Origin of the sequence: Lacticaseibacillus camelliae DSM 22697 = JCM 13995, assembly GCF_001436615.1 — a bacterium.
GTDB classification, from domain to species: domain Bacteria; phylum Bacillota; class Bacilli; order Lactobacillales; family Lactobacillaceae; genus Lacticaseibacillus; species Lacticaseibacillus camelliae.
In genome coordinates, this window is sequence record NZ_AYZJ01000023.1 from 1 (window position 1) to 99,352 (window position 99,352).

Genomic DNA, 99,352 nt, shown 5'->3' on the forward strand with positions numbered 1-99,352 from the left:
AGACCACTATCAAGGATTCGTTATCATCGTTGCACTTGACTTGAAAATTGAGGAAGCGAAATACCATTCGGTTGATCCGTTTGTGCCTAGTTGCTGTGATGACTTTGGGTAATTTTGCTTATTTGCCTGCCGTGACGACTCGCGGTGATGGAATCGCCCCCCAGGCCGCGGGCGATTATTATCAGGATAATCAGGCGGGACGAGATGACGTGCTTGGGGCTGCTCAACGGTTCCATATTTTTACGCTGAATGCCGACCTGGGGGCCTCGGAAGATGGCAACGTCGCCGCCCAAAGTTTTAACGGGACGCACGATTTTGGCACTTCTCAGGGCCTAAAAGGGATCGAGCCTGACGGCGAGGAAATCAATTACCTGCAAACCATCGAGGGCATTCAAAGCGCGGCCCTAGACTCTGGCCGGTCGCAAAAGTTCGTGACCGGGCCGACCACCTCATTGACATCTGCGGATAACGGTCATGCGGTGGCCATTGCGGGGGTCAAGAACAACACGCTCAAGGCCAATGAGGTTTACCAGGACACTGACGCGGCTCCCTATATTGACTTTAAGACAGAGTTTGATCGGCTGCGGGCAGTGTCGGCACTGTTTGCCAACAAGGGCAAAACGTATCAAAAAACCAATGATAACCTCCTAAGCATCGATCTTAGCGATGATAGTTTACAAAGTGTGCCCTACCCACTGCGGCTCACGAAACAGGCTGAGGATGGCGCCCTTCTTCCTGGCGCGGTTTACCGGCTGGTTGATTCGGCGGGCAAGCCGTTAGATTCAAGTCAGGACGATCTTTGGGTCAATGACGCGAATAAGACGAGTGACCCCACTAAATTCCTGACCGATAAGCAAGGCCAGATCAATGTGTCTGTTTCTAAAGCCGGGACTTATTCCTTTGTAGAGACCACTGCACCCGCTGGGTATCGCGTGGATTCTGAGCCGAAAAAGGTCGAGACGGGGTCAATTCCCGATGCGACGTATGTCAACCTAAGTTGGAAGCAGCTTTATGCGGTTGGCGGCGAGGCGGCGAGCCATATCGATTTTACTGGGCGTGACTTCCACGCCGCCGACGCCACGCCGCTGATCATCGACGTTGATTTCACCGGTTACGATCCAAGCCAGATCGATTCTGGCCGGGCGGGGAACATTTCGCTTCAGGGCCTCACGGGGGATGATCTCAAGGACTCCAGTAAAGCCAAAGTCTTGTGGAACTTTTATGGCTATCCGAAAGACGCCACGATTCCAATCGGCAATGATGATTTTCTGGGTACGATATTGGCGCCAGACGCCAATATTACGGTCAACACTGGCGGTCACGTGTACGGCTCAATCATTGCTAAAAGTGTGAAGACTGGTGACACCAGTCATCGCTGGGATCTGAATTTTCAGTCTACTCCAGGAAGTAATGTCGTTGCGACGGACACGAAAATCCCGACGACCAGCCTCACCATTCAGAAGAAGTGGAAGTCGCTCACCGATGCGGATGCCGCGGGTGAAGCCGGTTTTCAGCTCTATCAGCATCAAGATGGGCACGAAGGCAAGGCCTATGGGGATGTGGTGACGCTTACCGGCAAACTGCAGGATCCGGCCAGTTGGAAGCACACGATTGGTGATCTCCCGATGGAAGACGCAGTCGGGCACAAACTGACATACACCGTTCAGGAAACCGGCGCGAAGGTCGCCGACCACGCTGCCGACACTTATCAGCAGTCGACTGACGGGACGACCGTCACGAACACTCAATACGGCTTGGTGGTGAAGAAGGTTGACGCCGATTCTGGCCAGGAGCTGACTGATGGTGTCACGTTTACCGTCACCGGTCCCGCTGGTTTCGAAAAGACAATCAAACCCGGTGCGACGGCGCCGCTTGCGCCAGGCACGTACCAGATCACTGAGACGACGCCGCCAACCGGGTATCAACTTGATCCCACGCCGCAGACTGTGACATTGACCAAGGACGGTAAGTGGCTGACCGGTGCCGGCAAGGCCCTGGGCACCACCGCGCCAACTGAAGATGGGAAACCAGTCGATGGCCTGTACGTCGATGCGTCTGATCAATATCGCGGTCAGCTCCTGCACGTGGTGAAGACTGACCACAAGTACTTGAGTTTAAAAATCATCAAGCACGACAAGGCCACTCACACCGCGCTTAAGGGTGCGGTGTTCACCCTGACCCCAACTACCGGTGCACCGAAGACGTTGACCACCGGTGATGATGGCACTGCGGTTGATGAGCAGCTTCAGTCAACGGCAAATCAACAGTACACCTTGGAGGAAACGACCCCACCTGGTGGATATGATGCGTTGACTGGGAGTGCCACGATTCAGGGTGATGCAGTGAGTTTGAATGGTGACTTCAAAGGCAATGTTGACATCTCGACTCAAGGCAATCAGATCACCCTCACAGTGACCGATACGCCGCGCGGTCGGCTGCCCGCGACTGGCGGGACCGGGCCGCTGCAGGCCGTTTTGCTTAGCGGTTTGGCAGCGTTGATTGCTGTGCTTCTTTTCGCCTGGTCCTGGGTGCAAAAGCGAAGGGAGGAAGCATGATGAAAAAAATCAACTCACTGATTGTGCTCCTTCTCGGCATACTGATGCTGGCCTTTGGCCGCGGACATCCGGTGGCTGCCGCCACGGATGTCCAAGTGACGATTCAGCACGTGGTGAACCAGCAAAGCGCTAGAGGACAGCCGACCCGGCCCGGCGCGTTTGCCCACTTCACCGTTTACGATATGACGGCTACGGCGCATGAGCGGAGTGTCCGCGGCGAGCCGGTTTCAAGGCTGGCAGAAGCGCTGGGCCAAAAGGATGATCAGGCAATCGGTGCCTTTATCAAGCAGCAACATCTGCGACCGGTGGCCAACGTTGAAACTGATGCCGGCGGATCAGCCCACTTTGCCGTTTCTGGTGCCTGGGGTAACGCTTATTTGATTGTTCAGACCACGCCGGGCTTTGACCCAACCAATGCCCTGAACGTGAATGAGAAGGCGCTGCCGATCGTCCTGAGTTTTCCGCAGGAGAATCAGGCGCAAGGCGTCACGATCGTCACGAAAGCGGTGCGCGTCCAGCGGGCGGTGTACTTTTACAAGTACGGGCGGTCCGGCCGGGAAACGGCGCCGCTAAAAGGGGCAATCTTTGCCGTTCGCCGAGCGGGCGCGTATCTGACCACCGCACAGCGGTGGCTTCAGACCAAGTCACCCTTGGCCGATCACCGGGTGCTGAAGATGCACTCGCAGGCAGACGGGTTGGTCATGTTGAAAGGGGTTCCGCTGGCGCCTGGCAGTTATGTGGTTCAGGAGCTGAAGGCACCCAAGGGCTATGCACTGACTCGGCAAGCACAGCAAATCAGGCTCAGCATTCCGCGTGCGGACACCATGGCTCAGATCACGGTCAACGGCGTTGCACTGAGGCCGCTGCTTGCCGATCGGGTTCAACGTGGTGAGGCAAGCCGTACTGAGCTGCGCATTTACAACCCAATTAAAGCTGTCCCGCCGAAGACCCCAGGTGGTAATGGCCCGGGGCCCCGTTTGACACATTATTGGGGACATCTCCCACAGACAGGGGAAGCGAAAGCAAGCTTGGCATTGTTAGGATCACTGATTATCGGCTTTACTGTTTACTACTGGAAACGACATTTAAGACAAGGTAGGGAGTGTAACAAATGAAAAAAGGGACGTTAAAGCACTTTTTAGCGAGTGCGTTACTGATTTTACCGTTGGTGTTGCAGGCGGCCGTGGGGGTCCAGACCGTTGCCGCAGCTGACACACCGGACACCGTGAACATCACGTTGCATAAGCTGGCGTTTGATCATGCGGTTTCGCCAGAGGTTCAAAACGATGGCGAGACCGAACCAGATGCGTTAAAGGCCGGGAAGCCGCTCGAAGGGGCGACCTTTGCCGTTTACGATGTGACCGATCAGTATCAGCAATTATTGCAAAATGGCAAATCCACGACCGATGCGCAGGCGGCGATCCAAAAGGATGCCGCAGCCGGCGCCCCGGCATACGCTAAGCCGGTCAATGCGGCTGCTGCCAGCGATACTGACGCTGATGCCAAGGGTGACACGGATACACCGACTAAGGCGGAAGCGGAGACTAAAACGACCGATCAGGACGGGTTAGCAACGTTCTCTGATCTGCCTGCGACCATCGATGGTCACCATGCAGTTTACCTGTTTGTCGAAACCAGTTCCGTGGTGACCGGTCAGACCACCATTCAGCAGGCCACGCCGCTCGTTGTGGCACTGCCGCTGTACAAGTCTGATAAGACGACGGTTAACAAGGATATCCAGCTGTATCCCAAGAACGTTGAACAAGAGACAGCAACAAAGGATATCACCAATGCTGGCGCGCCAGACAAGGACGGTACCTTTAGCTCACAAATCGGTGCGGTTCTGAACTACTCGATCAAAGCGGCCATCCCAGCAGATCTTTCAGTGGCGAAATACGACAAGTTTGATATTAAGGATACGCCAGATAAAGGGCTAGCAATCGATACTGATTCGATTAAGGTGACCCTAGGTGATACGGAATTAAAGGCAGACACGGACTATAAGCTCACTGCCTCAGCGACAGGATTTTCGATTTCTTTACTGATGGACAAGGATTACTCGCCAGCTGTTCTGGCTGGTGCCGGCAAAACTCTTAATGTGACTTACAATGCAACTATTACTAAGGACGCCGCGGCTGGCCAGCCATTGGACAACCAGCTGACCGTGACTCCTGGCAACAATCCCGGGACGGACATTCACAGTCATCAAAAGCCTGAAATCGGTGAAGCTGACTTTAAGAAGCAAGACGTTAACAGTAAAAAGGGTCTGACAGGCGCGGAGTTTGAAGTCAAAAACAGCGATGGGAAATTTGCTGTGCAAGACCCCGACACCCTTGCAGTGACCTTTACGGATGACAAGGATCAGGCAACCAAGTTCATCTCGGGCGAGGATGGCCTGCTAAAGATTCAAGGCCTGCCATTCGGTGATTACACGCTGACAGAAACCAAAGCGCCAGAGGGTTACGTCTTGAGTGACACACCAGTGACGAAGTTTACGGTCAGCGCTGATAGTGATTATTCTGACGTAGGCAGCATTCCTACCGATCAGCAGATCAACAACACACCAAAGGGCATCTTGCCGCACACCGGTGGGATGGGGATCTACATCCTGATTGTCATTGGGCTTGCAGTCATGGGTGGTGCCTTCTTCTTCCTGAAGAAGGGCAGCCGTCACGAAGAAGTCTGATTGATACTAAAACGTCAAGAATGACGAAAAAGCGCTGCTTAGGCGGCGTTTTTTCGCATTAAACAGGAAGGAAGGCCCCGATGTCAAAGCGAAAACAGCGTCCACGCGCCTATCTTGCCACCCAAATCATCGCATTCCTGTTCCTGATTTTTGGTGCGGCGGTTGCCTTATACCCGTTTTACGTGGGCGGGCTGAACGACCTGCTGGATAACTATCGCGCGGCTCAGACTCAGCGAGCAAACCAGAAGAATGCCGATGACCAGCTTGCGGCGATGAGGCGGCGCAACGCAGCACTGAAAAAAAGTGGGATTCATGCGAACGCCGATCCATTCTCGGGTTTGAGTCGAAAGCAAACGGTGGACCTTAAGCATGACATGATTGGGGATGTCATTGTTCCCAAGCTGAAACTGACGGTGCCACTGTTTAAAACCCTGACGGAAGCCACGCTGCAAGTCGGCGCCGCCGTTGTGCCTGGCACATCGATGCCGGTTGGCGGCCCCAACACACATACGGTCATCGCCGGACACCGGGGCTTGGTCGACCGGCGACTGTTCTCCGACCTGAATAGGGTAAAAAAAGGCGATCTCTTTGTCCTGAAGGTGTTCGATAAACACTTAGCCTACAAGGTCTTCCGCATCCAAGTTGTGAAGCCGGATGATACAGATGTCCTCAGGATTGAAGCAGGTAAGGACCTGGCGACGCTACTCACGTGCACACCGTACATGATTAACAGCCATCGGCTTTTGATCACCGGGCATCGGGTGCCATACACGCCCGCGGTGGCACATGATGTCGCCGGGTCGCAGCAGCGCGAGCGTTGGCAGCAGCTCGCTATTTTACTTGCGGCTATTGGGGCACTCTTTGTGCTGGCGTGGGCGATGGGCCGCCGCATTCATACGCTGCTGCTCAGACGGCATGTTTTCAATCTCTTGTTTTATCGCGTTGATCTTGAAGGACATCCGGTTTCAGGCGCGGTTTACCAGCTCTGCAAGAAAAACGGCAAGCCACTGTACAGGCAAGGCAAAGTCCTCGAAGTCAAGTCGGATGAAACCGGTCAGGTGTTTATCGAACATTTGCCAGGCGGGGTTTACCTCCTCAAGGAACTTGCGCCTACCCGGTGGCGGGTGAAAGTCGGTAAGAAAAAACTGCGCCAACAGAAGCTGCGGTTTTACCCGAAAAAAGGTCAGGCTGAAGCAGTGACTGTTTCAAATGATCGCTGGGAAATTAAACGATAGAACTGCCGGCAACTGGCCAATTGGGTAGGCTGGCAGGTGTGGGCGCATGCCCGAAAAGTTAAATAATGTAAATTATTATTGATCAGAACGTCAGTGGCGTGATGATTTGAAGTGACGGTGGCGGCTGCCCGTTATCGAATCAGGCGGCTTCCTACAGCAACTGGCCATTGATAGGGAATCAGTTAAGCTCAAAGCGAAAGACAATACGGAAAAAAGAAGAGAATGTTATTATAATGGCTTGATAAATGGGGTAAACATTATCAAAACCGGCAAATAATCATTCTTCGTGTTTTTCTTGATATATTTTTCAGAATAGATATAATGATTACGTTACAGGCATTAGTCTTGGGGGAGACTTTTGCAGGAGTGTTGGTTCACATCGGGTGCGAGAACTTTGTTCGCGTGCTTGGATCGAAAATCAATTTGGCGATCCCCAGGAAGCTGAGGATCGTTTTTTATTACCATGGTACTCTGATCGACTCAAACCGGCTTGTTCGTCTGAGTTGACTGAGGCTGGATTGGCATGTTCTCTTCCCCTCCCTATAGTAAAGCCCACCTAGTGAATCACTCACCAGGTGGGCTTTTTTTGCCGAAATGACGCTCATGGCCGCAGCGTTCATCGATAGAGAAGCGGTAGTGGCCGTGACAAACAACAGGAATGCGGCCTACAAGTTAGCAATGATCATGCCGCCAAGGGCCATCAGCAGTGTACCTACAGCGATGTGCCGCATCTGCTGGTGACTCTTGCGCTCATGCAGCAGGAAGATGCCGCAGAAAGTGCCGACAATGACGCACATTTGGGAAAGGGTGGTCGCCACGGTTTGGCCGACCTGGGGGTTGCCCGCCGAAATCAGCATGCACAAGTTGCCGACGGCCCAAGTGAGGCCGGTCAGGATGTTGGTGAACGAGTGCTTTTCGAGGATCAAGTGTTTCTCGTGGAACACTGCGCTGATCAGCACTAGGGCGCCAATGAGTTGGCCGATCGCCTGGGGCAAAATCACGGCGGTCATGTAGGTCAGACCGTGGTCTGCGGCGTGAAAACTGGCAGAGACGATGCCCAGCTTTGCCATCAGGTTCGGGAACACGAAGTAGAGCATAAAGCCTAACGTGGACCAGGCCAGCACGATCAGGCCGTGCCGCATTTTGCTAGGCGCAATTTGACTTGCGCCGGTTTTGCTGCGGCCGGAGATTTGGGTGGCCCCAAAGACGATGATCAAAATCGCTAGGGTGCCAAAGCCCCACATTTTGCCGGTGGTCCAGCCGCCGAGGACGACGGCAGCCATCACCGCGTTGGCTACGATTTGGCCCGCGGTCGACAGCGGTAGGCCAACGGACACACCGAGGTCCTTGTAGGCCAGGTACTGCCCGGTGTTGCCCAGCGACCAGCACATGCCGGAAAGCAGCCCGGTCAACCAGACGCTGGCGGGGATGGTTACGCCGTGCGGCAGGACGTACAGCAGGTACACGCCCAGGCCGAGAACGAGCGCGCCCAGGCTGGTGCCGAGGGTTTGCTGCCCGGCGGTGCCGCCGAGCTTGGTGGTAATGGTGGCCATGAGTCCCCAGGTGAGGGCCGGGACCAGTGCGATCAGCAGTGCCATGCCTTAACGCCTCCTAGAGCTTTTGGCAAAATTCGATGGTTTCGTGATTCGGGCCAAGAATGTTGAAGAAGCGGATGCCGTGGTCCCAGAAGCTGGGGATGCTTTGAATCTCGTTTTCGACAATGTTCAAGCCCTGCGCTTTCGCGGCGGCGTAAGTGGCGTCGACGTCGGTGGTGTTCAGTGAGACGTGGTTGATCGCGCCGGCCTGCAGCGCAGGTTGATCGCCTTCCCAGGTCTCGATCATGAGGTCCTGGTAAGCGACAAAACCGCAGCGGTTTGGGCCATTGTGAAAAATGCCGAGGCACTTGAAGCCGATGCTTTCATAGAAACGGATGGTTTCGTCCAGGTTCTTTGCCGGGATCCCAATGTGCGAGATCCCGGTCACATGATCCATGATCATGAGGTGGTGCTCCTTTCTCAAATTACCGGTTGTATTCCTTCAGCGCCAAGGCGTAGTTGCCAATTGTCGCCGAGCCGTTGTCTTTGGCCTGCGGCATGGTGAGGTACTGATCCAGTGGGCCGACTGCCACGTAATCATGGAGCAGCTGCTTGAACTGGGCGCGCACCTTGACCAGCAGTGGTTCGGAAATCACCCCGCCGCCGAAGACGATTTTGTTCGGCCGGATCGTCAGGGTACTTTGGATCGCGGCCTGAGCGATGTAGTACGCCAGAATGTCGAAGACGTGGTCGGTCAGTGGCACATCCTTGCCGGGTTTTCCCAGCCGGGCTTCAAAGGTGGGTCCCGAGATGAGGCCTTCCAAGCAGTCGCCGTGGAACGGGCAGATGCCCTTGAAGTTCAGGTCGTCCGGGTGACGCTTGACATAGACGTGGCCCATTTCGGGGTGGCCCAGGGTGCCGAGAAACTGGCCATTTTCCACGACGCCGGCGCCGACCCCGGTGCCCACGGTGTAGTAAACCAGCGAGGCGATTTTTTCGTTGAACAGCGAGGCGAGTACGTATTCGCCGTATGCCGAGCCGTTGACGTCGGTGGTCCAGGCGATGGGGCCCTTGAACTGCTGACGAATGGCGCCGACAAAATCGGTGTTCGACCAGCCAGGCTTGGGCGTGTTGGTGATGTAACCGTACTTGGGCGAGTGGCGGCGGATCTCAATGGGCCCAAATGAGGCGATGCCCATGGCCTTGAGAGCGGGGAACTGCGCGAAATAGGCGTTCACCGCGGCCAGCGTTTCCCGCGGCGTGGTGGTCGGGATGACCTGCCGCGACTGGGTGTGATAATTTTCATCGCCGACCGCACAAACGAACTTGGTGCCGCCGGCTTCGATACTGCCTAATTGCATGGTGAGACTCCTTTCCAAAAACGCAGAAGAGCCGCCTGAGCGACTCTGCGTGATCTGACCGGTTTAGCCGACTTTAACGACGGCCTTGGAGACGCCGGCGACCTTGCCTTGCAGCACGGGTTCGACCTGGTTGAGTTCCAGTTCGTGGCTGATCAGGGGATCGACGTTGACCTTGCCGCTGGCCAGCAGCGCGATGGAATCTTCAAACGCGTGCGGGTTGATGAAGGAGCCTTGGATGGTCAGCTGCTTTTGGTAAATCTCATATGTGTTCATCTGGAAGTGGGCGTCTGGGTGGCCGACGCCGAACATCAGGACCTGGGCCCCTTTGCGGGTGGCGTTGACCGCTTGTTCCTGGGTCTCCGGCTTGCCGACCGCTTCAACGACGATATCGTAGTCGCTTGGCAGGGTGTCGCGGGTGGTGTTATAGGTGTTCTTAACGTTGAACAGCTTCTTGTTGAGCGCCAGTTTGTCATCGATAATGCCGGCAAAATCGACCTGGTGCACGCCGTATGCCTGCAGGATCTGAACGAACAGCTGGCCCATGAAGCCGTCGCCGATGACCAGTGCCTTAGCGTAAGGCGTCAGGTGCAGCAGCTGCACCCCGTGAACCGCGCAGGAAATCGGCTCGATGGTCGCGCCGGCCTTGAAGGAGATGCTGTCTGGCAGTTCGTAAACAACGGAAGCCGGCGCGGTGAAGTACTCCGCCAGGCCGCCGTTGCGAGTCACGCCGACCGCGGACAGGTGGTCGCAGAGTTCTGGACGACCGGTGCGGCAGTAGTAGCACTGACCGCAGTAGATGTTGGGGTCCACCGTGACGCGGTCGCCGACTTTGACATTGGTGACGTTTGCGCCGACCGCGGCGACAACGCCGGAGTTTTCATGGCCGAGGACAATTGGTGGGACGGCCTTGGCGGAACCGGGCAGGCCGTTGTACAGCGCGTGATCCGTGCCGCAGATGCCGGCGTACTTGGTTTGCACCAGGACCTCGTTCGGTAAGACGCTCGGCTTGGGCAGATCCTGAATTTCCATCTTCTTAACAGCAGTGAGTACTAAACCTTTCATGTTAATGACCTCCGATTTAAAATGCGTTGGCGGGAAAAGTCCCAATTTTTTGAGTAAACGTTTACTCAAAAGCCAGAAAATGACAGCCCTGTTCTGACCAGGCAGCCAGAGCTAAGGCCTAAATGCGTAAGCGCTTACCCAACGCTCAATTCATATTCTAAACGCTTTCATGAGTTTGTAAAGCCCTAATGAGCGAGAATCTGAATTTATAAAATCTCATAACTATTTTGCGGATGCGTTTGCGCAATTTTTTCTAAGCCAACCGAAGCCGTCACACCAACGCTTCTCTTTATTCGTCAAGACAGCTAAAATGAAGCTGTTGCGTATGCGCTTACGCGAAGACTCGACGTTGAGGAGGACCATTACCATGCGTGTGACCATCGAAGATATTGCGAAAAAGGCCGGCTTATCCGCCGCTTCCGTGTCGCGAATTTTAAACAACACGGGGCGCTTTTCCGAAGCCACAGCGAAAAAAGTGCGGGCCATTGCGGATGAGCTTGGTTACTACAAGAATCGCTCCGCGTCAGACCTAGCGAGTCACACGCAGACGACGCTGGGGGTCATTAACTACCCGGCGGAAACCGACTCCAACTTTCACGTTATTCGCGGCATTACCGAGCAGGCGCGGCAAAGTGACGTCGACGTGCTGATCATGATCGCCGAGCGGGATGATCAAACCGCCATTCGCAAAGTCGTGGAGGACTTGATCGAGCGGCGCGTTTTCAGCATTCTTTTCCTCTCTGTGCACCCCGACCAGGCCATCATCGACCTGATCAAGCGCGCCGGCATCTACCCGCAGGAAGTCGCCAGCGCTTACGCGCTCGATTTGTCTTACGTATCGTCCAACGACTACCAGATGGGCCAATTGGCCACGCGCACGCTGATTGACAAAGGGTACAGCCGCATCGGTTTTGTCGGCGCCGACCCGGAAAAGGACATCGTCGGCACCCAGCGGTTTGCCGGCTACCAGGCAGCGCTGAAAGCGGCGGGGATCACGTACCGGCCTGAGTGGCTGTTCGTTGGCGATGGCAAGTACAGCTATCAGTCCGGTCTCGATGCGGTGCCATACTACACCGATAACGCCGACGTCGACTCCGTGTTTGCGACCTCCGACGATGGCGCGCTGGGTATTATTAACGGTTTGATCGACCGCGACGGCGCCTTCACTCACCAGTGGGGCATTATCAGTACCGACGGCTCCCAAATCTGTGAGCAAACCCGGCCGAAGATCTCCAGTGTCACCCAGGACTTTAACCTGATCGGCCGGATGGCTGTCGATGAGGCAGTTCGCGCCATTACAGACTTGCCCAAGGAGAAGCGTCAAATTGATGTGCCGTTCAGGCTGGAGCTGCGCGAAACCACGCCCGCAAAATAGAAGAATCGATAGATGGCGATGAAATTCTGTGAGGGTTAGTGATCACGCTGCCTATTGTGCGACTGCCTTTTTCGCAGTATATTATTCGTTGTATACGCACGCATAACTTCAAAAAATGGTTGGCCAACCTAGCAAAGAGAATCTTGAAATCAAGCATTTGCATATTAGTAACAAATGCGTTGATTGTCAGGGTTATTTCTTGGATAGGTTGGCCATTTTTGCGCACTTTTTACCATATGGGTCGCGTGTGTCGGGGGAATGTTTTTGGGCGTGTGTTCAGCAGTTCAGCATCAGCTCAATTTTGATTTTTATCTTTGGAGGAGGATCTTTTATGACCACAAACAGTAAACGTCTTATTTATACGTCGATGGCTGCCATCGCCTTGATGGCAGTCAAGGCGGCACCAGTTCATGCCGATACCAGCGATACAGCCAGCGCTGCAACCGATGCCCAAGCAACAACAGCCGCCGCGCCAACGAATAAGGCTAATAAAGCCATGGCGACAACTAAGCCAAAGTCACAAGCGGAGTATGATGCAAATGTGGCGGCTGGGCAAGCCGACGTTAATGCCGCGCAGAAGACGGTCAACCAGGACCATCAGACAGCTGATCCGGCAAACGCAGCAGTGACTAAAGCCCAAGCCGCCGTCAAAGAGGCAACCAAGGCTCAGCAGGCCGCCCAGGCGAATGCTGATGGCACGGCTATCAAGAGTGCAGCGTCAGCCCAGGCTGCAGCGCAAAAGGCGCTCGATGGTGTTCCTGCCGATCCGACTCAGGATGACCAAGATGCTGCCAACAAAGCAGTGACCAATGCCGCAGCCGATGCGGCTGCGGCAAAGACCGTCCAAACGGCCGCTGGCAAGGCCGTTGAAACTGCTCAGGGGAACGTTGACGCAGCACAAACTGCCGTCACCCAAGCTAAGGCAGCCCAGGCGGCGAAGGGAACGGCCATTGACATTTCCGGAGACCCTGCAGTAGTCAAAGCAACTAGCGAGGTGACCGCCGCTCAGAAGGCTGTCGATTCTGCCAAAGCGAACGTGACATCTGCCACCAAGGCCGCCAATGCTGCGAAGACAGCCAGCACTAAGGCCGCTGCGGCTGTTACCGCTGCCCAGGCAGCATTAGACAAAGCAAACGCTGAGTCTGCTACGATCCCTGGTAAAACGATTGCGGAGCACGACTATAATACTGCTAATTGGCCCGACTCTAAGCCTGCCAGCAAGACGACTACCGTGGTGACCGTTAATGGAGATCCATCAAAGTACACTGTAAACTGGTCAAATGTTGTCAAATACTTCTACCAGTATTTAAACGAGTTGCGAGCGGCGAACGGGGTCACTGGTAGTCTTGCACCTACTGATCGAGGCATGGCGTATGCGAATAAACAGGCCGCGGCGCAGACTGGGGTTCTGGAACACAAAAACGTACAACCCAATTCCGGTGAGAACTTGGCCGGTACATACCCTAGTTCTTGGTACGGCAGTGATCAGGAGTTTGCGTACAGTCTCTTGATGGGATGGTTTGACGAGTCGGAGAATGTCTTTCCTGCTGGCAGCAGTCTTCATTATGGACATCGTACAAACTTACTGTTTAGTGAAATAGCGGATAGCGGACTAGGATACAATCCAAAAGTTAATGCTGTTGCATTCGACTACTATATGAAGGACGAATCACCTGAGGATTACCCATCATATGAAGACTATATGGCCGCATACGACGCTATAAATGCAGAAATAAATCCATCACTTGCCGTTTCTCAAAGTCGTGTCGGTCTGGTTAACTACAAGTTTGTCTACGTTTCTGGTACGAAGCCCAGTTCCAAGGCAGCGGATGTTAAAAAAGCGACGGCTGCCTTGACCAAAGCGAAGGCCAACTCGGAGACAGCAAGCCAGGCTTTGACTGCGGCTAATGCAAAAGTAACATCGGCTAACACTGCTTTAGCAGCGGCGCAGAGTCAGCTGACGACGGCTAAGGATAACTTAGATACTGTCAAAACAACCGCGACGCGCAGTGCTGAAGCCGCGCAATCCGAATCAGACACTCAGCTTCAGCAGGCAGTGGACGCCGCGCAGGCCAAATTGGAGTCAGCTCAAGTTGCACTAACTGAAGCTAAAGGCGCTAAGACCACCTCTGACGCAGCGGTCAAAACTGCAGAAGCAGCACTGGCTACTGCTCAGCAGCACGTTAAGGATTTAACTGATGCTGCTAATACGCGGGCAAAGTTGCAAAAAGCACTTGACGATGCCAATGCTGCGTTAAAAGCAGCTCAAGACGCTCAGCCTGCTGCAAAGCAAAGCCTCGATGCGGCCAACCAAGCATTAGCTCAGGCACAGGCTGACCTTGAGACGGCAATGGCATCTGCAAAGCAACCGAACGCACAACTTGCTGCAGACACTGCCATCCTCACACAGGCTAAGAGCCTTCTCGCACAGATCAAGGCCAACGTCTTCATCGTGAAAACCGCAACGAAGACACCAACCAAGCTTGCTGATGGCACCAGTGGTAACCGTGCTCAGAACGGCGCCGAGGCTGGTCACCCGAATGGGACGCCAGCTGCCATCCAACTGGCGGCCGCAATTGGGACTCAAATCAATCGCCCGGCTGGTAAGAGTGCGAGTCAAAACGGCAACCAATTACCCAAGACTGGTGATGAAACGAATGCCGCTTTCGCCGCTGCTGGGCTGGGTATTCTGGCCGCACTTGGGAGCCTCGTTGGCTTCAAGCGCCGGCGTGCCTGAGCGCTCAGTGTTTCAGCTAGGTACCTTGACATAAATTTGCGTGATGTCCCCACAATTCACTCTGAGTTGTGGGGATTTTTGTCGGTTCAGCCCTTAAAAACAGTCAGTATTGCGAGATAAGTAATCAAAACGGCGTGGCCGCTTCATCACGAAGCAGTCGCGCCGTTATTGCGCTACTTGTCGAAGACGCACTCACCGTTGCTGGCGATGATCTGCTTGTAAGTCTCAAAGCTGTCTTTTTTGCTGCGGGCGAGGGTGCCGTGGCCCTCGTCGTCGCGGTCAACGTAGACGAAGCCGTAACGCTTGCTCATCTGGCCGGTGCCGGCGGAGACGATGTCGATCGGGCCCCACCAGGTGTAGCCTATGATGTTGCAACCGTCCTTGATGGCCTCGCCGATGGCCTGCACGTGCTGCTTCAGGTAGTCCGCGCGCTCCGGGTCGTGAATGTTGCCGTCCGCGTTCACGGTGTCCTTCATGCCGAGGCCGTTTTCGACGATGAACATTGGGCAGTTGTAACGGTCCTGAACCAGGTTGCAGATCCAGCGCAGGCCGAGCGGGTCGATTTGCCAGCCCCAGTCGGTGGACTTCAGGTATGGGTTCGGCCGGCCGACCACGCCGCCGGTGTCGCCGTAAATCGGCGTGCCATCGGCGTAAGTCGAGGACCGGTAGTAAGAGAAACCGAGGTACTCAGATGGGTAGTCGTGGATCAGCTGCAGGTCGTCTGGGCCCATTTCGAGCTCAAAATGGTGCTCCTTGAAAATGCGTTTGGCATAGCCGGGGTACTCACCGCGCAGCTGAACGTCGGCGGAGATAAACGTGCGCCGCTGGAGCTGCATGGCGCCGAACACGTCCTTGGGTGCCGGGGTCGCTGGGTACACGGCGGCCTGGCTCAGCGACAGCATGATGCCCATGTGTGCGTCTGGCATCAGCTGTTTGGCTAGCCGCACCGCCTTGGCGTTGGCCACGTACATGTTGTGCTCGGCCTGGTACATCTGCTGCGTCTTGTGGTCGACGTCGCCGGTGACGTCGATCGCGGCGGCTGCGAAGGGGATGGTGTGGGTATTGTTCATCTCGTTGAATGTCATCCAGTAATGCACGGTTTTGCCGTAACGCGTGAACAAAACGCGGCAGTACTTTTCGTACAGGTCAATCAGGTGGCGGTCGGTCCAGCCGCCGTACTTATCGTGCAGCGCCAGCGGGGTCTCGTAGTGGCTGATGGTGACGACGGGTTCCATGCCCAGTTTGTGCATAGTAGTAAACAGGTCGTCGTAATATTTCAGGCCGGCCTCGTTAGGTTCTGCCTCTTCGCCATCGGGAAAAATCCGGCTCCAGGCGATCGACGTCCGGAAGCAGTTGAAGCCCATTTCCTGCATGTACTGCAGGTCGCCTTGGTAGCGGTGGTAAAAATCAATGGCTTCGTGGTTCGGGTAGTATTTGCCGGGGATGGGCTTTTTGTCAATTTCGCCGCCCAGGCCGTGTGGGGTCACATCGCTGATCGACGGGCCCTTGCCATCCGTCTGCCAGGCGCCTTCCGCTTGGTTCGCGGCAATGGCGCCGCCCCACAGAAATCCTTTAGGAAAAACACTCATAAGTTCTGCCTCCAAGAATAGTTAATGCGCCGAATACACGCTAAGTTCATTTAACCACTGATGGAAGCCGCTTTCAAAACAGGTTGCGAAGGGCAGCGCACGAAGCCCTTATGCGACTGGCCTCAGTCTGCAATGATTCTACCTAAGAGTTGACTCACCGGCCGCGCGTAGCTGCTGCCGAACTTATCCAGGTGCACCATGAGCAGGTACAGCCGGTAAAAGTCGAGCCGCTTGCCCGCGCCGGGTTCGAGCGGTAGATCCGCCGCGTAGGCCTGGTAAAAGCGGTCGTTGAAGCCGCCGAACACGGTGGTGATGCCGATGTCGAATTCGCGGTCACCGTATAGCGCCGCCGGGTCGATCAGCGCCGGCTGGCCATTTGCTGTGAACATGAAATTGCCGGACCACAGATCGCCGTGCAGCAAGACAGGCTGACTGGCGCGTTTGGCCAGCGCGGCGACAATTTTGGCCCGGGCGGCCAGGTAGCGGGTGTGGTCGGCGGCAGTCCACAGGCCCTTGTGCGTGAGCGCGCGGTCCAGCACGTCCAGACGGCGGTCAACGAACAGCTCGGTCCAGGTGTCGGTCCACGCGTTGTCGAAGCTGACCGAGGTGCCGGCGTAAGGTTGATCAAAGCCGAAGCGGCCATTGGGACTTTTAACCTGGTGGAGTTTCGCGACTAGATGGCCGAGGGCGGCCTGGTCGCCGGTGCCGCTGGTCATGTAGCTGAGCAAGAGGTAGCCGGCACCATCGATTGCGCCATTGCCCAGCACGCGCGGGGCGTTAATGTCGTTTTCCTGGAATGCTTTCAGACCGGCGATCTCACCGGCATAAAAACTGGCAGGCTGGCCGGGCTGGACTAACAGGAACAACTCGCGCTTGGCAGTGTTCAGGTGATACGCCTCGTTCACGTCGCCGCCGTGAACGCCTTGATACGAAGTTACCGGTTCGATGGGGAGCTGGTCAAGCCAATTTTGATCCATATGATCACCTCGCCTCAATTCTAACGCCAATGGCCAAAAAAGTGCTGGGCTCGCCGGCCCAGCACTTTGCGATCATCTAGTTCAGTCGGCGTGACGCCAGCTCTTGTCGGTGAGGATGCGCGCGCAGGCGAGGCCCAGGGGCAAGGCGACGACGATCATCGCGGCCTGGATCAACCAGGTGCCGCCAACGTCGAGGTTGGACAGTCCGAGGTTGAACATGGCGCGATACATGTACAGGCCAGGCACCATGATCACAATGGCGGGCACGGTGAGTGAGATGCGCGGGTAGCCATTTTTCGAATTGACCAGAGACGCCAGCAGGCCGGAAAGCAGTGCGCCAAGAAACGCGGCTGCCGCGGCCGGCACGGCAAAGCCGACCAGCGTCAGGCGCAGCGTGTTGGCGGCGGCGCCGATGAGGCCCGCCGTGGTGGCCATTTTGACTGGGCTGTTGAACATCAGAGAGAAGCCGAAGACCCCGCAGAAGCTGGCGACCAGGCGCAGGCCGAGGAGCGGCCAGAAGCTTAGCCCCAGCGGCAGGAAGTTTTGCGGCCGCAGCTGGATGATCATGGCGACGACCCAGCCGGTCAACGTCGCGACGACGATCGTTAAGATGGCGAACATCCCGCGCTCAAGACCGGAGCGCATGTCGAGCTTTGCCATGTCCAGCCCTGAGGTAATGAAGGGAAAACCGGGAATGACAAACAGCATTGCGCCAATGTAGCCGGCCTCGTGCGCGGCTGCCACATGGAAGGCCAGCTGCAGCAGGGCAAACACACCGGCGTAAGTCAGGCAGGCGGCTGCCACGCCCACTGAGACGTTGGCGAATAGGGTGATGTGACGGTCGAGCATGAGGCGGCGGACCAGGTTCCCCACACCAGCGCCGAAGAAGGCACAAAACATTTCAATGGGACCACCGCCAAGCAGAAACACGAAGGCTGCGCAGGCGAGCGCCGAGGCCAGGCCGACCTGAAACGGGGTGTAATTACCGCGCTTTTTATCAATTTTATCCAGCTCCGTGTGGAGTTGGTGGACGGTCAAATTGGTCAGCGTCTCGGCGAAGTTGTTGACGAAAATATCCATCGCGTGGAGCTTGTCGGTGTTGACGCCGCTGTTGGGCAGCGACATCGTCTGCGAGTAGTGGTGGCCGTGCTCAAAGCACGTGTACTCGATGGAGATCAGGCCGACATCGGCGGCACAGGTGAGCCCCAGCGGCCGGGCGACGCTGTTCATCGCCTCGCGGACGCGCCAAGCCCCGGTGCCGGCTCCCAGCAGCATCAACCCAACGCGGCCGACGATGCTGGCGCGCTCAGCCAGACTGGCCTCGGTCACCAGCACCTCATCGTCCTTGACGAAGTTGTGCCAGTGAATTGTCATGTGATGGTGGCCGTCCGGCACCAGGTCGGACGGGGATGCTTGATGCTGTGTCATGATGGCCTCCGCAGTGAAAAAGTTTACGATTAAGCGTACCACCGAACCGGGCAAGATGAAAGTGGGGCAAGCACTTAAGCCATTTTTCACCTCATCAAAATAGGATTGAAAGGGGGCCTTCGCCGCCGCAGGAAATTTTCATTGGCGCGCAGGGTATGCAAAAACCCCGATCAGAAATCTGATGATTTCTGATCGGGGCTCAGCTGTCAGCAGTTATTTCTTGGCATTGCCCTTCGCCTTGGCCGCGTCTTCTTTTTTAATGCGGTCGGCGAGTCTGAGAATGTAGTCGTGCAGTTCATCCTTGATTTCCGGGTGAGTCAGCCCATATTCGACGCTGGTTTCCACAAAACCGAACTTGTTGCCGACATCGTAGCGCTTGCCCTTGAACTCGTGGGCAAACACACGCTGGGTCTGGTTCAGCGTATCAATGGCGTCGGTGAGCTGGACTTCGTTGCCTTTGCCCGGCTTCTGGTGCTCCAGAATGTCAAAAATCTCCGGCGTTAGGAGGTAGCGGCCGATGATGGCCAAGTCACTTGGCGCATCGTCAACAGACGGCTTTTCAACGAATTTGCGAACGTTGTACAGGCCCTCAGACACTTCGGTTTCGGGATCGATGACCCCGTAGGCCGACACGTCCTGGTGGGGGACCCGCTTGACGGCGAGGATCGAGGCGTGGGTGCGCTCGTACTCGTTGATCAGCTGCTGGGTGAGCGGCACCTTGTCCATCATGAGGTCATCGCCCAGCATGACCACAAACGGCTCATCGTTGACGAAGGACTTTGCCAGACGCACCGCGTCGCCCAAGCCCTTGGGATGGGTCTGACGCACGTAGAAGAGGTTGACACCCATGTCAGTGGTCGAGTGGACCAGGTTCAGCATTGCTGTCTTGCCTTTTTCCTGGAGGTTCTGTTCAAGCTCGGGGTTCGAGTCAAAATGGTCTTCAATGCTGCGCTTGTTCTTACCTTCGACGATCAGAATGTCGGTGATTCCACTGGCCTTGGCCTCTTCGACAATGAACTGAATGGTCGGTTTGTCGACGATCGGAAGCATTTCCTTCGCCAGCGCCTTGGTGGCAGGCAGGAAGCGAGTGCCGAGCCCGGCTGCCGGAATAACTGCTTTTCTAACTTTCACGATGGTCCTCCTTGGTATTTTGTTCTTTAATACCTCTATTATACGCATGACTAGGCGAAAGCGGTACCTCGGACGATTATTGATGCCCGGTTTGGGCGGCACCTGATGGGCCAAAATGTGGTCGCACGGCCGCTTAAGCAATATCCGTGAGGTAAGTTTATAATGTTGACTTAATGATTATTTCAAGTAGGGGGACGGCCATTTGCAAAAAGAACAATCACGTGCCGGCCATTTGGCAGCGCTGTTCACGATTCTGCTGTGGGGGACGACTTATATCGCGACCAAGGTGCTGCTGAGGCACTTTGGCCCGCTCGAGATTTTACTCACGCGGTTTGTGATCGGTTATTTGACGCTACTCATGATGCGGCCAGGTCGCGTGAGGCTGGCGCGGCCAAAGCAGGAATGGCTGTTTGTTTTTGCCGGACTCAGCGGCATCACCTTATACTACCTGCTTGAAAACTTAGCGCTGACCCAAACCACCGCCAGCAACGTGGGCATCATCGTCACGATCTCCCCGTTTTTCATGGCGCTGCTGACGGTCGTCTTTCTGCACGCCAAGCTGCCTAACCGCTGGTTTTACATTGGGTTTGTGGTGGCGATGAGCGGCGTGATCCTGGTCAGCGACCACAGTGAAGTCGCGATGGTCGGTCACTGGCTGGGGGACGCACTGGCCGTTCTGGCCGCGCTGGTCTGGGCTGTTTATTCGCTCCTGACGGCCAAAATAGGGACGCTGGATGTGAATCTGATTCAGGCCACCCGCCATACGTTTTTTTATGGGATCTTATTCATGCTGCCGCTGACGTGGCTGTTTGGCTTCAAGCTGGACTGGCATGAGCTGGTGCAGCCGGTCAATCTGAGCAACTTCCTGTTTCTGGGCATCGGCGCCTGTGCACTGTGCTTTGTGACCTGGAGCTTCGCGGTGAAGCGGCTGGGGACGGTGCGCACCAGTGTCTACATGTACCTGGTACCGGTGATCACGCTGGCCTTTTCCGTGTGGCTCTTGCACGAGCCACTCACGCCGCTGATCATGCTGGGGGCCGCACTGACTCTGGTGGGCCTGTGGCTGTCCGGAAAAACAGCCTAGCGCTGGTTAGCAAAAGACCCATGGCAGCATTGCCATGGGCCTTGGCTTAAATTCAGGCTGTTTCACGTGAAACGGCAGGGCGGGTCAAACCTGGCCGTTGCGTTTTAAAGCCCAAACGCCGGGTCGTATTCAAGCCGGCCGGACACGTTCTCCAAGCCGCCTTGGCGAATCGGTTTGATCATGAATTCGGCGCCTGTGAAGGGACCGGTAATGTCATACTGACTAGCCGGCAGGTAACCGAAGCGGCCGTAAAATTTGGGGTCGCCAAGGATGCTGATGGCCATGCGCTCGTCTTCACCAGCCTGCATTTCCAGGTATTTGATGAGGTTGCTGCCCACGCTTTGGTGCTGGTAGGCAGGCAACACGGCCAGCGGGGCCAGGACAAATACCGGCCAAGTTTGCGCGTCGCTGATGATCTTGGCCGCGGAGAGCAGGGCGCTGCCGATCACGGCACCGTCGTCGCTGGTGGCAATGACATCGTAGTCGGGATCGTAGGTGGGACTCTTGCGCAGTTTCTCGACCAACTCCGCTTCGTGGCCGTCGGTGTGGGCGGCCCCGGCGAAAGCCTGTCTGATGACGTCAAGGCTGGCGTCAAACTTTTTCGGGGTAATGGGTTCAATTTTCATCGTTATAAACTCCTTTGGTAATCAGGCGAAAAACAACATGACGATCATGACCCCAGCGGCGAGGACGAAGCCCCAAGGAATCAGGCGCTTGTAGACTGGCTGCGGTTCGCGTCGTAAAGCCAGGTACAAGCAGAGCGCGCCGACCGGTGGGAAGACTAAGGCGAGCCAGCCGATTTGGTGCAGCCACTGCAAGCCCAGCTGAGGAATGAGGTAGCCCGCCGCAAGCACCCAGTCAGGCGATGTGGTGCGGTCAGATTTAACCATGGTGTGTGCCTTCTTTCTAGTGACAAGCGTAGCACATCAAGCCGCTTCGGCGGGTCTTGAATAAAAAAGTGGCATCGTTTTCACGATTTCTGGGTTACACTGATCATGTCCGCTGGCAGCCTTTGGCGACCAGCGGTGAGCCAGAAAGGAGTTTTTAACTTGGCATTTGATGATCACTTTTTGTGGGGCGGCGCCACTGCCGCCAACCAGTATGAGGGCGGCTACCGCGATGGTGGCAAAGGCCTGAGCACCGCCGATGTGATGACTGCTGGGGCTTACGACAAGCCGCGCCGGGTCACCTGGAAGAATCCGACCACCGGCGCAACCGGCGGCACCCCGATGCAGTTCGGCCAGGCCGGCCGGCAGGTTCCAGAAGGGGCGGAGCCGGCAGTATTACCCGGGGAATATTACCCTAGCCACATTGCCACCGACTTTTATCACCATTACCAGGAAGACATCAAGCTGATGAGCGAAATGGGCTTCAAGGTGTTCCGCCTGAGTATTAACTGGGCGCGCATTTTCCCAAATGGGGACGACGAAGAGCCTAACGAAGCGGGTCTGGCCTTCTACGATCACGTCTTCGATGAGTGCAAGAAGTACGACATTGAGCCGCTGGTGACATTGTCGCACTACGAAACCCCGCTGAACCTGGCAATCAAGTACAACGGCTGGGCGAGTCGCAAGCTGATCGATTTCTTCGTGAAGTACGCCACGACGGTCATCGAACGTTACAAGGGCAAGGTGCACTACTACCTGACCTTTAACGAAATCAACATGATCGACATGAGCGGTTTTCTCGGCGGTGGCATTATCAACGCGACCGAGCAGACGCGGGCCCAAGGGGCGCACAACCAGTTTGTCGCCAGCGCACTGACGGTGCGGGCGGCCCACAAGATCGATCCCGATGTCAAAATTGGCCAGATGCTGGCTTACAGTCCGCTGTATGCGCTGACGGCCGACCCCAACGATCAGCTCAAGGCGCAGGTCGACATGCAGGATACCTACTTCTTTGCCGATGTCCAAACCGGCGGGCACTATCCGGCCTATCGCCTGAAGAAATACGCTCGTGACGGGATCAAGCTCGACGACACGCCAGAGGATTACGAATTACTGGCGCATTATCCGGCCGATTTTCTCAGCTTTTCCTGCTATGGTTCTAACACCGTTACGACGCACAAGACGGCAGGCAGCGATGCCGGCAACTTCATGGCGGGTGTCAAGAATCCGTACCTGAAGACCAATGCCTGGGGCTGGGCGACTGACCCGCAGGTACTGCGCATTGCGCTGAACAACCTGTACGACCGCTACCACAAGCCACTGTGGGTCGTTGAAAACGGCATTGGCTGGGCCGATGAACTGACCGCTGATGGCAAGGTCCACGACAGCTATCGCATCGAGTACCTGCAGCAGAACATCGCGGCCATGCGCGATGCCGTAACGCTGGATGGCGTCGATCTGATGGGCTACACGATGTGGGGCTGCATCGACCTAGTTTCCGCCGGCACCGGCGAAATGAAGAAACGGTACGGCTTCGTGTATGTCGACCGCGACGATCAGGGTAATGGCACGCTGGCCCGCACGCCGAAGGATTCGTTCTACTGGTACAAGAAAGTCATCGCCACCAACGGCGAAGACCTCAGCAACAACTAGCCTTGGCTGGCCACTGACACGGATCGTGCTGGTGGCCTTTTTGGTGGCTTACGGCGCAAAAAAGCCCAACCGCTGAGGCGGCTGGGCTTGGTGAACCATCAGACGAGCGGCTCATAAACCAACTCGACCAGGTTTTTGTGGGACGCGATGTTGATGCCGGAAATCGGCTGGTCGAGGATCTTCTGATACTCATCCAGCACGTCGTTAGGCAGGGGCGTGAGCAAGTGTAAATCATCGATCACGTCGCTCGAGGTGTCAGTGGTGCTGAGGTCAGTAAAGAGGTCGATCTTGCTCATGCAGTCGAAAAGCAGGTCGCTCAGCTGCGATTGCGGCTTGCCGTTGCCGTCAATGATCACGACTTGCGAGTGGTTCAGCGGTTGGTGCTCAATCTGAAGCATTTTGATGGCGTGATAAACATCCACAGTTTTCACCTCACTATTGTTACCCCGATTGTAGGCATTCTGCTGGGAAAATACAACGACGAAACTGTGGGGCAGAGGATGGTCTCCGGCGGGATTCGGCTGGAACGTGGCGGATACCGCTTCGAGCCTCGCAAGCGAGTCTCTCAGTCGGATCTTGTTGTAAGCGGCAGCTGCGCATGGCTTAGAGTATGCGGCAAAGCCGCTTACTCTAAGCTCAAGCCGCTAACAACAATTTCGCCACTGAGCCGATCCCGCCTCCGACCATCCTCCTTCTGCGCCCCCGTTGGAGTGTCAATCGGCCTCTGGGATTTCGTTAGGTGAAGCGGACTGGGATTTGCCACCTTTTCCTGGACGCAGCGCCCAGTAGAGTTCCTTCAGGCCCGACAGGATGAAGGTTGGGATCGCCGGCAGGAAGATCACCGCCGCGTACAGCGGGGTCGACAGCGGCGCGGTGCCCATCACCTCGTTGAAAAACGGCATGAGGGTCACCAGCAGGGAAGCGCTGGCCGCAAAGCCCACGGCCATGAGGAGGCGAGGGTTGTTGAACGGATTGCGGCGGAACAGGGTGCGGGTACTGCGGGCGTCAAACACGTGCCACAGCTGGCCGAACACGAGGGTCAGGAAGGCCAGGGTCTGGGCCTGGCCGGCGGACATGCCGCTGGCAGCGCCCCAGACGAAGGCAACGTAGACCAACCCACCCATCACAGTGCCGCGCACGAAGATGCGGGTGAGCACGCCGGACAGGATCGACTGCTTCACGTTGCGTGGCGGCCGGTGCATGAGGTCCGCCTCCGGCACGTCGTAACCCAGTGCGAAGCTCGGTAAGGCGTCGGACACCATGTTCACCCAAAGCACCATGAGCGCGGTCAGCGTCGGTGTTGTCGCCGCAACCTGGCCGATCGGCTGAGTCATCAGCAGGACCCCAAAGAGCAGTGCGAGGACCTCGGCGACGTTGGTCGTCAGCTCGTGGCGCATGAAGTTTTTGATGTTGGCAAAAATGGTGCGGCCGGCGCGGACGCTGTTTTCAATGGTCGTGAACTGGTCGTCCAGCAGGATCAGGTCGGCGGCGTCCTTGGTCACCTCGGTGCCGTTGATGCCCATGGCGATGCCGATGTCTGCGGCGCGCAGAGCCGGGGCGTCGTTGATGCCGTCACCGGTCATCGCGACGGTTTCACCTTGGCGCTGCAAGGCGTGAACGATGCGCTGCTTGTGCTCAGGCGAAACGCGGGCGTACACACGGATGTCCGGCGCGAGGCGGAAGAGGGTGTCGTCATCCATGGCGGCCAGCTGCTTTCCTTCGATCACCCGGGCGTTCGGGTCGGTCACGATGCCAAGCTTCAGCGCAATGGCGCGCGCCGTCACAGCGTGGTCGCCGGTGATCATCACGACATTGATGCCGGCCTGGTGCAGCTCCTTCACGCTTTGCCGGACTTCCGGGCGCGGCGGGTCGATGATGCCGGCGATCCCGAGCAGGGTCAGGTGCTGCTCGAGCTGGGCTGTGGTGCCGTGCAGGGCGAGCGCCTCATCGATGTCGCGGACGGCAACGGCCAGTGTGCGCAGGGCCTGTTCGGCGAAGCGGTTCACCTGGTGTTCGACAGCGGCGCGACCCTCTGCGATGGGGATCATTTTGCCGTGGTCCTCGATCAGGTCAGTTTTTGCCAGCAGCACGTCCGGCGCACCCTTGGTCAGGACTTGGTACCGGCCGGCGTCCTTGATCACGACGCTCATCATTTTCCGTTCAGAGTCAAACGGCAGCTCGCGGATGATGTCGATGTCCAGCGCCTGGTCCTTGTTGAGCACGGTGTCGCGGTCGACCCCGCTCTTGTGGCCCATAACGATCAGGGCCACGTCGGTTGGGTTCCCGTAAGGCTGGCTGCGGCCGTCTTCGTCCGCCTGGATCGCCGCATCGTTGTTCAGGACACTGGCAAGCATGAAGCGGGTGAAGCCCGGCGTGTCGTCTTCATCATCGGGCAGAATTTCGCCGACCGGTTCGTAGCCGTCGCCTTCGACGACGTAGCTGGCACCGTTGGCGTAAAAGCGCGTGACGGTCATCTGGTTGCGCGTCAGGGTGCCGGTTTTGTCAGAGGCAATGTAGCTGGTGGCGCCGAGGGTCTCGACTGAGTTCAGTGACTTGATCAGGCCGTTGTTCTTTGCCAGCATGGTCGCACCGATCGTCAGCACGATTGACAGCACGGCCGGCAGGGCATCCGGAATGGCGGCCACCGCTAAGGCGATGGCGGTTGACAGGGATTCGGCAAGGACCTCAAAGGACAGTGTACCGGTTTGCTGCACGGCCTTGACCATTTCAAGAATCAGCGTGAAGGCGACGATGATGATCGCGACAATCATCAGCTTTTTGGAAAGCGCAGCAATGGTGCGCTCAATCGGTGTTTTCTTGGTTTCGACCTGGTTGAGCAGGGTCGCAATTTTCCCCAGCTCGGACTGCATCCCGGTGGCCACGACGACGCCCAGGCCGTTGCCGTGGGTGACCGTTGCGCCGGAGAAGCCCATATTGGTGCGGTCGCCGACTTGGGCGTCGCCGTCGAGGGCGTGGGTCTGCTTCTGGACCGGCTCGGCCTCGCCGGTCAGGTGGGCCTCGTTGGTTTGCAGCTCGGCCACATGGAGCCAGCGGACGTCGGCTTCAATGAAATCGCCGGTTTTGACGCTGACAATGTCGCCGGGTACCAGCTGGCTGGCCGGCACGGTTTCCCACTCCGAGTCGCGCAGGACCTTGGCGTGGTGGTCGGCCATGACCTTCAGGGCGTCCAGCGATTTCTGCGCACTTTTGGCCTGCCAGAAGGACAGGCCGGCATTAATGAAGATCAGTAGGAGGATCGCGATGCTTTCGTACACGGCGGCCATGCCGTGAGCCGGGTCGTCGCGCACGAAAAAATCGTAGCCGGCGCTGGCCCATGCGAGTCCGACAGCAATGAACAGGATGATGACCAGTGGCTCCTTCAGGCTGAGCAGGAACTGCTTCCAGGCCGGGGTCTGCTTGGCCTGCGCTAAGGCGTTTTCGCCGTACTCGCTGAGGCGAGCCGCCGCTTCCTGCTGGCTGAGGCCGGTACTGCGGTTGGTGTGGAGCCGGTTTAGGACGTCTGCTTTATGTTCGTTGTGGGGGTTCATTTTATTCCTCCTTGGAAGACAAAAGGGCACAGCGTGCAAGCGGCTTTCCTCCCCGAGAAAGCAAACTTGAGCGCAGCGCCCAACCGAATGTCTAGTATTGATTACCTAAAGCTTAACGGAACGATAATTATGTTGTCAAGTTTACTGCCTTAACGATTGGTAAAAGAAAGCGTTTGTATTATTGGCTGGATTCCTCTAAAATAAGCTTGTGACTGCATTCACGTAGTCAACTTAAGTAGGGCAATTAAGAGTATGGAGGACAAACATGCGCAAGACAAAAATCGTGTCGACTCTGGGGCCGGCATCCAATGACTTAGAGACCATCGTCGCCTTGATCCACGCTGGGGCCAATGTGTTCCGCTTTAACTTTTCTCACGGTGATCATCCTGAGCAGCTGGGCCGGATGAACCTGGTCAAGCAGGCAATGAAAGAAACCGGCATCAAGGTGGGGCTGATGCTCGACACCAAGGGCGCCGAGATCCGCACCGGTGAAAACGTTGACGACGCCGTGTTCCATTACGAAACCGGCGACAAGATCATCCTGACGATGAACACGGGCATCCAAAACGTCAAGGACCGCATTGACGTGACCTACGCCGGCCTCTTTGACGACGTGGAAGTCGGCGGCCAGATCCTGTTTGACGACGGTCTGCTCGGCACGACCATTTTGTCGAAGGACGCCAAGAAGCGCGAGCTGACCCTGGGCGTGCAGAACCCGGCGGAACTCGGCAGCAAGAAGGGCGTCAATGCCCCTGGCGTGTCCCTGAAACTGAAGGGGCTGACAGACAAGGACCGCGACGACATCAAGTTTGGGGTCGAGCAGGGCATTCACTTCATCGCGGCCAGCTTTGTCCGCAAGCCAAGCGATGTCCAGGACCTGCGTGACTTGCTGGAAGAAGTCGGCGGCCAGGACGTGCTGATCATCCCTAAGATCGAGTCGCAGGAAGGCATTAACAACGCCGACGAGATTATCCGGCTCGCCGATGGCGTCATGGTGGCGCGTGGCGATATGGGCGTCGAGATCCCTTACGAAGAAGTGCCAGCCGTTGAGCAGGAGCTGATTCACAAGGCCAACCTGATCGGCAAGCCGGTCATCACCGCGACCCAGATGCTGGATTCGATGCAGGAGAACCCGCGGCCGACGCGTGCCGAAGTCACCGACGTTGCGTTTGCGGTGCTGCAAGGCACCGATGCCACTATGCTCTCCGGCGAATCCGCCAACGGGGACTACCCGGTCGAATCCGTCCACACCATGGCTGTGATCGACGAGCGTGCAGATAAAATGCGGCCGCTGCACAGCCCCGTGTTGAACGAACTGAAGCAAAGTGGTTCCATCACCACGACGACGGCGATCGCTGCGGTCACTGCCGCCGAGCGCGTTTCCGCCAAGGCCATCATCACACTGACCTCCAGCGGCTACACCGCCCGTCAGATCAGCCGGTTGAAGCCGGCGGCGCCGATCATTGCGCTGACTTACACTGAGCGCACCGCGTCTCAGCTGTTGCTGTCATGGGGTGTGACCCCAATGGTGCTGCCGAAGGGCGACGCCTATGAAGACTTGATCGCACAGGCTGAAAAGCGCCTGATCAAAGAAGGGGTGGTGGCTGCAGGTGACGTGATCGTCATTGTGGTCGGGCTGCCCTTATACCAGGCAGGTTCAACTAATAACGTGCTGATCTCGCGGGTCAACGAGGACGGGGCAAAGGACTAACAAATCCGAACAAGAGAGAGAAGCCGGTGAAGGTCGGCTTCTCTTTTTGCCTAAAATCGGCTAAAACACGAACATTAAATTAGTCCAGTTGTACTATTTACAATTTTAGCCGAATATTCTATGATGGGTTGCGTGCTGAAATGAAACTTTCAGAAAGCAGGCAATTATTCATGAAACAAAAGCTTCTAGATTACTTCGAGGTCGATGAACTGGGCACCACGGTGCGCCGGGAAATCCTGGCGGGCTTCACCACGTTTATCTCGATGGCCTACATCTTGTTCGTCAACCCGTCCGTGCTCGGCGCGGCCGGAATGGACAAGGGCGCCGTCTTCACGGCGACCGCCTTAGCCAGTGCACTGGGCTGTATCCTGATGGGGGCGCTGGCCCGCTACCCGATCGCCACGGCACCGGCTTTGGGCATTAACGCCTTCTTCGCGTACTCGGTCGTCATTGGCATGAAGATCCCTTGGCAAACCGCGCTGGCCGGGGTGTTCGTCGCCAGTCTGATTTTCATTTTGATCACGATCTTCAAGCTGCGGGAAATGATCATCGATGCGATCCCTGCCGACCTGAAGTACGCGATTTCCGGCGGGATTGGGTTGTTCATCGCCTTTTTGGGGCTGAGCAACGGCAAGCTGATCACCGCCAACAAGTCGACAATTGTCGGTCTGGGTTCGCTCGAGAATCCGCTGGTGTGGCTGACCATTTTTGGGTTGATCGTGACTGCGATTCTGATGGTTAAAAAAGTCCCAGGCGGGATTTTCATCGGGATGGTGTTGACCATCATCCTTGGTCTCGTCACCGGTCAAATCAAGGCACCGAGCCGGCTGATTTCCTTGGCGCCCAGTCTTAAACCGACATTCGGCGTGGCCATCAGGCATGTCGGCGACATTAATACGTTGCAACTGGCAGTCGTGGTCCTCACCTTCCTGCTGGTCACGTTCTTTGATACAGCGGGCACCCTGGTCGGCCTGGCCAACCAGGCAGGGTTCATGAAGGACAATAAAATGCCGCGCGTCGGCAAGGCGCTGGCCTCAGACTCCACGGCCATGCTGGTCGGCTCAGTGCTCGGCACCAGTCCTGTTGGGGCCTATGTTGAATCCTCAGCCGGCATCGCGGTCGGCGGCCGCACTGGTCTCACCGCCATCACCACCGGCGTGATGTTCCTAGTCGGCATGATTTTCTCGCCACTGCTCTCAGTCGTTACTGACCAAGTCACTGCCCCGGCACTCATCATCGTCGGCGTGCTGATGGCGCAGTCACTAAAGAATATCAACTGGTCGAAACTGGAAATTGCCATTCCGTCGTTTCTGATCATGATCGGCATGCCGCTGACCTACAGCATCTCCGACGGCATTGCGCTGGGCTTTATCATGTATCCGATCACGATGATTGCGGCGCACCGCGGCAAGGAAGTATCCCCAATCATGTACGGGCTGTTCTTCGTCTTCATTGGGTTCATGTGGATCCTGAACGTCGGCTGACGAGGCGTAATTAGATAGTGATAACAAGGCGGTGCAGCCCCGAGTGGTTGCACCGCCTTTTTGACTGTGGAGAAGGGAGAATAAGCCTAAGCTTTTTTCAGAAAAGTGGTTCAAATGCTGTTAAGGCGCAAGTCAGCGGGCAAATAAGCACTAATTTTTTCGGCGGGCCATTTTACGTTCAACAGGATGAATCATTTTTACTTCCATATAAAGGGTCAACTGGCAAGTGATCAGAGTTGATGGTTAATAGTTTTGGTGGTTGTCGCTGGTCCCGGTAAGCCCAGAGTGGCCAAAACTTGGTTGAATTCGTTAACTTGTACGGGCAGGTTTGTCAGCGCCTGGTCATTGATAAGTTGGCTGATGAAACTGTACGTGAGGACGGCCAGATGCTGCGAGACCGCGAGGGAGCAGGTCAGCTTGATCCCGCGCCGACTGAGGTCCCGTTGAAATAGGCAAGTAATGTGCTGGATGGCGATCTGCTGAAAGCTGGCCTCAGCCGTGTTGATGTTGCTCAACAGCTTCGCGTGAGGCAGCAGGTCAGGATTTTCTTGGCAGGAAGAGACGACCAGGTTGATGGGACACCGGTTCAGGAACAATGCCGTGAGCTGCTCAGTTGTCTCCTCAATCAGCGCGCAGGCTAGGGCGTACTTATCCTGATAGTGATTGTAAAAAGTGCTTTGGCCAATTTCCGCGCGGCTGGCGAGCTGGCGCACGCTGATGGTTTCAAAGGACTGCTCTCTCAGCAGCGCATAAAACGCGTTGGTGATGGCGCGGTGCGTCTTGCGCACCCTTAGATCGCTGGAATTTTGCACATTATCTTCTCCTCACACAGAAAGCTCGACTCTGGCGAAGTGAATAGACTCCGACTGCATTGTAGTCGGGTCCCTTTTTGGTCTACAAGCATAAGCACCCGCGTACTGGGCAGTTCCGTTCAGGATGACCAATAATGGTCAGGACTGCTGAAGTCACCACCAACGCACAGCGGCGCGCGTTTATACTCCCCTTGTTTAGAGTAGTGATACTGGCGAAAACTCTAACGATTTGTTTTTGACGACGGATTGCATCACGTCAATCAAGGAGGGTATTAGGAATGAAAAAGACATTATTTGTGACGGCCGCGGTCGTGGCAATGACGGCGGCAGGTGCACTGACAGGAGTGCAAAGCGTATTTGCGGCAGATGCCAATGGAAATGCCCAAGGAACAACCAACGCCGAGTTCAAGGTAGAGGCCGGTAGCGGTGGTACAGATGGCGGCGACACTGGTAATGACAAGGATCTTATTCTTAACAAGATTCCGGACCTAAGATTTAATCTTGATGGTACTAGCAACGGAGCCGACCCTAAGGTTGGAAATATCATCAGCGGGGTAACTTTGAAGTATGCGGATGGAAATGTGGAGACTAAAACCAACGATAATGCTGAGAACCAAAAAGGACTCATTGAAGTCTTGGACTATCGCGGCACTAATGCCGGATGGAACTTGTCTGCTCAGGTTGGCAAACCGACAAATGGCAAGACCACCCTGGAAGGCACGCTGACGTTGCACGCACCAATCTCTATGTTTACCAATGCGGACGTGACAGCGGCAGGGAATACTGTTGCAGGCACCTTGACGGCTGGCGGTGCAAACGTTCAAATCTGGCAAGCAAAGGCCGCTGTTGCTGGAACTGATGCTCAGCATCCTGCGACTCCTGGCGAAGGGGCCGGTACTAACGATGCGACTGTAGACAATGGCACGACATTTGATATTGCATCAAATGCTAGCGCCACCACTGGTCAGTACGATGCGCTTGTCACCTGGACGCTGGCTGGCACACCTGAGATGAACTAAATCTCTACGGGTGACACCATGACGGCCAAGGAATTGTCTTGGTCGTTTTGCTTATAGATTGGGGGAACAGGCGTGAAGGTGCGGAAATGGTTGATGGGTGTGATCCTGATCGCCGGCAGTTTTTGGCTGCAAACCGGGCACGTGGTGCAGGCGGAAGGCGCGAGTTTTTCGGTGAGCCCACAAATCCCTGAGAATCAGCGCTCGGCGGTGTCGAATTACTATGATCTGGTGGTAAAGCCGGGGACAACACAGAACCTATCGCTTTCGGTTACCAACCGGACGGCGGAAGTGCGGCACGTGCGCCTGAGCGTGACTGACGCATGGTCGCAGTCGAATGGGCAGGTCAGTTACAGCCCCGGTGCGCCGGCGGACGACTCGGCCGAGCACCGGCTGACTGATCTGGGGCCGGCACCAATGACGCTGACCCTGGCACCCAAGGAAGTGAAAACCGTCACGGTCCCGCTCAAAATCCCCCCGGATGGGTTCCGGGGGGTCCTGTTGGGTGCGCTATATCTCGTGGATAATGAGCGGTCGGGCGGCGAAGAAAGTGGCGGGGTGGCCATCAAGAATCGGTTTGCCACGGTCGTCGGCGTGCAGCTGCAAACCTCGACCGGCGCGATCAATGGCATCGTCCCGCACTTGAAACTGCTGCGGGTGGGCGCCGGCGTGCACGATAACCAGCCCAGTGTGCTGGCGACCCTGCAAAACGATCGACCGACTTATTGGGGCAAAATGCGGCTGAAGGCGACCGTCACCAGGCGCGATCAAAAGACGGTCGTCATGCAGCGCGAGGCGGCTAATTACGCCGTGGCCCCTAACTCGCATTTTAATTTTGCGGTAACGAACCAGAAGGCGCTGGACCCCGGCGACTACACGCTGAATCTGGCGGTGACCGGGCCGCATGGGCATTGGCAGTTTCGCCGCAATTTTTCCATTCTGGTCGGTGAAGCGGAGAGTATCAACAAGGAGGTCGGCCTTAAGCGGCGGTTCGTCATGCCGTGGTGGGGCTGGGCGCTGATTGGCCTCGCGCTTCTGGTAGTGGTCGCGGCCTGCTGGTGGGTGCTGCACCGGCCAAGTAAGTCGCTGCTTCGTGAAAGGAGGGAGGCTTGATGCACCGAATACGAATTGGGTTGATCATGCTCGTACTGGCGGTGATTGCCGCGCCGGCCTCAATGGTGGGTGCAAGCGCCGAATCAGGGGCGACTGTTGCCGAGTTCGTGGTGACTGGCAAAACGCCGCCGCAGCAGAAACCGGCCCCTCCGTCGGTCGTGCACTATTCCCCGCGTGACCGACTGCCTGGCACCGGTGACACGCGGCAGTTGCCGCACACCGGTGATCAGACCAACCACTGGCTAGTGATTCTTGGCGGAGTTGTGATTGGCAGTTTGGGCCTGGCAGCGATGGTGAGGAGGGATGATCGTGAAGCATAAACGTTTTGCGCTTGTCTCAGCCATTGTGGCGGGAGCCCTGGCTATCGGCAGTCGGACCGCCGTGGTTCAGGCCGCGCCGGCCGCAGATTACTTGCCATGGCTGACCGGATCGTACCCGGAACCGATTGATCCTGCCACGGGGCTCCCGGCCTTTGTCCCTTTTGAAGAGGTGATGAGCCCCCTTTCTGGAACGAAGGACTCCAGCAAAGTTCTAACAAATGGAGATGGGAACCACGTCGCTGTAAAGGTGACGGATGGGCCGACCCAAAGCGGCTCGATTTGGAGCACCTATACGCTGGATCTGACCAAGAGCTTCGATGCACGAATGAACCTTTACTTTAATTCGGGCACAGATTTAGGCGACGGCATGGCGTTCGTCATGAGCGGCGCCAAACCAACCCAGGTCTATGGCATTGGCTCGGCGCTTGGTATCTGGCGGTCTCAGCTTAGAGATGGCGCGAAAATGGCCGCGCTGCCCAAGAGCTTTGCCATTGCCTTTGATACCACGGATAATCACGATCGCCAGGACCATAACGTTGTCCAAAAAGGGGCCGGTCAGTATGTCGGTTGGGGTTATCCAGCGCAACCTAACCAGTCCGCCAAAAGCTTAGGAATGCTGGGTACTGGGCTAGAAGACTTGCCGATTCAGTGGGCTTCGGGCAACAGTTATGGCGATCCGGGCTTGGGCGGCTACCAGGCGCTCGATAATGCGATGACTGACGGCACGTGGCACCCGCTGCACATTCATTGGGAGGCAGCAGGGGACGGTGGCGGCACGTTCTCGTTTCAATTCGCGGTTGGCAGCGAGGTTGTTGACCAGTCACTGACCTGGTCTCAAGATGATGTCGCGCGGTACTTTGACGGCACAACCGTTTACTGGGGCTTCACTGGGACGGCTGGGGCGTACGTTGAAGATGCAGTGGTCGCTTTTCAGAGCATTCCCGGGGTGTTGGATAACGGTATGACGGCCGAGGTGACTCAAGGCACTGTGTATCCGCGATCCGTCCTGAGCCAGGACTACACCATCACCTACGATCCAAACGCCAGCCTTCAAGCCTGGCCGCAACCGAGTGGTGGGCAGCAGAGCGCCTTGTACGCCCAGCTGCTAACCGGCAGTCATTACGGGTTTGTGGTGGCTAACGATGGTAACATTCACCTAGACCTAGGCGGCGGGAAGGAGCTGTTAGCCGATATCCCGGCCGGTGAACAGCCCGGCGATATAACTGACCGGGCAGGCAATTCGGTGAGGTATGTGAATAAGATCGCCCTAGATACTGTGCCGCCTTTTCCTAAAAACATGACGGTGCAGACGCTTAAGTTCAGCGCGCCGATCATCGCAAGAGAGGTTGGTGGCGCCGAAACCGTATCTGCCGGGACCGTGATTGGCAATAACGGCCAGGCGACGGCCAATGTTTCGCTGCCAGCTGTGGTTCCGGAGCCGCTGACCCTCGATGCGGTACCGAGCTTCAAGTTTGGTGAAGGTGATGCACCGAAAATCACCGTGGGTGAGCTGATCGATGGCCTGAACGCCAAGCCGGGCATTGCCTCGGGGAACATTTCTGCCGCGATTCCTGATGGCGCGACTAATCGCCTGACAGCCAAAATGGCGTCTTTTCAGCTAGGACCAGGCTACCAAGCCGGCAGCGCGCACCTGGCCTTTTCTTACAATGGGGCCATTCACACGCTGACAGACAATAACAGCGAGACAGAGCTTTTTAATGTGACCGGCAGTCAACTGCCCGATGGCACGGTGTCGAACCCGACTCTCACGATTGCGCCATATGCGCACGCAACCGTCGGCGTGCATAAGAGCTGTATTGAGTGGACCCTGACCTCCTCGCCGCCAATGAGGTAAGTAACACCTGCGTCAGCTAAGTCGTGGGGATAGTTCATAAGCCCAGGGCCGCCACTAAACGGGACGAAAAAGGCAACCGACGATTGGTCGATTGCCTTAATTTTGTATGAAAAGAGAGGACCTCTAAATGGGTAAAATTTAGTCTTCAACACCAGTTGACATAGAGCCGAAAAAGGGATTGCGAGCTGGCGATTCAGCGGTAGTCATTAGGAACGCAAAAGCCCCACCACCATCATCGAATGAATTCCGATTCTTCATCCGGTAACGGCGACAGGGCCTCGTATTCGCTGCGTTCGGAGACAGCCAATAGTGTGTTGTAAATTCTGTGTAATACTAGGTGATAATAAGGGTATTTCTAGAACTAAAACCTAAGACGTATGACAGCAATGATTTAATACAGTGTTTGGAAAGGTAAGTGAGTTACCGATTGGCGAGTGCGCGCAGGTGTGCCAATGCGTGCTGCGCTTGTGCATGGGTCGCTGAGGCGTCCTTAGAGGACCTTGTCGTTGGATTTTCCAATGGCAGAAGGTCGTCTTGAGTGAGTCCAAACGACTTCTTCATGGCACCGTCGAGCACCTGCGTAGTCTCCGTCTGGAGGTCAAGCTTGATGGCTGCACCTTGGTATTGGTTGCCCATCACGTCACCGTTGAAGGAATCAATCGCCTTGATGTTAACCGTCGTGCCCGGATCCAACAGAACGTAAGTTGCGCCAGACTTATCAGTGAACCAGTAAGCACCATCGTTGTCGAAGTAATCACCAGACGCTGGGCCAAAGACAAAGTTGATAGCGTTAGATGACGCAGCTTCGAACTTGCGCTGAGCGGCTGGAATCACCTTCATGTCGTTATCTGCGTAAGCAAACTTGATTTGATTGGCGTTTTTGATGCGCGTAACACTTGCCAGGGAGCCTTTGTTGGAAATCGTACCAGGCAAATCTACCTGGGTCCCCGGTTCGTAATTTTTTGAGACGTCCGGGGTGGGAATGTTAGTGGTTGTGCGCATCGTGCCAATTGAGATGTTTTGCGTAGACTCGCTACTAGCAGTGAACCAGGCGTAGGTGCCGCCGCCAACGCTCAGCAGTAATGCCGCTAGGGCTGCTGCAATTTTGCCACGGTTACTAATATGGAACTTTTTCATGATCTTTCTTCTCCTTCTGAGCTAGGATAATGATTTGGCGTAGTAGCCATAGCCCAATTAATACGCTGGCTGCGAAAGCCCAGCCAGCTGGCTGCTGGAAGAACAAGGCAACGTATCCAAGGTAGGGAATCACCAGCATTAACTTACCAAGCACATTTGCGCACGAAGTCAGTCTGGTATCTTCATAAGTATTAGCATCGCCTTTGGTTTCAAATCGTATGTCACCTGATCTTTTGGGTATAGCGACAACTCTGTGGGTTAGTACGGTGCCATCGACATTAGTGGAGATAATGTCTCCAGGGCGGATCTCGTGGGGATCAACTGATCGTGTGACGATTAAGCTGCCAACAGGCATCCGCGGGGCCATACTCCCACTTTGAACGACTCTGAAAGAAAGCGTGCCAGATGCCTGGTTGTAGAAGAGGCGATTGATACCAGTGAGTAGTAATAGCCCAAAAGCAATCAACAAAGCTAGGTTACATAGCCAACTGACGATGCGATGCTTGTTCTTTGGTTTGGATACGGACATTGCAATCCTTCCTTAACTAATTAGAAGTAACTAATTTGATACACGGACCAGCGTCTTGGCTGTGGTACCACCAGGGGCGGTCACATAGACGTAGCTCATACCGGATTTCTTGGCCGTTACCGTGCCGTCGGCGGAAACTGACAGAACATCGTCTTTCTGAACGCTCCAGATCAGGTCTTGGGCGTTGACACCTGTAGGGGTGGCGTTGAGCTTGATCTTCTGACCGCGTTTGACAATGTTCAGATTGGAATTGTTCAGCTTGACAGTCGCGTTCGTATCTTTCATGTCGCCAAGCAGTTCAATTTCGCCAATCTTACCTTCGCCGCCGTTGAACTGGATGCGATAGTGGCTGAAGGCTTTGTTCTTTTGGTCAACCAGGTAAGGCTTGGTCTGTTGATCATAGGTGAAGCCGACCTTGGTCTGGGTGCCGACCTTGGTCCACTTCTTGCCATCGTTGGAGCCGAGTACTGTGACAGACTTGAAGGTCGTATCCTTGTTGATGTTGGTCAGGGTCATCAGGCTGACAACGCGGGCCTTATCCAAGGTGACGTCGATGGTTGAACCATTCTTCACGTCAGTTGCGGTGTCACTGTTGTTATCAGTCAAGTTCTTCGCATCAGGAATTGCACTGTCAATCTTGACTGCCTTATCAAAGGCATCGGTCTTGACGTAAGGCGCCTCGGTGCCTTGGGTCAGGGAAGCAGGCTTATCTGATGGCTGGGTTCCGCGTGTCTTGTTCGGTGTTGCCGACATGTTGAAGGTCAAAGTGCCGCCCTTCATAAGGTCCTTGTAGTTCATGTACAGAGTGGAAACCGGCTTACCATTAAAGGTGACGCTGTCCACGTAGACATTTGTCTTGCTGTTGTTCGGTGCGTTGACGGTCAGCGTCTTGCCGTTTGGCAGCTGAACGGTTGCTTGATCAAACAGTGGAGAGCCCAGGACGAACTGGTTGGTCGCAAGGTTCTCTGGGTACAGCCCGAGTGCAGAGAGGATGTACCATGCAGAGGCTTCACCGTTATCTTCGTCACCTAAGTAGCCTTGACCGAAATCACTGCCAACATATAGGCGGCTCAGAATGTCGCGAACATACTTCTGAGTTTCGTAAGGCTTGTTGGAGAAAGCATACATATAAAGAATGTCGTGTCCTGGCTGGTTGCTGTGTTCGTATTCGCCCAGTTTGCCTTCGCGTTGTTCACGCGCTTCGTGAATCACAAAGTCACCTGGCTTCCAGTCGCCTGGTGTGGTGACAATTTGGTCGAGCTTTTGACCCAACCCGGCTGGACCACCGTACAGGTTGGCTAGGCCATTACCATCTTGCGGGACTGGTACTGCACCGTAGTCAAACGCATTTGTTTCTGTGTAGTCATGAGCCCATGAGCGGGGATCAAACGTGCTTGGCGTGGAGGTCCAACTGCCGTCAGTGTGCTTACCTTTGAACCAATCATCGGTCGCGGTCTTGCCACTGCCATCAAAGAGGTTGACATAGCTCAGCGCACGGTTCTTGAAGTACTCGGCTGCCCCTTTATCGCCCTTCTTAAGCGCCATCTGATAAAGGCCATAATCACTGATGTAGCCTTCGACTGACCATGAAAGGCCTTTGTCATCGGCTTCTGCTGGAACGTAGCCAATAAATTCAGACTGGTTTAAGTCAGTCCGGCCACCGTTAACCAAGTCCGTTGACTTAACTGTGGCGTTCTTCAAGGCTGCCTGATAAGCGTCATCACTGTCGAATGGAATGCCCTTGTTTAATGCATCGGCAAAGATGATGTCCTGGTTGGTGCCGACCATACTGTTGGTGCCACCCGGAGCGATCCAACGCGGAACCCAGGTGCTGTCCTTGAAGTGCTGGGTCAGGCCATTCAGGTAGCTGCTTTCCTTGTCAGGAGACAGTAGGGAGTAAGCTGACCAAGCAGTGCGGTAGGTGTCCCAGAAGCCGTTGTTGTAGTACATAACGCCATCTTTGGCGACCGGGTGCTCCATGTCGCCGCTGTACGGATCACTGTGAATCCACTGTGGCTTGTCATTTGTGCCCTTGTTTTCGCCGTAGAACGTCGGATACATGTAAAGGCGGTACAGGTTGGAGTAAAGTGTGGTCTTTTGAGCATCCGATGCGCCTTTGACTTGGATCTTGTTCAGCACAGAGTTCCAGTCGTTGGTAGTCTGGTTTTCCAGTTGACCAAAGGTGGTCTGCGCCAGCTCAAGGTCGTAGTTCTTCTTGGCTTGCTCTGCGCTGATAAACGAGGTGGCAACCTTCATGGTGACTTTGTTGCTATCGAAGCTGACGATCCCTTGTTTGCTGTTTTCAACCTTGGCCTGGGTGTAAGGCTGGTCAAAGGTCCCGTAGACGTACATCTGCTTCATGCCGTTATTACCGTTCTTTGTAATCTCGGTGAAGGAGTTGGTGGCCTTGTCAAAGGTAAGAGTACCGTCGCCCTTGGAGGAGTCAAAAATTACGTTCTTGTTTTTGGCCGAGTCGGCAAAGTTAAACTCAGTAATGGAACCGTGCATGCTTGGCGTCAAGCTGATCGAAGAACCGGCTGCGGCACCGCCGTCTGGGAACTTGATTGAGTAAAGTTGAGGCTTGGCAACTTCATCATCGTGGCTGAAGTTGGTCTCGTACTTGGTGTGGTCAATGTCAGCACCACTTTGAACCTTGCTGGCATCGATGGAAGTATTAGCCATGAATTGCCAAGTGCCGCGGTCGCCAACCCAAATGGATGGCTCGTGACTGATGGTGATGTGCTGGAATTTCCGGCCGCCATTTTGCTGGTATTGATACATCGTATCATTGCCGTATTCAGTAACTGGGGCCCAGAAGTTGAAGCCGTTTGGCACGGTCGTTGCCGGTACTGTCAAGCCGCGGGAAAAGTTTCCGTTAGAGTTGGTCCCGCGCAGCGTGTTGACGTAATCAACTGTACTGTTGATCGTTCTTTTGGCTTCATTACCAGAGAAGACCTTTACGTCATCCAGGAAGTTATCAAAGGTCTTCCCAGCGGTGGCGTTATCGTCTTCGAAGCTGACCATCATCTTGGTAATAGTCTTGCCAGCGGCGATTTCACCAATGTTTGTGGTGATCTGGTTCCACTGGTTGTAGTACAGTGACCGGGAATCACCTTGGGCTTCGGGTGTGACTTCAAACCCATCGGTACTGGTAGGTTTGAGGTCGCTCAGGTGTGTACCATCTGAGAACTCCAGGTCCACACTCATGTGCATCGGTGTGTACGAGTAATCGTAGTGGTTGTCATAGTTGTGCTGACCATCAGACGGATAGATCTTGTACTGTAGGTTTGTGTCCTTTTGTACCTTGAGATTTAGATTATCAATAATGTCATTGTGGGCATAAACCTTACCGGAATCAGTGACCTTGCCTTTAACTTCCAGAGCTTGCGCCCCTGTCCAGCCGACGTTGTTCTGTTGGTTAATGGCATCTGTCGGCCCGTTACTGAGTGTAGTTGCCATTTCTGATTTAGCGCCGGTGTCTTTGACGCCAGTCCCCAGAACTAATCCAGAGAATTGAGTCATCGGGGCACCGCCGTTTTTGCTTACGACCAGTTTAAACTGGTCGTAAGCTTTACTGGTTTTGATCTTGTAATTATTGTAAGTTTCCCGGCCGGAGAATGTCTGGTTGGTTTGCTTATCAATTGAAGTCCAGTTCTTTCCGTCGTTGCTGGCAAGTAATTCCCAGTCCGCCGGGTCACGGGTAGGCTCGTCATTGGCGGAGCTAATAGCATATTCCCCAATCTGTTCTGGCTTCGTAAGTGAAAAGCTAACCGAAATATTCTGACCGTTATTCTCGTTAGTATTGAATTTTGTTCCTACGTTCCCATCAAATAGATTCTGCTTGGTTTCCGAATCAGGGTTAAAGTCTGAACTTCCTTTAATGCTTGATTTATCGACCTCTGCACTGACATCACCGTCGACAACACTGCCGTAAGAAGCGGTAACACCTTTGGTGCCGAGCTTTGCATCAGTTTGATTGAGCTGAACTGGTGTCTTCTCATTTGCTTCAAACGACGTAAAGAACGACGAGGTGTCGTTCGTGCTACCTGCCGCGTGAGTGTACTGATTGTTGGTTGGTGCTAGGCTCATTAAAACCCCTGAGCAAACTAGTGTAACCAGCAATTCAATCTTTCTCTGCTTCTTCATGCTGAACCCCTTTTCCGCATTGCATTATAGAAAAAGTCAACTTGCTGTTTGGTCAATCCTGTCACTGTAAGCTGAAGGTACTGCCAGAAGCCCACGAATTAGAGTTTTGTACTCAGCTAAAATGACAATGACCGGTCCCAAACGGGTTATCCTGTGGACGAAAATAGTTATTAGTAAGCTGCAAGCGGTGCTGTTAATTAGATGCCACCCCTTTTCCCAAAGCTTACCGACAACTAGCGTTAGCTAATCGCTTTGACCAATCGTGCTGTTGAACAAAGACTTATTCAACCTGGGCCCAATCGATCTTATCGCCAGGATGCGCATTGAATCCTACGCCGCACCCCACGATAATTTTCGCGGTGCCGCGATCGTCCACCTGTACTAAATTGTTGTTGATCCGACGTGTAATCTTCACTTTCACCACCCCAAAGACTATATTTGTACACACGAATTTAGCGCTGTATAAAAATGACCTAATAACTTTAAGTTATTAGGTCATGCCGGAATTGTCCGTAACAAACCAACGTTAAAATCGCTTACACGTGAATGCTATCACGAACTTTGGCCTTGTCAACCTTATTTTACCTGTATAAACAAACACTATGATTAAAATCACAACGTTTTACAAGGGGTACCAATGCAGCGGAAAAATGATTCGGCTTAATGGGGCGCGTACCTGACAGTCAAGCTTGCCACAATAGCATAACAGAATTTATAAATGCAAATAACATATGGAAATTTTTGGGCCAACGGTTAAAAGTCGTCTTGCCGGGAAACTCTTTTTTATATGCGGCTTCAAGCGTCACAAGGGGGCTCGACTTGTCAGCTTTACCACCACTTTAGCTGATAGCGAAAGTGGCGAAGAATGATTCCATCGAATCATTCTTCGCCACTATGGTTAGTCTGTTTTATGCTGATGACGGATTAGATCCGGCTCAGGTAGCGCTTCAAGAAGTCCTGGGTGGCCTGTTGCTGCGGGTGACCGAAGAGTTCGTCCGGCTTGCCGGTTTCCGCGATGACGCCTTCGTGCATGAAGACGACTTTATCTGAAACGTCGCGGGCAAAAGCCATTTCGTGGGTGACGATGATCATCGTCAGCCCAGTGTGGGCCAGAGCGGTCATGGCGTTCAGGACGTCGTCGACCATTTCGGGGTCAAGGGCCGAGGTCGGCTCATCGAACAGCAGGACCTCGGGATCCATGGCCTCGGCCCGGGCGATGGCGACCCGCTGCTGCTGGCCACCGGAAAGCTGGGCCGGCTTGGCGTTGACGAACGGATCCATGCCGACACTGTTCAGCAGTTCCAGCGCATGCTTTTTCGCCTCGTCGGCGCCGCGGTTGAGCACGGTTTGCTGACCGACCATGACGTTTTGCAGCACAGTCAGGTTGTTGAACAGGTTAAACGACTGGAACACCATGCCGACATGGGCGCGGTACAGCGGCAGGTTAAAGTCGTCGGTCAGGATGCTTTTGCCGTGGAACAAAATGTCGCCATCCGTTGGGGTTTCGAGCAGGTTGACGTTGCGTAGCAGGGTCGACTTGCCGGAGCCGGAGCGGCCGATGATGGAGACCACCTGGCCTTTGTCGACTGTTAGGTTGATGTCCTTTAAGACCTCGTGAGTGCCGAAGGACTTTTTTAAATTACGCACTTCAATAATGGGTTCTGACATGTTTTTGTCCTCCTTACTTGATCTTTGGGGTGTCAACTTGCATCTGGTTGGTCATCAAATCGTAATCCTTGGGCCCATCCATCCGCTTTTCGACCAGTCTGAACAGCCGGCTGATGGTAAAGGTGAGCAGCAGGTAGATCCCGGCGACGACCAGGTAGGTGTGGAAGAACTGGAAGTTCTGACCCGCCACGGTTTCGGCGCTGAAGAACAGTTCGGAAACGGAGATGACGGACAGCACTGACGTATCCTTGATGTTGACGATGAATTCATTGGTGACGGCCGGCAGGGAATTGCGAATCGCTTGCGGCAGGATGACCTTGGTCATGGTTTGCCAGTGGGTCATGCCCAGCGCGTGTGCGGCTTCGAACTGGCCGGAGTCGACAGAGGTGATGCCCCCACGGATGATTTCAGAGATGTAAGCCCCGGTGTTAATAGACACAATGAACAAGGCGGCCACGGTACGGTCCATGTTGACGTGAAACGCGAGGGCGGCGCCGTAGTAAACGACGGCGGCCTGGACGATCATTGGGGTGCCCCGGAAGACTTCAATGTAGACGGCGAGCAGCCAGTTGCCGATGGCCCGCAGACCGCGTTTGCCGCGGTTCTTGGGTACCGGGGTGGTGCGGGCGATGCCGACCAGCAACCCGATCAGGAAACCAACGACGGTCCCAATCAGGGAGATGAACAGCGTCATACCGGTCCCACGCAGGAGCATCGGGCCGTACTGCTTCAGCAGGGCGACGAACCAGTTGCCCTGACTGGTGGTGGATGGCTGGTCCGCGACGGCCTGGTTCATTAACTGATCACGCTCTTTTTGCGGGATCTTTGCCAGCTCGGCGTTGATCTTGGCCTTGTCCGGGTCGTTCTTACGGATCCCAATCGCCAGATCCACGTCCTCCGGGTTGGTCTTGAAGCCATTTTTCTTGGAGAAACGCAGGTAGGTCAGATCGGGGTTGGCATTTTCGGCGGTGATGCCCTCAGGCACTTCGGAGACATAGCCGTCGATGGTGCCGGATTCAAGCGCCACCCGCATGGCGGGGAAGTTATCCATGGCGGGTTCCTTGATGACGCCCTTCATTTGCTTGATGGCCTGATAGTGGAAGGTCGACAGCTGCGCCGTGATCTTGGCGTTCTTGAAATCATTGATGCTCTTGGCTTTGGCGTACTTACTGTCGCGGCGTACCACGACGGTCAGCTTGCTGGCGTAGTAGGTATTGGTAAAATCGATGGTCTTGCGGCGTTCAGGCGTCGGGCTCATGCCCGCGATGATGGCGTCGATCTTGCCGGAGGTCAATGCCGGCGGCAGGCCATTCCAGGACGTCTTGACGACGACGACCTTTTTGCCCAAGGCCTTGGCGACCTTCTTGGCCATCTGGACGTCATAACCGTTGGCGTAATCCGAGCTGCCTTGGATCCTGACAGCGCCGTTCGCGGCCGTGTTTTGGGTCCAGTTGAACGGGGCGTAGCCGGCTTCCATGCCGACCTTGAACGTGCCCTTGGTTGCGGCGGCCACGTGCTGTGGCGTGCCGGCGCTGATGCCCGCCGCCACGGCGAGCAGTGCGAGACCGCTGACAAGGCGGCCCCAGAAATGCTTCTTCATCATTAAAAACTCCCTTCGTGTTGTCCCAAGTTAACTTGGTGAACCACGCGGGAAATAGAGAAGTAAAAAGGCCGGCCTATAAGTGAAATAGGCCGACCGATGATTTCAGTGGTTAAACCAGAATCATAGCGCTCCGAAGCTAGGCTTCGACAGTCCAGCGGGTTTCCCCAAACTGGCCCAACGCGCCCTGCCCCTGTGGCAGAATGCGTTTCGGCGGATTCGCTTACGGCTGATTCAACGTGACAGGCACTCCTCAGCGTTCGTCGTTTCCGCGACCTCTATTTCTTAGTGGTAAATTCAGTTGTCGCTTGCCAGTTTATGCGTCCGAAACCGCCGTGTCAAGGCGTTTGCTTAAGATAACGGTTTCAGCTGTGACCACCTGGGATACTGTCACAGGCGGTGAAGGTTATTGCGTTGGGCAAACCCTTAAGCTAGGGAGATGGCCTATCATCTCTTTCTGAGGCTTAGTCGCGGTTTGTATGAATTATTTTACTAACTAAAGGTTTATTCATCGATTAGAATTTTGTTTGTGGCCGGCGGTTTGTCGGCCTGTGTTAGAGAATGACGAGACTGGTACGCGTTTCAGACAAAAGCGGTTCGGATCGTGCGCTTAGCCAAAATTAATCATAAAAATTTTTTAGCCGCGAGCCTTAGTAGTAAGTGGTGTTTCATGAAAACGATTGTTTTTTTGAAGCTTCAACCTTTGCAATCGCAACCATTTTTGTGCAAACTATCTGCTGGACCGTGACACGTCACCCAACTTTTTGAGTTAAATCCGAATGGTGGCGCTATCAGGTCTAAATACATATAGGAGGCGACAAACAATGGTCGGAATCATCCTTGCTAGCCACGGCGATTTTGCCAAAGGCATTATGCAATCAGGTCAGATGATCTTTGGTGAGCAGAAGAATGTTGAAGCAGTGACATTCCAGCCCAACGAAGGCCCGGACGACTTGAAAGCACACCTCGAGGAAGCCATTGCGAAGCTCGACTCAGATGATCAGGTCCTGTTCCTTATCGATTTGTGGGGCGGCTCTCCGTTCAACCAGTCTAACGGGTTGTTCGAGCAGCACAAAGATAAGTGGGCCATCGTCACTGGGTTGAACCTACCAATGCTGATTGAGGCATACGGTTCCCGTTTGTCCATGGATTCAGCGCACGATATTGCGGCGCACATTATTGAGTCAGGTAAAGACGGTATCAAAGTCAAGCCTGAAGAACTGGCACCAAAGGCGGTACCTGCTGCAGCACCAGCGCAGCACGTCAGCGGCGGTAAGCCAGGGAAGATGAGTTACGTTCTGGCTCGGATCGACTCTCGTCTGCTTCACGGGCAAGTTGCGACGGCTTGGAGCAAAGAGACCAAGCCAACGCGGATCATTGTTGTATCGGACGGTGTCGCACACGACAAGCTGCGTAAACAGCTGATCACTGAAGCGGCCCCATCAGGTGTTAAGGCTCACGTCATTCCAATTGATCAGATGATCAAGATCGCCAAAGACGACAAGCACTTCGGCGGCGAAAAAGCGTTGCTATTATTCGAAACACCGGAAGACGCGAAAAAGGCCATTGACGGCGGCGTGCCGCTGAAGGAACTGAACGTTGGTTCCATGGCGCACTCAGTCGGCAAGGTTCAGCCGAACAAGGTCCTGGCCTTTGACCAGACCGATATTGACACGTTCAAGGCCTTGGAAAAGGAAGGCGTCACCTTCGATGTTCGGAAGGTCCCAACCGACAACAAGGACAACATGGACGCAATCCTCAAGAAGGCGCAAGACGCGCTGGATGCACAGAACAAGTAGCAATAGATTATATTCCTAATTAAATTTAAGGAGGATATTCACATGGATTTGAACTTTCTTCAAATCATCGGGGTCCTCATCGTGGCGTTCCTGGCAGGGATGGAAGGGGTTCTTGATGAATTCGAATTCCATATGCCAGTTGTAGCGTGCACGCTGATCGGGTTGGTCACTGGCCAGCTCATGCCTTGCCTGATTTTGGGTGGGACCTTACAGATGATTGCCCTTGGCTGGGCCAACGTTGGTGCCGCGATTGCACCTGACGCTGCCTTGGCCTCAGTTGCTTCTGCTATTATTCTGGTTCTTGGCGGTCAGGGCCGTGCCGGAGTTAACTCCGCGATCGCCCTTGCGGTTCCGCTGGCGGTTGCCGGCCTGCTGCTGACCACCTTGGTTCGTACGGTTGCAACCGCGGTTGTCCACCTGATGGACCACGCGGCTGAAGAAGGCAGCTTTAAGATGCTGGACTTCTGGCAGTATGTTGCCATTGCTTTGCAGGGTCTGCGTATCGCGATCCCTGCCGGCTTGATCCTGGCTGTTGGTGCCGGTCCTGTTCGTTCCCTGCTTGGCCTCATGCCTAAGTGGTTGACGGATGGCCTGGGCATCGGTGGTGGCATGGTCGTTGCAGTTGGGTACGCCATGGTTTTGAACATGATGGCGACCCGCGAAGTATGGCCATTCTTCATCATCGGTTTCGTTTTGGCAACCATTTCCCAGTTGACCCTGATCGGCCTTGGCGCGATCGGTGTGTCCCTGGCGCTGATCTACCTGACCCTGTCCAAGATGGGCGGTTCTTCTAGCAGCAATGGCGGCTCTTCTGACAACAATGGTGGCTCCGGCGATCCAGTCGGCGACATCATCGACAACTATTAGAGAAGGAGGTAGAAAAATATGGCTGATACAGCTGAAGTACAAGCAAGTTTGGCTGAACACAAGTACAGTTTAACGAAAGCTGACCGGATGAAGGTTTGCTGGCGTTCTACCTTCCTTCAGGGTTCATGGAACTACGAACGTATGCAAAATGGTGGCTGGTGCTACTCCTTGGTTCCTGCCATCAAGAAGCTCTACACGAAGAAGGACGACCAGATCGCCGCTTTGAAGCGACACATGGAGTTCTTCAACACTCACCCGTACCTGGCTTCACCGGTTATCGGTGTGGTCCTGGCGCTGGAAGAGGAACGTGCCAATGGCGCCCCAATCGATGACGTTGCCATCCAGGGCGTTAAGGTCGGCATGATGGGTCCTCTGGCCGGTGTCGGCGACCCAGTCTTCTGGTTCACCGCTCGTCCTATCCTTGGTGGTCTGGCTGCGTCCTTGGCGCTGGCTGGGAACATCATGGGCCCAATCATTTTCTTTGTCGTTTGGAACCTGATGCGTGTGGCCTTCATGTGGTACACCCAGGAATTCGGCTACAAAGCCGGGTCTCGGATCGCGGACGACATGTCCGGTTCCCTGCTTCAGGATGTGACCAAGGGTGCTTCTATCCTCGGGATGTTCATTCTGGGTTCTCTGATCAACCGTTGGGTCACCGTTAAGTTCACCCCAGTGGTTTCGACGATCACTCAGCAAAAGGGTGCTTACATTGAATGGTCGAAGTTGCCGAAGGGCGCTGCGGGCATCAAGGAAGCACTGACTGAGCAGGCAAACGGCCTTTCTCTGGACAAGATGAAGGTCACCAAACTGCAGAACAACTTGGATCAACTGATTCCAGGTCTTGCAGCGCTGCTGCTGACCCTGCTTTGCATGTGGCTCCTCAAGAAGAAGGTTTCCCCAATCGTTGTTATCTTGGGCCTCTTCGTTGTTGGTATCGTGTTCCATGTCTGGGGTCTCATGTAAGTTTAGACCTGTTGGCCTCGGGGCGTCAGCTCCGAGGCTTTTCTTTTGATGAGGCGCCACGGCTGCGTGGCGTATAATAAACAGTAAAGTGGTAAAAGAGGGATATCGATGCAACAACCAGTGAAGTCAATCAATACGAAAGTCGACTTGACCGTCGATGCCACGTCTTACATGGGCATCGCCGATTACGGGAAAATGATGATCGGCGATCGCGGTCTCGAATGGTACGCCGACAAAAACGTCCAGAAGTACATCCAGATTCCTTGGGGTGAGGTGACGTTCGTTGAAGTCACGGTGATGTTTAAAGGCAAATACATTCCCCGCTTTACCGTTCACACCAAAACCAGCAGCAATTTTCCGTTTGCAACTCGGGATCCGAAACGCACACTGCGCGCGATCCGGGTCTACGTTGACCCCAAGAATCTGGTCCAGTCACGCACTTTTCTCAAGATCCTGGGGGGCTACCTACGTAATATTAAGTCGCGGTACTTCACCAAGGATAAACAAGCTAAAGATTAGATCTGAGGCCGATGACCGTTGCCTCTGCCAGTGCGGCAGGGGCTTTTTGGCGTGCAGCCGAGGGCGTTAATTGCCCGGGAAATGTTAAGATAACAGAACTGAAAGACGGTTGGGGCGGCCTGGGTGCTAGACTGGATAAAGACTGTAGTGGAAGGGGTGGCCATGGTGGCAGCAACGATCCTATTGGTAGAAGACGAGGCGGGGTTGATTTCATACCTGGATTCCGAATTACATTTTGAGGGGTACACGGTGTTGACTGCCCAGGATGGCCAGGCGGCATGGGATACGTGGCAGGCCAAGCAGGCGGAGATCAATCTGATCCTGCTGGACTGGATGATTCCCAAGCTCGACGGACTGGAAGTGATGCGCCGCGTGCGCAAGACGTCTGATGTGCCCATCATGATGATGACGGCGCGCGATTACGTGGGTGACAAGGTGGCTGGTCTTGATAACGGGGCCGATGATTACATTACCAAGCCGTTTGAGATCGAGGAGCTGTTGGCCCGCATTCGGGTGCTGATTCGCCGGGGGCAGCACCTGGTGCCCACGACCTATACCGTTGGGGACCTTACCCTGGACACCAAGGCCCGGCAGGTGCGCCGCGGTGGTCAGCTGGCTCAGTTGACGCAACGTGAGTATGACCTGCTGCTGGTGCTGATGCAGCACCGCGGGGAAGTCTGCACCCGCGACCAGCTGCTGGATGCGGTGTGGGGCACGGAATTTGACGGTCAGGCCAACATTGTGGATGTTTACGTCCGGTACTTGCGGCAAAAACTTGAATGCCCGGATGAACCGGCGCTGATCCAAACGGTCCGCGGTGTGGGCTACATGCTGGAAGAGGCGGCCAGTCATGCGGGGTAAAAGCAGCAGCGCGGCCCGGATGGCGCGTGCCTACAACGGCTTAATTGTTGCGCTGATGCTCCTGATTTTTGTGTCGGTGATCAGCGTGGTTGGCGGCCGTCTGATCAAGAACAAGCGCGACGATGCCGTTCAAGTGATGACGACGCTCCAGCACACCTTTGCGCAGCACGAGCCAGACTGGGATTACTGGCGTGACAATGCCCCACTAAACACGCGCCTGACCTTTGTTCGGGTGCGGGTCCGCCAGCCAGACGGCCGCGTCAGCGATTACTACACGCGGCACACGAAGGATTTTCTCGAGGATAATTTCAGCACCTGGCCGTTATCCTCTAATGTGCAGTACCAGCGCGGCCAAGGTGTGTATTATCACGTTGAAAAAGTCGTCAAGAAGGCGGGGTGGCGCACGACTTACTCAGTGTGGCTCAGTCTGAACAACATGATTGAGATCTTCAAACTGATTTCGCTGATGACCCTGTTGGTCACGGCGTTTGGTGTCATCATCGGGACACTGGGGACCTCACTTTTGGCCAAGCGGCTGAACCGTCCGCTTGTGGCGCTGACTGAGGCGACGAAGCAGATCACTGACCAGCCCGATGCCAACTACCACGAGCGCTTGCCGGTGCCGGAAGCGCCACAAGAGGTCCGCGAGCTTTCGCAGGAGTTTAACCGCCTGCTGCACTCGCTGAACGAGCAGGTGATCCGGGATAATCAGTTTGTTTCCGATGCCTCGCATGAGCTGAGGACGCCGCTGACGGCGATCCGCGGCCATGTCGCACTGCTGCGGCGGCACGGCACTGAGCATCCGGAGCTGATTCCGGATTCGCTGGCGGTCATCGACGACGAATCGATGAAAATGCAAAAGCTGATCGAAAGCCTGCTGGCGTTGTCGCGCATGGACCACGCCGAGGTCCAGGTGGCAGCATTTGACGTCGCTGGGCTCGCCCGCCGGGTGGTCAGCCGCTTCCAGCCGCAAAGTAAACAAAATCTTAAAGTCGTGATGCCAAGACGGCTGATGGTCCTGGCAAATGCCGAAAGCGTCGAGCACGCGCTGTTATCTTTGCTGTCCAACGCGAATAAATACGTTCCAGCTAACACTATTGTCACCATCAGCGGCCAACCGGTCGGGGATCACGTCGAGCTCAGTGTCGCGGACCTCGGTCCGGGCATTCCTGACAGCGAGAAAGCACGTGTGTTTGATCGCTTCTTTCGGCTCGATGAATCCCGGTCCAAGGCCATTTCAGGCACTGGGCTGGGGCTGGCCATCACGCGCCGGCTCATCACGCTGAGCGGCGGGTCGATCCGCGTGGTGGATAATCAACCGCAGGGTAGCCGCTTCATGATTAACTTAAAAGCACCGGTTTCTGAAAGTCTTTAATGTGACCTTTAGAAACTGTTCCTGACCGAATAAGCAACGTCCACTACACTGTGGTCGTTGTTTATTTATTTTGCCAAGGAGTCTTCATGATGAAAACATTCTTTGCGCGGCCCGGCGTCCGCTTCGTATTAAAAACGTTATTTTACGCGGTGGTGCTGCTGACGTTGGTATACCTGTACAGCTACCGCGGCGTCGCCGGTGGTCACTTTATCTATAACGAGTTCTAGGAGGCACAAGATGAAATCTTTAATCGAAATTATCGACGAGATCGCCACTTCTCATCCCGACTGGCCCGCGGTCAACACGCTGGGCGAGCTGAAAACATACGGTGAGCTCAAGGCGGCCTCGGACGGGATTGCGGCGGCGCTGCAGGCCCGTCATTTGCCGGCCAAGGCGCCGCTCATGGTGTACTGCGACCAAAGCTTCGCGGCCATCGCCACGTTTCTGGGGTGCGTGAAGGCGGGCCATGCGTACATTCCGGTCGACAGTCACTCGCCCAACGATCGGCTGACCATGATTGAGGAAATCGCGCACCCGGCACTGGTGCTGGCGACCATCCCGCTGCCGCTCAAGCTGAAAACCACGACCGTTGAGCCGGCGCAGGTGAAACAAATGATGGCGGTGGCGCCGACTGAGAACGTCGAACTTTCAGCGGATGATAATTTTTACATCATCTTCACCAGCGGCACGACCGGGCAGCCCAAGGGGGTGCAGATCTCGCACGCGAACCTGATCTCGTTCGTGTCCTGGATGGCGAGCTTCAACTTGCCGCGGCGGCCGCGGATGCTGGCGCAGGCCCCGTTTTCCTTCGACCTGTCGGTGATGTCCCTGTACCCGACGCTCACCGCCGGCGGCTGCCTGCAGATCCTGCCCAAGGAACAAACGGAGAACCTGAAGGCGCTGTTTGAAACGCTGCCGCATGTGCCGGTCGACGTGTGGGTCTCGACCCCCAGTTTCGTGGACATTTGCCTGTTGTCACCGCTGTTTGACGCGACGAACTACCCGGCGCTCAAGCAGTTTTACTTCTGTGGTGAGGAGCTGACGCACGCGACGGCGGAAAAGTTGCGCCAGCGGTTCCCGCAAGCCAAGATCTACAACACATATGGCCCCACTGAGGCCACTGTCGCCGTGACGGCGGTCGAGATCACGGATTCGGTGCTGGCGGATTACCCGCGCCTGCCAATCGGCTACGCCAAGCCCGACACCACGATGACGCTGGTGCCCGGCACCGTCCGGACTGAGGATGACCAGCAAGTCGGCGAACTCGAGATCATCGGCCTCAGCGTTTCCAAGGGTTACCTGAACCGGCCGGAGAAGACCGCGGCGGCCTTTACCGAAGAACACGGGATGCGTGGGTACCGAACCGGGGACCTTGGCATCATTGCCGAAGACGGCCTGATTTTCTACCGGGGTCGCACCGATTTTCAAATCAAGCTCAACGGTTATCGAATTGAGCTGGAGGAAGTCGACCATTATCTCAACCAGGCGCCGATGATCCATCAGGCGGTTGCTGTGCCGAAGTACAACGCCGAGCACAAGGTCCAGCAAATGCTGGCCTATGTCGTCCCTGAACAAGGGGAAGAAGGCGGACTGGCACTGACCAAGAAAATCCGGGCCCACCTGCAGCAGGTGATGATGCCTTACATGATCCCGCAGCGCTTCATTTACAAGGCAGCGCTGCCGCTGACCCCAAACGGTAAGGTCGCGGTCAAGGCGCTGATCAGTGAGGTCAACGCCTAATGCTGAATTTACAACCTTACGCGGATCCGCAGTACTTCCTGCTTCTGATGCTGGGCCTACTCCCGGTCATGATCGGGTTGTACCACGGCCACCGCTTCAAAACGTACGAAACGCTGATTTCATTGCTGTTCATTATCCTGATGTTCACCGGCGCCAAGTGGCAGCAGGGTATTGCGCTGATCGGGTACATCCTCTGGCAGCTGGCCATTGTGTTTGGCTATCTGCATTACCGCAAGCACCACAATCAAACCAGCGTGTTTGTGATCACGGTCTTACTCAGCATCCTGCCGCTGGTCATCGTAAAGGTGACGCCGGCGGTGGTCTTGCATCCGTCGCTGCTGGGGTTTCTGGGGATCTCGTACCTGACTTTCAAGGCGGTGCAGGTGATCATGGAGCTGCGCGACGGCACGATGAAGGCCGTTGGGCTGATGCCGTTTCTGCGGTTCATGCTGTTCATGCCCGCCCTTTCCAGCGGCCCGATTGATCGGTATCGCCGGTTTCAAAAGGATTACGACAATGTGCCCAAGCGTGAGCAGTACTTGAATATGCTGGCGCGGGCGGTGTGGTATCTGTTTCTGGGCTTCTTTTACAAATACATCCTGGGGTACGGGTTCGGCACGGTGCTGCTGCCGCGCATTGAGCGCTCGGCAATGGTTGTCCGGCACATGTACTGGCTGGGGCTGAGTCCGTCGCTGGTCGGCGTGGCGTTTGTCTACTCGATGTACCTGTTCTTCGATTTTGCCGGCTACTCGCTGTTCGCCGTGGCGACCAGCCTGGTGATGGGAATCGATACGCCGATGAACTTCAACCGGCCGTTTCAGGCGCACAACATCAAGGACTTTTGGAATCGCTGGCACATGACGCTGTCGTTTTGGTTCCGCGATTTCATCTTCATGCGCGTGACCTTCTTCATTATGAAGCACAAGCTGATCAAAAATCCGATCCGGGTCTCCCAGGTCGCGTACCTGATCAACTTCCTGATCATGGGGTTCTGGCACGGGGTGACTTGGTATTACATCACGTACGGCCTGTTCCACGCTTGCGCGATCATAATCAACGACATTTGGCTGCGCTTCAAGAAAAAGCACCGCAAGCAGCTGCCGCACAACCGCTGGGCCGAGGCGCTGGCCATCGCCACCACGTTCTGCGTCGTGTGCTTCAGCTTCCTGATCTTTTCGGGGTTCTTGAACACGTTGTGGTTTAAGTAAAGGCTGCGAGGCGGGGCGATTTTAGCCCGACGGCTAGCCTAGCTCAAGACATTACCGGCGTTTTTTGCCGGTGAGGGCTTGAGCGTAGCTAGACGCTCGGGCGTTGCCTCGCCGAGCGCGACTAGGTCCTGCCACTATCTTTCAAACAAAAGGAGAAATTAATCATGGATAAAAAAGCCACTGTACTATCAATATTGAACGACCTCACCGGTGAAGATTTCAGCAATAACCTGGATGAGGATTTATTTGCCTCAGGTTTGATCGATTCTATAGACACGGTCCAACTGCTGCTACAACTGCAATCCCAACTGGGGATGGACGTACCAGTGTCCGAGTTCGACCGCAACCAGTGGAATACGCCTGCTAAGATCATTAAGAAAGCTGAGGATGCGGAATAATGAAACGGCGCCTCTGGCAGATCTTTGGGCCGGTCGTTTTGGCGGCGGTGTTGGTGGTCGGCATCCTGCTCGCCCCACTGCCGAATGGCCGCATGAGCAAAGCCCGGCTTGAGTCGGATGCAGTGTCGCTTTCACCCAATGTGTTAGGCGGTGCTCGGGTCAAAGCGCAGGCGCTGAGCCAGCATTACGTGCCGTTTTTCGGTTCCTCTGAGCTGGCGCGCATGGATCCTTTCCACCCGTCAACGCTGGCCGCCAAGTATCATCGCTCATACCAGCCCTTGTTACTGGGCAATCCCGGGACGCAGTCGCTGACGCATTTTGTGGATGACCAGTCCGAACTGAACCAGCTCAAAGGGAAAAAGGCCGTCTTCATTGTCTCAATGCAGTGGTTCACTCGCCAGGGGCAGATTCCTGCGGCGTTTGACATGTATTACTCGCCGCTGCAACTTTCCACTTGGCTCCTGCGGGCGAAGGGGAACGCTGCCGACCGGTACGCGGCGCGCCGCCTGTTGAAGATGAACGCGCCGGAAAAAAGTACGCTGGACCGGCAGTCGCTGTACCAGATTGCCGCGGGCCGGCCAGTCAGCGGCTGGACGCGGCTGGCACTTCAGACCCGTTTGCGGATGCTGAACAATGAGGATCAGCTTTTCTCTCGGTTCACCCATTCGACGAACTGGCGCCGGATCCAGGATGGGGAGAAACGGCTGCCGGCCAAGGACGACCCGCAACAGCTCGAAGCGCTTGCCGGCCAAATCGCCAAGGCGAGCACCAAACATAACCGCCTGGGCATTGATGACACGTTCTATCGCCAGCGCCTCGGCCATGGCAAGCTGGCCGCGCTACGCGGCAGTCAGCGTCACTTTGAGTACCGGTACGGGCCGGAGTATGGGGACTTTGAACTGCTTTTGCAGCAGTTTGCCAAGAATCACACGACGGTGCAGTTCATCATTCCCCCCATCAATGCCAATTGGGCGGCTTACACCGGCCTGCCGATGGGGAACTATGAGCAGGCGGTTGCTAAACTCAAGTATCAGCTGGCCAGCCAGGGCTTCACGCATGTCGAGGACCTGAGCCGCGATGGCGGGAAGCCGTACTTTATGCAGGACACGATTCATTTGGGCTGGCGCGGCTGGCTGGCCGTTGACCAGGCGGTCAAGCCATTTCTGACCCAGCCGCAGCAGCCGGAACAGTACCGGCTGAACGATGCCTTTTTCGGGGAGACTTGGGCGAAAACGACTAATGTGAGGTAATTTTATGAGAAGAACGCAACATCACAACCGGCGCAAACAGGAGATTCGGCTAAGACTGGTTGTGCTCGCGGTGGCGGCCGTTTGTCTGGTTGCCGGCGGATTTGTTTTGGGGCGGGTGACCGCGCCGAAGCCGCACCAGGCCGCCGTAGTTAAAAAGTCGGCTCAGATTCGTCGAAATAAGCCGTCACGTTCTCGGCAAACGACCGCCGCGGCGGCAGCCTCGCCGGTCGTGCCGCGCGCCATCGCTCAGCCCATTCAGCAGACGTTGACGGCGCGGCTGCAGGCGCAGCATTTTTCCGGAACCGCCATCGTGATTAAGAATGGCAAACTGGTCGCATCGACGAGCTTGGGTCAGGCCAGCGTGAAGCGCCACTTGGCAAACCGTGAGGACACGATGTTTGAGATCGATTCGCTGCAGAAAAGTCTGACAGCGGGCCTCGTGATACAATTGCTCGATGCTGGGAAATTAAAGTTGACGACTCCCATCGGGGACTTTTATCCGCGGTTTAAAAACCAGCCGCGGATCACGGTCGGGACCCTGCTGAAAATGCGGTCGGGGTTGAAAACGGTGGGCACGCTGGCACCCAAGTACCAGTCTGACAGGCAGTTGGTGGATTACGTCGCGGCGCATGTGACCGATGATCCCCACCAGTTCGGGATCTGGCAGTACACGGCGGTCAATTACGTCCTTCTTGTCGGCATCGTGGAAAAAGTGACCGGGCAGTCATACGAGGCCCTGTTCAAGCAGGCGTATATCGATCGGCTGCACCTGAAACAAACGGTGATGGCGTATCACCTTCGGCCGACCATGAACTACGCCTCAGGGTACAACGTTCAGGGCCAGAACTCATACGCGAGTCAGCAGTTAACAAGCTTGGATCAGATGCACGCCGAACTAGGCACCGGGCAGGTGTACATGAGTGCCTTAGATTTTTACCGGGCCACGCGGTCTTTGATGACAGGTGATCTGCTCGGTGGCACGCGGGCACAGCTTTACCGGCCAGGTCAACCCAACCTGTTTTACGATGCCGGCTTCTATCAGAACGTGCCTGGGTTCCTGCGGGCAAACGGTTCCGGTTACGGGTACATGACCACGATGCAGCTGTCGCGAAACGGGCGCGATGCCGTGGTGATCCTGGGCAATGTGCAGGGCCGCAGTCGTGCCGGTATCATTGCGCTGGCCGGGCAGCTCCGGCAGCAGTTTCTGCAGGCAAAATAAAGCACCGGGCCGCAGTTTTGCGACTCAGTGCTTCAAGTCAAGGGGTGACCAGAGATGGTCGCCTTTTTGATTACTGATGGGTCTTGATGATGGCTTTGGCGCGGGCCACTTCCTTGTTGACGTTGGTCACAGCGGTGCCGCCCAGGCTGGTGCGGCGCTCGACCGCGGCCTCAGACGTCAGCTCCTGGTAAACGTCTTCCTGAATCTGCGGGGCGGCCTCCTGAAGCTCGCTTAGCGGCATATCCTGCAGGCTCTGGTGCGTCTTGATCCCGTGCAGGACCAGCTTGCCAACGATGCCGTGGGCCGTGCGGAACGGCACGCCCTTGGTCGCCAGGTAGTCGGCCAGCTCGGTGGCGTTACTGAAGTCGTTGATGGTCGCATCGTGCATTTTTTCCTTGTGGACCTTCACGGATTCCAGCATGCCGGCGAAGATGTGCAGGGAGCCGAGAATAGTGTTGTAGGTGTCAAACACCGGCTCTTTATCCTCTTGCATGTCCTTGTTGTAGGCCAGCGGCAGGCTCTTCATCGTCGTAAGCAAGCCCATCAAGGCGCCGTACACCCGACCGGTCTTGCCGCGGACCAGCTCGGCAAAGTCGGCGTTCTTCTTCTGCGGCATGATCGAGCTGCCGGTGGCGAACCTGTCATCCATTTCAATGTAGTTGAAGTCGTACGTGCACCACAAAATCAGCTCTTCGGCCAGCCGGCTCAGGTGCTCCATGAGAAGCGCGGCATTGCTAAGAAATTCCAAGGCAAAATCGCGGTCGGACACGGCGTCGAGGCTGTTGTGGTAAACCTCGTCAAAACCGAGCTCATCAGCCACGTACTCGCGGTCGATGGGGAAGGTGGTGCCGGCCAGCGCGGCGGCGCCCAGCGGCAGCATGTCCGTGTGCTTCTGGTTGAATTCAAAACGCTCGTAGTCGCGCTGCAGCATCTCAAAGTACGCCAGTAGATAGTGGCCGTAAGTGATCGGCTGGGCGTGCTGCATGTGGGTGTAGCCCGGCATGATGGTCCCGGCGTTTTCCTCGGCTTTTTCCACCAGTACCGTTTGCAGGTTGGTGATGGCTTCCTTGATTTCCGGCAGGCGGTTTTTCAGCCATAGGTGAAAATCGGTGGCCACCTGATCGTTGCGGGAGCGCGCAGTGTGCAGCTTGCCGGCGACCGGACCAATCAGGTCGGTCAGAAGGCTTTCCATGTTCAGGTGGATGTCCTCGTTCTCGACGGTGAAGTGCAACTCTCCGGCCTCGAGGCGCTGCATCAGGACGTTCAGGCCGTCTTCGATGGTCTTGGCGTCCTTTGCCGGAATGATGTTTTGCTTGCCGAGCATCTTGACATGGGCGATGGAGGCGGTGAGGTCCTCTTTGGCCATTTGCTGATCAAAGGAGATCGACGCGCCAAACTTATCGACCCACTCGGCCGCCTTGGCGGTAAACCGGCCGCCCCAGAGCTTATCGGTCATTACTTATCCTCCGGTTTCTTTGAGTGCACGTGGTTGACCTCTTCGTAAACGGTGGCCGGCAGGGTCCAGAGCTTGATGAAGCCGGCTGCGGCTTCCTGGTCGAAGGTGTCGGCAGACGTGTAGGTCGCCAGGTTCTCGTCGTACAGCGAGTTGGTGTCCGACTTGCGGGCGACAGGGACTGCCGAGCCCTTGTACAGCTTCATCTTAACGACGCCGTTAACGACCTTTTGCGTGTCGTCAATGAAGGCCATCAGGCTGTCAAACAGCGGGGTGATCCATTTGGCTTCGTAGATCATGTTGGTCAGCTGCTGCTCGATCAGTGGCTTGTAGTGAGCGACGTCGCGCTCCAGCGTGAGGTTTTCCATTTCGTGGTGGGCGGCCATGATGACGGCCGCGGCTGGGGCCTCGTAGACTTCGCGAGACTTGATGCCGACCATGCGGTTTTCAATTTTGTCGATGCGGCCGATCCCATTTTCGCCGGCCAGCTTGTTCAAGGATTTGATGAGGTCCGAGAGCTTCAGCTTGTTACCGTCAATGGCGACGGGAATCCCCTTTTCAAAGGTCAGGTCGATGAACGTTGGCTTGTCTGGTGCTTCTTCCGGGGCAACGGTCATGCCCCAAGCATCGTCCGGTGCTTGGTTCCACGGGTTCTCCAGGATGCCGGCTTCGTTGGCGCGGCCCCAGAGGTTGGCATCGATCGAGTACGGGGACTTCTTGCCGATTGGGACTGGAACGTTGTGCTCCTTGGCGTAGTCGATTTCTTCCTCGCGGGACCAGTGGAAGTCGCGGATCGGGTCTTCAATTTTGAGTTGCGGGTCCAGGGCGTGAATGGCAGCCTCAAAACGGACCTGGTCGTTGCCCTTACCGGTGGAGCCGTGCGCGATGGCGACGGCGTCGTGCTGGTGGGCGATTTCAACGAGATGCTTGATGATCAGCGGCCGCGACAACGCGGAAACCAGCGGGTAGTCGCCTTCATACAAGGCGTTGGCCTTGATGACCGGAGTCACGTACTCGTCGGCGAATTCGTCCTGCGCGTCGATGGCGTAGCTCTCGATCGCACCGACCTGCTTGGCCTTCTTCTGAATGAAGTCCATGTCGGCGTTTGGCTGGCCGACGTTCAGGCAGGCGGCGATCACGTCATAGCCCTTGTCCTGCAGCCACGGAATGGCCACGGAAGTATCCAAGCCACCAGAATATGCCAACACGATTTTATCAGTCATACAGAATTCCTCCTTGAAAGTTATACTCGCTTACATCATAACGCCCCGCGGCTGCCCGCGGGGCGCGTTTAACCATTTAAATCAGTTTGGGACTAGTTGAGGCGGTGTTCGACAAAGCCCAGTGCCCGGCTGAGAATGAAGGTCATGGCGAAGTAGATTAAGGCCACGATCATGATCGGGAAGAACGGCTCGAACGATGCCCCCTGAACGGTGGTGCCTTCAAACATCAGCTCGGTGGCGCCGATAACCGATAGGACTGAGGATTCCTTGATGTCGGTCACGAATTCGTTGCCCAGCGCCGGCCAGATGTTCTTAACGGCTTGCGGCAGTACGACATAGCGGGTGGTTTCCCCGTTGCTCAGGCCCAGGCTGCGCGCGGCTTCGGTTTGGCCGATCGGCACGGAGTTCAGGCCGGACCGGATGATCTCGGCGACATACGCACCGGAGTTGATGCCCATGGCGATCGCGCCGGAAACAAAGGCGGAAAGGTTCAGGCCCAGCACTTGCAGCCCGAAGAAGACGATGAAGGCTTGGACCATCAGCGGCGTGCCCCGGATAAACTCAACATAGACAACCGCGATGGCCTTGAGGATCCAGATGCTGGAACGACGCATGAGGGCCAAGATGGTGCCGAGGATGGTCCCAGCGATAACCGTGAGCAGCGCGAACAGCAGGGTGTAGGCCGCGCCTTTAATGAAGAAGCTGCCGTACTTGGACCAGAAACTGTTGCTTTGATTCTGCAGCTTGTAGGCCTGATCCATCCAGCCGGCCCACATGTGGTCTTTGCGGACTTTGTCGATGGTCTTGTTGACCTGGTTCTTCATTGCGGTGTCGCCTTTGGGCAACGCAACCACGGTTGGGGCTTTCCCAGTGGCAAACTTAGGATCGATGATCTTGAGGCTCGGCGTCTTTTGAACGTAAGCACCGGCGACGATGTTGGACATGACGGCGGCATCGATCTTGCCATACTCGACTTGGGCGATCACGTCATTGGCTTTTTCGAGCGGCACGATTTTGGCGCCTTGCAACTCAGCCTTGGCGATTTGCTCCTGCGTGGACTGCTTTTGGGCCCCGACTTTCTTGCCGGAGAAGTCCGCGACGTTCTTATACTTGGAAGCCTGGTCTTTCTTGACGACCATGATCTGCTTTTCTTCAGTGTAAGACTTGGAGAATTCAACCTGCTTGGCCCGTTCCGGTGTGGCACTCATCCCGGAAATAACCATGTCGACTTTGCCTGTCTTCAAGGCGCCAATCAGGGCATCAAAGCCCATTTCCTTGATTTGCAGCTTGACCCCCATGTCTTTGGCGATCTGCTTGGCCAAGGAGATGTCGGCACCGACGATGGTGTCAGACCCGTCAACGGTGGCGTGGAATTCGAGCGGCGCATAATCGGCGGAGACGCCTAAGATGACGTAACCACGCTGTTTGATTTGCTGCACCGAGTTCGTGGTGTTGCCCGCCGCAGCAACCGGCTGCGTGGCGGTCGTAGTTAATGCCGTGCCGGCCACCAGCAGCATTGCCAGCAGGCCGATGACCCAACGATAAAGTTTATGCATAAGTGCCAACCCCTCAGACTTGAATTTTTATTGAATATATACCCAAAATACGAAATATGCAAGCGAAATTGTAAAATATGCAAAATTTATTCATGAGCAGGCACGGTTAGGCCCTTTTTGCCCCGCCTCTGAGAAACCGTTATAATGAAGATAACTCGTACACGTAATGGAGGCCTATCATGGCAAAAAAGATCCTTGTGGTCGACGATGAAAAGCCGATCCTGGACATCGTGAAATTTAATCTGAATAAGGAAGGCTACGACGTTGTCACCGCGGAAGACGGTGAAGAGGCGTTGACCAAAGTGAACGATGAAAATCCCGATCTGATCATTCTTGACTTGATGCTGCCGAAGATCGATGGGCTGGAGGTCGCGCGCCAGGTGCGTAAGGACCACGACATGCCGATCATCATGCTGACAGCCAAGGATTCGGAGATCGACAAGGTCCTCGGGCTGGAGATGGGTGCAGATGATTACGTCACCAAGCCGTTCTCGAACCGCGAACTCGTGGCCCGGGTCAAGGCTAACTTGCGCCGCTCCGGCACGCCGGTTCAAACCGAGACGCAGGAGCCGGAGAATCAGGAACTGACCGTGGGTGACCTGACGATTCATCCGGACGCCTACACGGTCACCAAGCGCGGTGAAAAAATCGAACTGACTCACCGAGAGTTCGAGCTGCTTCATTACCTGGCGCAGCACTTGGGTCAGGTGATGACCCGCGAACACCTGCTGCAAACGGTTTGGGGCTACGATTACTTTGGCGATGTCCGGACGGTTGATGTGACTGTTCGCCGGCTGCGCGAAAAAATCGAGGATAACCCGTCCCATCCCGAGTGGCTGGTCACGCGGCGCGGCGTTGGGTATTATTTGAAGAACCCGAACGAGGAGTAGGCCAAGCAACTTGGCGTAATCGTGCTCGGCCAGGCAACGCTCGAGCATCTAGCTACGCTGATCGCATCGCCGCCAAAATGCGGCGGCTACGCCATCAGCTAGGCTAGCTGTCGAGCTAAGTGCGCCTGGCCTCACAACTTCCAACTTGGAGATTTACATTGAACAAGAAGATTCGTTTTTTTCAATCGATCAACTTTAAGATCGCGCTAGTGTTTATTCTGCTGCTTTTAGTGACGGTGGAAATCATTGGCGCGTATTTTGTGCGGTCTCTGGAACAACAGAATGTGGATACGTTTAAGACGGCCATTAACCTGGATCCGTACCTTCAGGATAAAGTCGCCACTGATTTGATGAAGACCGATACATCTGCCGCCGATGATTCCCTGAAGTCCACGATTTCTCAGGCCGATGTCGCCAACACCGCGACAATCGTGGTTGTGGATGCCAAGGGCACGGTGCGCGCCAATTCCAACATCAATTCCCAAAACGACGTCGGCACCAAGTCCGCCAACAACAGCATCAAAAACGTCCTGTACAGTGGCCAGCTGTTTGAAGGCTACGAGTACAGCGATTCGTCCGGGTCGATGTACACCAAGATCATTCCCATCAAAAATCCCAACGCGACCGGTGATGGCAACGCGGTGATCGGCGCGGTCGCCATCACGGCCTCGATGGAAACGGTGTACAACAACATCAACCAGATCGTCCGGATTTTCCTGATTGCCAGTCTGGTCGCCGGGCTCCTGGGCGTGATCATTTCCATTGTCATCTCGCGGGCCATCACCAGGCCCATCGACGAAATGAAAAAGCAGGCGATTCGCATGGCCCGCGGTGATTACTCCGGTCAGGTCCGCATTTACGGGCAGGATGAACTGGGACAGTTGGCGGTGGCGGTCAACAACCTGAGTGTCCGCGTTGAGGAAGCGCAGGAGGCCAGTGAGGCCGAGCGGCGCCGGCTGGATTCGGTGCTGGCCCACATGACCGACGGCGTCATCGCGACGGATCGGCGCGGCAATGTCATTATCATTAACGAAACCGCGCTGGAGTTCTTGGATACCAAAAACGAAGACGTCATCGGCGTGTCGATTTTGCGCTTGCTGAACATCGAAAAGGACTACACGCTGCGCGACTTGCTGGAAAACCAGAAGGAGCTGCTGCTGGACTTCACTGAAAAGCTCGACCATGAGTTGATCTTGCGGGTCGACTTCAGCCTGATTCAGCGCGAAACCGGCTTTATCTCCGGGATTGTCGCCGTGCTGCACGACGTCACCGAGCAGCAAAAGAACGAGCGTGAGCGCCGAGAATTCGTGTCGAATGTGTCCCATGAGCTGCGCACGCCGCTGACGTCAATGCGCTCTTATATTGAAGCACTGAACGAAGGGGCTTGGAAGGACCCGAAGATCGCGCCGCAGTTCCTCAAGGTCACTCAAGAGGAAACCGACCGGATGATCCGCATGATCAACGACTTGCTGTCACTGTCGCGCATGGATTCCGGCACTGCCAAGATCGAAAAGGAAACGGTCAACCTGAACGAGTTCTTCAATTACATTTTGGACCGCTTTGACATGATGCTGAAAACCGACAACGAGTCGGCCGGGGCCGACAACAATCAGGCCGAGCCGTTGAAGACAACGCCCCACAAGCACTACACGATTCGCCGTGAGATCACGAAGCGCGATCTCTGGGTCGACATCGATCAGGATAAGTTTATGCAGGTGATCGACAACATCATGAATAACGCGATCAAGTACAGCCCGGATGGCGGCGTGATCACGGCCCGGCTGCTCGAGACGCACAACCATGTCATCCTGTCGATTCAGGACCAGGGCCTGGGCATTCCGCGTCAGGATATCAACAAAGTCTTCGACCGCTTCTACCGGGTCGACAAGGCGCGCTCGCGCAAGCAAGGTGGCACTGGCTTGGGCCTCGCGATTTCCAAGGAAGTCGTCGAGGCGCTGGGCGGCCGCATCTGGGTCGATTCTCAGGAAGGCAAGGGCAGCACGTTCTACATTTCGCTGCCGTATCAGCCGCTTGATGAGGGAGGCGATTGGGATGAAGCTTAGCGGATTGATTTTACGGGTGTCACTGACTGCCATGGTCTTGCTCAGCCTGGTCTTCTCCGCCTTGATTTGGCGCAATCCGTCCCGGCTCGGCCGCACGGAAACGTCCAGCGCGCTAAAAACCACGCAGGAAACGTCGGCGAGCCAGCAGGCGGCGTATCTGTACGTGCCCACGACCGCCTATTATCAAACCGGCAGCCAGAAGGTCCAGCTGCTGCAGAAGGATCAGTCGGCGACTGGCGAGATCCACAAGACGATCCGCCAGTGGCAGCTGAAGCAGGTCAACAGTTCTGTTCAGCTCAGCACCAGTGCGCTAGCCGCCCTGCTGACCCAGACGGACACGCTGCAGTTGACGTTCAGCGGGCCGGTGACTTTTGGGGTGTTTAACGCGCACTACTTTGCCAAGCCGTTGAAAAACGTGCCGTCTTTTCAGTTTGATCGGCTGATCATCGACCTGAAAAACCGCAAGCCGAAGCTGACGCTGGTGGACGATTCGACCCGGATGAGCCGCACCGCCACGCTGGCGAAAAGTCCGACCACGAAGCTGCGGGCGTATCTGCAAAAGGCCCAGCCGAGTGGGCTGCCGGTGGTTGAAAAACGGCTCAACGGCAAACTGGTCCCATACTACGCCAAGCCGGTCGCACTCAGTCCCTACGCCTTTTTACTCGACCAGCAAAACGCCAACCACTTCGTCTCGCTGCTGATGCCTACCAATTCCGCCGCCGCGGTCGACAGTCGGGAAATCGGGGATGAATCAATATACACGCTCGGCGATACGCGTATGACGCTGAACAGCTCGTCGAGTGTGATGCAGTATGAAGATCCGGGCAAAACGACCAAGAGCACCCGGTTAGGTACGGCGCTGAACAAAGGCGAGGCTGCGATCTCACAGTTGAACCTCCAAGGCATTACCTCGATGCATTACTTCAGTTACGATAAAGGCAGCCGCACCGTCTCGTTTCGGTCGTATGCACAAGGCTTGCCAATTTTTAACAGTCTAGACAACGGCCTGGTCCAAACGGTCAGCAGCGAAAGTGGGTTGACCACGACCTTTTCGTTGAACAACCTGACCGTGGCCATTCCGACGTCACAGGCGTTAAAGACGCTGCCGGCGACGCAAACCGTGCTGACTCAAATGGCAGCCGCCGGTTACGCCCAGTCGACCATTCAGGATATTCGGTTGGGTTATTACTGGCGCCCGCAAAGTGCCAGTTCCCAGGTCGTTGACCTGACACCGACGTATTTTGTGGAGCTCAACGGCCAGTACAGGCGCTACACCGAGTGGCTGACGCCGCAAGCGGTGGAAGGTCAGAACCAGCCCGCAGCGCAGGTCATTCGTTAGAAAGGAGCATGCCATATGGATTTTCGGCGAATCGAAATGATTTTTCTGTTCGTTTTTATCGCGTTGAATGTTTTCCTGGGCATCAGCTTCTTCCAAAGCCAGCAGGTGGACCTCGCGACCGACGCCGGCGGCACTACCGCAATTCTGGCAGACATCAAACGCGATGACATCAAACTGCCAAAACTCAGTACCAGCACTGAGCACGGTGCGTACCTGGCCAGCACGAAGACCTCCACGCTGCGTCAAGATGTGGGCCCCGTCAAAGGGCAGACCTTGCACTTCAGCGATGCCAATGGGCTGACGCTGAACGCGACCCTTGACAGCCCGTTGAGCGTCAAGACCAATGCCGCGGCGCGCCTTCAGCGCTGGGTGGCCCAAGCGGATAACGTTGCTCACGGCAGTGCGTACACCTACCAAAAGGAACTCTCAACCGCCACCAGTTACGTGTTTGCGCAGAAAATCGGCGGCCATTTGGTCAACGATCCGCACGCGCAGCTGACGCTCCACGTCAGCGACGGGCGGCTGACCGGTTACGCCCAGACCTACCTGACGAATCTGGTGACGCTGCGCGGAGACGTCAACTTATGTTCAGCGCAGGATGCCGTGACCACGCTGTACCGCGAAAACGAGATCACTAGCAACTCCAAGGTGCTGTGGACGCACTTGTCCTACACCTACCTGCTAAATGCGAAGGGTAGCACTGTGTACGTGCCGGCGTGGTCCGTCGGCATCGAAAGCCAGGGGTCGAAGAACTTGACCGTGAAGAAGGTCAACGCCATCAATAAGACGGTGCTCAAGACCCGATCTGAAGACTAAGGACCAAGCGGCGCGGATGGGTTGCAACCACCGCGCCGTTTTTACGCTCGGGCCGGTTCAGTTTTGCGCGCCGGACCCGTATGGTACAATAGCCGCGAAAAGAGTGAGCAGATTGACAGAAGATTTTGGCATGCGCGTGTCCGTACTGGCTTCCAGTAGTTCGGGCAACGCGACTTACATTGAAACCCCGCAGCATCACGTGCTGATGGATGCCGGCCTGTCCGGCAAAAAGTTGAATGAACTCCTGCACAGCATCGGCCGTGACCTGAAGGATGTGGATTCAGTGTTTATTTCGCATGAGCACACTGACCACTGCCGCGGCGTCGGGGTCCTGGCTCGCCGCTACCCCAACTTGATGGTTTACGCGAACGCGCCAACAATTGCGGCGCTGCCGAAAAGCGTCGGGAAAATTCCTCAAGAGCAGCTCCGCGTGTTTGACGAAGGCGCGCAGCTTGACCTGGGTGATCTGGACGTTGAAAGCTTCGGCGTGTCGCACGATGCGGCTCAGGCTCAGTTTTACCAGTTCCAGCACGCCGGCAAGCGGTTCGCCATCGTGACCGACACCGGGTATGTTTCCGACCGAGTCGAAGGCACAATCCGTGACGCCGATGCGTACGTGATGGAGACCAATCACGACCTGGAAATGCTGCGTGAAGGCCCGTACCCGTGGCCGCTGAAGCAGCGCATCCTGGGCGATTTCGGCCATCTGAGCAACGAAGACGGCGCCAACGCGATCATGGATGTGATTGGGCTCAAGACCAAGCGCGTTTACTTGGGGCACCTGTCACCGCACAACAACATGAAGCCGCTGGCCCACACCACGGTGGTCAACTTGCTGAAGGCGCAGGGCCTGGCAGTCGGCCATGATTTTCAGGTGCTTGACACCGATCCCGCCGTGGCTGACCCGTTGTTTACCGTTGGGGCCTGAGCTTGAAGCGAATCATCGCTGAAAAAGCCCAGGCTTTTTCATACTTTCGTCAAACCCGTTCCGTACACTGATATTGTGAAAACAGAGAGGGAGGGTCATCATGGATAATCAATCACACAACTTTTCCGAGGAAAAGCCTACCCAAACACCGCCGCGGCCACCAAAGCGGCACTCCGGGCTGAAACAGTTGGCACTAGTCGCTGTCGTTGCGGCCTTAGTTGGCGGTGGCGTTGGGGGCGGCGTCGCGTACGGGATCATGAGCCACAACCCCACTAACTCCGTCAACGAAGCGGTCAGCGAAGGCAAACCGGGCACCACTAAGGTGTCGAATGTCAGCGTGAATGAAAGCAGTGCCAGCTCGGCTGCCTTTGCGAAGGTCGAAAAGGCCGTCGTGTCAGTGGTCAACATGCAAAAGACGCAGTCCACTTCCAGTGGCCTGGACGCCTTCGGGGATCTGTTTGGGGACTCCGGCAGTGATTCCGGTTCCTCAGGCTCATCGGGGTCTTCTAGCGGTAAACTTGAGGACGCCAGCGAAGGCTCCGGGGTCATTTACGAGAAAAAGGACGGCAAGGCCTATATCGTCACCAACAATCACGTGGTCGAAGGGTCGGATGCCTTGGAAGTCATTTTGTCCGATGGCTCAAAAGTCACGGCTAAGTTAGTCGGCACGGATGAGACCTCCGACCTGGCAGTACTGTCGATCAACGACAGTAAAGTCGACACGGTCGCCAGCTTCGGCGACTCCAGTGCGATCAAAGCAGGCCAAACGGTGCTGGCCATTGGGTCGCCGCTGGGCTCTGAGTACGCGACCTCAGTCACTCAGGGAATCATTTCAGCGACGAGCCGGACGGTTGACGTGAGCGACGAGCAGACCGGCCAAGTCACCGGCCAGGCCAACGTCATTCAAACCGATGCGGCAATCAACTCCGGGAACTCTGGCGGGCCGCTCATCAATTTGAACGGCCAGGTCATCGGAATCAACTCGATGAAGTTGTCCGGAACCAGCAATTCGAACGCGACAATTGAAGGGATGGGCTTCTCCATTCCAAGCAACGAGGTCGTGTCGATCATCAACCAGCTGGTGGCCAACGGGAAGGTCGTGCGTCCGGCCTTAGGCATTGAGGCGCGTGATCTTTCCAGTGTTTCCGCCAGCCAGCAGTCCGATCTCCTGAAGGTGCCATCCAGTGTCACCGGCGGCGTTGTGGTGGCCGGCTTCACCACGCGGAGTATTGCTAAGGCCGCGGGCCTTAAGCAGTACGACGTGATCGTGGCGGTCGACGGCACCAGCGTCGACAGTGTGGCCACGCTGCACACCCAGCTGTACAAGCACGCGATCGGTGACACGATTTCGCTGACGTATTACCGCGGCAGCGCTAAGAAGACCGTCAACGTGAAGCTGACGCAAACCACAGAGCAGTTGGACAGCACCACTGGGAACGCGAAGTAGTTTAACGAAATGGCAATTGGCCGCACAGCAATGTGCGGTTTTTTTATGCGCAAGTTTTCGGCAAATTACGGTAGTTGGACACCCGATGGCCGGGATTGTTCGGATAGTACTTGTCAAGTGTGAATTCGGCTTGAGGATAAGTGGCCCATCAGCCTGTGGATAACTCTGTGGATAGTGTTTATAACTCACTTTTTAGCCCGTGCACAGACTTATCCACAGGGGTTGAAAAGTCGGTGGATAAACTTTTCTCTTTGTGAACCAAACACTCGTACGGGCGATGAGGACGCGGTTTTGGACGCCTTACTTTGTGAAATGCCGAAGTTGAAAACGGTGGATAACCCGCTGTGAAAAATTAAGGTCTTGATTTTTTCGGGCACGAAATCTGGTATCAAAGAATCTTCTGAACACCAGTGCTAGGGTTGATCAACGGGGTAGTGTGGATAACTGCTGGGGATAGTTGGTGCACGCCTGTGTGTGAACAGGCCGGTTGCTAGTATTTGGTAAGCTATGATTGACAGGATGTGAACGACTCGGTATCATAATAGTATGAATAGTTGTGTACAATCTAGTTGAAAGGGTGATCGATATGGAAATTACCATTACAGATGCCGCAAAGGACTATCTCAACACCAAGCTAGTGCCTGGAGACCGTGTGTTTTTGGCGCTTGATGACGGCTCCAGTAAGTATTCCAAACTCGGTGGCACGTGTGCCATTGGGAATAAGTTTCAACTGGTGATCGCTGATGCGCCTGATTCGGACTACGCTGAGGCGTTGACCAACAATACGGATCTTGACTTGACTACCGGCGCCCTCGAGCTAAGCTACCTCGGCCACGGTTTGGCGCTGGATTATCGCAACGGCTCGCTGAACCTTCATGACGATTCCGGCATCTTAGACGGTGCTGTGACCATCGGTTTTGCTCAGCCGCTGGCGGCTGATGAACAAGCACGGCGCGAGGAAATGAGGGCTTTAGGCGGCAAGGTGTGCTAGTAAAAGGCTGCGAAGCCGGACGGTTTTAGCTAAAGTGCTCAACCAGTTGCCTTCACGAGCGATAGAGCGCTTCTTTTTACACTTGAAAGAGGGCAGTCCCAACGAATTCAAAAATTCGTTGGGATTTTTTTCAAAATTTATTAGCACTCTGTTGACACGAGTGCTAAATGGTGGCATAATACTTTATGTAAACAAGGAAAGGAGCTAAAGCCCCGATCGGGAAGGCGAGCGAGTCGCGAACTGAACGGTTGCATGGGCAGTTGCTCTCCTTGCATTAAACCAACAACAGACATTTAAGAAAGGAAGTTTTGCATCATGGCTAATGAGATTATGAATCGTGACAACTGGTTGACGGATCCGTTCTTCGATGATTTGGGCTCGCGCTTCTTCGATCGTTTCATGCCAAATGACACGAGCCGGGTGCTCAAGACTGACATTAAAGAAACTGACAAGAGTTACGTTGCTAAGGTCGACGTTCCAGGAATCGAGAAGCAGGACATTCACCTGAATTACCAAGACAACGTATTGAACATTTCAGTCAACAAGAAGGACGTTAATGACCACGCGGACAGCAATGGCAATGTACTGATGAGCGAGCGCAGCTATGGCGCAATGAGCCGGAGCTATCGCCTGCCGAACGTCGATGAGCAAAACATTAAGGCCTCGTACGACAAGGGTGTTTTGACCATTACGCTGCCAAAGCTGACTGAACAGGAGCAAGATCCACACCAGATCGACATTGACTAATGTCACGTCGCGTTAAGGAAACGGGCTGCCGCAACGGCAGCCCGTTTTTTGTGCCCTGCAGTCTGTTTGATTCGCCCAACTGATTTTGGGGGCCATCCGCCCCGTTTTGCGGTTCATTACGGTATGATGAGGGAAGAGGATACAGGGGAGAGACAGTCATGAAAGAAAAAAGTGAGCTCAAGGTCACAGTGCCGGCCGGCGTGTACGCTCAGCTGCACGGGGACTTAGATACGCCGATGCAGCTGACCATCAAAAACGATCGTATCGTGATTCAACCTGCGCCTGCGGACAGGCTAAGGTCAGGGCGGCAAGCGTTCATCTGGCCGCTGGTGGTCAGCCTGATCTCAACGGTGGTGATTTTCCTTTACTGGCTGCATCTGGGCGTACGGGTGATTCCAATGACCGGGGATGTCTCAGTGGCCAGTTTTACCATCGGCTTTGGGGTCGTCACTGGGATCGGCCTGTTTGCCGGGTTCTTTGTGCAATCGCGCAACGATCCGGACAATCGGTTTTCTAAGGCCGTGTACTGGCGAAATTTCCCGGTGATCATGCTGGCGTTTGCCATCATCCTAGGCATGGCGCTGCTGGGGACCTTTTGGGTGCTGGGCCAGCTCTTTCCGGGCGCGACATTTGATCCGTTTACAGCGGTGTTGCAGGTGCTTATATTTCTGATCTTGGCCAATGTGTTCATGGTTCAAATGGCCCTGCGGATCAACGCTTCCACGCTGTCGACCTTGCTCACCATCGTGATTGTGTCTGGGGCGGTCATTTCCATGGCGTCAAACGGCAGTCGTCAGTGGTGGCAGTACAACCTGAGTTTCCTGGGGACCAAGCTGGCCTCCAACGCCTGGCAGTTCAACCTCACCTTGGTGATGACGGCGCTGGTCATGATCAGCCTGATCGATTACCTATTTGTCCAATTAAACGCGCAGCACCGTAAATCTTGGCGGTTAACGACACTGCGAACGCTGTTAACGCTGGCGGCGATTGATCTCGGTTGCATCGGGATCTTTCCCAACAACGCGCAGTTTCACCTATTGCATGATCAAATTTCGTGGATGCTGGTGACCATCGTGCTGATCATTATTATTGGCTTGCGCTGGCTGCTGCCAGAGGTCTCCAAGGAGTTTCTGTGGGCGTCTTACGGCATCGGTGCGGTCGAATTTCTGCTGAACATGGGCTTTCGTCTGTTCGGCTACCCGAGCCTGACCGCTTTTGAGATTCAAGGTTTTGCGATTGGGTTTGCCTGGCTGCTGTTTTTGTTTAACCGCCTACAGGCACTGATTGCTGAGGGCACTGTGGCGTGGCCGATCGTGATCGAATGTGAGCCGGAAAAAACAAAAACGGAACGCGCCTAACTGGACTTTCTAGATTGGAATTATTATAATTAAGCGTAGATAAATCGAGGGAGTGAGTGCGTTGAGAAATTATCGTCGCTTGTGGGCTGTCGTGACCGTCGGGATCGTTGCGCTGATTTTGGAGTTTGGCTTGCATCAACCAGGCTGGGCGCAAATCGTGATCACCGTCATTGGTGCGCTGATCGTGCTGCTGATGCTGACCGGCGGCGACGCGCTGGAAGACTTTGCGGCGACTAAGGCCAATTCTGATCTCAAGCAGCTGCTTGATAATACGCCAACGACCGCGCACCGGCTGGTTGACGGTAAACAGGAAGACATCTCCGTCGATGACGTCAATGTGGATGACACTGTGCTGGTCAAGCCGCAAGAAGTCGTGCCGGTCGACGGTGTGGTGATCGAGGGTAGTAGCACGGTCGACGAGGCCAGCCTGACCGGGGAGTCCAAGCCGGTGGATAAGAATCCCAAGGATGAGCTGATGAGCGGGACGGTCAATGGCGACAGCGCCCTGACCGTGCGCGTCACCAAGCGTGCCGAGGACAGTCAGTACCAAGGCATCGTGCAACTGGTCAAGGAATCCGAGGCCCGGCCAGCCCATTTTGTCCGCATGGCCGACCGTTACGCCTTGCCGTTTACGGTGTTAGCGTACGTGATCGCCGGTGTGGCATGGGCGGTTACGGGCAATCCGCTGCGCTTTGCGGAGGTGCTGGTCGTGGCTAGTCCGTGCCCGCTGATCCTGGCGGCGCCGGTCGCGATGGTGTCGGGGATGAGCCGCACCAGCCGCGCCGGGATCATCGTGAAGTCTGGGACGGCCCTAGAAAAACTGTCCTCGGCCAAAACCGTGGCCTTTGATAAAACTGGGACCATCACGCAAGGCGTGCTTGCTGTCAATCAGGTGCAAGTGCAACCAGGCTACGATCAAAACCAGCTGCTGCTGCTGGCGGCCAGTGCGGAGCAGCAATCTACCCATATTCTGGCGCGGTCTTTGGTCAGCGAAGTCGGCAGCGGCAAACTGCTCGGCGCTAACGCCGCCGAAGAAGTGACGGCCGAAGGGGTCCAGGCTGAAGTTGCCGGTAAGTTGATCAAGGTCGGCAAGCCCGACTTTGCCGGTACCGACGCGAATGTTGACACCACGGCGGTTTACGTGAGCGTTGATGGCCATTACGCCGGCGTGATCACCTTCACCGACCGCATCCGGCCGGAAGCCAAGCAGACGATCAGTGCGCTGCACGAGCTCGGCGTCGCAAACACGATGATGATCTCCGGCGATAATCAGGCGATTGCCGATGACGTTGCCCAGCAAGTTGGCGTAGACAAGGTGTTTGCCGAACAGCTGCCGGCGGACAAGATTAAAGTACTGGACAACACGCCTAAAGACGCGCGGCCGGTGGTGATGGTCGGCGACGGGGTCAACGATGCGCCGTCACTAGCGGTTGCTGATGTCGGCATCGCCATGGGCGCGCACGGGGCGACCGCCGCCAGCGAAAGCGCTGATGCGGTCATTTTACGCGATGACCTCACTAAGGTGGCCTGTGCGGTGATCATTTCTCAGGACACGATGCGCATCGCCAAAGAGGCGGTGTGGATCGGCATTGGGATCTGTACCGGCCTGATGCTGATCGCCGCCTTCGGGGTGATTCCGGTGATCATTGGCGCGATGCTGCAGGAAGTGGTCGATACGATCACCATTTTGTACGCGCTGCGGGCCCGTTCTGGCCGGCGCAACGCCGACATGTACGAACCGGCCAAGGCATAACAAAACGCCGCTGCGATCGATGAAGTCGCGGCGGCGTTGTTGTCTTTTTGCAGGGCACTCAGTTGCTGCTGAGGTGTGCGGAATGGAAGTAGAAGTCCAGCCCCGGGTAGCTGTAAACGGTTTGGGAGAAGTTAAACACCACGTTGTTGTGCGTGTAGTTGATTTGGGCCAGCGTTAGCAGTGAGGTGCCGGTAGCCAAATTCATCAGGTCGGCCTTATCCGGACCCAGTGTGGTCAGGGAGAGAAAGTCGTCTGAGGATTCGGGATCGATGTCGTAGGTTTCTTTGATAAAATCAAAAATCGAATCGTCCAAGGCATCAGTCGAAATAAACGGGATTTGGTCACGCAGGTAGTAGGCTTCCTCCAGGCAGTACAGCACCGAGTTGAGGTAGCGCAGGCGGATGATGCGCCACAGCTCGGTGTCATCATGGATTTTCATCGTTTGGGCAAGCGGGATCTCACTGGCCTGCACCCGGTCAAAAGTGACGACTTTGGAGGTCAACGGGCCGCGCTTGGCCAATGACTTGCCGGCACCGATGGACAGATTGATCGTCATCGAGCCTTGAAGCTGGACGTTGTTGATGTAGTAGCCGGAGCCTTGAATGCGGCGCAGCAGCCCATGCTGGTAAACGACATCGATGGCGCGTCTGATGGTGTTGCGGCTGACGCCATACTCCTTCATCAGCTCCTGCTCCGTCGGTAATTTAGTTTGATAATCTCCAGCCTGAATCGCCTGGAGCAGTTTTTCCGCGATTTCGTGATACATGAGTTGCCCCTCCCAAACAAATTTTAAGTCATGGGACTTGTTTATTTCGTACCCACGTATTATTATAGCATTGTAGCAATGAAAGCGGTTAAACTTCTAGCCGCAAAATTTGTACTCACACAAAGGGGAGTTTTAATTATGGCTGACAAGAAAACTATTATGTTGGTATGCTCTGCTGGTATGTCCACCAGCTTGCTGGTTTCGAAGATGCAGAAGGCCGCAACGGCTGAAGGTGTTGAAGCGGACATTTTTGCAACCGCTGCCTCTGACGCTGATAACGCACTGGAGACGAAACACCCAGACATTTTAATGCTCGGGCCTCAGGTTCGTTACCTGCTCAGCCAGTTCCAAAACAAAGTTGACGGCAAGCTGCCCGTTGAAGTCATCAACATGCAGGACTACGGCATGATGAACGGCGAAAAGGTGCTTAAAGAAGCGCTGTCCTCAATCGAAAAAGCTGGCAAGTAGTCTACGGGAAACCGCAACCGCTTTCTGAGCTTAGAGATACTGATGATTGGAGAAGACAATGGCTGAAGAAGAACAAGATCAAAACATGGATGCAATCATGGGTCTCATTTTGAACGGCGGGAATGCGAAGAGTTCCGCTTTCGAGGCGATCCAGGCAGCCAAGAAGGGCGATTTTGAAACCGCCGACGCAAAGCTTAAAGAAGCTGACGGTTTCTTGGTTGATGCGCACAACTCACAGACCAAGATGTTGACTGCCGAAGCTAACGGCGAGCACGCCACGGTCACACTGCTGATGGTCCACTCACAGGACCACTTGATGACCAGCATTACGTTCCGTGATCTTGCGGGTGAGATCGTTGACCTTTACAAGCGCCTTGATGGTAAAAAAGTCGAGGACAACTAATCTTCGCATTGCACGGTGAAGGCTGGAACAGCGATGTTCCGGCTTTTTTTAGAAGGTGCGCAGGGTTCGCGAACTGAGCGGGATGGGTAGCCTAGCTCAGGGCATTGAAGCCGTACTTTGGCTTCGAGGCCCTGAGCGTAGCTGCTGCCGCATGTCAGCTTGTACGCGCAAAGCGCTACAAGCTGATCAAACCACTCCCGCGTTGCGAACTCGTAGCCCAGTTAGAAGGTGCGCAGGCTTGGCGGTCTTAGCCCGGAGATTAGCCGCCAGAGCCCAGTTAGAAGCCGGACGCACTTCGCACTCATGCGCCCAATTATAGATAAACGTGAGGAGTTTCAGACCAATGACAAAAGGATACAAAATGCCAGAAGACTTTCTCTGGGGCGGCGCGATTGCTGCGCACCAGGCTGAAGGCGGCTGGCAGGAAGGCGGCAAGGGTGTCAGCATTGCCGACACCATGCGCGCCGGGGAAAACGGCGTGGCTCGCATTGAGGATGACCAGGTCTTAGACGGCCAGGTCTACCCGAACCACTGGGGCGTCGAGTTCTACTCGCACTACAAAGAAGACATCAAGCTGTTTGCCGAAATGGGGATGACGGCGTTTCGGACGTCCATCGCCTGGACGCGGATCTATCCGAACGGCGACGAGGACGTGCCCAACGAGGCCGGCCTGAAGTTTTACGATGACCTGTTTGCGGAGCTGCACAAGTATAACATCGAGCCGATCGTGACCCTGTCGCACTTTGAGATGCCGCTGCACTTGGTCAAGGCGTATGGCGGGTTTGGCAGCCGCAAGGTCGTCGACTGCTTCACCAAGTTTGCCGAGACCTGCTTCCGGCGCTACCACAACCAGGTGAAGTACTGGATGACCTTCAACGAGATCAACAACCAGACGTCCTGGCGCGACCCGCACCCGCTACTGCAAAACTCCGGTCTGATTCTAGGCAAGGGCGACAACTGGGAAGAAAAAATGTTTCAGGCGGCGCACCTCGAGTTTGTCGCCGCGGCCCAGGCCGTGCAAATCGGCCATGCGATCGACCCGACGCTGCAAATCGGCGACATGATCGCCTTCAACCCGATTTACCCGTTGACCGCCCGGCCGGAAGATGTGATGTACTGCCAGCGCGCGATGAATTACCGTTACTACTTCGGTGACGTCATGGCGCTGGGCGAGTACCCGGCTTGGCTCAAGAAGTACTGGGCGAAGAAAGGCTACGACATTGGTATCACGCCGGCAGACGAGGCCATCATCAAGGCCGGCACCGCGGACTTTGTGGGCTTTTCCTACTACAACTCCGCCGTGGTCAAGTACAGCGACGATAATCCGGATATGGACTTTGACGAATTTAAAAATGACACCAAGAATCCTTACGTGCCGCGTTCTGACTGGGGCTGGCAGATTGACCCGGTTGGGCTTCGTTACAGCCTGAACTGGATGACGGCGCGCTGGCACAAGCCGATGATGATCGTTGAAAACGGCTTTGGCGCCTTCGATAAGGTCGAAGCCGACGGCAGCATTCACGACGATTACCGCATCAAGTACCTGGCCGACCACTTGCTGCAGGCGGAAAAGGCGGTCGCCGAAGACGGCGTCGACTTGCTCGGCTACTGCCCGTGGAGTGCCATCGACATCGTTTCGGCGTCCACCGGCGAAATGAAGAAGCGTTACGGCTTCATTTACGTCGATGCCGATGATCAGGGGCATGGCAGCTGGAAACGCAGCCGCAAAGACTCCTTCAACTGGTATAAAAAAGTCATCGCCAGTCGCGGCGAAGACCTTTAGGCAGTCAAAATGACGCTCGGTTTCGCATTCGTGCGGAACCGGGCGCTTTTTGCTGAAAAAATCATTCCTAGGCCCATCCGCATCTCGACCTCAAGTCCCATGAGTTAGAGTGCTTCACCCTGTAAACTATTGGGTGAAAGGGGCGAGTGGGATGAAACGGGCATGCTGCAATGTGGGGGCACTGATGATCATTATGGCGGTGATTTTGTTTGGCGCGCCGCTATTCACCCGTGATCAGCCCACAGAGGCGGCCGGCATGTTGGACCGGTATAATCCTGTCCTGCCACAAGAAACCGTGTACGTGGCCACTGGCGGCTGCTCAGTGGAATGGGTTGCTAATGCGCATGGTGGCCGCGATTATCGCTACCGCCTGCCGAGCTACTCCCGGGACGGCCGTGAACGCAAGCTGCTGCTGCAAGTAACAGATAAACCGCTGGCCCCGCATGCCTATCTAGCAGTGCGCAGCAAGGGGCAGACGGTCTTGTCGTGGCGCCGCGTGAAAGCCAGCCAGATCCCGGTGGCCGCCCGCCACCGGTTAGTCTCAGGCGCACAGAAAAACCCGGATCGTCAGTGATCCGGGTTTTTGGTGTCCAGCGCTTGCTACAACGCCGGTTCCGCTTTGGGACGCGGCGTCGTTTCCGGCAGGGCGGCGGTTTGTGCTTCAGCCACCGGATCGCCGCTTTCGTGCGGGCCGGAGGTCAACAGTCTGAATTCAGCGAGTTGGTCTGAGTTGGTGATCACCACGATCACCTCTGGGGAATAGCCAGCGGCCTTGACCGCCTCAATGTCCATGAAGGCTAAGCGCGTGCCGGGTTGGACCGCGTCGCCTGGCTGCACGTGCACCGTGAACGGTGCCCCTTTTAAGGCCACCGTGTCGAGTCCCATGTGGACCAGGACTTCAAGGCCGTTTGGCATCTGGATCCCGATGGCGTGTTTGGTGTCGAAGACTGCGGTCACGGTGCCGACCACAGGGGAGCTGATGCGCCCTTCCGTCGGGTCAACGGCGAACCCTTCGCCCATCATGTTCTGGGCAAAAACCTGGTCCGGGACGGCGGTCAGTGGGAGCACGTTGCCTGTTGCAGGGGCGTATAGCCGGTCAAACTCAGGGCTTTCAATGGTTGTAGCCAGCGGCTGTGGGGCAGGGGCGTCATTTTCGTCAATGATCTCGCCTGTTGCTTCGTCCACGGCCTCGATCTTGTTCAGCGCCGGCACTTTGCGTAAAACAAAGGTGAGAATGAACGGAATGGCAACGGCGATGACCATGCCGATGGCAAAAATCCCGATGTACTGACCCACGATGGAGAGAATCCCAGGCAAGCCGCCAACGCCGATCGAGTAGGCGCGAACGCCCATGATGGTGACGAACATGCCGGCGATGCCGGAGCCAATGATCGCCGCGATGAACGGGTAAACGTACTTCAGGTTGATCCCGAACATCGCCGGTTCCGTCACGCCAAGGTAGGCCGAAATCGTCGCCGGCACTGAAATGCCTTCCTCCTGCTTGTTGCCCCGGTGCGCGATCGCCACCGCCAGGGTCGCCGAGCCTTGCGCAATGTTAGACAGGGCGATCATCGGCCAAAGATTGGTCGACCCATAGGTGGAAATGAGCTGCGCGTCGATCGCCAGCGTGGTGTGATGCAGCCCTGTAATCACGACCGGTGCGTACAGCAGCCCGAAGGCCAGGCCGAACAGCCAGCTGAAGCTGCTGGTCAAGCCGGCGTTCACGATGTTTGACAGCCCGTCGCCGACCCACCAGCCGAAGGGGCCAAGGACGACGTGCGCGATCAGGATCGTTGGCAGCAGTGAGAACAGCGGCACGAAAATCATCGAGACGGCTTGCGGGATGTGCTTGCGGAAGAAGCGTTCCAGGTACACCAGCATGAACCCGGCCAGCATGGCGGGGATGACTTGGGCCTGATAGCCGATCATGTTGACCTGGGCAAAGCCGAAGTCCCAGAACGGAATGTCAGCGGCTGCCGTGCTGTTCACCGCGTAGGCGTTAAGCAGCTGCGGGGACACCAGCGTGATCCCCAGCACGATCCCGAGGATCTGCGTGGTGCCCATTTTACGGGTGATCGACCAGGTGATGCCGACCGGAAGAAAGTGGAAAATGGCTTCGCCGGGCAGCCACAGAAAGGCGTTGACCCCACTCCAGAACTGCGATTGTTCAACGATGGTCGAGCCGCCGAATTGCACCCCTTCCAGGATGTTTCGGAAGCCGAGGATCAACCCACCGACAATGATGGCGGGCAGTAGCGGCGTAAAAATCTCGGCCAGCGTGGCTACCGCGCGCTGCACCACGTTCTGGTGTGTTTTGGCGGCGGCCTTCGTGTCTTCCTTGCTGGCGCCGGTCAGGCCGGAGACTTGGACGAAATCATTGTAGAATTCCGGGACCTCGTTGCCGATGATGACCTGGAATTGTCCAGCGTTCGTGAACATGCCGCGCACGGCCCCAATTTTTTCGATGGCCGGCTTATCCGCCAAGGCGTCGTCTTTGAGGACGAACCGCATGCGTGTGGCACAGTGCATGAATGATGCCACATTCTTGGCACCGCCCAGCGCTGTGAGGAGTTGCTTGGCATCGGACTCATATTTTCCCATAATGTCCTCCTTGCGAATTAAAATAATAGCTTCGGTTAACTTTAGCTTATCTAACTCGGCATTCTTACCGCAACTAATAAGCTGCTGTCAGGGAAAAATACAATAGTTCGCGCCATTCCTCTTAAAAAACAGGACAAAAAAGTCGCGGTGAGCCGCGACGAAGTAAAGCACATTTTCATTTAGTAAACAAAATCGAGGATCAGCCAGCCCATGCCGGCTAGGACGATCAGCCCAATCACGTTGAAGGCGAGAAAGCCGATCAGGAACTTGCCGGCATGGTGATTGCCCCAAGTGGCGTATTCCTTATACACCAGCAGGTTGCACATTGAGCCGACCACGGAGCCCAGGCCCCCGATGTTGGACCCCAGGAAGAGCGCCGCAGCGTAGTGGGTAAATTTCCCGATCAGCACGGTCGACGGCACGTTAGAAATTAGCTGGCTGGTGAGGATCGAAGTCAGGAAGACGGAGTGCGGCGAGCTGACCAGCCCAGAGATCAGGTTGACCACCCACGGCAACTGCTGCAAGACGGACACAATGACGAAGAAGCCGGCGAAGGTCAGGACAATTGCGTAGTCGACTTTTTTCATAATCGTCTTGTTGTAAAGCACCGCCAGCAGGATCGCCGCAACGGCGCCAATATAAGACGGGATAAACTTGAGCACCCCGGCAAAAATGAACAGTGCCACGATTGCGGTGATCACTGTCGGCCGCGTTTGGATGTGGATATCCTGGAAGCCGACGGCGGGCAGAGGGATTTTTTTGACGAACAGGGTGAAACCCAGCAGGAGAATGATCGACGCAATCAGCAGTGGGATCGACCAGCTGAAGAATTCGCCGATCCCAATCGTGTAGTGACTCATCAGGAAAATGTTGTGCGTGTTGCCAAACGGGGTGAAGGCACTCCCAAAGTTGGCCGCCATCCCGATCAGTGTGACTGGTAGGATCTCAGGCAGCTTGTATTTTTTGGCGATTTCAAGGTACAGCGGAATGAGGGTGATCACCGTGACGTCGTTGGTCAAGAACATGGCGGCGACGATGGCGAGCCCCAAAAACATCAGTAGCAGCTGGCGTGAATCAGCGGCCAAACTGGTCAGACGGTAGGCAAAATAATCAAGGACATGCAGGTACTCGAAGATTTGGATGACGGTCATCATCCCGAGGATCGACCAGAGAGTATCGAAGCTGATATCGGCAAGCTTCGGCCTGGCCGCGAACAAGCTCAGCACTACTAGGAACGCGGTGATCTGCAGCACCCGGTCCTTTGCAATGTTTTTGATTACAGTCATAAGTTTACACGCTCCAAAAGTGACTCAACTCTTCTATTTTGCGCTTATTTTGCGGACCGTATAACGGGGACCGTGTAAAACTCGTGTAAAGACCGAAGATTGAAAAAACTGCATGTGAAGGGAAAAAACGTGTAAGAAACGGCAACAAAAAGCCGAAATGTGGGCATTTCAATTTTTCATAGCAACAAGACATGCCATGAACAATGTCATGGGTGGTGTGTAAAAAACACCAAATAAATCGTTACATTGTCCTTGAGTAATGAACACTGCGGCCATTTTGACGGGCGGTGGTTTCGGGTATACTTGCTTTGAGGGGTGACGCGTATGAACATCAAAGTGATTGGAGTCGGCAAGCTCAAAGAGAAGTACTTTAAGGACGGGATTGCCGAATACCGCAAGCGACTGGACAAGTTTGCGAAGGTGCAGATTGTTGAAGTCGCCGATGAAAAAGCCCCGGAGTCGCTATCCGAGGCGGAGATGGCGCATGTCAAAGAGGTTGAGGGCGAGCGGATCCTCGCCAAAATCAAGGACAAGGAGTGGGTCATCGCCTTGGCAATCGAAGGCAAGCAGCGCGCCAGTGAGGTGTTCGCCAAGGAGCTTGAGGACCTCGGCACATACGGCCACTCCGATATCACGTTTGTCATCGGGGGTTCTTTGGGGCTGTCGCCGGCCGTGATGAAGCGCGCCGATGACACGCTGAGCTTCGGCAAGCTGACCATGCCGCACCAGTTGATGCGGCTGGTGCTTATGGAGCAGATCTACCGGGCGTTCATGATTCAGATCGGGAGCCCGTACCATAAGTGATTTGGTCTCTAGCAGCCCCAAGATGCTCGATTAGTGAATGTGACACGGCGGCCGCGACGCTTGTATTCTCCGACGTAACCGCTTACCATTTATATAGACGAACGAATGAAGCTCGCCCGAAAATGTAACTGATATTGGAGGGATTTTTTTGGCTAATACAGAAGATCTAGAGAGAATCTTTAACGCGTCATCACAAATTGCGGTTGCGACGTTGACGGAAGACGGCACCGCGCCGGATGTCCGCATCGTCCTCGGCGTTTACGATAAAGCCAACAACCAGGAGCTGTTCATGACGGCCGCCAACGCGGAAAAGGTTGCAGAAATCAGCAAACACAGTCAGGCATCGTTTGCGACGCCGCAGTTTGGCAGCAATGATGTGGCCCGCGTCCGCAAGGCGACGGTCGAGAAAATCGACCCAACCCCTGAGCAGCTGGCCTTGTACAACGCGAAGTACCCGCAAACTGCGAAGTACGCCGCGCACTCTGACTTCTTCGCCCTGAGTTTTAAGCAGGCGGAAGTCACGATCGGCGGGGAAAACTCGACGGTTGAGGTTGATGACTAAGGACGCCAGATACGCGCATTCGTCATCAAGCAGGCGGGTTGCTTGAGATAGAGGATGCTTCTGCGATTTTCTTTCTCTCGTGAGTTTCGCCCATGTTATTCTCTGAGTATCGAAAAGGCGGCACGCCATTCAGCACGTCGCCCTGCAGACCGCTAAAGACGGTTGGCATTTAGTTTGAATAGTCGAAGACCGCTAAACCTCCTGCCAGAAATTTAGCGGTCTTTTTCTTGCCGCCGATTGTTTGGGTGATGACGATGGTCAGGTGGATAAAGACAAGATGAAACTCGAAGTACTAAACATAAGCGTTATCGCATCAGCAACGGACAATCAGGCACTTCCTTCCCATCGGTGAGTGATTCATGTGCATCCGTACACCTCACTGTGGTCTGGATTTACCAACCGTTTTCAACTTTCTGCTCGCCCGGTTTAGCATGCCCGGAAGACCGATATCATGGGGATGCGATGATGGTTTCAGGTGAAACAAATGGTAAAGCCCGTGGGGATAAGGGGCTTTTCGTCCCACCATCATGACACCAGTGACGAAGTAGTCACACTGAAACCGTTGACACTGCTTGCCACTCCGCTAGAATTACCAGTATTGACGCATACGGAGGGGCATATGTTTTCTTTACTGTTGGGGATCATTTATTTAGCGTTTATTAGCCTGGGCCTGCCTGATTCCTTAATTGGGGCCGGGTGGCCGGCGATGCACACGCAACTGGGCGTGCCAACCAGTTACGTCGGGATCATCACCATGCTGATTTCGGCAGACACGATTATTTCCAGCTTGATGTCGGACCGCCTGACGCGACGGTTTGGGGCGGGCAAGGTCACGGCGGCCAGTGTGGCGACGACTGCGCTTGCACTGTTTGGCTTTTCGCTGTCGCCCAGTTTCATTTGGCTTTGCGTCTGGGCGGTGCCGTACGGGCTCGGAGCCGGCGCCGTGGATGCGGCGCTGAACAACTATGTCGCACTGCACTACAAGGGCCGCCAGATGAACTGGCTTCACTGCTTCTGGGGTGTGGGCGCGGCCATCAGCCCGAACGTGATGAGCTACGCCCTGACCCACCAGCTGGGGTGGCAGTCCGGGTATCGCATCATCGGCATCATCCAGGTGGTGCTGACCTTTATCTTGATCGCGAGTCTCCCGCTGTGGGCCAAACCGCAAACCGCGGCAAGTGAAAAGGGAGCCAGCGCACCGTTGAAGATTGGCCAGTTGTTGCAACTGCCCGGCGTCAAGCAGGTCCTCGTCGCCTTTTTCGCCTACTGCTCCCTGGAGGCCACTGCCGGCATCTGGGCCGCCAGTTACCTGGTTCAGGCCCGTGGGGTCGCCGTGACGACGGCCGCGCGGTTTGCCGCGCTGTTTTACATTGGCATCACGGTGGGCCGCTTTCTGTCGGGTATCATCGCCGATCAGCTGGGTGACCGCCGGATGCTGGGGCTCGGCACGGGGATCATGCTCGTGGGGGTCCTGCTGATTCTGTTGCCACTGCCGGTTATCTCCGCGCTGGTTGGTCTCGTGGTGTTCGGCGTGGGGTGTGCGCCCATTTACCCGACGATTATTCACGAAACGCCGCACTCCTTTGGCGCGGACCACTCACAGGCGGTGATCGGGCTGCAAATGGCGTCGGCGTATGTCGGTTCGACCTTTGCGCCGCCGCTGTTTGGCTTGCTGGCCGGCGCGGTGTCCATCGGGTTGTATCCCGTGTATATTCTGGCCTTCACGGTGTTGATGGCCGGGGTGCTGATCTGGCAGACCTGGCTGATGCGTGCGCGGGCTGACAATTAGCAAAGAAGGCGATTTGATGCCGATCAAATTAGGTGCGGTCAGTGAGGCCATCGAGATGACTGATGATGAGTTAGAGTTTCTTTACGACCGCAAGACGGAAACCATCATCCGGGTGCCCGATGACGACGAAGCAGAGGCCCCTTTTGAAGCGGACGAAGCGCGTTATGTCACGCTGCCGACGCAGTACGAAAGGGATGATTACCAGTTGATGACCCGGTTTACCGACGAGGTCGCCACTGCTCTGCAGCGGCCGCAACTCGAACAAACCCTGCATGGTCATGGGGTGTTTCGGCGGTTTCGGCGCGCACTCGAGGCGTTGGGGCTGGTAGATCAATGGTACGAGTTTCAGGGCACTGCTTATCAGCAGCTGGCTAAGCGGTGGTGCCAGGCGAATCACATTGAGTATGTATGACCGGCCGGACTGATCAAAGTCCGGTCTTTTTCTTTTTGGCCACCCACAGTCCGGTACCCAGAATGGCAACGGCGACCCCAAACAGGAGCCAAAAGTCTATTTGGCTGCCGTTAACGGTGGCCGCGATGGTGCTCGAGTGCAGCGTCTTGGCGGCAATTACCGCAGACATCAGGCTCGTGCCTAGCGAGCCGGCAAATTGCTGCATCATACTGAACATGGAGTTTTGATCCGCTTTTTGCGGGCCTGCGACTTGCAGACTGGCGTCGGACACGGCGGTGCCAAAGCCGCTGTTGAATCCGACTCGCAAGACCATGTAAAGCGCGGCAATCACGCCGATGGTGAAGTGGTGAGTCAGCGTGGCAAACAGCAGCATCGCCAGCGCAGCGAGGCTGGCACTGGTTAAGAGTGGCATCGTGGCGCCGCGGCGGTCGTAGATTTTACCGGCAAGCGGCGCCACGATGGCCCCAACTAAAGCGCCTGGCAGCAGCATCAAGCCTGCGCTCATCGGCGATGCGTGCAGGACGTCTTGAGCAAACAGGGGCAGGACGAACGACAGGCCAATATTGATCAGCTGGAGGCCGAAGTACTGAAGCAGGCGCTGCCGCAACACACCATTTTTCAAAATACTGTAATCAAACAGGTGGCGCTGACCGCGGCGGGCGTACCAAGTCATGCTGGCGACCAACAACATCGCGACAAACATGCTCATGCCAAAATTGGCGCTGATCCAGCCGTGAGTGCCGGCTAGGTTGAGCGTCCAGACCAGGCTGGTGAACGTGATCCCCAGCAGCGCGAGGCCCCCAAAATCAAACTGCTGACCCTGAGTGCCCAGCGCCGCGCCGTGCAGGCCATACGCGCCGAGCAGGGTGGCAGCGACCAGCACTGGCAGGATGCCAATAAAAATGGCACGCCAGGACCACAGGCTGGTCAAGATTCCCCCATACGTGGGACCAAGCGCCGGCGCCAGCGAGACGATGACACTGGCCAGTCCGGTCCAAAGCCCGATTTGCTTGAAGGGGATGCGGGTGAAGACGAGCTGAAACATGAGTGGGGTGGCGATCCCGGTCGCAACGGCCTGAAGCATGCGGCCCGCCAGCAGCAGTGCAAAGTTAGGCGCGACCATGGCCGTGATCGTGCCAGCAAGGCTCATCAGGTCGGCAAAGAAGAATAGGCGGCGAAAGGTGAACCGCTTGAGGACAAAGGCCGTGCTGCTCATCACGATGGTCACGAGCAGCAGGTAGGCCGTGGTCAGCCACTGCACTGTCGCTAGGCTGACGTGCATGGTACGCATCAGGGTGGGGAACGTGACGGTCATTGACGTTTCCACCAGAATACCGATGAATGACAACAGGCCAGCGGCCAGAATCGAGACCTTTGTTTTAACGGGAACTGTGTTTGATTGCATAAAAAATACCACCTTCGTTGGAATGACTGCAGGAACGGTTATTCCATCTATTGGTAGTAGACGATCGCAATAAACGCTGCGGAGACTTAAATTCACTTCAGTGTAGCGCAATTGGCGCGGTTTTGTAAGCAAAAAAGGGGTACCCGGGGGCCGCCGCAATTGTTGATGTTTGCTCCAAATGACCGGTGGTCTCGTAGTACAATGAGCCTATGTTTTGACTCGCGGCATTGGCCGCCAGGAGCGGAGTGGCAATTATCGAAAGAAATGAGAAATCATCAAAAACGGCTAGACGTGGTCGGGGGTGGCTCGCCGTCTGGGGCCCTGGCCTGCTGGTCATGCTGGCCGATACGGACGCGGGGTGCCTCATCACGGCCGCCCAATCCGGGGCGCAGTGGGGCTACACCATGGTGTTGCCGCAGCTGGTCCTGATCCCGGTCTTGTTCATGGCGCAGGAAATGACCGTGCGGCTGGGGATTGTCACCCAGGAAGGCCACGGCACGCTGATCCGCCAGTATTTTGGCCGCGGCTGGGCGTGGCTCGCGGCTGCGACGTTAGGAATTTCTGCCGTCGGGGCGCTGTTGACCGAGTTCATCGGCATCGCTGGCGTTGGCGAGTTGTTTGGTGTGTCTAAGTGGATCACGATTCCGATCGCGACGGCGTTTCTGGTCGGGATCGCCTTTTTAGGTGAGTATCGCCGGGTGGAAAAAATCGGCGTCATTGTCGGCCTGGCTGAGTTTGCATTTGTCATCGCCATGGTCATGGCGAAACCGCAGCTCGGTGATCTGATGCGCGGCCTGGTCACGGTGCCTTGGCAGAGCAGCAGTTACATTTACCTCGTGGCGGCCAACGTCGGTGCGGTCATCATGCCATGGATGCTGTTTTACCAGCAAGGTGCAGTAGTGGACAAGCATCTGACCCCGGCGGACATTCCCCAAGAGCGCCGCGACACTGCGGTTGGAACGCTGATTACGCAGGCGATTATGATTGTGTTCATCGTGACGTTCGCGGCAACCGTAGGCAAGCACGGCGGCAGCGGTGCGTTTGCGACGGTGGGACAAATGGCCGGCGCACTAGCGCCTTACTTGGGTCGGCTGCCGGCCTACCTACTGATTGGGACCAGCCTGCTGGGCGGGTCGCTGGTCGCCGCCCTGGTGGTCGCCTTAGCCGGCACCTGGGGGCTGACCGAAGTGCTTGGCTGGCCGCACAGTTTGAACGAGCCGTTCAACCGCAAAAGCGCGGGCTTTTACCTGATTTACATCGGGGCGCATGTGATCGGTGCCGTGCTGGTGCTCGCGAACATTCAGCTGGTGGATCTGGCAGTCACCGTCGAGGTGATCAACGCGCTGCTCGTGCCGATTGTTCTGGGGTTCCTGCTGCTGCTCGAAGCCAAGGCGCTGCCGGATAAATACCGGATGCACGGCTGGTACCGGGTGATCGCCACGACACTGTGCCTGCTGGTGATGGCCTTTGGGCTGTACATGGTCGGGCCGATGACGCATCTGTGGTAGTGTTTTGAGGCACCAGACGGTAAAAACCGCATCAACCGAGCACGCCCCTATACTGAAGGACGGAGCTGGTTGGTGCGCTTTTTCGTTGCAACGGAGTCAGAAGAACAGGTAATACAGCCCGCTGAGGCCGATGAAGCCGTAAATCAGCGGCTTGATCTGGGCCAGGCTCCACTTAGCTGACAAGCGAGAGGCGACCAGCGTGCCCAGGGTGGCCGCGATGATGCCACCGATGATGTAGGGGATGGCCGAGGCCGTGATGATGCCGGAAGCCACGCGCACGCTGGTGATGTAAACCGTGTCCATCAGGAAGAACCCCTGCAGGTTGCCCATGTAGGTCGGCACCGAGGTCGACAGCGAGAGAAAATACAGCGCCATCAGCGGCCCGCCAATGCCGAACAACCCGTTGAAAAAGCCTGAGATCACCATGAAGCCAACCGCAATGTACCAGGGGTAGCGCCGGTCACCTGCGTTTTTGGCGAGAATGAAGTACAGCGCAAGCGCGACCAGCAGCACGCCCAGCATCAGCCGCAGCACATGGGTGTCCAGCAGCTTACCGAGATGGACCGACCAAGTGGCCACAGTGGCGTAGAACAGGAACGGACCGATCACCTGCTTGAAGTGAAAATCTTTTCGGTAGCGCCATGCCAAGCTGGCGGTGCAGCTCAGCATGATCACGCCGCCCAGTCCTGCTGCCTCGGCGATGGGCAAAATTGCCGGGAAGAAAATCATCATGATGATCACCGAGCCAAAGCCGGTAATGCCTTGCACGAGCGCCGCGAAAAACGCGGGGATGAGAATGAGCAGCCAATCCACGCCAAAGCCTCCTAACCCAATTACGTCCAGTGTGGGCAACCGGCGCGGCGGTGTCAATAGGGTGGCGGGCCTGGCGTGTTCACGTTCTGCTTGCAACTGTTTGTCATCGTGGTACAGTAAAAATATCTTTAAAACCAAAGCGAGGTAAACGACATGACATATGACTTGAAGCTGAGCGAAGCCGATTTGCAAATGATCGAGGACTGCCACTCAAAGAACCCGTCCATCGTCAAGGCGTGCGAAGAAGCGCGCAAGGCAGCCAAGTAACACCTGCCCGGTCAAAATAATTTTCAAAAGTAGCGGCCCCACACCGGCGATTTTCGCCAGGCGTGGGGCCGTTTGCTATTTGGTGTTCACCGTTAGGAGCACATCGTCTGCCGCTAAAATGGTGCTAGGCGCCACCGGAATCTGAGGGCGGCCAGCGCGGATCAGGGCCAGGATCTCGAGACCGGCGGTGCGGCGGATATCCGCCTGGGCCAGGGTCTTGCCCACCCACTGGGGGTCAGGCCGGCGCTCGGTGATGTTGACGCCGGGGATTTGATCAAATACATCGAGAATATTGGCGTTGACCAGCGTGTGAGCGATTTTGGCCCCCATTTCCACTTCCGGGAGCACGACCTGGTCGGCCCCAATCCGGGTCAAGATCTTGGCCTGACGTGCGTCCAGCGCCTTGACCACAACGCGCCGGCAGCCGCGTTCCTTGGCCATCATGGTGGCCATGACGCTTGCCTCGAACTGCTCGCCCATGGCAAACACGGCGACGTCGAAGTGTTCAATGGCGACGCGTTGAAGAAAGCCGTCGTCGCTGGCATCCCCGACGACGGCCTGATCGACCTGGTCGGCAACCGCCTCAACGCGGGCCGGCTTGCGGTCGGCCGCGAGGATCTCGACGTCGTTTTCCGCCAGGTGGGCGACAATGCTGGTACCAAAGCGGCCGAGGCCGAAGATGGCGAACGTGCGAGCTTGGACGGTTTTCATTGCGGGCTCCTTTCTGCAATCAGCCGACGAAAAGGGTGGCAGCAGGGTAGTCGGCGGGGTGGGTCGCGCCGGATTGACGGGCGTTCAGGGCAATCGCAAGCGTCAGCGGTGACAGCCGGCCGATGAACATGCAGGCGGCGATGGTGAGTTTGCCAGCTGTCGACAGGTACGGCGTGAGGCCGGTGGTGAGCCCGACTGTGCCCGTGGCGCTGGTCGCCTCAAAAATCAGGTCGAGCAGCTGCGGCCGGAAGACGCTGTTTGCTTCCGTGAAATGGAGGACCAAAACGGCGCTGGCAATCACGGCGAACAGCGCGAAGAACACGGCTAGGGCCCGTTGCAGCAGTGCTAGCGGGATTCGGCGGCCAAAAATCACGATTCCGGCGTGGCCGCGCAGCCCCGAGACCACCGCGGCAACCAGCAGGGCCAGCGTGATGGTTTTGACCCCACCGGCCGTGCCTGCCGGCGAGCCGCCGATGAACATCAGCCCGCAGGCGATCAGCTTGCTTAACGGGGTGAGCTGGCCTTGGTCGAAGGTCGCAAAGCCGGCCGTGCGCAGGGTCACGGCCTCAAATGCCGCCGTCAGCCATTTGGTCGGGGTGGTCAGGCGACCCAGCGAACCGCATTGGTGCCACTCCAGCAGCGCGAAAAGCAAGGTCCCGGTCGCTGTCAGGAGCACGCTGGTCAGGCAAACCAGCTTGGCGTTGACGCTGAGATGATGCACGCGCCGGCGCAGGGGACGACTGTCGTTTTTCACCATGCGTTTGAGTTCGTACAGGACGGGAAAACCCAGCCCGCCCAGCGTGATCAGGGCCATCACGGTCAGACTGATGAGCCAGCTGTCCTGAAAATCGGCAAGGGAGTTTTGGCCGATAACGTCAAACCCAGCGTTGCAAAAAGCGGAGACGGCGTGGAACACGCCGTACCACAGCGCTTCACCCACTGTGTAACCGCGATTTGCCGTCAGCAAGCCGACGGTGAGAAGGACCGCGCCGCCGCTTTCAATCACAACCGTGTAGCGTAGGACCTGGCGGACCAGCTTGCTCATGCCCCCCAGTGAGTCCTGATTGAACAGGGTCTGGATGGCCAAACGCTGGCGCAGGCCGATGCGCCGGCGGAAGAGCAGAAGGCTGCCGGTGACGACAGTGATGAAGCCGATGCCACCCAGCTGAATCAGGCCAAGGATCACGAGTTGGCCGAACAGGGTCCACTGCTGCATGGTGTTGACCACCACGAGCCCGGTCACGCAGCTGGCGCTGGTGGCGGTGAACAGTGCCGTGAGCCAGCCGCTTGACTGGCCGCTTTGGCTGGCCCAAGGCAGCGCTAATAGCGCCGTGCCAAGGGCGATCATCGCAGCAAAACTGACCAGGATCGCCTGCGGGGCGGAGAGGTGCCAGTGCCGTTTGCGCATTGTGGGCTCCTTTCTAAAGCGGTTACTTTCACTTTAGCAAAGTGGCCCTGGAAAAGCATTGCCGGCGTCTTGGCTTGTGCTATATTGGAACGTAACTGGGCATAAAGAGGGGCGGATCGTGGCAAAACAAAACGGGGTCATTTCTCAGCAGCCACCGGCGTTCAAGCTGATGGCGCTGGGGTCATTAGGCACAGGCTTTGCGACTTACGCCGTGAGTGCGATCATGATTCTTTACCTTTACGAGCCGCTGCATCTCGGCGGCTTGGGGTTGGACCGCATCACCGCCACGCAGATCATGGCGGTGTTCTCATCACTGGGGTACGTGGCGGGGATCGCCGGCAGTTACGCGGCCGACCGGCTGGTGGGCTTGCGCAAGCCCTACCTGTACGGCACACTGCTGAAAATTTTCGCGATCGCGCTGCTGGCCGTTCCGCACGGCGGTCGGTTGCTGTTTTTTGCCAGCTTGGTCCTACAAGTCGTCGCCTCTGGCGTGACCGGGCAGAGCCTGAACGCCCTGGTCGGCCTGATCTACCGGCAGCGAGGGACGATGCGCAATACCGCCTTCACGCTGCTTTACATCATTTCCAACATCGGGGCGGCCGGGCCCATCGTGACCGGCGCGGTGGCGGTGCGCTTTGGGTACAACGCCGGCTTTTTGGTGGCAGTGTTTGTCTTGGCGTTAACGACGGCGCCGTACGTTGTGTTAAATCGCCGCTACTTGGGCGACTTGGGGGTGACGGTTCCAGATCCGCTGCTGCCGACTGAGCGCCGGCGGTTGGCCTTGCGTGTCCTTGGCGGCGCAGTCATTGTGGCTGCGGTCATCGGTGGGGCGCTTTGGGCCGGTTGGCTGACCGCGGGCCGCTTCAGCAGTGCCGTGGGGATTCTGGGCATCGTGCTGCCCGTTTGGTACATGGTGGCGATTGTCCGCAGCCCCAAGGTCACTAAGCAAGAGGCGCGGCACGTGAAAACCTACAGCCTGTTTCTAATTGGCAACAGCATCACCATGCTGGTATACGGCCAGGCCACGGGGATCCTTTCGCTGTACACGCTGGATCAGGTCAACCTGAACGTGTGGGGGTGGCACCTGTCGGCTGCGAGCTTCCAAACCATTCCCGCGGTGCTGGCGGTGCTGTTCGGCAGCGTGATCAGCGGGTTGTGGACTCGCCTCGGCCGCCGGCAGCCCAATGCCAGCCTCAAATTTGGTATTGGCATGCTGTTTTGGGGGGCTGGACCCCTGTTCATGATCCTGCCGCTGCGCCTTTTCCCAGCGAATGTGAAAGTGTCGCCGCTGTGGATCGTGATGTTCTACGTCCTGATCATTGCGGGCGAGACGCTGACTTCGCCGATCGGCACGGCACTGGCCAGTGAGGTCGCGCCCGCCGCGTATGTGACGCAAATGATGACGGTGTTTACGCTGTCGCAGGCGGCCGGCTCCGGACTGTCGGCGATTGCCGCCAACTTTTACACGCCGGGGCACGAGGTGGTCTACTTTTTGGTCATCGGGGCCATCGCGGTCTGGTGGGGAATTGTGATGCTGATCGCTAATCGGCGCATCGCCCGGGCCATCGTCAAGTGACCAGCCACTTTGGCCAACTGAATAAAAGCCTTGCCGAAACTCAAACAGTCACCGGGCCTCACTCATCTAGTGAAGTCTGGTGACTGTTTGGTCCTGAGGTTCACGTGCTGCTGCAGGGACGGGAAAGCCCCCACCGAATACCGGCGGGGGCGACGGGTTTAACTGATTTGGCCGCCGCGCTTGGCGATGATCTCCTTGCCGAACGGACTGGTGTAGATGGTTTTGAGTTTCGCGGTGAACTGGTCCCGCGGAATGGCCTCGCCAAATAGTGGACTGCCGGGTTCCAGTAGCAGGCCGAATCTTAAGGGGCCGAGGTCGAAGGGGTCAAAGCCGAACGCCGTCAGCACCTGTTTGACCAGTGGGCGAATGTCGTCGTGGTCGGTGGCAAAGGCCATTGCGCGGGGCACGTCTGGATGCCGGTCGACTTCAATCTCCAAGTCGTGGTAACCCATATGGTTGAAGGCCTTGGCGACCTTGGCGGTGCTCAGCCAGTCCTGGACCACTTCGGAGCTGGAGTGGGTGAAGTCGGAAATGGTGTTATGCGTCCCGTCGACTTCCTTCCAGTAGTTGGTGGCGTCGAGGACGACCTTACCGGCAAAATCCGCCGGGTTCAGGTCCTGGTAGTGGCTCAGCGGGATGGCCAATATGATGACATCGGCTTTTTTCACCACATCCGCTGAGGTGGCGCTGATTGCGCCAGGCGCCAGCGTGTCGATGACCCATTTGAGGTCGGACACCGCATGGGTGCTCCCAATCATGATGGGCAGGTCCCGACTAGTGCCGATGCGCGCCAGCGTGGAGCCGAGCTTGCCGGCACCAAGAATGCCAATGATGGGTTTCGCCATGTTACTCGCCTCCCAGCAGTTCCTTGACGCGGGGGATGACCCGCTCGCCAAAGTTGCGAATGGTGGCCTCGCGCTGGCTGAGCAGCTGGCCGCCGGTGCCGTAGACCAGGTCGAAGCGCTTCATGTTCAGCGCCTTCATGTTGCGGGCAATTTTTTGTGCAACGTGCTCCGGCGTCCCGACGTAATAGGAGCCCTTGTCGATCTCAAACTCGAAGCGGTCGCGAGTCATCGGTGCCCAGCCGCGGTCAATGCCGATGCGGTCCATTTCCGCCTTGATGTACTTGAAGCCGACTTCCACCGCTTCTGCCTCATCGTCGAGGATGATGCCATGGGCGTGCATGCCAAGCGGGCGTTCAGGCTTTTTGAACTGCGCGGCGGCCTTTTTGTACAGGTCCACGTAAGGGCGGAAGCGAACCGGCTCGCCGCCGATAATGGCGATGACGACCGGAATGTCGTACGCCACGGCGCGAATGATCGACTCCGGTGAGCCGCCAACGGCCAGCGAGGTCGAAATGGTCTCACCGCTCGGGAGCTTCGGGTAAACCGTGGTGTCGGTCAGCTTTTGGGTGTACTTACCGGTCCAGTTCATCGGCTTGCCTTCCAGCAGCTTTTGCCACATCGCGATTTTTTCCTCGAACAGGCCGTTGTAGTCTTCCAAATTGAAGCCGAACAGCGGAAAGGACTCCGTGAACGAGCCGCGGCCCAGCATGATCTCCTCGCGGCCGTGGCTAAGTCCGTGCAGCGTGGAAAAGCGTTCAAAGACGCGCACCGGGTCGTCAGAGGACAGTACAGTCACCGCCGTGCCCAGTTTGATGTTTTTGGTCACTGCGGCCATGGCGCCAAGGACGACCTCGGGACTGGAAATGGCGAACTCCGGGCGGTGGTGCTCGCCCAGCGCAATGCGGTAGATACCTAGGTCGTCGGCCAGCTTAGCCTCTTTGATCACCTGGCGCAGCGTTTCGTCGCCGTTGAGTGGGGTGCCGTCATCCTGAAAGGCCAGGTCGCCGAACGTGTCGAGTCCGAATTCATACTTTGTCTCAGTCATTTTTACGCCTCCGTGTGCTTACTTTTTGTAAGTTTAATGGTATCGTACCTGCTGGTGATTCAAAATGCAAGCGTTGGGCCGGACTTTTTTGGCTGTGCGCCGCAAAGCGTATAATGAACCGCAGCAAGCGTTAGTAGGGGGAGGCTGTTTCACGTGAAACGACGGGCAAAAATTTGGCTGGGCATTCTGATTGGGTTTGTCGCGCTGCTTGGCGTCGGCTGGGGCGTTCTTGAGGCGAACATGTACCAGCCGAGCCCGGCGGCCCAGCGCGCGAGTCAAAGTGCCGTCAGGACGGACTACGGGCTGGCGTTCAAGGCCAAACAGCCTCAGGGTGCCAGCGTCATTTTCTATCCCGGCGCCTTGGTCGCGCCGGCCAGCTACAGCATTTGGGCCAAGAACCTAGCGGCATCGGGGACGTCGGTGTACATCGTGCGCTTTCCGCTGAACCTGGCGGTGCTCAGCGGAAACAAGGCCGACCGGGTGCTGAAAGCAACCGGTGGCCCGGTCGTCATCGGCGGGCACTCGCTGGGCGGGGTCATGGCGGCGCGCTACGCCAAGACGCATGCCAGCAGCCGCCTCGCCGGCGTGTTTTTCCTGGCCAGCTACGCGGATGAAAAGGGTCGGCTTGCTAAGCGGGGCCTGCCGGTGCTTTCGGTCACTGCCAGTCACGATGGTGTGCTGAATTGGTCGGCGTACCGCAAGGCCAAAGCCAATTTACCCCAAGCCACGCGGTACGTGGAGCTGGCCGGCAATCACGCGGGGTTTGGCAGCTACGGCGTGCAGCACGGTGACGGCAAGAGCCCGGTGACGAATCAGGCGCAGCAGCGCGCCGTTGCGCAGACACTGCGCCAGTGGCTGAAAACCCAGGTCAACCGCTAAAAACGCCTGTCAGGTCAATCGGCTCAGGCGTGGCGCCGGCAGGCAGCGGCAGAGCGTAGAGTTCCAGCACGTAATCTCGTCTGAGCATCAGCGGATCGCCTTTCCGTGCGCTAAAATAAAAATACGCAGTTCAATTCGGAGGCAGCCTAATGAAAAAAATTACTGCCGGCATCATCGCCCATGTGGATGCCGGGAAAACGACGCTGTCAGAAGCGCTTCTATACAAAACCGGCGCGCTGCGCCAACTCGGCCGTGTCGACAACGGGGACGCCTTTTTGGACTCCGACGCGCTGGAAAAAGCACGTGGGATCACCATTTTTTTCGCACGAGGCGGTCCTTCGCTACCAGGACCTGGAGCTAACGCTGCTGGACACCCCGGGCCACGTGGATTTTGCCAGTGCCACTGAGCAGGTGCTGTCTGTGCTCGATTACGCGGTGCTGGTGGTTTCCGCGACCGACGGCATTCCCGGCTACACGCGGACCTTGTGGCGGCTTTTGGCGCGCTACCAGGTGCCGGCGTTTATTTTTGTAAACAAAATGGACGTGCCCGGCGCGGACCAGGCCCAGGTGCTGGACCAGCTGCAAGGGGCGTTCGGCGACGGGTGCATCGCGTTTGCCGACCTGAACGAGGAAAAGCTTGAGGCCATCGCCCTGCAGGACGACGCGACGCTGGACGAGTTTTCGACCACGGGGCAGCTGGCGGCCGTCACGATTCAGAAGCTGATTGCCGCGCGCAAGGTCACGCCGGTGTACTTTGGCTCCGGGCTGAAACTGCAGGGCATTGATGACCTGCTTGCCGGGCTTGAGCGGTGGACTCAGCCGCTGCAGCCGACCCCGAAATTCGGCGCGCGCGTGTTCAAGATTTCCTACGATGACAAGGACGAGCGCCTGACCTGGATGCGCGTCACCGGCGGCAGTCTGAAACCCAAGCAGGTGCTGCTCGGCGGTCAAAAGGCCAACCAGCTGCGGCTGTACAACGGGGAAAAATTCACTGTGGCCCAGGAAGTGAGCGCTGGCCAAGTCTGCGCGATTCCAGGGCTCAAGGACACGCACCCCGGCCTTGGCATCGGGGCGGAGCCGGACGCCAAGCGGGCGGTGATGCAGCCGGTCATGACCTACAAGCTGGACCCACAAGGCGAAGATCCGCGCGCCTGCCTGACGGCGCTGCGCCGGCTCGAGGACGAGGATCCGGCGCTCAAGGTGAGCTGGTCGGAGCGGCTGCAGGAGCTGCGCGTGTCGATCATGGGCAAGGTGCAGCTGGAGATCTTGACGCAGCTGCTCGCTCAGCGCTTTGACCTGCACGTCGCGTTTGGCACTGGCAGCATTTTGTACCAGGAGACGATCACCCAGGCCGTCGAAGGCGTCGGGCACTTTGAGCCGCTGCGCCACTACGCCGAGGTGCACTTGCTACTGCAGCCGGCACCACGCGGCAGCGGCATGACCTACGCCAGCGACCTGCCAGTCGAGGCGTTAAGCAGAAATTGGCAGCACTTGGTCCTGGCGAATCTGCAGGCCAAGCAGCACATTGGCGTGCTCACCGGCTCACCTTTGACCGACGTGAAAATCACGCTGGTCGCTGGCCGTGGCAGCAATGTTCACACTGTCGGCGGCGATTTTCGCGAGGCCACCTGGCGCGCCGTGCGCCAAGGGCTGATGGAACTGAAGCAAACTGGTGGCGACCTGCTGCTCGAGCCGTGGTACAGCTTCCGACTGGTGGTCGCTCAAGACCAGGTGGGCCGCGCCATGGCTGACGTCGACCGCATGGCCGGCACGGTGGATCCGCCGACGGTCCCGGACCGCAACGGCAGCGTGACGCTGACTGGCTTTGCCCCAGTGGCTGAGATGCAGGACTACGGGCAAACCGTCAGCACTTACACCCATGGCCAGGGCCAGCTGGAGCTGCTGGTTTCGGGCTACCGGCCGTGTCACAACGCCGAAGAAGTCATCAAAACGATTGGCTACACGGAAATCGGCGACACCGCCAACCTGCCGGGCTCGGTATTTTGCGCGCACGGCGCCGGGTACCCGGTGGCGTGGCAGGACGTGCCGGCCGCCGCGCATGTGCCTTACCGGTACACGCCGGCGGCACTGGCCGCCATGACGGGAAAGAAGGACTAGTTTGACCCTTGCAGATTCAACGTTCATGTTGCCGGAAGCGGCACAATTGACCGCCAGTCAGCGGCAAATCCAGCGCCAGGTGCTGGCGTTCATCACCGCGCACCGACGCGATGGCAAGGCAGCCGTGTTTGCCCTGGAAGGCGACGCCGGCACGGGCAAAAGCGCGCTGCTCAGCGCGGTGTTCAGTGCCGTGCAAAAGCAGGCCCGAAGCACTGGAGGCGCGCTTGCCGGCACCACCAACCGCTTGCTGGTCAACCACAATGAAATGCTGAAAATCTACTGGGAGGTGGCCAGTCAGGCCCAGTGGCTGCGCAAGGCTGATTTTCAAAAACCGACGCCGTTTATCAACGCCAGGCGCAAGGCGGACATTGTGTTCATCGACGAGGCCCAGCTGCTGCTCAGCCAGCCTGATCCGTTCAATCGGTTCCGACAAAACAACCAGCTCACCGAGATTTTAAAGCTGGCCCACGTGGTCGTGCTGGTCTTGGACTTGCACCAGGTCACCAAGTTGAAAAGCTTGTGGACCTCGGCGATGATCAAACACACGTTGGCCGGCCATGTTGTCGAACGCGCCACGATGACGGGGCAGTTGCGCATGCAGTCCCCGGCCGCCGCGGCGTGGGTCGATGCGTTTGCCTCCGGGCAGCTGCTGCCGCTGCCGCATCCGGTCAACTACCAGCTGCGCGTGTTTGAGGACGGGGTGCCCTTGTACGACTGGATCAAACAGATGGATCGTCAGCACGGCCTGGCACGGGTGCTGGCAACGGCGGATTTTCCGTTTCGCGTGTACACGAAGGAGCCTTGGTACGTGCAGGCCGGTAAGCTGCGGCTGCCGTGGGACCGGGTCAACTTCACCGACCGCCCCTGGGCCAGCCAGCCGCAAACGCTTAATGAGGTCGGCTCGATTTACACGATTCAGGGCTTTGACCTCAATTACGCCGGCGTGATCCTGGGCCCCAGCGTGGACTACGACGCCAAAACGGACCGGATCACGATCGACCCGGCCCGCTTCGAGGACCAAACGGCGTTTCGGCGGCGGCCCGATGGGACAGATTCTGCGGCCGACCGCACGGCGATTATTTTTGATGTGATCAACATTCTGCTCAAGCGCGGGCGCATGGGGCTGGGCCTCTACGCTGTGAATCAGGCGCTGCGGCAGCGCCTGCTGGCATTATAAGAGGCTGAGACACAAAGCGGTTTTAGCCCAAAACGCAGGCGTCCCTGCATCACGATTCGCACTTCGAATCGCGATGCAGGGGCGTTTGCGTGTCTGGGCGTTGCTTTGTGGAACGCGACTAGGGAAATTATGTCTCAGCCTGTGGTCATTCCCGCGGCTTGCGGGGATGCCAGGCCATTTTCATGTAGACGTTGCCGGCCTTGAGTTCGGCCAGCATCTGGGCCTGGCGTTTGGCGCGAGTCGCGGGGCGCTTGGCTTGAGCGATCCAGTTGAGGTAGTCGGTGCGTTGGTAAGGCGGCCGGGCGGCGAACGCATTGCTAAGACCGGCTTGCGCCAGTGCTTGGGCGATTGCTTCAGGGACAGGCGCAGGTGGCCGGCGTTTTGGCGCGGCGGGGGCGGCCCCGTTCAGGCGCAAAGTTACCAGTTCGGTGATTAATTCTTTAGGCAGCGGCTGATCGAAGGCGAACCGGATCGCGCCCTTGGAGTGTGGATACGCCGCAATTTTGGCTGGATTGATGGCCGTCAGCGGCCCGCTGGTCGGGTACAGTGCGATGTCGTGGGCATTGGCGCCGAAGTATACCAGGTCTCGGCCGGCCTCGTAAAAGGTGGGCTTGGCGTAACTGATTTTCTCCTGGGCGGTTGGCAGCAGTTTTTTAAGCAGCTGGTACATGGCTCGCAGCTGCGGCTGGGCCGCCGGGGCGGCATGGTCAATGTAGTCGGTAATGTCAGTCATGAGGCGACTCCTTTTTAAATTCGGCGGCGTGGGCGGTGAAGAATTGCGCGTAGGTCTGCACCTCCGGCAGCTCCTGCCAGCGCGCCGAGGCGACCGGCACCTTGTCCAGGTCGTAGATCTTGGTGTGCGGCAGCGCCAGCAGGAACGGCGAGTGGGTCGCGATCACGAACTGATTGCCGAAAAAGCGGGCGCGGTCCGTCAGGTAGGCGGCCAGTTTCTGCTGGTTGGCCGGCGACAGCGAGTTCTCCGGTTCGTCCAGCAGGTAGAGCCGCTGGTCCTGCAGCTTGTCCTGGAAAAACTGCAGCGCGCTTTCGCCGTTGGAAAATTCGCGGGCGTTTTTGGCCAGATTGTCGCGTACGTAACGGGATTGGGTCTTGCTGCGGGTTTCCAGGATCTTTTTTAATTCGTCATAGTCGCTGAGGTCATGGTAGTGAAAACTGGCGAACTTGTTGTCCAGGTAGTCGTCGAACATGTCGTCGCGGCGCCGGTCGATCTGCTGGTTCAGCGCGCGGGTGTTCAACATGGCGTCGAACACCTCGTCGGAGGAGATAATTGCCGACCCATCCGGGATAGGGGCGGCGAGTTCAAAATTGCACAACGTCAAGTAATCGGCCTCGAAACTGGAGCGGTTGTAAAGCGTGCCCCGCGCCAGGCCCAGTTTTTCGGCGATCACGTTCAGCAGGGTCGATTTGCCCGAGCCGTTATCGCCGTAGAAGATCGTGATCGGCTCAAACGTCAGGGTCGGCACCTGTTTTTGCGGGAAAATCTGAAACGGGTAGTAGGTCGAGTACGCCCGCGATTTTTGCTTGATGAAAAAGTCCCACTCCGCGTCCTCATCGGGCAGGGTGAATGTGCTGAGAAAAGTCATGGGCGCACCTCCTTTGGGGCAATTGTACCCAGTCAAGGGCCGGCATGACAATAAAAAACAGCGGCGCATCAATGTGAAGTGCCCTACAATTGTTAGACAAAGTGTCTAATGATTGTGGGGCTTTTTTT

Annotated in this window: 81 protein-coding genes, 1 pseudogene and 1 riboswitch; of the genes and pseudogenes, 49 read left to right on the plus strand and 33 right to left on the minus strand. The window is 56.4% G+C overall.

Features of this window, described 5'->3' with window-relative positions; all coding sequences use genetic code 11:
• Positions 1 to 80 precede the first annotated feature (80 nt).
• The 4 genes from FC75_RS04235 (at position 81) to FC75_RS04250 (ending at position 6,476) form a co-directional block, all read left to right on the plus strand.
• Entirely contained in the window at positions 81 to 2,555 is a 2,475-nt protein-coding gene (locus FC75_RS04235; RefSeq protein WP_235808701.1) for a SpaA isopeptide-forming pilin-related protein, read from the plus strand.
• Entirely contained in the window at positions 2,555 to 3,670 is a 1,116-nt protein-coding gene (locus tag FC75_RS04240; protein ID WP_056989225.1) for a pilin N-terminal domain-containing protein, read from the plus strand. Before FC75_RS04235 ends, FC75_RS04240 begins: the two co-directional genes overlap by 1 nt.
• Positions 3,667 to 5,241: a SpaH/EbpB family LPXTG-anchored major pilin gene (locus tag FC75_RS04245; protein ID WP_056989226.1), complete on the plus strand. Its 1,575-nt coding sequence runs from the start codon at positions 3,667 to 3,669 to the stop codon at positions 5,239 to 5,241. Before FC75_RS04240 ends, FC75_RS04245 begins: the two co-directional genes overlap by 4 nt.
• A gap of 80 nt (positions 5,242 to 5,321) precedes the next feature.
• On the plus strand, positions 5,322 to 6,476 hold the full coding sequence (locus FC75_RS04250) for a class C sortase (RefSeq protein WP_056989227.1): 1,155 nt from the start codon (positions 5,322 to 5,324) through the stop codon (positions 6,474 to 6,476).
• A gap of 665 nt (positions 6,477 to 7,141) precedes the next feature.
• On the opposite strand, the gene FC75_RS04255 is transcribed toward FC75_RS04250, so the two are convergent.
• From FC75_RS04255 to FC75_RS04270, 4 genes are all read right to left on the minus strand, one after another.
• Complete coding sequence (locus FC75_RS04255; protein ID WP_056989228.1) at positions 7,142 to 8,074, minus strand: GRP family sugar transporter; 933 nt, start codon at positions 8,072 to 8,074, stop codon at positions 7,142 to 7,144.
• A gap of 13 nt (positions 8,075 to 8,087) precedes the next feature.
• Positions 8,088 to 8,474, minus strand: coding sequence for a VOC family protein (locus FC75_RS04260; RefSeq protein ID WP_056989229.1), 387 nt, complete (start codon positions 8,472 to 8,474; stop codon positions 8,088 to 8,090).
• Positions 8,475 to 8,496: 22 nt separating this feature from the next.
• On the minus strand, positions 8,497 to 9,372 hold the full coding sequence (locus tag FC75_RS04265) for an ROK family protein (protein ID WP_056989230.1): 876 nt from the start codon (positions 9,370 to 9,372) through the stop codon (positions 8,497 to 8,499).
• Between the two features lie 63 nt (positions 9,373 to 9,435).
• Positions 9,436 to 10,434 carry a zinc-dependent alcohol dehydrogenase family protein gene (locus tag FC75_RS04270; RefSeq protein ID WP_056989231.1) on the minus strand — a complete coding sequence of 333 codons (999 nt, stop codon included), beginning with the start codon at positions 10,432 to 10,434 and terminating at the stop codon, positions 9,436 to 9,438.
• 367 nt (positions 10,435 to 10,801) lie between these two features.
• Here FC75_RS04270 and FC75_RS04275 point away from each other — a divergent pair, with 367 nt between their 5' ends.
• Positions 10,802 to 11,809 carry a LacI family DNA-binding transcriptional regulator gene (locus FC75_RS04275; protein ID WP_056989232.1) on the plus strand — a complete coding sequence of 336 codons (1,008 nt, stop codon included), beginning with the start codon at positions 10,802 to 10,804 and terminating at the stop codon, positions 11,807 to 11,809.
• A gap of 331 nt (positions 11,810 to 12,140) precedes the next feature.
• Positions 12,141 to 14,546, plus strand: a complete 2,406-nt coding sequence (locus FC75_RS04280) for an LPXTG cell wall anchor domain-containing protein (protein WP_056989233.1) — start codon at positions 12,141 to 12,143, stop codon at positions 14,544 to 14,546.
• Positions 14,547 to 14,719: 173 nt separating this feature from the next.
• Here FC75_RS04280 and FC75_RS04285 read toward each other — a convergent pair whose 3' ends face one another.
• From FC75_RS04285 to galU, 4 genes are all read right to left on the minus strand, one after another.
• Positions 14,720 to 16,135: a glycoside hydrolase family 1 protein gene (locus FC75_RS04285; RefSeq protein WP_056989234.1), complete on the minus strand. Its 1,416-nt coding sequence runs from the start codon at positions 16,133 to 16,135 to the stop codon at positions 14,720 to 14,722.
• Between the two features lie 122 nt (positions 16,136 to 16,257).
• Positions 16,258 to 17,112, minus strand: a complete 855-nt coding sequence (locus tag FC75_RS04290) for a fructosamine kinase family protein (protein WP_056989235.1) — start codon at positions 17,110 to 17,112, stop codon at positions 16,258 to 16,260.
• Between the two features lie 81 nt (positions 17,113 to 17,193).
• Positions 17,194 to 18,540 (minus strand): threonine/serine exporter family protein, encoded by a 1,347-nt coding sequence (locus tag FC75_RS04295; protein WP_054661257.1) that lies wholly within the window; start codon positions 18,538 to 18,540, stop codon positions 17,194 to 17,196.
• 213 nt (positions 18,541 to 18,753) lie between these two features.
• The gene (gene galU, locus FC75_RS04300) at positions 18,754 to 19,671 is read right to left on the minus strand and encodes a UTP--glucose-1-phosphate uridylyltransferase GalU (RefSeq protein ID WP_056989236.1); all 918 of its coding nucleotides are present in this window, start codon (positions 19,669 to 19,671) and stop codon (positions 18,754 to 18,756) included.
• 202 nt (positions 19,672 to 19,873) lie between these two features.
• Here galU and FC75_RS04305 point away from each other — a divergent pair, with 202 nt between their 5' ends.
• Positions 19,874 to 20,755 (plus strand): DMT family transporter, encoded by an 882-nt coding sequence (locus FC75_RS04305; RefSeq protein WP_054661263.1) that lies wholly within the window; start codon positions 19,874 to 19,876, stop codon positions 20,753 to 20,755.
• A gap of 104 nt (positions 20,756 to 20,859) precedes the next feature.
• On the opposite strand, the gene FC75_RS04310 is transcribed toward FC75_RS04305, so the two are convergent.
• Positions 20,860 to 21,381: a GNAT family N-acetyltransferase gene (locus FC75_RS04310; RefSeq protein ID WP_054661266.1), complete on the minus strand. Its 522-nt coding sequence runs from the start codon at positions 21,379 to 21,381 to the stop codon at positions 20,860 to 20,862.
• A 21-nt stretch (positions 21,382 to 21,402) separates the two neighbouring features.
• A complete protein-coding gene (locus FC75_RS04315; RefSeq protein ID WP_054661269.1) occupies positions 21,403 to 21,645 on the minus strand; it encodes a hypothetical protein in 243 nt (80 codons plus the stop codon).
• Positions 21,646 to 21,804: 159 nt separating this feature from the next.
• Here FC75_RS04315 and FC75_RS04320 point away from each other — a divergent pair, with 159 nt between their 5' ends.
• A complete protein-coding gene (locus FC75_RS04320) occupies positions 21,805 to 23,295 on the plus strand; it encodes a glycoside hydrolase family 1 protein (RefSeq protein ID WP_054661272.1) in 1,491 nt (496 codons plus the stop codon).
• Positions 23,296 to 23,393: 98 nt separating this feature from the next.
• On the opposite strand, the gene FC75_RS04325 is transcribed toward FC75_RS04320, so the two are convergent.
• Complete coding sequence (locus FC75_RS04325) at positions 23,394 to 23,693, minus strand: hypothetical protein (protein ID WP_379909673.1); 300 nt, start codon at positions 23,691 to 23,693, stop codon at positions 23,394 to 23,396.
• 315 nt (positions 23,694 to 24,008) lie between these two features.
• Positions 24,009 to 26,843: a cation-translocating P-type ATPase gene (locus FC75_RS04330; protein ID WP_056989237.1), complete on the minus strand. Its 2,835-nt coding sequence runs from the start codon at positions 26,841 to 26,843 to the stop codon at positions 24,009 to 24,011.
• Between the two features lie 265 nt (positions 26,844 to 27,108).
• Between FC75_RS04330 and pyk the strand changes: the two genes are divergently transcribed.
• Together pyk and FC75_RS04340 are read left to right on the plus strand one after the other, a co-directional pair.
• The gene (pyk, locus tag FC75_RS04335; protein ID WP_054661278.1) at positions 27,109 to 28,554 is read left to right on the plus strand and encodes a pyruvate kinase; all 1,446 of its coding nucleotides are present in this window, start codon (positions 27,109 to 27,111) and stop codon (positions 28,552 to 28,554) included.
• A 170-nt stretch (positions 28,555 to 28,724) separates the two neighbouring features.
• Positions 28,725 to 30,038 (plus strand): NCS2 family permease, encoded by a 1,314-nt coding sequence (locus tag FC75_RS04340; RefSeq protein ID WP_056989238.1) that lies wholly within the window; start codon positions 28,725 to 28,727, stop codon positions 30,036 to 30,038.
• Between the two features lie 230 nt (positions 30,039 to 30,268).
• Here FC75_RS04340 and FC75_RS04345 read toward each other — a convergent pair whose 3' ends face one another.
• On the minus strand, positions 30,269 to 30,850 hold the full coding sequence (locus FC75_RS04345) for a TetR/AcrR family transcriptional regulator (RefSeq protein ID WP_054661280.1): 582 nt from the start codon (positions 30,848 to 30,850) through the stop codon (positions 30,269 to 30,271).
• A gap of 278 nt (positions 30,851 to 31,128) precedes the next feature.
• Between FC75_RS04345 and FC75_RS04350 the strand changes: the two genes are divergently transcribed.
• The 4 genes from FC75_RS04350 to FC75_RS04365 all read left to right on the plus strand — a co-directional run bounded on the left by FC75_RS04350 (position 31,129) and on the right by FC75_RS04365 (position 35,154).
• On the plus strand, positions 31,129 to 31,869 hold the full coding sequence (locus FC75_RS04350; RefSeq protein WP_054661283.1) for a WxL domain-containing protein: 741 nt from the start codon (positions 31,129 to 31,131) through the stop codon (positions 31,867 to 31,869).
• Between the two features lie 72 nt (positions 31,870 to 31,941).
• On the plus strand, positions 31,942 to 32,979 hold the full coding sequence (locus tag FC75_RS04355) for a WxLIP family cell surface protein (protein WP_056989239.1): 1,038 nt from the start codon (positions 31,942 to 31,944) through the stop codon (positions 32,977 to 32,979).
• On the plus strand, positions 32,979 to 33,299 hold the full coding sequence (locus FC75_RS04360) for an LPXTG cell wall anchor domain-containing protein (protein WP_054661292.1): 321 nt from the start codon (positions 32,979 to 32,981) through the stop codon (positions 33,297 to 33,299). The genes FC75_RS04355 and FC75_RS04360 overlap by 1 nt, the downstream gene beginning before the upstream one ends.
• Positions 33,289 to 35,154, plus strand: coding sequence for a lectin-like domain-containing protein (locus tag FC75_RS04365; protein ID WP_056989240.1), 1,866 nt, complete (start codon positions 33,289 to 33,291; stop codon positions 35,152 to 35,154). The genes FC75_RS04360 and FC75_RS04365 overlap by 11 nt, the downstream gene beginning before the upstream one ends.
• 420 nt (positions 35,155 to 35,574) lie before the next feature.
• Here FC75_RS04365 and FC75_RS04370 read toward each other — a convergent pair whose 3' ends face one another.
• The 6 genes from FC75_RS04370 to FC75_RS04390 all read right to left on the minus strand — a co-directional run bounded on the left by FC75_RS04370 (position 35,575) and on the right by FC75_RS04390 (position 44,234).
• Complete coding sequence (locus FC75_RS04370) at positions 35,575 to 36,291, minus strand: TasA family protein (protein WP_054661301.1); 717 nt, start codon at positions 36,289 to 36,291, stop codon at positions 35,575 to 35,577.
• Positions 36,272 to 36,820, minus strand: a complete 549-nt coding sequence (locus FC75_RS04375; RefSeq protein WP_056989241.1) for a signal peptidase I — start codon at positions 36,818 to 36,820, stop codon at positions 36,272 to 36,274. Before FC75_RS04375 ends, FC75_RS04370 begins: the two co-directional genes overlap by 20 nt.
• A gap of 30 nt (positions 36,821 to 36,850) precedes the next feature.
• The gene (locus FC75_RS04380; RefSeq protein ID WP_225350600.1) at positions 36,851 to 40,909 is read right to left on the minus strand and encodes a GH92 family glycosyl hydrolase; all 4,059 of its coding nucleotides are present in this window, start codon (positions 40,907 to 40,909) and stop codon (positions 36,851 to 36,853) included.
• A 337-nt stretch (positions 40,910 to 41,246) separates the two neighbouring features.
• The gene (locus tag FC75_RS13225; protein ID WP_369385568.1) at positions 41,247 to 41,414 is read right to left on the minus strand and encodes a CAT RNA binding domain-containing protein; all 168 of its coding nucleotides are present in this window, start codon (positions 41,412 to 41,414) and stop codon (positions 41,247 to 41,249) included.
• Positions 41,415 to 41,890: 476 nt separating this feature from the next.
• The gene (locus FC75_RS04385) at positions 41,891 to 42,634 is read right to left on the minus strand and encodes an amino acid ABC transporter ATP-binding protein (protein WP_054661310.1); all 744 of its coding nucleotides are present in this window, start codon (positions 42,632 to 42,634) and stop codon (positions 41,891 to 41,893) included.
• 13 nt (positions 42,635 to 42,647) lie between these two features.
• The gene (locus FC75_RS04390) at positions 42,648 to 44,234 is read right to left on the minus strand and encodes an ABC transporter permease subunit (RefSeq protein ID WP_082397639.1); all 1,587 of its coding nucleotides are present in this window, start codon (positions 44,232 to 44,234) and stop codon (positions 42,648 to 42,650) included.
• A 118-nt stretch (positions 44,235 to 44,352) separates the two neighbouring features.
• Positions 44,353 to 44,523, minus strand: a riboswitch (Lysine riboswitch).
• Between the two features lie 535 nt (positions 44,524 to 45,058).
• Between FC75_RS04390 and FC75_RS04395 the strand changes: the two genes are divergently transcribed.
• The 12 genes from FC75_RS04395 to FC75_RS04450 all read left to right on the plus strand — a co-directional run bounded on the left by FC75_RS04395 (position 45,059) and on the right by FC75_RS04450 (position 56,433).
• Positions 45,059 to 46,033, plus strand: coding sequence for a mannose/fructose/sorbose PTS transporter subunit IIA (locus FC75_RS04395; RefSeq protein ID WP_056989242.1), 975 nt, complete (start codon positions 45,059 to 45,061; stop codon positions 46,031 to 46,033).
• A gap of 42 nt (positions 46,034 to 46,075) precedes the next feature.
• The gene (locus tag FC75_RS04400; protein WP_056989243.1) at positions 46,076 to 46,900 is read left to right on the plus strand and encodes a PTS mannose/fructose/sorbose transporter subunit IIC; all 825 of its coding nucleotides are present in this window, start codon (positions 46,076 to 46,078) and stop codon (positions 46,898 to 46,900) included.
• Positions 46,901 to 46,918: 18 nt separating this feature from the next.
• The gene (locus FC75_RS04405; protein ID WP_420843307.1) at positions 46,919 to 47,863 is read left to right on the plus strand and encodes a PTS system mannose/fructose/sorbose family transporter subunit IID; all 945 of its coding nucleotides are present in this window, start codon (positions 46,919 to 46,921) and stop codon (positions 47,861 to 47,863) included.
• A 108-nt stretch (positions 47,864 to 47,971) separates the two neighbouring features.
• Positions 47,972 to 48,382 carry a DUF956 family protein gene (locus FC75_RS04410; protein ID WP_054661316.1) on the plus strand — a complete coding sequence of 137 codons (411 nt, stop codon included), beginning with the start codon at positions 47,972 to 47,974 and terminating at the stop codon, positions 48,380 to 48,382.
• Positions 48,383 to 48,547: 165 nt separating this feature from the next.
• On the plus strand, positions 48,548 to 49,243 hold the full coding sequence (locus FC75_RS04415) for a response regulator transcription factor (protein ID WP_156314258.1): 696 nt from the start codon (positions 48,548 to 48,550) through the stop codon (positions 49,241 to 49,243).
• Complete coding sequence (locus tag FC75_RS04420) at positions 49,233 to 50,618, plus strand: sensor histidine kinase (RefSeq protein ID WP_054661322.1); 1,386 nt, start codon at positions 49,233 to 49,235, stop codon at positions 50,616 to 50,618. Before FC75_RS04415 ends, FC75_RS04420 begins: the two co-directional genes overlap by 11 nt.
• An 89-nt stretch (positions 50,619 to 50,707) precedes the next feature.
• The gene (locus tag FC75_RS04425) at positions 50,708 to 50,845 is read left to right on the plus strand and encodes a teichoic acid D-Ala incorporation-associated protein DltX (protein ID WP_203623726.1); all 138 of its coding nucleotides are present in this window, start codon (positions 50,708 to 50,710) and stop codon (positions 50,843 to 50,845) included.
• A 10-nt stretch (positions 50,846 to 50,855) separates the two neighbouring features.
• Positions 50,856 to 52,358, plus strand: coding sequence for a D-alanine--poly(phosphoribitol) ligase subunit DltA (dltA, locus tag FC75_RS04430; RefSeq protein WP_056989244.1), 1,503 nt, complete (start codon positions 50,856 to 50,858; stop codon positions 52,356 to 52,358).
• Positions 52,358 to 53,566: a D-alanyl-lipoteichoic acid biosynthesis protein DltB gene (dltB, locus tag FC75_RS04435; RefSeq protein ID WP_056989245.1), complete on the plus strand. Its 1,209-nt coding sequence runs from the start codon at positions 52,358 to 52,360 to the stop codon at positions 53,564 to 53,566. The genes dltA and dltB overlap by 1 nt, the downstream gene beginning before the upstream one ends.
• Positions 53,567 to 53,730: 164 nt before the next feature.
• On the plus strand, positions 53,731 to 53,964 hold the full coding sequence (gene dltC, locus FC75_RS04440; RefSeq protein WP_056989246.1) for a D-alanine--poly(phosphoribitol) ligase subunit DltC: 234 nt from the start codon (positions 53,731 to 53,733) through the stop codon (positions 53,962 to 53,964).
• Entirely contained in the window at positions 53,964 to 55,214 is a 1,251-nt protein-coding gene (gene dltD, locus FC75_RS04445; RefSeq protein ID WP_054661330.1) for a D-alanyl-lipoteichoic acid biosynthesis protein DltD, read from the plus strand. Before dltC ends, dltD begins: the two co-directional genes overlap by 1 nt.
• Positions 55,215 to 55,218: 4 nt before the next feature.
• Positions 55,219 to 56,433, plus strand: a complete 1,215-nt coding sequence (locus FC75_RS04450) for a serine hydrolase domain-containing protein (RefSeq protein ID WP_082623103.1) — start codon at positions 55,219 to 55,221, stop codon at positions 56,431 to 56,433.
• A 70-nt stretch (positions 56,434 to 56,503) separates the two neighbouring features.
• On the opposite strand, the gene argH is transcribed toward FC75_RS04450, so the two are convergent.
• The 3 genes from argH to FC75_RS04465 all read right to left on the minus strand — a co-directional run bounded on the left by argH (position 56,504) and on the right by FC75_RS04465 (position 60,665).
• Positions 56,504 to 57,889, minus strand: a complete 1,386-nt coding sequence (argH, locus tag FC75_RS04455; RefSeq protein WP_056989248.1) for an argininosuccinate lyase — start codon at positions 57,887 to 57,889, stop codon at positions 56,504 to 56,506.
• The gene (locus FC75_RS04460) at positions 57,889 to 59,109 is read right to left on the minus strand and encodes an argininosuccinate synthase (protein WP_054661339.1); all 1,221 of its coding nucleotides are present in this window, start codon (positions 59,107 to 59,109) and stop codon (positions 57,889 to 57,891) included. Before FC75_RS04460 ends, argH begins: the two co-directional genes overlap by 1 nt.
• 92 nt (positions 59,110 to 59,201) lie before the next feature.
• Complete coding sequence (locus FC75_RS04465; protein WP_056989249.1) at positions 59,202 to 60,665, minus strand: ABC transporter substrate-binding protein/permease; 1,464 nt, start codon at positions 60,663 to 60,665, stop codon at positions 59,202 to 59,204.
• Between the two features lie 179 nt (positions 60,666 to 60,844).
• On the opposite strand from FC75_RS04465, the gene yycF reads away from it, so the two are divergent.
• The 10 genes from yycF (at position 60,845) to FC75_RS04515 (ending at position 72,997) form a co-directional block, all read left to right on the plus strand.
• Entirely contained in the window at positions 60,845 to 61,555 is a 711-nt protein-coding gene (gene yycF, locus FC75_RS04470; protein WP_054661342.1) for a response regulator YycF, read from the plus strand.
• A 158-nt stretch (positions 61,556 to 61,713) separates the two neighbouring features.
• The gene (gene walK / locus FC75_RS04475) at positions 61,714 to 63,618 is read left to right on the plus strand and encodes a cell wall metabolism sensor histidine kinase WalK (protein ID WP_056989250.1); all 1,905 of its coding nucleotides are present in this window, start codon (positions 61,714 to 61,716) and stop codon (positions 63,616 to 63,618) included.
• Complete coding sequence (locus FC75_RS04480; protein WP_056989251.1) at positions 63,608 to 64,957, plus strand: YycH family regulatory protein; 1,350 nt, start codon at positions 63,608 to 63,610, stop codon at positions 64,955 to 64,957. Before walK ends, FC75_RS04480 begins: the two co-directional genes overlap by 11 nt.
• Positions 64,958 to 64,972: 15 nt before the next feature.
• Positions 64,973 to 65,773: a two-component system regulatory protein YycI gene (locus FC75_RS04485; RefSeq protein WP_054661354.1), complete on the plus strand. Its 801-nt coding sequence runs from the start codon at positions 64,973 to 64,975 to the stop codon at positions 65,771 to 65,773.
• Between the two features lie 130 nt (positions 65,774 to 65,903).
• A complete protein-coding gene (locus FC75_RS04490) occupies positions 65,904 to 66,701 on the plus strand; it encodes an MBL fold metallo-hydrolase (protein WP_082397636.1) in 798 nt (265 codons plus the stop codon).
• Positions 66,702 to 66,801: 100 nt separating this feature from the next.
• On the plus strand, positions 66,802 to 68,148 hold the full coding sequence (locus FC75_RS04495) for a S1C family serine protease (protein WP_056989252.1): 1,347 nt from the start codon (positions 66,802 to 66,804) through the stop codon (positions 68,146 to 68,148).
• 586 nt (positions 68,149 to 68,734) lie between these two features.
• Positions 68,735 to 69,139 carry an iron-sulfur cluster biosynthesis family protein gene (locus FC75_RS04500; protein WP_054661360.1) on the plus strand — a complete coding sequence of 135 codons (405 nt, stop codon included), beginning with the start codon at positions 68,735 to 68,737 and terminating at the stop codon, positions 69,137 to 69,139.
• A 315-nt stretch (positions 69,140 to 69,454) separates the two neighbouring features.
• Positions 69,455 to 69,886: an Hsp20/alpha crystallin family protein gene (locus FC75_RS04505; RefSeq protein ID WP_054661363.1), complete on the plus strand. Its 432-nt coding sequence runs from the start codon at positions 69,455 to 69,457 to the stop codon at positions 69,884 to 69,886.
• A gap of 158 nt (positions 69,887 to 70,044) precedes the next feature.
• The gene (locus FC75_RS04510) at positions 70,045 to 71,244 is read left to right on the plus strand and encodes a hypothetical protein (protein WP_056989253.1); all 1,200 of its coding nucleotides are present in this window, start codon (positions 70,045 to 70,047) and stop codon (positions 71,242 to 71,244) included.
• Between the two features lie 61 nt (positions 71,245 to 71,305).
• Positions 71,306 to 72,997 (plus strand): heavy metal translocating P-type ATPase, encoded by a 1,692-nt coding sequence (locus FC75_RS04515; protein WP_054661366.1) that lies wholly within the window; start codon positions 71,306 to 71,308, stop codon positions 72,995 to 72,997.
• A 58-nt stretch (positions 72,998 to 73,055) separates the two neighbouring features.
• Here FC75_RS04515 and FC75_RS04520 read toward each other — a convergent pair whose 3' ends face one another.
• Positions 73,056 to 73,763: a GntR family transcriptional regulator gene (locus FC75_RS04520; protein WP_054661369.1), complete on the minus strand. Its 708-nt coding sequence runs from the start codon at positions 73,761 to 73,763 to the stop codon at positions 73,056 to 73,058.
• Between the two features lie 138 nt (positions 73,764 to 73,901).
• Between FC75_RS04520 and FC75_RS04525 the strand changes: the two genes are divergently transcribed.
• The 4 genes from FC75_RS04525 (at position 73,902) to FC75_RS04540 (ending at position 76,991) form a co-directional block, all read left to right on the plus strand.
• Positions 73,902 to 74,231, plus strand: a complete 330-nt coding sequence (locus FC75_RS04525; protein WP_054661372.1) for a PTS sugar transporter subunit IIB — start codon at positions 73,902 to 73,904, stop codon at positions 74,229 to 74,231.
• 58 nt (positions 74,232 to 74,289) lie between these two features.
• Complete coding sequence (locus tag FC75_RS04530) at positions 74,290 to 74,634, plus strand: PTS lactose/cellobiose transporter subunit IIA (protein WP_054661375.1); 345 nt, start codon at positions 74,290 to 74,292, stop codon at positions 74,632 to 74,634.
• Between the two features lie 343 nt (positions 74,635 to 74,977).
• Positions 74,978 to 76,417, plus strand: a complete 1,440-nt coding sequence (locus FC75_RS04535) for a 6-phospho-beta-glucosidase (protein WP_056989254.1) — start codon at positions 74,978 to 74,980, stop codon at positions 76,415 to 76,417.
• A 151-nt stretch (positions 76,418 to 76,568) separates the two neighbouring features.
• A complete protein-coding gene (locus FC75_RS04540) occupies positions 76,569 to 76,991 on the plus strand; it encodes a DUF1093 domain-containing protein (RefSeq protein WP_082397637.1) in 423 nt (140 codons plus the stop codon).
• A 26-nt stretch (positions 76,992 to 77,017) separates the two neighbouring features.
• Here the strand turns inward: FC75_RS04540 and treP are convergent, their stop codons facing one another.
• Both treP and FC75_RS04550 read right to left on the minus strand, forming a co-directional pair.
• Positions 77,018 to 79,018 carry a PTS system trehalose-specific EIIBC component gene (gene treP, locus FC75_RS04545; RefSeq protein ID WP_056989255.1) on the minus strand — a complete coding sequence of 667 codons (2,001 nt, stop codon included), beginning with the start codon at positions 79,016 to 79,018 and terminating at the stop codon, positions 77,018 to 77,020.
• A gap of 179 nt (positions 79,019 to 79,197) precedes the next feature.
• Complete coding sequence (locus tag FC75_RS04550; protein ID WP_056989256.1) at positions 79,198 to 80,304, minus strand: SLC13 family permease; 1,107 nt, start codon at positions 80,302 to 80,304, stop codon at positions 79,198 to 79,200.
• A 324-nt stretch (positions 80,305 to 80,628) separates the two neighbouring features.
• Here FC75_RS04550 and rlmH point away from each other — a divergent pair, with 324 nt between their 5' ends.
• The 4 genes from rlmH to FC75_RS04570 all read left to right on the plus strand — a co-directional run bounded on the left by rlmH (position 80,629) and on the right by FC75_RS04570 (position 83,871).
• On the plus strand, positions 80,629 to 81,108 hold the full coding sequence (rlmH, locus tag FC75_RS04555) for a 23S rRNA (pseudouridine(1915)-N(3))-methyltransferase RlmH (RefSeq protein ID WP_056989257.1): 480 nt from the start codon (positions 80,629 to 80,631) through the stop codon (positions 81,106 to 81,108).
• Between the two features lie 148 nt (positions 81,109 to 81,256).
• Entirely contained in the window at positions 81,257 to 81,670 is a 414-nt protein-coding gene (locus FC75_RS04560; RefSeq protein WP_054661381.1) for a pyridoxamine 5'-phosphate oxidase family protein, read from the plus strand.
• Positions 81,671 to 82,289: 619 nt separating this feature from the next.
• A complete protein-coding gene (locus FC75_RS04565; protein ID WP_054661384.1) occupies positions 82,290 to 83,459 on the plus strand; it encodes an MFS transporter in 1,170 nt (389 codons plus the stop codon).
• A 16-nt stretch (positions 83,460 to 83,475) separates the two neighbouring features.
• Positions 83,476 to 83,871 carry a UPF0158 family protein gene (locus FC75_RS04570; protein WP_054661387.1) on the plus strand — a complete coding sequence of 132 codons (396 nt, stop codon included), beginning with the start codon at positions 83,476 to 83,478 and terminating at the stop codon, positions 83,869 to 83,871.
• Between the two features lie 13 nt (positions 83,872 to 83,884).
• Here FC75_RS04570 and FC75_RS04575 read toward each other — a convergent pair whose 3' ends face one another.
• Positions 83,885 to 85,276 (minus strand): MFS transporter, encoded by a 1,392-nt coding sequence (locus tag FC75_RS04575; RefSeq protein ID WP_056989258.1) that lies wholly within the window; start codon positions 85,274 to 85,276, stop codon positions 83,885 to 83,887.
• Positions 85,277 to 85,527: 251 nt separating this feature from the next.
• Between FC75_RS04575 and FC75_RS04580 the strand changes: the two genes are divergently transcribed.
• Positions 85,528 to 86,784, plus strand: coding sequence for an NRAMP family divalent metal transporter (locus FC75_RS04580; protein WP_420843308.1), 1,257 nt, complete (start codon positions 85,528 to 85,530; stop codon positions 86,782 to 86,784).
• A gap of 96 nt (positions 86,785 to 86,880) precedes the next feature.
• On the opposite strand, the gene FC75_RS04585 is transcribed toward FC75_RS04580, so the two are convergent.
• From FC75_RS04585 to FC75_RS04595, 3 genes are all read right to left on the minus strand, one after another.
• Positions 86,881 to 87,597 (minus strand): sulfite exporter TauE/SafE family protein, encoded by a 717-nt coding sequence (locus FC75_RS04585; protein ID WP_054661390.1) that lies wholly within the window; start codon positions 87,595 to 87,597, stop codon positions 86,881 to 86,883.
• A 342-nt stretch (positions 87,598 to 87,939) separates the two neighbouring features.
• Complete coding sequence (locus FC75_RS04590; protein WP_054661393.1) at positions 87,940 to 88,575, minus strand: potassium channel family protein; 636 nt, start codon at positions 88,573 to 88,575, stop codon at positions 87,940 to 87,942.
• 19 nt (positions 88,576 to 88,594) lie between these two features.
• A complete protein-coding gene (locus tag FC75_RS04595; protein WP_054661396.1) occupies positions 88,595 to 89,983 on the minus strand; it encodes a TrkH family potassium uptake protein in 1,389 nt (462 codons plus the stop codon).
• A 118-nt stretch (positions 89,984 to 90,101) separates the two neighbouring features.
• On the opposite strand from FC75_RS04595, the gene FC75_RS04600 reads away from it, so the two are divergent.
• Positions 90,102 to 91,559 (plus strand): peptide MFS transporter, encoded by a 1,458-nt coding sequence (locus tag FC75_RS04600; RefSeq protein WP_056989260.1) that lies wholly within the window; start codon positions 90,102 to 90,104, stop codon positions 91,557 to 91,559.
• Positions 91,560 to 91,717: 158 nt separating this feature from the next.
• On the opposite strand, the gene FC75_RS04605 is transcribed toward FC75_RS04600, so the two are convergent.
• Both FC75_RS04605 and FC75_RS04610 read right to left on the minus strand, forming a co-directional pair.
• Positions 91,718 to 92,404 (minus strand): NADPH-dependent F420 reductase, encoded by a 687-nt coding sequence (locus tag FC75_RS04605; RefSeq protein WP_056989261.1) that lies wholly within the window; start codon positions 92,402 to 92,404, stop codon positions 91,718 to 91,720.
• Position 92,405: 1 nt separating this feature from the next.
• Positions 92,406 to 93,449 carry an LLM class flavin-dependent oxidoreductase gene (locus FC75_RS04610; RefSeq protein ID WP_056989262.1) on the minus strand — a complete coding sequence of 348 codons (1,044 nt, stop codon included), beginning with the start codon at positions 93,447 to 93,449 and terminating at the stop codon, positions 92,406 to 92,408.
• 153 nt (positions 93,450 to 93,602) lie between these two features.
• Here FC75_RS04610 and FC75_RS04615 point away from each other — a divergent pair, with 153 nt between their 5' ends.
• The 3 genes and pseudogenes from FC75_RS04615 (at position 93,603) to FC75_RS04625 (ending at position 97,623) form a co-directional block, all read left to right on the plus strand.
• On the plus strand, positions 93,603 to 94,328 hold the full coding sequence (locus FC75_RS04615; protein WP_056989263.1) for an alpha/beta hydrolase: 726 nt from the start codon (positions 93,603 to 93,605) through the stop codon (positions 94,326 to 94,328).
• Positions 94,329 to 94,477: 149 nt separating this feature from the next.
• Positions 94,478 to 96,446, plus strand: a pseudogene (locus FC75_RS04620) (GTP-binding protein).
• A gap of 25 nt (positions 96,447 to 96,471) precedes the next feature.
• Complete coding sequence (locus FC75_RS04625; protein ID WP_054665871.1) at positions 96,472 to 97,623, plus strand: DUF2075 domain-containing protein; 1,152 nt, start codon at positions 96,472 to 96,474, stop codon at positions 97,621 to 97,623.
• A gap of 145 nt (positions 97,624 to 97,768) precedes the next feature.
• On the opposite strand, the gene FC75_RS12405 is transcribed toward FC75_RS04625, so the two are convergent.
• Positions 97,769 to 98,356: a YdeI/OmpD-associated family protein gene (locus FC75_RS12405; RefSeq protein ID WP_202813281.1), complete on the minus strand. Its 588-nt coding sequence runs from the start codon at positions 98,354 to 98,356 to the stop codon at positions 97,769 to 97,771.
• Positions 98,349 to 99,224, minus strand: coding sequence for an AAA family ATPase (locus tag FC75_RS04635; RefSeq protein ID WP_054665868.1), 876 nt, complete (start codon positions 99,222 to 99,224; stop codon positions 98,349 to 98,351). Before FC75_RS04635 ends, FC75_RS12405 begins: the two co-directional genes overlap by 8 nt.
• Between the last annotated feature and the right edge of the window lie 128 nt (positions 99,225 to 99,352).

What these genes read in the sequence shown, in the direction of transcription:
- FC75_RS04240 (WP_056989225.1), top strand. Translation starts at nt 2,555, where the DNA reads ATGAAAAAAATCAACTCACTGATTGTGCTCCTTCTCGGCATACTGATG.
- FC75_RS04245 (WP_056989226.1), top strand. Translation starts at nt 3,667, where the DNA reads ATGAAAAAAGGGACGTTAAAGCACTTTTTAGCGAGTGCGTTACTGATT.
- FC75_RS04250 (WP_056989227.1), top strand. Translation starts at nt 5,322, where the DNA reads ATGTCAAAGCGAAAACAGCGTCCACGCGCCTATCTTGCCACCCAAATC.
- FC75_RS04255 (WP_056989228.1), bottom strand. Translation starts at nt 8,074, where the DNA reads ATGGCACTGCTGATCGCACTGGTCCCGGCCCTCACCTGGGGACTCATG.
- FC75_RS04260 (WP_056989229.1), bottom strand. Translation starts at nt 8,474, where the DNA reads ATGATCATGGATCATGTGACCGGGATCTCGCACATTGGGATCCCGGCA.
- FC75_RS04265 (WP_056989230.1), bottom strand. Translation starts at nt 9,372, where the DNA reads ATGCAATTAGGCAGTATCGAAGCCGGCGGCACCAAGTTCGTTTGTGCG.
- FC75_RS04270 (WP_056989231.1), bottom strand. Translation starts at nt 10,434, where the DNA reads ATGAAAGGTTTAGTACTCACTGCTGTTAAGAAGATGGAAATTCAGGAT.
- FC75_RS04275 (WP_056989232.1), top strand. Translation starts at nt 10,802, where the DNA reads ATGCGTGTGACCATCGAAGATATTGCGAAAAAGGCCGGCTTATCCGCC.
- FC75_RS04280 (WP_056989233.1), top strand. Translation starts at nt 12,141, where the DNA reads ATGACCACAAACAGTAAACGTCTTATTTATACGTCGATGGCTGCCATC.
- FC75_RS04285 (WP_056989234.1), bottom strand. Translation starts at nt 16,135, where the DNA reads ATGAGTGTTTTTCCTAAAGGATTTCTGTGGGGCGGCGCCATTGCCGCG.
- FC75_RS04290 (WP_056989235.1), bottom strand. Translation starts at nt 17,112, where the DNA reads ATGGATCAAAATTGGCTTGACCAGCTCCCCATCGAACCGGTAACTTCG.
- FC75_RS04295 (WP_054661257.1), bottom strand. Translation starts at nt 18,540, where the DNA reads ATGACACAGCATCAAGCATCCCCGTCCGACCTGGTGCCGGACGGCCAC.
- FC75_RS04310 (WP_054661266.1), bottom strand. Translation starts at nt 21,381, where the DNA reads ATGAAAATTGAACCCATTACCCCGAAAAAGTTTGACGCCAGCCTTGAC.
- FC75_RS04315 (WP_054661269.1), bottom strand. Translation starts at nt 21,645, where the DNA reads ATGGTTAAATCTGACCGCACCACATCGCCTGACTGGGTGCTTGCGGCG.
- FC75_RS04325 (WP_379909673.1), bottom strand. Translation starts at nt 23,693, where the DNA reads ATGCTTCAGATTGAGCACCAACCGCTGAACCACTCGCAAGTCGTGATC.
- FC75_RS04330 (WP_056989237.1), bottom strand. Translation starts at nt 26,843, where the DNA reads ATGAACCCCCACAACGAACATAAAGCAGACGTCCTAAACCGGCTCCAC.
- pyk (WP_054661278.1), top strand. Translation starts at nt 27,109, where the DNA reads ATGCGCAAGACAAAAATCGTGTCGACTCTGGGGCCGGCATCCAATGAC.
- FC75_RS04340 (WP_056989238.1), top strand. Translation starts at nt 28,725, where the DNA reads ATGAAACAAAAGCTTCTAGATTACTTCGAGGTCGATGAACTGGGCACC.
- FC75_RS04350 (WP_054661283.1), top strand. Translation starts at nt 31,129, where the DNA reads ATGAAAAAGACATTATTTGTGACGGCCGCGGTCGTGGCAATGACGGCG.
- FC75_RS04360 (WP_054661292.1), top strand. Translation starts at nt 32,979, where the DNA reads ATGCACCGAATACGAATTGGGTTGATCATGCTCGTACTGGCGGTGATT.
- FC75_RS04370 (WP_054661301.1), bottom strand. Translation starts at nt 36,291, where the DNA reads ATGAAAAAGTTCCATATTAGTAACCGTGGCAAAATTGCAGCAGCCCTA.
- FC75_RS04375 (WP_056989241.1), bottom strand. Translation starts at nt 36,820, where the DNA reads ATGTCCGTATCCAAACCAAAGAACAAGCATCGCATCGTCAGTTGGCTA.
- FC75_RS04380 (WP_225350600.1), bottom strand. Translation starts at nt 40,909, where the DNA reads ATGAGCCTAGCACCAACCAACAATCAGTACACTCACGCGGCAGGTAGC.
- FC75_RS04385 (WP_054661310.1), bottom strand. Translation starts at nt 42,634, where the DNA reads ATGTCAGAACCCATTATTGAAGTGCGTAATTTAAAAAAGTCCTTCGGC.
- FC75_RS04390 (WP_082397639.1), bottom strand. Translation starts at nt 44,234, where the DNA reads ATGAAGAAGCATTTCTGGGGCCGCCTTGTCAGCGGTCTCGCACTGCTC.
- FC75_RS04395 (WP_056989242.1), top strand. Translation starts at nt 45,059, where the DNA reads ATGGTCGGAATCATCCTTGCTAGCCACGGCGATTTTGCCAAAGGCATT.
- FC75_RS04400 (WP_056989243.1), top strand. Translation starts at nt 46,076, where the DNA reads ATGGATTTGAACTTTCTTCAAATCATCGGGGTCCTCATCGTGGCGTTC.
- FC75_RS04405 (WP_420843307.1), top strand. Translation starts at nt 46,919, where the DNA reads ATGGCTGATACAGCTGAAGTACAAGCAAGTTTGGCTGAACACAAGTAC.
- FC75_RS04410 (WP_054661316.1), top strand. Translation starts at nt 47,972, where the DNA reads ATGCAACAACCAGTGAAGTCAATCAATACGAAAGTCGACTTGACCGTC.
- FC75_RS04420 (WP_054661322.1), top strand. Translation starts at nt 49,233, where the DNA reads ATGCGGGGTAAAAGCAGCAGCGCGGCCCGGATGGCGCGTGCCTACAAC.
- FC75_RS04425 (WP_203623726.1), top strand. Translation starts at nt 50,708, where the DNA reads ATGAAAACATTCTTTGCGCGGCCCGGCGTCCGCTTCGTATTAAAAACG.
- dltA (WP_056989244.1), top strand. Translation starts at nt 50,856, where the DNA reads ATGAAATCTTTAATCGAAATTATCGACGAGATCGCCACTTCTCATCCC.
- dltB (WP_056989245.1), top strand. Translation starts at nt 52,358, where the DNA reads ATGCTGAATTTACAACCTTACGCGGATCCGCAGTACTTCCTGCTTCTG.
- dltC (WP_056989246.1), top strand. Translation starts at nt 53,731, where the DNA reads ATGGATAAAAAAGCCACTGTACTATCAATATTGAACGACCTCACCGGT.
- dltD (WP_054661330.1), top strand. Translation starts at nt 53,964, where the DNA reads ATGAAACGGCGCCTCTGGCAGATCTTTGGGCCGGTCGTTTTGGCGGCG.
- FC75_RS04450 (WP_082623103.1), top strand. Translation starts at nt 55,219, where the DNA reads ATGAGAAGAACGCAACATCACAACCGGCGCAAACAGGAGATTCGGCTA.
- argH (WP_056989248.1), bottom strand. Translation starts at nt 57,889, where the DNA reads ATGACCGATAAGCTCTGGGGCGGCCGGTTTACCGCCAAGGCGGCCGAG.
- FC75_RS04460 (WP_054661339.1), bottom strand. Translation starts at nt 59,109, where the DNA reads ATGACTGATAAAATCGTGTTGGCATATTCTGGTGGCTTGGATACTTCC.
- FC75_RS04465 (WP_056989249.1), bottom strand. Translation starts at nt 60,665, where the DNA reads ATGCATAAACTTTATCGTTGGGTCATCGGCCTGCTGGCAATGCTGCTG.
- yycF (WP_054661342.1), top strand. Translation starts at nt 60,845, where the DNA reads ATGGCAAAAAAGATCCTTGTGGTCGACGATGAAAAGCCGATCCTGGAC.
- FC75_RS04480 (WP_056989251.1), top strand. Translation starts at nt 63,608, where the DNA reads ATGAAGCTTAGCGGATTGATTTTACGGGTGTCACTGACTGCCATGGTC.
- FC75_RS04485 (WP_054661354.1), top strand. Translation starts at nt 64,973, where the DNA reads ATGGATTTTCGGCGAATCGAAATGATTTTTCTGTTCGTTTTTATCGCG.
- FC75_RS04490 (WP_082397636.1), top strand. Translation starts at nt 65,904, where the DNA reads ATGCGCGTGTCCGTACTGGCTTCCAGTAGTTCGGGCAACGCGACTTAC.
- FC75_RS04495 (WP_056989252.1), top strand. Translation starts at nt 66,802, where the DNA reads ATGGATAATCAATCACACAACTTTTCCGAGGAAAAGCCTACCCAAACA.
- FC75_RS04500 (WP_054661360.1), top strand. Translation starts at nt 68,735, where the DNA reads ATGGAAATTACCATTACAGATGCCGCAAAGGACTATCTCAACACCAAG.
- FC75_RS04505 (WP_054661363.1), top strand. Translation starts at nt 69,455, where the DNA reads ATGGCTAATGAGATTATGAATCGTGACAACTGGTTGACGGATCCGTTC.
- FC75_RS04510 (WP_056989253.1), top strand. Translation starts at nt 70,045, where the DNA reads ATGAAAGAAAAAAGTGAGCTCAAGGTCACAGTGCCGGCCGGCGTGTAC.
- FC75_RS04520 (WP_054661369.1), bottom strand. Translation starts at nt 73,763, where the DNA reads ATGTATCACGAAATCGCGGAAAAACTGCTCCAGGCGATTCAGGCTGGA.
- FC75_RS04525 (WP_054661372.1), top strand. Translation starts at nt 73,902, where the DNA reads ATGGCTGACAAGAAAACTATTATGTTGGTATGCTCTGCTGGTATGTCC.
- FC75_RS04530 (WP_054661375.1), top strand. Translation starts at nt 74,290, where the DNA reads ATGGCTGAAGAAGAACAAGATCAAAACATGGATGCAATCATGGGTCTC.
- FC75_RS04535 (WP_056989254.1), top strand. Translation starts at nt 74,978, where the DNA reads ATGACAAAAGGATACAAAATGCCAGAAGACTTTCTCTGGGGCGGCGCG.
- FC75_RS04540 (WP_082397637.1), top strand. Translation starts at nt 76,569, where the DNA reads ATGAAACGGGCATGCTGCAATGTGGGGGCACTGATGATCATTATGGCG.
- treP (WP_056989255.1), bottom strand. Translation starts at nt 79,018, where the DNA reads ATGGGAAAATATGAGTCCGATGCCAAGCAACTCCTCACAGCGCTGGGC.
- FC75_RS04550 (WP_056989256.1), bottom strand. Translation starts at nt 80,304, where the DNA reads ATGACTGTAATCAAAAACATTGCAAAGGACCGGGTGCTGCAGATCACC.
- rlmH (WP_056989257.1), top strand. Translation starts at nt 80,629, where the DNA reads ATGAACATCAAAGTGATTGGAGTCGGCAAGCTCAAAGAGAAGTACTTT.
- FC75_RS04565 (WP_054661384.1), top strand. Translation starts at nt 82,290, where the DNA reads ATGTTTTCTTTACTGTTGGGGATCATTTATTTAGCGTTTATTAGCCTG.
- FC75_RS04570 (WP_054661387.1), top strand. Translation starts at nt 83,476, where the DNA reads ATGCCGATCAAATTAGGTGCGGTCAGTGAGGCCATCGAGATGACTGAT.
- FC75_RS04575 (WP_056989258.1), bottom strand. Translation starts at nt 85,276, where the DNA reads ATGCAATCAAACACAGTTCCCGTTAAAACAAAGGTCTCGATTCTGGCC.
- FC75_RS04590 (WP_054661393.1), bottom strand. Translation starts at nt 88,575, where the DNA reads ATGAAAACCGTCCAAGCTCGCACGTTCGCCATCTTCGGCCTCGGCCGC.
- FC75_RS04595 (WP_054661396.1), bottom strand. Translation starts at nt 89,983, where the DNA reads ATGCGCAAACGGCACTGGCACCTCTCCGCCCCGCAGGCGATCCTGGTC.
- FC75_RS04605 (WP_056989261.1), bottom strand. Translation starts at nt 92,404, where the DNA reads ATGGCGAAACCCATCATTGGCATTCTTGGTGCCGGCAAGCTCGGCTCC.
- FC75_RS04610 (WP_056989262.1), bottom strand. Translation starts at nt 93,449, where the DNA reads ATGACTGAGACAAAGTATGAATTCGGACTCGACACGTTCGGCGACCTG.
- FC75_RS04625 (WP_054665871.1), top strand. Translation starts at nt 96,472, where the DNA reads ATGTTGCCGGAAGCGGCACAATTGACCGCCAGTCAGCGGCAAATCCAG.
- FC75_RS12405 (WP_202813281.1), bottom strand. Translation starts at nt 98,356, where the DNA reads ATGACTGACATTACCGACTACATTGACCATGCCGCCCCGGCGGCCCAG.
- FC75_RS04635 (WP_054665868.1), bottom strand. Translation starts at nt 99,224, where the DNA reads ATGACTTTTCTCAGCACATTCACCCTGCCCGATGAGGACGCGGAGTGG.